This is a genomic window from Micromonospora sp. NPDC005979, from assembly GCF_040614415.1.
GTDB lineage: Bacteria > Actinomycetota > Actinomycetes > Mycobacteriales > Micromonosporaceae > Micromonospora.
In genome coordinates this window covers 1-113,451 of the sequence record NZ_JBEXUR010000013.1, presented here as the reverse complement: position 1 = coordinate 113,451, position 113,451 = coordinate 1, and the positions used below count along the sequence as shown (strand labels likewise).

General features: G+C 72.7%; 101 protein-coding genes and 5 tRNA genes (1 of these 106 only partly in view). 54 read left to right on the top strand and 52 right to left on the bottom strand.

Annotated features, from left to right (window positions below; translation table 11 throughout):
• The 5 genes from ABZ272_RS21950 to ABZ272_RS21930 form a co-directional block, all read right to left on the bottom strand.
• Positions 1 to 1,066, bottom strand: the 5' portion of a protein-coding gene (locus ABZ272_RS21950; protein ID WP_355051798.1) for a phosphatase PAP2 family protein. 425 nt of this gene lie to the left of the window's left edge; the window shows 1,066 of its 1,491 coding nt (coding positions 1-1,066); it begins with the start codon at positions 1,064 to 1,066; its stop codon lies beyond the left edge, outside the window.
• A gap of 69 nt (positions 1,067 to 1,135) precedes the next feature.
• Entirely contained in the window at positions 1,136 to 2,137 is a 1,002-nt protein-coding gene (locus tag ABZ272_RS21945) for a YihY/virulence factor BrkB family protein (protein ID WP_355051797.1), read from the bottom strand.
• The gene (locus ABZ272_RS21940; RefSeq protein ID WP_355051796.1) at positions 2,130 to 3,134 is read right to left on the bottom strand and encodes a diacylglycerol kinase family protein; all 1,005 of its coding nucleotides are present in this window, start codon (positions 3,132 to 3,134) and stop codon (positions 2,130 to 2,132) included. Before ABZ272_RS21940 ends, ABZ272_RS21945 begins: the two co-directional genes overlap by 8 nt.
• Before the next feature lie 93 nt (positions 3,135 to 3,227).
• Complete coding sequence (locus tag ABZ272_RS21935) at positions 3,228 to 3,806, bottom strand: Clp protease N-terminal domain-containing protein (protein ID WP_355051888.1); 579 nt, start codon at positions 3,804 to 3,806, stop codon at positions 3,228 to 3,230.
• Positions 3,806 to 4,042, bottom strand: a complete 237-nt coding sequence (locus ABZ272_RS21930; RefSeq protein ID WP_007457155.1) for an HTH domain-containing protein — start codon at positions 4,040 to 4,042, stop codon at positions 3,806 to 3,808. The genes ABZ272_RS21935 and ABZ272_RS21930 overlap by 1 nt, the downstream gene beginning before the upstream one ends.
• Positions 4,043 to 4,211: 169 nt before the next feature.
• On the opposite strand from ABZ272_RS21930, the gene ABZ272_RS21925 reads away from it, so the two are divergent.
• From ABZ272_RS21925 to ABZ272_RS21915, 3 genes are all read left to right on the top strand, one after another.
• A complete protein-coding gene (locus ABZ272_RS21925) occupies positions 4,212 to 5,072 on the top strand; it encodes a universal stress protein (RefSeq protein WP_355051795.1) in 861 nt (286 codons plus the stop codon).
• Positions 5,073 to 5,138: 66 nt separating this feature from the next.
• A complete protein-coding gene (locus tag ABZ272_RS21920; RefSeq protein ID WP_355051794.1) occupies positions 5,139 to 7,532 on the top strand; it encodes a phosphoketolase family protein in 2,394 nt (797 codons plus the stop codon).
• Positions 7,533 to 7,543: 11 nt separating this feature from the next.
• Positions 7,544 to 8,389 (top strand): universal stress protein, encoded by an 846-nt coding sequence (locus ABZ272_RS21915; protein WP_355051793.1) that lies wholly within the window; start codon positions 7,544 to 7,546, stop codon positions 8,387 to 8,389.
• A 13-nt stretch (positions 8,390 to 8,402) separates the two neighbouring features.
• Here ABZ272_RS21915 and ABZ272_RS21910 read toward each other — a convergent pair whose 3' ends face one another.
• A complete protein-coding gene (locus ABZ272_RS21910; protein ID WP_355051792.1) occupies positions 8,403 to 10,736 on the bottom strand; it encodes a heavy metal translocating P-type ATPase in 2,334 nt (777 codons plus the stop codon).
• Positions 10,737 to 10,997: 261 nt separating this feature from the next.
• Between ABZ272_RS21910 and ABZ272_RS21905 the strand changes: the two genes are divergently transcribed.
• Both ABZ272_RS21905 and ABZ272_RS21900 read left to right on the top strand, forming a co-directional pair.
• On the top strand, positions 10,998 to 11,993 hold the full coding sequence (locus ABZ272_RS21905) for a nitroreductase (protein WP_355051791.1): 996 nt from the start codon (positions 10,998 to 11,000) through the stop codon (positions 11,991 to 11,993).
• A 142-nt stretch (positions 11,994 to 12,135) separates the two neighbouring features.
• The gene (locus ABZ272_RS21900; protein ID WP_355051887.1) at positions 12,136 to 13,767 is read left to right on the top strand and encodes a GAF domain-containing sensor histidine kinase; all 1,632 of its coding nucleotides are present in this window, start codon (positions 12,136 to 12,138) and stop codon (positions 13,765 to 13,767) included.
• Between the two features lie 104 nt (positions 13,768 to 13,871).
• Here the strand turns inward: ABZ272_RS21900 and ABZ272_RS21895 are convergent, their stop codons facing one another.
• Positions 13,872 to 14,510 carry a response regulator transcription factor gene (locus tag ABZ272_RS21895; protein WP_355051790.1) on the bottom strand — a complete coding sequence of 213 codons (639 nt, stop codon included), beginning with the start codon at positions 14,508 to 14,510 and terminating at the stop codon, positions 13,872 to 13,874.
• Between the two features lie 193 nt (positions 14,511 to 14,703).
• Here ABZ272_RS21895 and ABZ272_RS21890 point away from each other — a divergent pair, with 193 nt between their 5' ends.
• Positions 14,704 to 15,678 (top strand): nitroreductase, encoded by a 975-nt coding sequence (locus ABZ272_RS21890; protein WP_355051789.1) that lies wholly within the window; start codon positions 14,704 to 14,706, stop codon positions 15,676 to 15,678.
• 3 nt (positions 15,679 to 15,681) lie between these two features.
• Here the strand turns inward: ABZ272_RS21890 and ABZ272_RS21885 are convergent, their stop codons facing one another.
• The gene (locus ABZ272_RS21885) at positions 15,682 to 16,332 is read right to left on the bottom strand and encodes a TOPRIM nucleotidyl transferase/hydrolase domain-containing protein (protein ID WP_355051788.1); all 651 of its coding nucleotides are present in this window, start codon (positions 16,330 to 16,332) and stop codon (positions 15,682 to 15,684) included.
• 251 nt (positions 16,333 to 16,583) lie between these two features.
• On the bottom strand, positions 16,584 to 17,075 hold the full coding sequence (locus ABZ272_RS21880) for a hypothetical protein (protein WP_355051787.1): 492 nt from the start codon (positions 17,073 to 17,075) through the stop codon (positions 16,584 to 16,586).
• A 1,509-nt stretch (positions 17,076 to 18,584) separates the two neighbouring features.
• Between ABZ272_RS21880 and ABZ272_RS21875 the strand changes: the two genes are divergently transcribed.
• Genes ABZ272_RS21875 through ABZ272_RS21865 form a run of 3 tightly spaced genes read left to right on the top strand, consistent with a single transcriptional unit; the run spans position 18,585 to position 20,140 of the window.
• The gene (locus ABZ272_RS21875) at positions 18,585 to 18,803 is read left to right on the top strand and encodes a hypothetical protein (protein ID WP_355051786.1); all 219 of its coding nucleotides are present in this window, start codon (positions 18,585 to 18,587) and stop codon (positions 18,801 to 18,803) included.
• Positions 18,787 to 19,305 carry a DUF6879 family protein gene (locus ABZ272_RS21870; RefSeq protein WP_355051785.1) on the top strand — a complete coding sequence of 173 codons (519 nt, stop codon included), beginning with the start codon at positions 18,787 to 18,789 and terminating at the stop codon, positions 19,303 to 19,305. Before ABZ272_RS21875 ends, ABZ272_RS21870 begins: the two co-directional genes overlap by 17 nt.
• Positions 19,286 to 20,140, top strand: coding sequence for a helix-turn-helix transcriptional regulator (locus ABZ272_RS21865; RefSeq protein ID WP_355051784.1), 855 nt, complete (start codon positions 19,286 to 19,288; stop codon positions 20,138 to 20,140). The genes ABZ272_RS21870 and ABZ272_RS21865 overlap by 20 nt, the downstream gene beginning before the upstream one ends.
• A gap of 814 nt (positions 20,141 to 20,954) precedes the next feature.
• Here ABZ272_RS21865 and ABZ272_RS21860 read toward each other — a convergent pair.
• Positions 20,955 to 21,029 (bottom strand) — tRNA-Val (locus ABZ272_RS21860).
• 47 nt (positions 21,030 to 21,076) lie between these two features.
• Positions 21,077 to 21,149, bottom strand: a tRNA-Gly gene (locus ABZ272_RS21855).
• A 149-nt stretch (positions 21,150 to 21,298) separates the two neighbouring features.
• Here ABZ272_RS21855 and ABZ272_RS21850 point away from each other — a divergent pair.
• The 6 genes from ABZ272_RS21850 to ABZ272_RS21825 all read left to right on the top strand — a co-directional run bounded on the left by ABZ272_RS21850 (position 21,299) and on the right by ABZ272_RS21825 (position 30,067).
• Positions 21,299 to 21,544 carry a DUF6458 family protein gene (locus tag ABZ272_RS21850; RefSeq protein ID WP_355051783.1) on the top strand — a complete coding sequence of 82 codons (246 nt, stop codon included), beginning with the start codon at positions 21,299 to 21,301 and terminating at the stop codon, positions 21,542 to 21,544.
• A gap of 102 nt (positions 21,545 to 21,646) precedes the next feature.
• Positions 21,647 to 22,381: a GNAT family N-acetyltransferase gene (locus ABZ272_RS21845; RefSeq protein WP_355051782.1), complete on the top strand. Its 735-nt coding sequence runs from the start codon at positions 21,647 to 21,649 to the stop codon at positions 22,379 to 22,381.
• 88 nt (positions 22,382 to 22,469) lie between these two features.
• Positions 22,470 to 23,402 (top strand): ABC transporter ATP-binding protein, encoded by a 933-nt coding sequence (locus ABZ272_RS21840; protein WP_355051781.1) that lies wholly within the window; start codon positions 22,470 to 22,472, stop codon positions 23,400 to 23,402.
• Positions 23,399 to 24,118 (top strand): ABC transporter ATP-binding protein, encoded by a 720-nt coding sequence (locus ABZ272_RS21835; RefSeq protein ID WP_355051780.1) that lies wholly within the window; start codon positions 23,399 to 23,401, stop codon positions 24,116 to 24,118. Before ABZ272_RS21840 ends, ABZ272_RS21835 begins: the two co-directional genes overlap by 4 nt.
• A gap of 7 nt (positions 24,119 to 24,125) precedes the next feature.
• A complete protein-coding gene (locus tag ABZ272_RS21830) occupies positions 24,126 to 27,296 on the top strand; it encodes a permease (RefSeq protein ID WP_355051779.1) in 3,171 nt (1,056 codons plus the stop codon).
• Entirely contained in the window at positions 27,293 to 30,067 is a 2,775-nt protein-coding gene (locus ABZ272_RS21825) for an FtsX-like permease family protein (RefSeq protein ID WP_355051778.1), read from the top strand. Before ABZ272_RS21830 ends, ABZ272_RS21825 begins: the two co-directional genes overlap by 4 nt.
• 98 nt (positions 30,068 to 30,165) lie before the next feature.
• Here the strand turns inward: ABZ272_RS21825 and ABZ272_RS21820 are convergent.
• The 3 genes from ABZ272_RS21820 to ABZ272_RS21810 form a co-directional block, all read right to left on the bottom strand.
• Positions 30,166 to 30,240, bottom strand: a tRNA-Val gene (locus ABZ272_RS21820).
• Positions 30,241 to 30,253: 13 nt separating this feature from the next.
• Positions 30,254 to 30,324 (bottom strand) — tRNA-Cys (locus ABZ272_RS21815).
• Between the two features lie 34 nt (positions 30,325 to 30,358).
• Positions 30,359 to 30,431 (bottom strand) — tRNA-Gly (locus ABZ272_RS21810).
• Positions 30,432 to 30,819: 388 nt separating this feature from the next.
• On the opposite strand from ABZ272_RS21810, the gene ABZ272_RS21805 reads away from it, so the two are divergent.
• The 3 genes from ABZ272_RS21805 (at position 30,820) to ABZ272_RS21795 (ending at position 35,423) form a co-directional block, all read left to right on the top strand.
• Entirely contained in the window at positions 30,820 to 31,422 is a 603-nt protein-coding gene (locus ABZ272_RS21805) for a TetR/AcrR family transcriptional regulator (RefSeq protein ID WP_355051777.1), read from the top strand.
• A 73-nt stretch (positions 31,423 to 31,495) separates the two neighbouring features.
• Positions 31,496 to 32,077 (top strand): TIGR03086 family metal-binding protein, encoded by a 582-nt coding sequence (locus tag ABZ272_RS21800; RefSeq protein ID WP_355051776.1) that lies wholly within the window; start codon positions 31,496 to 31,498, stop codon positions 32,075 to 32,077.
• A gap of 421 nt (positions 32,078 to 32,498) precedes the next feature.
• Positions 32,499 to 35,423, top strand: a complete 2,925-nt coding sequence (locus ABZ272_RS21795) for a M36 family metallopeptidase (protein ID WP_355051775.1) — start codon at positions 32,499 to 32,501, stop codon at positions 35,421 to 35,423.
• Between the two features lie 45 nt (positions 35,424 to 35,468).
• Here the strand turns inward: ABZ272_RS21795 and ABZ272_RS21790 are convergent, their stop codons facing one another.
• On the bottom strand, positions 35,469 to 36,350 hold the full coding sequence (locus tag ABZ272_RS21790) for a hypothetical protein (protein WP_355051774.1): 882 nt from the start codon (positions 36,348 to 36,350) through the stop codon (positions 35,469 to 35,471).
• Positions 36,351 to 36,501: 151 nt separating this feature from the next.
• Between ABZ272_RS21790 and ABZ272_RS21785 the strand changes: the two genes are divergently transcribed.
• The 5 genes from ABZ272_RS21785 (at position 36,502) to ABZ272_RS21765 (ending at position 41,040) form a co-directional block, all read left to right on the top strand.
• Complete coding sequence (locus ABZ272_RS21785; RefSeq protein WP_355051773.1) at positions 36,502 to 37,170, top strand: 50S ribosomal protein L11 methyltransferase; 669 nt, start codon at positions 36,502 to 36,504, stop codon at positions 37,168 to 37,170.
• 66 nt (positions 37,171 to 37,236) lie between these two features.
• Positions 37,237 to 38,358: a cytochrome P450 gene (locus ABZ272_RS21780; protein ID WP_355051886.1), complete on the top strand. Its 1,122-nt coding sequence runs from the start codon at positions 37,237 to 37,239 to the stop codon at positions 38,356 to 38,358.
• Positions 38,359 to 38,393: 35 nt separating this feature from the next.
• Positions 38,394 to 39,248 carry a polysaccharide deacetylase family protein gene (locus tag ABZ272_RS21775; RefSeq protein ID WP_355051772.1) on the top strand — a complete coding sequence of 285 codons (855 nt, stop codon included), beginning with the start codon at positions 38,394 to 38,396 and terminating at the stop codon, positions 39,246 to 39,248.
• 83 nt (positions 39,249 to 39,331) lie between these two features.
• Positions 39,332 to 40,249 (top strand): ATP-binding cassette domain-containing protein, encoded by a 918-nt coding sequence (locus tag ABZ272_RS21770; RefSeq protein WP_355051771.1) that lies wholly within the window; start codon positions 39,332 to 39,334, stop codon positions 40,247 to 40,249.
• Positions 40,246 to 41,040, top strand: a complete 795-nt coding sequence (locus ABZ272_RS21765; RefSeq protein ID WP_355051770.1) for an ABC transporter permease subunit — start codon at positions 40,246 to 40,248, stop codon at positions 41,038 to 41,040. The genes ABZ272_RS21770 and ABZ272_RS21765 overlap by 4 nt, the downstream gene beginning before the upstream one ends.
• Before the next feature lie 31 nt (positions 41,041 to 41,071).
• Here the strand turns inward: ABZ272_RS21765 and ABZ272_RS21760 are convergent, their stop codons facing one another.
• The 4 genes from ABZ272_RS21760 to ABZ272_RS21745 are packed head-to-tail and all read right to left on the bottom strand — an operon-like array spanning position 41,072 to position 45,304.
• Positions 41,072 to 41,749 (bottom strand): response regulator transcription factor, encoded by a 678-nt coding sequence (locus tag ABZ272_RS21760; RefSeq protein ID WP_355051769.1) that lies wholly within the window; start codon positions 41,747 to 41,749, stop codon positions 41,072 to 41,074.
• Complete coding sequence (locus ABZ272_RS21755; protein ID WP_355051768.1) at positions 41,749 to 43,317, bottom strand: histidine kinase; 1,569 nt, start codon at positions 43,315 to 43,317, stop codon at positions 41,749 to 41,751. Before ABZ272_RS21755 ends, ABZ272_RS21760 begins: the two co-directional genes overlap by 1 nt.
• A 54-nt stretch (positions 43,318 to 43,371) precedes the next feature.
• Positions 43,372 to 44,112, bottom strand: coding sequence for a dethiobiotin synthase (gene bioD / locus ABZ272_RS21750; RefSeq protein WP_355051767.1), 741 nt, complete (start codon positions 44,110 to 44,112; stop codon positions 43,372 to 43,374).
• Between the two features lie 55 nt (positions 44,113 to 44,167).
• The gene (locus tag ABZ272_RS21745; protein ID WP_355051885.1) at positions 44,168 to 45,304 is read right to left on the bottom strand and encodes an 8-amino-7-oxononanoate synthase; all 1,137 of its coding nucleotides are present in this window, start codon (positions 45,302 to 45,304) and stop codon (positions 44,168 to 44,170) included.
• 294 nt (positions 45,305 to 45,598) lie between these two features.
• Here ABZ272_RS21745 and bioB point away from each other — a divergent pair, with 294 nt between their 5' ends.
• Genes bioB through ABZ272_RS21730 form a run of 3 tightly spaced genes read left to right on the top strand, consistent with a single transcriptional unit; the run spans position 45,599 to position 47,348 of the window.
• A complete protein-coding gene (bioB, locus tag ABZ272_RS21740) occupies positions 45,599 to 46,594 on the top strand; it encodes a biotin synthase BioB (RefSeq protein ID WP_355051766.1) in 996 nt (331 codons plus the stop codon).
• Positions 46,595 to 46,599: 5 nt separating this feature from the next.
• The gene (locus ABZ272_RS21735) at positions 46,600 to 46,836 is read left to right on the top strand and encodes a hypothetical protein (RefSeq protein ID WP_355051765.1); all 237 of its coding nucleotides are present in this window, start codon (positions 46,600 to 46,602) and stop codon (positions 46,834 to 46,836) included.
• Positions 46,837 to 46,841: 5 nt separating this feature from the next.
• A complete protein-coding gene (locus ABZ272_RS21730; protein ID WP_355051764.1) occupies positions 46,842 to 47,348 on the top strand; it encodes a GNAT family protein in 507 nt (168 codons plus the stop codon).
• Between the two features lie 62 nt (positions 47,349 to 47,410).
• Here ABZ272_RS21730 and ABZ272_RS21725 read toward each other — a convergent pair whose 3' ends face one another.
• The 5 genes from ABZ272_RS21725 to ABZ272_RS21705 form a co-directional block, all read right to left on the bottom strand.
• On the bottom strand, positions 47,411 to 49,906 hold the full coding sequence (locus ABZ272_RS21725; protein ID WP_355051763.1) for a non-reducing end alpha-L-arabinofuranosidase family hydrolase: 2,496 nt from the start codon (positions 49,904 to 49,906) through the stop codon (positions 47,411 to 47,413).
• Between the two features lie 255 nt (positions 49,907 to 50,161).
• On the bottom strand, positions 50,162 to 53,056 hold the full coding sequence (locus tag ABZ272_RS21720) for a glycoside hydrolase family 9 protein (protein ID WP_355051762.1): 2,895 nt from the start codon (positions 53,054 to 53,056) through the stop codon (positions 50,162 to 50,164).
• Positions 53,057 to 53,337: 281 nt separating this feature from the next.
• On the bottom strand, positions 53,338 to 54,426 hold the full coding sequence (locus ABZ272_RS21715) for a GNAT family N-acetyltransferase (RefSeq protein ID WP_355051761.1): 1,089 nt from the start codon (positions 54,424 to 54,426) through the stop codon (positions 53,338 to 53,340).
• An 89-nt stretch (positions 54,427 to 54,515) separates the two neighbouring features.
• A complete protein-coding gene (locus ABZ272_RS21710) occupies positions 54,516 to 55,217 on the bottom strand; it encodes an amino acid-binding protein (RefSeq protein ID WP_355051760.1) in 702 nt (233 codons plus the stop codon).
• A gap of 44 nt (positions 55,218 to 55,261) precedes the next feature.
• The gene (locus ABZ272_RS21705; protein ID WP_355051759.1) at positions 55,262 to 55,951 is read right to left on the bottom strand and encodes a thiamine pyrophosphate-dependent enzyme; all 690 of its coding nucleotides are present in this window, start codon (positions 55,949 to 55,951) and stop codon (positions 55,262 to 55,264) included.
• Between the two features lie 124 nt (positions 55,952 to 56,075).
• On the opposite strand from ABZ272_RS21705, the gene ABZ272_RS21700 reads away from it, so the two are divergent.
• From ABZ272_RS21700 to ABZ272_RS21690, 3 genes are read left to right on the top strand one after another with little or no spacing between them, the layout of a single operon-like run.
• The gene (locus ABZ272_RS21700; protein ID WP_355051758.1) at positions 56,076 to 56,330 is read left to right on the top strand and encodes a hypothetical protein; all 255 of its coding nucleotides are present in this window, start codon (positions 56,076 to 56,078) and stop codon (positions 56,328 to 56,330) included.
• Between the two features lie 23 nt (positions 56,331 to 56,353).
• Entirely contained in the window at positions 56,354 to 57,433 is a 1,080-nt protein-coding gene (locus tag ABZ272_RS21695; protein WP_355051757.1) for a phosphotransferase family protein, read from the top strand.
• Entirely contained in the window at positions 57,433 to 58,644 is a 1,212-nt protein-coding gene (locus tag ABZ272_RS21690) for an acyl-CoA dehydrogenase family protein (protein ID WP_355051756.1), read from the top strand. Before ABZ272_RS21695 ends, ABZ272_RS21690 begins: the two co-directional genes overlap by 1 nt.
• Before the next feature lie 155 nt (positions 58,645 to 58,799).
• On the opposite strand, the gene ABZ272_RS21685 is transcribed toward ABZ272_RS21690, so the two are convergent.
• The 6 genes from ABZ272_RS21685 to ABZ272_RS21660 form a co-directional block, all read right to left on the bottom strand.
• Positions 58,800 to 59,846, bottom strand: coding sequence for a LacI family DNA-binding transcriptional regulator (locus tag ABZ272_RS21685; protein WP_355051755.1), 1,047 nt, complete (start codon positions 59,844 to 59,846; stop codon positions 58,800 to 58,802).
• Between the two features lie 79 nt (positions 59,847 to 59,925).
• Positions 59,926 to 61,356, bottom strand: coding sequence for a GH1 family beta-glucosidase (locus ABZ272_RS21680; RefSeq protein ID WP_355051754.1), 1,431 nt, complete (start codon positions 61,354 to 61,356; stop codon positions 59,926 to 59,928).
• Positions 61,353 to 62,198: a carbohydrate ABC transporter permease gene (locus ABZ272_RS21675; RefSeq protein ID WP_355051884.1), complete on the bottom strand. Its 846-nt coding sequence runs from the start codon at positions 62,196 to 62,198 to the stop codon at positions 61,353 to 61,355. The genes ABZ272_RS21680 and ABZ272_RS21675 overlap by 4 nt, the downstream gene beginning before the upstream one ends.
• Positions 62,199 to 62,268: 70 nt before the next feature.
• The gene (locus ABZ272_RS21670; protein WP_355051753.1) at positions 62,269 to 63,255 is read right to left on the bottom strand and encodes a sugar ABC transporter permease; all 987 of its coding nucleotides are present in this window, start codon (positions 63,253 to 63,255) and stop codon (positions 62,269 to 62,271) included.
• A gap of 110 nt (positions 63,256 to 63,365) precedes the next feature.
• Positions 63,366 to 64,676: an extracellular solute-binding protein gene (locus tag ABZ272_RS21665; RefSeq protein WP_355051752.1), complete on the bottom strand. Its 1,311-nt coding sequence runs from the start codon at positions 64,674 to 64,676 to the stop codon at positions 63,366 to 63,368.
• Between the two features lie 259 nt (positions 64,677 to 64,935).
• Positions 64,936 to 65,481, bottom strand: a complete 546-nt coding sequence (locus tag ABZ272_RS21660; protein ID WP_355051751.1) for a plasmid pRiA4b ORF-3 family protein — start codon at positions 65,479 to 65,481, stop codon at positions 64,936 to 64,938.
• 150 nt (positions 65,482 to 65,631) lie between these two features.
• Here ABZ272_RS21660 and ABZ272_RS21655 point away from each other — a divergent pair, with 150 nt between their 5' ends.
• The 11 genes from ABZ272_RS21655 (at position 65,632) to ABZ272_RS21605 (ending at position 77,877) form a co-directional block, all read left to right on the top strand.
• Positions 65,632 to 66,378 (top strand): pyrimidine reductase family protein, encoded by a 747-nt coding sequence (locus ABZ272_RS21655; RefSeq protein WP_355051750.1) that lies wholly within the window; start codon positions 65,632 to 65,634, stop codon positions 66,376 to 66,378.
• 201 nt (positions 66,379 to 66,579) lie between these two features.
• Positions 66,580 to 68,331, top strand: coding sequence for an ATP-binding protein (locus ABZ272_RS21650; protein ID WP_355051749.1), 1,752 nt, complete (start codon positions 66,580 to 66,582; stop codon positions 68,329 to 68,331).
• 17 nt (positions 68,332 to 68,348) lie between these two features.
• The gene (locus ABZ272_RS21645; protein ID WP_355051748.1) at positions 68,349 to 69,497 is read left to right on the top strand and encodes an exonuclease SbcCD subunit D; all 1,149 of its coding nucleotides are present in this window, start codon (positions 68,349 to 68,351) and stop codon (positions 69,495 to 69,497) included.
• The gene (locus ABZ272_RS21640) at positions 69,497 to 71,971 is read left to right on the top strand and encodes an SMC family ATPase (protein ID WP_355051747.1); all 2,475 of its coding nucleotides are present in this window, start codon (positions 69,497 to 69,499) and stop codon (positions 71,969 to 71,971) included. The genes ABZ272_RS21645 and ABZ272_RS21640 overlap by 1 nt, the downstream gene beginning before the upstream one ends.
• Positions 71,968 to 72,933, top strand: a complete 966-nt coding sequence (locus ABZ272_RS21635) for a hypothetical protein (protein ID WP_355051746.1) — start codon at positions 71,968 to 71,970, stop codon at positions 72,931 to 72,933. The genes ABZ272_RS21640 and ABZ272_RS21635 overlap by 4 nt, the downstream gene beginning before the upstream one ends.
• Positions 72,934 to 72,947: 14 nt before the next feature.
• Entirely contained in the window at positions 72,948 to 73,805 is an 858-nt protein-coding gene (locus ABZ272_RS21630) for a fused MFS/spermidine synthase (RefSeq protein ID WP_355051745.1), read from the top strand.
• 126 nt (positions 73,806 to 73,931) lie between these two features.
• Positions 73,932 to 74,624 carry a sigma-70 family RNA polymerase sigma factor gene (locus tag ABZ272_RS21625; protein ID WP_355051883.1) on the top strand — a complete coding sequence of 231 codons (693 nt, stop codon included), beginning with the start codon at positions 73,932 to 73,934 and terminating at the stop codon, positions 74,622 to 74,624.
• Positions 74,621 to 75,403: a zf-HC2 domain-containing protein gene (locus tag ABZ272_RS21620; RefSeq protein WP_355051744.1), complete on the top strand. Its 783-nt coding sequence runs from the start codon at positions 74,621 to 74,623 to the stop codon at positions 75,401 to 75,403. The genes ABZ272_RS21625 and ABZ272_RS21620 overlap by 4 nt, the downstream gene beginning before the upstream one ends.
• 205 nt (positions 75,404 to 75,608) lie before the next feature.
• A complete protein-coding gene (locus tag ABZ272_RS21615; protein WP_355051743.1) occupies positions 75,609 to 76,259 on the top strand; it encodes a hypothetical protein in 651 nt (216 codons plus the stop codon).
• Between the two features lie 131 nt (positions 76,260 to 76,390).
• Positions 76,391 to 77,311, top strand: a complete 921-nt coding sequence (locus ABZ272_RS21610; RefSeq protein WP_355051742.1) for a DNA-3-methyladenine glycosylase 2 family protein — start codon at positions 76,391 to 76,393, stop codon at positions 77,309 to 77,311.
• A 71-nt stretch (positions 77,312 to 77,382) separates the two neighbouring features.
• Positions 77,383 to 77,877 carry a GNAT family N-acetyltransferase gene (locus ABZ272_RS21605; RefSeq protein ID WP_355051741.1) on the top strand — a complete coding sequence of 165 codons (495 nt, stop codon included), beginning with the start codon at positions 77,383 to 77,385 and terminating at the stop codon, positions 77,875 to 77,877.
• Here the strand turns inward: ABZ272_RS21605 and ABZ272_RS21600 are convergent.
• On the bottom strand, positions 77,852 to 78,274 hold the full coding sequence (locus tag ABZ272_RS21600) for an SRPBCC family protein (protein WP_355051740.1): 423 nt from the start codon (positions 78,272 to 78,274) through the stop codon (positions 77,852 to 77,854). The two genes, ABZ272_RS21605 and ABZ272_RS21600, sit on opposite strands and share 26 nt — an antisense overlap.
• Before the next feature lie 134 nt (positions 78,275 to 78,408).
• Positions 78,409 to 78,621 (bottom strand): hypothetical protein, encoded by a 213-nt coding sequence (locus ABZ272_RS21595; RefSeq protein ID WP_355051739.1) that lies wholly within the window; start codon positions 78,619 to 78,621, stop codon positions 78,409 to 78,411.
• 135 nt (positions 78,622 to 78,756) lie between these two features.
• Here ABZ272_RS21595 and ABZ272_RS21590 point away from each other — a divergent pair, with 135 nt between their 5' ends.
• From ABZ272_RS21590 to ABZ272_RS21580, 3 genes are read left to right on the top strand one after another with little or no spacing between them, the layout of a single operon-like run.
• Entirely contained in the window at positions 78,757 to 79,872 is a 1,116-nt protein-coding gene (locus tag ABZ272_RS21590; RefSeq protein ID WP_355051738.1) for an ATP-dependent DNA ligase, read from the top strand.
• Between the two features lie 58 nt (positions 79,873 to 79,930).
• The gene (locus tag ABZ272_RS21585; protein WP_355051882.1) at positions 79,931 to 81,502 is read left to right on the top strand and encodes an alpha/beta hydrolase; all 1,572 of its coding nucleotides are present in this window, start codon (positions 79,931 to 79,933) and stop codon (positions 81,500 to 81,502) included.
• A gap of 21 nt (positions 81,503 to 81,523) precedes the next feature.
• A complete protein-coding gene (locus tag ABZ272_RS21580; protein ID WP_355051737.1) occupies positions 81,524 to 81,976 on the top strand; it encodes a GNAT family N-acetyltransferase in 453 nt (150 codons plus the stop codon).
• A gap of 92 nt (positions 81,977 to 82,068) precedes the next feature.
• Here ABZ272_RS21580 and ABZ272_RS21575 read toward each other — a convergent pair whose 3' ends face one another.
• The 11 genes from ABZ272_RS21575 to ABZ272_RS21525 all read right to left on the bottom strand — a co-directional run bounded on the left by ABZ272_RS21575 (position 82,069) and on the right by ABZ272_RS21525 (position 94,323).
• Positions 82,069 to 82,794, bottom strand: a complete 726-nt coding sequence (locus ABZ272_RS21575; protein WP_355051881.1) for an ABC transporter ATP-binding protein — start codon at positions 82,792 to 82,794, stop codon at positions 82,069 to 82,071.
• Positions 82,795 to 82,805: 11 nt separating this feature from the next.
• Positions 82,806 to 83,801 carry an ABC transporter ATP-binding protein gene (locus ABZ272_RS21570; RefSeq protein ID WP_355051736.1) on the bottom strand — a complete coding sequence of 332 codons (996 nt, stop codon included), beginning with the start codon at positions 83,799 to 83,801 and terminating at the stop codon, positions 82,806 to 82,808.
• A 1-nt stretch (position 83,802) separates the two neighbouring features.
• Complete coding sequence (locus ABZ272_RS21565) at positions 83,803 to 86,499, bottom strand: FtsX-like permease family protein (protein ID WP_355051735.1); 2,697 nt, start codon at positions 86,497 to 86,499, stop codon at positions 83,803 to 83,805.
• Positions 86,496 to 89,681 carry an ABC transporter permease gene (locus ABZ272_RS21560; protein ID WP_355051734.1) on the bottom strand — a complete coding sequence of 1,062 codons (3,186 nt, stop codon included), beginning with the start codon at positions 89,679 to 89,681 and terminating at the stop codon, positions 86,496 to 86,498. The genes ABZ272_RS21565 and ABZ272_RS21560 overlap by 4 nt, the downstream gene beginning before the upstream one ends.
• A 108-nt stretch (positions 89,682 to 89,789) precedes the next feature.
• The gene (locus tag ABZ272_RS21555; RefSeq protein WP_355051733.1) at positions 89,790 to 89,945 is read right to left on the bottom strand and encodes a hypothetical protein; all 156 of its coding nucleotides are present in this window, start codon (positions 89,943 to 89,945) and stop codon (positions 89,790 to 89,792) included.
• Entirely contained in the window at positions 89,942 to 90,157 is a 216-nt protein-coding gene (locus ABZ272_RS21550) for a helix-turn-helix transcriptional regulator (RefSeq protein WP_355051732.1), read from the bottom strand. Before ABZ272_RS21550 ends, ABZ272_RS21555 begins: the two co-directional genes overlap by 4 nt.
• On the bottom strand, positions 90,157 to 90,615 hold the full coding sequence (locus ABZ272_RS21545) for a DUF2975 domain-containing protein (RefSeq protein ID WP_355051731.1): 459 nt from the start codon (positions 90,613 to 90,615) through the stop codon (positions 90,157 to 90,159). Before ABZ272_RS21545 ends, ABZ272_RS21550 begins: the two co-directional genes overlap by 1 nt.
• Positions 90,616 to 90,708: 93 nt before the next feature.
• Positions 90,709 to 91,446: a VOC family protein gene (locus tag ABZ272_RS21540; RefSeq protein WP_355051730.1), complete on the bottom strand. Its 738-nt coding sequence runs from the start codon at positions 91,444 to 91,446 to the stop codon at positions 90,709 to 90,711.
• 60 nt (positions 91,447 to 91,506) lie between these two features.
• On the bottom strand, positions 91,507 to 92,733 hold the full coding sequence (locus ABZ272_RS21535; RefSeq protein ID WP_355051729.1) for a hypothetical protein: 1,227 nt from the start codon (positions 92,731 to 92,733) through the stop codon (positions 91,507 to 91,509).
• Between the two features lie 87 nt (positions 92,734 to 92,820).
• Positions 92,821 to 94,071 carry a DUF222 domain-containing protein gene (locus ABZ272_RS21530; protein ID WP_355051728.1) on the bottom strand — a complete coding sequence of 417 codons (1,251 nt, stop codon included), beginning with the start codon at positions 94,069 to 94,071 and terminating at the stop codon, positions 92,821 to 92,823.
• 63 nt (positions 94,072 to 94,134) lie between these two features.
• Positions 94,135 to 94,323 (bottom strand): hypothetical protein, encoded by a 189-nt coding sequence (locus ABZ272_RS21525; protein WP_355051727.1) that lies wholly within the window; start codon positions 94,321 to 94,323, stop codon positions 94,135 to 94,137.
• 67 nt (positions 94,324 to 94,390) lie between these two features.
• On the opposite strand from ABZ272_RS21525, the gene ABZ272_RS21520 reads away from it, so the two are divergent.
• A complete protein-coding gene (locus tag ABZ272_RS21520; RefSeq protein WP_355051726.1) occupies positions 94,391 to 94,699 on the top strand; it encodes a hypothetical protein in 309 nt (102 codons plus the stop codon).
• On the opposite strand, the gene ligD is transcribed toward ABZ272_RS21520, so the two are convergent.
• Positions 94,696 to 95,718, bottom strand: a complete 1,023-nt coding sequence (gene ligD, locus ABZ272_RS21515) for a non-homologous end-joining DNA ligase (RefSeq protein ID WP_355051725.1) — start codon at positions 95,716 to 95,718, stop codon at positions 94,696 to 94,698. The genes ABZ272_RS21520 and ligD overlap by 4 nt on opposite strands.
• 47 nt (positions 95,719 to 95,765) lie before the next feature.
• Between ligD and msrB the strand changes: the two genes are divergently transcribed.
• Entirely contained in the window at positions 95,766 to 96,170 is a 405-nt protein-coding gene (msrB, locus tag ABZ272_RS21510; protein ID WP_355051724.1) for a peptide-methionine (R)-S-oxide reductase MsrB, read from the top strand.
• Here msrB and ABZ272_RS21505 read toward each other — a convergent pair.
• From ABZ272_RS21505 to ABZ272_RS21495, 3 genes are all read right to left on the bottom strand, one after another.
• Entirely contained in the window at positions 96,136 to 96,741 is a 606-nt protein-coding gene (locus ABZ272_RS21505) for a DUF305 domain-containing protein (RefSeq protein ID WP_355051723.1), read from the bottom strand. The two genes, msrB and ABZ272_RS21505, sit on opposite strands and share 35 nt — an antisense overlap.
• Positions 96,742 to 96,802: 61 nt before the next feature.
• The gene (locus tag ABZ272_RS21500; protein WP_355051722.1) at positions 96,803 to 97,552 is read right to left on the bottom strand and encodes a lytic polysaccharide monooxygenase; all 750 of its coding nucleotides are present in this window, start codon (positions 97,550 to 97,552) and stop codon (positions 96,803 to 96,805) included.
• A gap of 109 nt (positions 97,553 to 97,661) precedes the next feature.
• Entirely contained in the window at positions 97,662 to 97,937 is a 276-nt protein-coding gene (locus ABZ272_RS21495; RefSeq protein WP_355051721.1) for a glycoside hydrolase, read from the bottom strand.
• Positions 97,938 to 98,092: 155 nt separating this feature from the next.
• On the opposite strand from ABZ272_RS21495, the gene ABZ272_RS21490 reads away from it, so the two are divergent.
• The 5 genes from ABZ272_RS21490 to ABZ272_RS21470 all read left to right on the top strand — a co-directional run bounded on the left by ABZ272_RS21490 (position 98,093) and on the right by ABZ272_RS21470 (position 101,876).
• Positions 98,093 to 98,353, top strand: coding sequence for a Prokaryotic metallothionein (locus ABZ272_RS21490; RefSeq protein WP_355051720.1), 261 nt, complete (start codon positions 98,093 to 98,095; stop codon positions 98,351 to 98,353).
• Positions 98,354 to 98,577: 224 nt separating this feature from the next.
• Positions 98,578 to 99,507, top strand: coding sequence for a DMT family transporter (locus ABZ272_RS21485; protein WP_355051719.1), 930 nt, complete (start codon positions 98,578 to 98,580; stop codon positions 99,505 to 99,507).
• Between the two features lie 24 nt (positions 99,508 to 99,531).
• Positions 99,532 to 99,999, top strand: a complete 468-nt coding sequence (locus ABZ272_RS21480) for a GNAT family N-acetyltransferase (protein WP_355051718.1) — start codon at positions 99,532 to 99,534, stop codon at positions 99,997 to 99,999.
• A 118-nt stretch (positions 100,000 to 100,117) separates the two neighbouring features.
• Complete coding sequence (locus tag ABZ272_RS21475) at positions 100,118 to 101,248, top strand: lytic polysaccharide monooxygenase (protein ID WP_355051717.1); 1,131 nt, start codon at positions 100,118 to 100,120, stop codon at positions 101,246 to 101,248.
• 91 nt (positions 101,249 to 101,339) lie between these two features.
• Positions 101,340 to 101,876, top strand: coding sequence for a GNAT family N-acetyltransferase (locus ABZ272_RS21470; protein WP_355051716.1), 537 nt, complete (start codon positions 101,340 to 101,342; stop codon positions 101,874 to 101,876).
• Between the two features lie 248 nt (positions 101,877 to 102,124).
• Here the strand turns inward: ABZ272_RS21470 and hemQ are convergent, their stop codons facing one another.
• Genes hemQ through hemE form a run of 3 tightly spaced genes read right to left on the bottom strand, consistent with a single transcriptional unit; the run spans position 102,125 to position 105,337 of the window.
• Positions 102,125 to 102,826 (bottom strand): hydrogen peroxide-dependent heme synthase, encoded by a 702-nt coding sequence (gene hemQ, locus ABZ272_RS21465; RefSeq protein ID WP_355051715.1) that lies wholly within the window; start codon positions 102,824 to 102,826, stop codon positions 102,125 to 102,127.
• The gene (hemG, locus tag ABZ272_RS21460) at positions 102,823 to 104,232 is read right to left on the bottom strand and encodes a protoporphyrinogen oxidase (protein ID WP_355051714.1); all 1,410 of its coding nucleotides are present in this window, start codon (positions 104,230 to 104,232) and stop codon (positions 102,823 to 102,825) included. The genes hemQ and hemG overlap by 4 nt, the downstream gene beginning before the upstream one ends.
• 7 nt (positions 104,233 to 104,239) lie before the next feature.
• Positions 104,240 to 105,337 carry a uroporphyrinogen decarboxylase gene (hemE, locus tag ABZ272_RS21455; RefSeq protein WP_355051713.1) on the bottom strand — a complete coding sequence of 366 codons (1,098 nt, stop codon included), beginning with the start codon at positions 105,335 to 105,337 and terminating at the stop codon, positions 104,240 to 104,242.
• 136 nt (positions 105,338 to 105,473) lie between these two features.
• On the opposite strand from hemE, the gene ABZ272_RS21450 reads away from it, so the two are divergent.
• Positions 105,474 to 106,046, top strand: a complete 573-nt coding sequence (locus ABZ272_RS21450; protein WP_355051712.1) for a DUF3000 domain-containing protein — start codon at positions 105,474 to 105,476, stop codon at positions 106,044 to 106,046.
• A 31-nt stretch (positions 106,047 to 106,077) separates the two neighbouring features.
• On the opposite strand, the gene ABZ272_RS21445 is transcribed toward ABZ272_RS21450, so the two are convergent.
• On the bottom strand, positions 106,078 to 106,890 hold the full coding sequence (locus ABZ272_RS21445; protein WP_355051711.1) for a hypothetical protein: 813 nt from the start codon (positions 106,888 to 106,890) through the stop codon (positions 106,078 to 106,080).
• Positions 106,891 to 107,036: 146 nt separating this feature from the next.
• Entirely contained in the window at positions 107,037 to 108,239 is a 1,203-nt protein-coding gene (locus ABZ272_RS21440; RefSeq protein WP_355051710.1) for a S1C family serine protease, read from the bottom strand.
• Positions 108,240 to 108,449: 210 nt separating this feature from the next.
• Between ABZ272_RS21440 and ABZ272_RS21435 the strand changes: the two genes are divergently transcribed.
• From ABZ272_RS21435 to ABZ272_RS21425, 3 genes are all read left to right on the top strand, one after another.
• Positions 108,450 to 109,775, top strand: coding sequence for a ribonuclease D (locus ABZ272_RS21435; RefSeq protein ID WP_355051709.1), 1,326 nt, complete (start codon positions 108,450 to 108,452; stop codon positions 109,773 to 109,775).
• 303 nt (positions 109,776 to 110,078) lie between these two features.
• Complete coding sequence (locus ABZ272_RS21430; RefSeq protein ID WP_355051708.1) at positions 110,079 to 111,275, top strand: thiolase family protein; 1,197 nt, start codon at positions 110,079 to 110,081, stop codon at positions 111,273 to 111,275.
• Positions 111,272 to 113,347: a 3-hydroxyacyl-CoA dehydrogenase NAD-binding domain-containing protein gene (locus tag ABZ272_RS21425; protein ID WP_355051707.1), complete on the top strand. Its 2,076-nt coding sequence runs from the start codon at positions 111,272 to 111,274 to the stop codon at positions 113,345 to 113,347. The genes ABZ272_RS21430 and ABZ272_RS21425 overlap by 4 nt, the downstream gene beginning before the upstream one ends.
• Positions 113,348 to 113,451: the final 104 nt, after the last annotated feature.

The following is a 113,451-nucleotide window of genomic DNA, read 5'->3' as shown; positions in this document are numbered from 1 at the left end:
CCATCGCCAGCACCACGAACAGCACGGGCCGCCACCGCCGCCACACCGCGAGCACCAGCGGGCAGAACACCAGCGAGATGAGCAGGATGGCGTGGGTGTCACCGAACTTGCTCCACCACCAGCTCACGTCGGTCAGCACGTCCGTGTGCCGGTCGGCGAACCAGCGCGGGACCTCGGTGTCCAGGGTCGCGAAGAAGGTGCCCTTGGCGTGGTAGCTGACGAACATGCCGAAGCCGTACAGCGCGCCGAACACCAGCACCCAGCCGACCAGCAGCTCGGCCACCGCAGAGCGGGGGTGCGCCAGCACACGCTCCTCGGCCGGGGCGATGGCGATGTCGTGCCCCGCCTCCGGCTCCAGCCCCTCGGTCAGCGGCGGCACCGGCTTGCCGCGCTCGCGCCGCCACAGCCGGAAGGCGTACGCGGTGACGCCCAGCCAGGCGGCCCCGAGCAGCCAGGCGCCCAGCACGTCGGAGACGAAGTGCACGCCCAGCGCGATCCGGGTCAGCCCGATCAGCGCCACCAGCACGCCGACGCCGACGATCGCGGGCTTGCGCCAGCGGGGCGCCATCGCCGGCAGGAACACCAGCAGCAGCGCCCCGTACGCGACGATCGAGCCGAGCGCGTGGCCGCTCGGGAAGCTGTTGCCGGGAGCGCTGGCGACCGGGACGTCCACCACCGGGCGGAGTCGACCGACGAGCGCCTTGAGCGACGGGTCGAGGATCAGCCCGCCGACCCCCGTGACGATCAGGTAGACGGCCAACCGGGGCTGCCGCCGGATCAGCAGGCCGATCGCCGGAATCGCGACCAGCCAGATGAGGATCGGTCGACCACCCAGATCGGTCACCGCCTGGAGCACGGTGACCAGCGGATGGTGTGGGGCGACGAGCGAGTTGAACCACTCGGCGGCCGCGTGGTCGGCGTCCTGCAACGGGCTCCACCGGAAACGGACGAGCAACAGCAACAGCCCGAACGCCGCGCCCGCGCCGATGACGGCGACCAGACCGGCGATGCTCCGTTCGGCGAAGTGACCGATCGGACGCCGAGCCACCTCTTTGACCGCGGTCACCCCGCACCTCCCTTGTCGTACCTGGCGAGGCGAGGTACCCGATCCGCGTCCGGCGTACACCCGGACGCGCTAGAGCGCGGTCATGTCACCGGTGTCGAACAACTCGGCGCGGTCGGCCTCGGGTTCCCACAGGTCGGGCTGCGCCGGCTCCTGCACGCCGATCCGCAGCGCCTCCAACTGGGCGGCGAAGGCCAGCCCGCCGAAGAGCGCCATACCGGTCAGGTTGGCCCAGAGCAGCAGCGCCATCATGCCGGTCAACGCGCCGTAGGTCTGCCCGAAGCCCTCACTGAACTTGACGTACGCGGCGAGCAGCAGGCTGGCCAGCCACCACAGGGCCGTGGCGATGCCGGCGCCGAAGAACAGCCACGACAGGCCGGGCTGGTTGCGGCGCGGCGCGTGCCGGAACAGCACCGCCACGGCGAGCACGGTCAGGCCGAGGCTCAACGGAAACCGGATCACGTTCCAGATGATGTTTGCGGTCTCGCCCCACTCGTAGTGCTCGCGCACCGAGTCGCCCATCGCGCCGCCGCCGACGAGGATCAGGAAGCCGGCCAGTGCGGGCAGGCCGGCGGTGACCGCCAGGACGGCCGCCCGTAGGTACTTCCAGAGGGCCGGGCGGTCCCGCTCGACGCCGTAGATGCGGTTGGCGCCCCGCTCGATCTGGGCCATCGTGGTGGTCAGCGCGACCAGACCGGTGAGCAGACCCAGGGTGAGCGCCAGCTCCCCCGCGTCCTCGACGCGTTCGCCCTCGCCGAGCAGTTCGCCGACCACCTCGGCGCTCTGGCCGGGGGTGAGCGCCAGCACGGTGTCGGCGACGACCCGGCCGCCCTCCTCGACGCCCAGCTCGCTGATCAGACCGGTGAGCGCGATGAGGAACGGCACCACGGCCAGGCAGAGCTGCAACGCGAACGCGCGGGAGTGGCTGAACCCGTCGCCGTAGCGGAACCGGATGAACGCGTCCCGCAGCAGGTGCCAGCCGCCCTTGCGGCGCAGTGTGCGCCAGGCGTCGTCGGCCGACAGCTCCTCGTCGGCCATCAGCCGGGTCTCCGGCACGATCCGGGTGCTACTCACGGCGCGCTTCCTCGATCAGCTGCTCGCCCCGCTCCCCGGCGCCCTGTGCGTCGACGGACAGGTCGGGAGCGTCCTCGGGCTGCGGAACGCAGAGCCACAGCGCCTGCGGTCGGATCTCGGCGTGCAGTCGCCGCCCTGGGGCGATGAGGTCGCCGTCCAGCTCCCTCGGCTGCGCGCGGTTGCTGCTGACCACGACCTTCCGGCCGCGGAAGACCTCCATCTGCGGCACCTGGCCGCTGTGGCGGACCACGGCCCAGCCGAGCGCGAGCCAGTGCCGCAGGTTACGCGGGGTGAGCACGGCGACGTCGAGCCAACCGTCGTCCGGCTCGGCCTCGGTCAGCAGGGTCACGCCGCCCTGGAGCCGGCCGACGTTGGCGATCAGCACCGAGCGGGCCCGGCGGCGCACCGGCGGCCGGTCGTCGATGCGGATCTGCACCCGCATCGGCCGGTCCCGCAGGTGCTTCACGGCACCCATCACGTACGCCGGCCAGCCGATGCGGGCCTTGGTGGTCTCGTTGGTGGCGTCGAGCATCTGGGCGTCGAAACCCATGCCGGCCATCACGGTGAAGTACTGGTCCTCCACCGCGCCGACGTCGAGCAGCCGCCGACCGCGTTCGACGGCGACCTGGAGCCCCGCCGGGAGGTCGGTGGAGAGGCCGAGGTTGGCGGCGAGGAGGTTTCCGGTGCCCTGCGGCAGGACGGCGAGGGCCACGTCGGTGCCGACGAGCGCGCTGACGCAGGACATCACGGTGCCGTCGCCGCCGCAGGCGAAGACGAGGTCGACGCCGTCCTTGACGGCCTGTTCGGTCTGGCCCCGGCCGGGATCGTCGACGGTCGTCTCGAACCACCGCGGCTCGGGCCACCCGGCGGCGGCGAGCGCGTCGTTCACGGTGCGGCGCAGCTCGTCGAGGTCGGCGACCTTCGACGGGTTGACCACCACGGCGGAGCGCAGCCCGCCGTCGCCACCTGAGGGGCGCCTGTCCTGTCCAGCATCCACGGCGTCAGTGTGCAGCACCGGGGCGCTGTCAGCGACCCGGCGAACCGCGGGCGTCGGAAGTGCCACAGACAGGTTTCAACGCGCGGGTGCCCGTCACGCCGCCGCGCGCAGCGCCGCCTCCACCCGGCGGCGCAGATCGTCGAGGTCGACCCCGGCCTCGGTGAGCACCAGCGCGCCCAGTCCCTGGCCCTCACGCAGCACCCCGAGCAGGATGTGCTCGGTGCCGATGTGCTTGTGCCGCAGCCGCAGCGCCTCCCGCAACGACAGCTCCAGCGCCTTCTTCGAGCGGGGCGAGAACGGGCCGCCCAGGTAGCGGCGACGCCCCCAGCGGCGACGCGGGGCCGGCACCGCCTCGCGCAGCGCGTCGGGGCCGAAGGACTGTTCGATGCGGGCCACGATCGCGGCGAGGTCGATGCCGATCTCGCGCAGCGCCGCCGCGTCCGCGTCGCCGAGGCCGGCGCCCCCGCCCGTGGTGTGCCGGCGGACCCGCTCCCGCAGGTCGTCGGCGCGGACCCCGGCGTCGGCCAGCACACGGCCGGCCAGGCCGTCCTCGTCGGCGAGCAGGGCGAGCAGCAGGTGTTCGGTGCCGACCGGACGCCGCCCCTCGGCCCGGGCCTCCTCGAGCGCCCGCCGCACCACGCCTCGCGCCCGGTCGGTGAACCGTTCGAACATCACGCCTCCCAGGATGAGTTGACCGCCGGTCGCCCGGCGTGCTTCTTGTGCACCGCCTGCCGGCTGACCTCGAGCGCGTCGGCGATCTCCTGCCAGGACCAGCCCTGTCGCCGGGCGTTGTCCACCTGGACCACCTCGAGTCGCTCGAGCAGCCGGCGTAGCGCGCGGACGGCGCGGAGCCCGACCCGGGGGTCGGTGCTGCCGGCTGCCGCCGCGAGTTCCGTTGCCTGGCTCATGCTGTCAACATACGTTGACAGCGCCCGTTTGTCAACGGTTGTTGACACCGCGAGCCCTGGTTCGCGTACCCCATGGGTCGATCCCACCCACACGCCGCAGTCATCCGACTACCCTCGGTGCAGGGACAGCGTGGTCGTGCCGGGCGCGACGCCCGGGAGGTGGTATCGGATGGCGGCATCGGCCGACGCGGAGGTGCTGGTCGGCCTCGGCTCGGACGGTGACCTACCGGTCGTGGAGCAGGCCGCCCAGGAGGCCGCCGGCCACGGGCGACCCCTGCACCTGGTGCACACCTTCGACTGGCACGCCGCCTTCGCGGCGGACACCGTGGCCGCGCCCCGCGACGCTGCCGAGAGTCTGATCACCCGGGCGGCCCAGCTCGCCCACCAGGTCGAACCGGGACTGACCGTGCGCGCCGAGATCGTCGAGAGCGCCCTGCTGCCCACCCTCATCCGCCGGTCCGAGACGGCCTTCCTGCTGGCCGTCGGGGACAGCGGAATGGGCGGCAGCGGTCAGTGCGTACCGGCCGACACGCCCGCCGTGCAGTTGGCGGCGCGGGCCAACTGCCCGCTGCTGGTGGTCCGCCGCGAACCGCCGCCGCAGGGACCGGTCCTGGCCGGAGTGGACGGCTCGCCCAGCTCCCACCTCGCCCTGCGGTGGGCCGTGGAGTGCGCCGCCCGACGCGGCGCGCGCCTCGTGGCCCTGCGGGTGGTGGAGAGCGACGAGGACACCGACGCGGTCGCCGAGCAGCTCGGCGAGGCGCTGGCCCGCCACGTCGACCGGCACACCGCAGTGCCCACCGAGTGCCGGGTCGTCCGCGGCGACCCCGCGCAGGTGCTCATCGACACGTCCCGGTCGGCCCAGATGGCACTGGTCGCCGCCCGCGGCGACGAACCGGGACGCGCCATGCTCGGCGCGGTCGCCCAGTCCTTGCTCTACCACTCCCCCGCCCCGGTGGTCGTCGTACGCGGCCTCGCCGAGGTGCCGCTCCCCGGGCCCGACGACCACCCGAGGAGGGACCAACGACCCTGACCGAACACGTCCGCAGCGGCGAGGCTGAACGCGGACACCCACCCCCTACCCGCGAGAGGCAGCATCATGGATACCGCTGAAGACGTACAGCGCGCACTCACCGACGACGAGCTGCGCCGGCTGGACGCCTACTGGCGTGCCGCGAACTACCTCACCGTCGGGCAGATCTACCTGCTGGGCAACCCCCTGCTGCGCGAGCCGCTGACCCCCGACGACATCAAGCCCCGGCTGCTCGGGCACTGGGGTACCAGCCCCGGGCTCAACCTGATCTACGCCCACCTCAACCGGGTGATCGTCGCCCGCGACCTGAACGCCATGCTGGTCACCGGCCCCGGGCACGGCGGCCCGGCCATCGTGGCCAACACGTGGCTGGAGGGCACCTGGTCCGAGCGCTACCACGACGTCGCACGCGACGAGACCGGCATGGCCCGGCTGTTCCGCCAGTTCTCCTTCCCCGGCGGCATCCCCAGCCACGTCGCGGCGGACGTGCCAGGTTCGATCCACGAGGGCGGCGAGCTGGGGTACGCCCTGAGCCACGCCTACGGCGCCGCGTTCGACCACCCGGATCTCGTGGTCGCCTGCGTGGTGGGCGACGGTGAGGCGGAGACCGGCCCACTGGCCGGCAGTTGGCTCTCGAACGTCTTTCTCAACCCGGCCCGGGACGGCGCGGTGCTGCCCATCCTGCACCTCAACGGCTACAAGATCGCCAATCCCACCGTGCTGTCCCGGATCCCCGAGACGGACCTGCTGGACCTCATGCGCGGCTCGGGTTACGAGCCGTACGTGGTGGCCGGCGACGACCCGAGCGTGGTGCACCGCGCTCTCGCGGCCACCATGGACCGGGCGCTGGACGAGATCGCCACGATCCAGCGCCGGGCCCGCTCCGGCGGCGTCGTCGAGCGTCCCCGCTGGCCGATGATCATCCTGCGGACGCCGAAGGGCTGGACGGGACCGCGCGAGGTCGACGGTACGCAGGTGGAGGGCACCTACCGCGCGCACCAGGTGCCGCTGTCCGGCGTACGCGACAACCCGGCGCACCTGGCCGAGCTGGAGCGCTGGCTACGCAGCTACCGACCGGAGGAGCTGTTCGACGCCACCGGAGCGCCGGTCGACGAGCTGCGGACCCTGCCGCCGCACGGTGACCGGCGGATGAGCGCCAACCCGGTCACCAACGGCGGAGTGGTCCTGCGCGACCTGGCCCTGCCCGACTTCGGCGAGTACGGCGTGGACGTACCCGAACCGGGTCAGCCGATGGCCGGCGCGACCGGCGTGCTCGGTCCGTGGATCCGCGACGTGATCGCCGCCAACCCGCAGACGTTCCGGCTGTTCGGCCCGGACGAGGTCACGTCCAACCGGTTGGGCGCCGCCTTCGAGGTGACCGACCGCGCCTGGATGGCCGCGACGGTCCCCGGCGACGACCACCTCTCCCCGGACGGCCGGGTCATGGAGGTGCTGTCCGAGCACCTGTGCCAGGGCTGGCTGGAGGGTTACCTGCTGACCGGCCGGCACGGCGTGTTCACCAGCTACGAGGCCTTCATCCACATCGTCGACTCGATGCTGAACCAGCACGCCAAATGGTTGAAGGTGACCCGGGCCATCCCCTGGCGACAGCCGCTCGCCTCGCTGAACTACCTGCTGTCCAGCCACGTCTGGCGGCAGGACCACAACGGCTTCTCCCACCAGGACCCGGGCTTCATCGACCACGTGGTCAACAAGAAGGCCGAGGTGGTGCGCGTCTACCTGCCGCCGGACGCCAACACCCTGCTCGCCACCATGGACCACTGCCTGCGCAGCCGGCACTACATCAACGTGGTCGTGGCCGGGAAGCAGCCGGCGCCCAACTGGCTCACCGTCGACGAGGCGATCCAGCACACCCGCCGCGGCCTGGGCATCTGGGAGTGGGCCAGCAACGACGACAACTGTGAGCCGGACGTCGTCCTCGCCTGCTGCGGCGACGTGCCCACCCTGGAGACGCTGGCCGCCGCCGACCTGCTGCGCCGGCACCTGCCGGAGCTGAAGGTCCGGCTGGTCAACGTCGTCGACCTGATGCGCCTGCAACCGGACACCGAACACCCGCACGGCCTGCCCGACAAGGAGTTCGACACCATCTTCACGCCGGACCGACCGGTCATCTTCGCCTACCACGGCTACCCGTGGCTCATCCACCGCCTGACCTACCGCCGGTCGAACCACGAGAACCTGCACGTACGCGGCTACAAGGAGGAGGGCACCACCACCACCCCGTTCGACATGGTGATGCTCAACGACCTGGACCGGTTCCACCTGGTCATCGACGTCATCGACCGAGTGCCGGGGCTGGGCGCGCGCGCCGCGCACCTACGCCAGCAGATGGTCGACGCCCGGCAGGCGGCCCGCGACTACACGCGCCGGTACGGCGAGGACGACCCGCAGGTCGCCGAGTGGCGGTGGGTCCGCGAGACCGACCCGACCAACCCCTGAAGGAGGACGACGTGCGGGACGCGGAGATTCTGGTCGGCTACGACGGCTCGACCGACGCGTCGGTGGCCCTTGACTGGGCGTTGGCCGAGGCCGAGCGCAGTGGTCAGCCGGTGCGGCTGGCGTACGTCTTCGAATGGCTGACCGTGGCCAGTTGGGTCGGTCCGGGCGTGGCGCCCGGCATCTGGCCGGACGACACCGCCCGGCGGCAGGTGGACGACCTGGTCCGCAAGGCCGCCGCGGACGCCGCCGCCGCGCATCCCGGCCTGACGATCACCAGCGAGGTGTACGACGGACCGCCCGCCCTCGTGTTGCAGGAACGCTCCACCGACGCGGGGATGCTGGTGCTCGGCAGCCGGGGCCACGGCGGGTTCGGCGGACTGCTGGCCGGCTCGACGGCGGTAGCGGTCGCCGCGCACGCCCACTGTCCCGTCGTCATCGTCCGCGACGGCGCGGCCCACGGCCCGGCCGACCCGGTGACGGTCGGGGTGGACGCCTCCGAGCCGTCGCTGGTGGCGCTCGGCTTCGCGGCCGAGCGGGCAACCCAACGACGGGTACCGCTGCGCGTGCTGCACGCCTGGACCCCCGGCCCCAACGCGGAGGCCGGGACGCCCGACGAGCGGGCGGCCGTCGAGGAGGCGGTCGAGCCCTGGCGGCGGACGTTCCCCGAGCTGGAGGTCACGGTCGACCTCGTCGGGGGCGCTCCGGCGGCGACGCTGATCGAGGCCAGCAGGTCGGCCCAGTTGGTGGTGGTCGGCAGCCGGGGACGGGGCGGCCTGGCCGGGATGCTGCTCGGCTCGGTCAGCCAGCAGGTCATCCAGCACGCCGGCTGCCCGGTCGCCGTCGTCCGGGAACGCTGACGCCGATCCGCCCTCACCGCCGCTCGGGCGTCGGATCGAGGGTGAAGAACTCCTCCTCTTCCTGCGCCAAATGCAGGCGCAGGACGGCGTCCAGCCCGTAGAGGGTGGCCAGCAGATCGGGCACCTGATCGGGGCGCAACCGGCCGTCGGCCTGGGCGATTTGCGCGCCGAGCAGGTCGACCTGACGACGGATCTCCACGTGTGCGCGGCTCATCGTCGACGTCGCCTCGTCGCTGCCGAGCGGGTCGGTCAGGGCGGGGTAGAGCTGCCGCTCCTCGGTGGCCTCGTGCGGCAGCACCCGCTCGGTCAGTCGGCGGTGCGTCTCGCGCACCGCCGGCAGGCACCTCGGCGATGCCGCGTCGGTGGCCACCAGGTCGGCGGTGTCGCGCAACCCAGCCAGCACGTCGCGAACCGTCCCGTGCTCCTTCGCGGCGCGGGCGAGCAGCTCCCGGGTGTTCGGCGGGACGTCGCGGCGGCGCAGTCCACCCCGCAGTGCCCGCAGCGCGTTGAGGATCACCAGCACGTCGATGCCCTCCTGGAGGAACGCGCCGGCCACCGGCGGCAGCCGCCCCGCCGCCGCCGCGAGCATCGCCAGCACGGCGAGTCCCATCCCGACGGTGGCGCTCTGCACGGCGATACGACGCGCGTACCGGGCGATCTCCACGGCGTCGGCGAGGCGGTCCAGCCGGTCCACCGTGAGCACCGCGTCCGCCACGTCCGCCGAGGCGTTCGCGCCGGTCGCGCCCATCGCCACACCCACCTGCGCCTGTGCCAGCGCTGGAGCGTCGTTGACGCCGTCGCCGACCATCACGGTGACGGCCCGCTCGGCCTCCTGCCGGACCCGGGCCACCTTCTCCTGCGGCGTGCACTGGGCCACCACGTCGTCCACGCCGACCGCCTCGGCGACCTGGGCGGCGGTGGCCGGCCGGTCACCGGTGACCATGACGATGCGCCGCAGTCCCGCATGGCGCAGCCGGCGTACGGTCCGGCGGGCGTCGGGGCGTACCGGGTCCTCCAACAGGATGGCGCCGAACGGGCCAGCATCGTCGCTCACCCACACCGCGGACCAGCCCGTCAGCTCGGTACGGGCCAGCGCCCGTCCCGCCCACTCGGGCAGCTCGCCGCCGAGCTGCCCGACCCGGACGAGCCGCCCCTTGACCCGACCACTGACCCCCCGACCGGGCTCCTCGGTCACGTCGGTCGGCTCGGTCAGCGCGAGCCCCCGCTCCCGGGCCTGACGGACCAACGCGGCGGCAAGGACATGCGGGGAGAGCTGCTCCACCGAGGCGGCCAGCCGTAGCACCTCGTCCCGGTCGCCGCCGGGGGCGACGACCGTCTCGGCCGCCCGCGGCCGGCCGGCGGTGAGCGTGCCGGTCTTGTCCACCAGCAGGGTCTGTGCCCTGCCGAGCAGTTCCAGCGCGCCGCCGTCCCGGACCAGCACCCCGCGTCGGGCCACCCGCGACAGTCCGGACACGATCGCGATAGGGGTGGCCAGCAGCAGTGGACAGGGGGTCGCCACCACCAGCACCGCCACCGCCCGGACCAGGTCGCCGGAGAGCAGCCACGCCAGCCCGGCCAACACCAGCGTGAACGGTACGAAGGCGGCCGCGTACCGGTCGGCCAACCGGACCATCGGGGCCTTGTGCGCGCTGGCCTCCTCGGCGAGCCGGACGATCCCGGCGTACGTGCTCTGCGCCGCGCTCTTGGTCGCCCGCATGCCGAACGCCGCGCCCGCGTTGACCACGCCGCTGACCACCCCCTCCCCGGCCGCCCGCTGCACCAGCCGCGACTCACCGGTCACCACCGACTCGTCAAGCGTGGCCGCCTCGTCGACGGTCCCGTCGACACCCACCACATCGCCCGGGCCGACCAGCAACCGGTCCCCCGTTGCCACGTCGTCCAGCGGCACGACCTCGATCGCGCCGCCCGCCGCACGCCGACGGGCGGTACGCGGGGCACGCTCCAGGAGGGCCCGCAGGTCCCGGGTCGCCCGACGCTGGGCGTACGCCTCCAGCGACCGTCCAGTCGCCACCATCACCGCGATCACCGCCCCGGCCAGGTATTCCGCCACTGTGAGCGCGCCGGCCAGGGCCAGCACGGCGATCACGTCTACGCCGAAGTGCCGGTGCCACAACGCACGCAGCATCGACCAGGCGGCCGGCAGCAGCGCGGCCACCGTGACGGCCGCCCAGACCACGTCGGCCGCACCGGAGCGGCCGGTGATCCGCAGCGCGACGCCGGCGAGCACCGCGACGCTGAGCCCGACCAGCGGTACCCACGCCCACCACCGACGAACGCGGCTCCGCGTGGGCTGCTGGTCGACGCACTCGGGCGACTCGGCTGCCATTTGCGCATCGTCGCAGCCCAGCGCCTCGCTCCGCCCCCACACGCGTGATCCGCCAGCCGGGCGGGCGAGCGGGTCGGCGGCGCGGACCCCGTCCCGGACAGCGGACGGGACGGTCCGGGTGGGCGGCAGGCGGGACGACCCGGTGCGGCCGGGACCTACGGCCCCTGCGTCACCCACCCCCGATGCCTCAGCATGGAGCGGCAACACACCGCGCGACAGCGCCGGGTGAGGCACGATGGTCGAGACGGAAAGGTCGTGACGATGAGTCAGGAAAGTTCGCTGACCACCGCGCTGGCGGAGGCCGCCGCCACCGCCGGCCACGCCCCCTCGGTGCACAACACGCAGCCCTGGCGCTGGCGGGTACTCCCCGACTCGCTGGAACTGCACACGGTCGCCGACCGGCAGCTCGCGGCCGGCGACCCGGAAGGGCGGCTGCTGGCGGTCAGCTGCGGCGCCGCCCTGCACCACGCCCGGGTGGCGCTGGCCGCCGAGGGCTGGCGCGCGGTGGTGCGCCGCCTACCCGACCCGGGCGAGGAGAGCCTGGTGGCCCGTCTGACCGACCTGACCCGGACCGAGGCCGATCCGGACGCCATGCGCCTCGTGCAGTGCATGTCGGTGCGGCACACCGACCGACGGCCGGTCAGTGACGAGCCGGTGCCCACCGACGCGATGGGGGAGATCACCCGGGCGGTCACCGCCGAGGGCAGCCGCCTGCAGATCCTCGACCGTGACCAGGTGCTGGAGCTGGCCGCCACGGCCGGGCGCGCCGGCGCGGTCGAGGCCGAGGACCCGGAGTTGCGCGCCGAGATGGCGTACTGGACGAGCCGCGCCGACACCGGCACCGGTCTGCCCGCCGACGTGCTCCCCGCCGAGCCGCCACAGACCACCGTGCCCGGCCGCGACTTCGGCCGCCCCGGCAGCCTGCCGATCGGTCCCGGCCACGACCGGATGGCGGTGTACGCGCTGCTGCACGGCGACGAGGACGACCGGGACAGCTGGCTGCGTGCCGGTGAAGCCCTCTCCGCCGCCTGGCTGACCGCGACCCGGCTCGGCGTGTCGGTGGTACCCCTCAGCGCGGTCGTCGAGGTCCCCGGCACCCGGCAGACACTGCGCCAGGTGCTCGCCGGCATCGGCTTCCCGTACCTCGTGCTGCGCCTGGGGATCGCGGACCCGGCGCACGCGGGGCCGCCGCACACCCCGCGACTGGCCGGCGAGCAGGTGGTCGACACCTCCGCGGTGCGCGGCGACCAGGCCTGACGGGTCGATCGACGCCGCCGGTCGACGCTACGATCGCGCGGTGACCAGCAGCGTCCCGCAGCCTCGCCCGGAAACCCCGGTGACGCCGTCGCTCGGCCTGAGCCCGCTGTCCCGGGTACGCCTCGACGAACTGCTCCAGGAGATGTTGGACCGGGTCGGCGAGGTGATGACCAGCCGGGAGCGGCTGCGGGCACTGCTCGACGCGGTCGTCGGCATCGGCACCAACCTGGATCTGCGCACCACCCTGCGGCGCATCGTGCAGGCGGCCTGCGAGCTGGTCGGCGCGCAGTACGGCGCGCTGGGCGTGGTGGGCCCGGACCGGCTGCTGCACGACTTCATCGTGCACGGCGTGACACCCGAGCAGCACGCGCGGATCGGCGACCTGCCCCACGGGCGGGGCGTGCTCGGCCTGCTCATCGACGATCCCCGCCCGCTGCGCATGCCGGACATCACCCAGCACCCCCGCTCCTACGGCTTCCCCGCCAACCACCCGCCGATGCACAGCTTCCTGGGCGTGCCGGTACTCATCCGGGAACAGGTGTTCGGCAACCTCTACCTGGCCGAGAAGCAGGGCGGCGCGCAGTTCACCGAGGACGACGAGGAGATCGTCGTCGCGCTCGCCGCCGCCGCCGGTGTGGCCATCGAGAACGCCCGCCTGTACGCCCTCGCCCACCGGCGGGAGCGCTGGCTCGCGGCGACCGCCGAGATCACCTCGGTGCTGCTCGGCGAGGTGCGTCGCACCGACGCGCTGGCACTCGTCGCCCGCCGCGCCCGGGAGGTCGCCGAGGCGGAGTTGGCGCTGGTGCTGCTGCACGACGCCGACACCGCGCAGTTCACCGTGGAGGTGGTCGACGGCGTCGACGATCGGGCCCGGCCGCTGGTCGGCGCGGTCCTGCCGGCCGCCGAGACCAGCTTCGGGGCGGCCGTGGCGCAGGGACGGCACGACCAGGTGGACGACCTCGCGCACGCCGCGCCCTGGCCGGCGCTGCTGCACACCGGGCCCGCGATCGTCTCACCGCTGGCCACCGCCGAGACACTGCACGGCGTGCTCATCGTGGCGCACCGGCCGGAGCGTGGCGGCGGCGCCAGCGACGAGGACGTGGCGCTGCTGGGCAGCTTCGCCGGCCAGGCGGCGTTGGCCATGGAGCGGGCGCGTGGTCAGGAGGAGCGCGAGCTGTTGGTGGTCCTGGAGGACCGCGAGCGGATCGCCCGGGACCTGCACGACGTGGTGATCCAGCGGCTCTTCGCCACCGGTTTGCAGTTGCAGAGCGCCGCGCCGATGATGGCCCGTGCCGAGGTCGCCAAACGGATCAACGCCGCCGTCGACGACCTCGACGACACCATCCGCGACATCCGGCGGACCATCTTCGAGCTGCGGACACCGATGACCGCCGCGCTGCGCACCGAGATCCGCGAGGCGATCGAGCTGGCCGCCGAGTCCCTGGGTTTCAAGCCGCACCTGGAGCTGACCGGCCCGGTGGACAGCGCCGTACCCGACACCATCCGCCCGGAGCTGGCCGCCGTGCTGCGCGAGGCGCTGTCCAACACGGTCCGCCACGCGCGGGCCACCCGCGTCGACGTGGCCGTACGCGTCGAGGGCGATCAGGTGAGCGTGACGGTCACCGACGACGGGGTGGGCTGCGACCCGGGTGCGGCCCGAGGCGGGCTGGTCAACCTCCGCGAACGCGCCGACCGTCTGGACGGCGTCTTCACCATCAACCCCGTCGACCCACACGGCACCGAGCTGCACTGGGCGGTGCCCCTGCGCGACTGACCCCCCTCCGCTCGCGCCGATCTTGCAGTTTCTGTTGACGATATGAGGGACAAGGTCGGTTTTGTCGGCGCAGAAAGTGCAAGATCGCGGGAGCCGTGGGTGGCTCAGGGGGTCTTGCCGAGCAGGCGGGTGGCCAGGACCGCCGCCTGGGTGCGGCGTTCCAGGCCCAGCTTGGCCAGCACGCTGGACACGTAGTTCTTCACCGTCTTCTCCGCGAGGAACATCCTTCCCGCGATCTCCCGGTTGGTCAGCCCTTCGGCCACGTACTCCAGGATCCGCCGCTCCTGCTCGGTGAGCGACTTCAACTCGCGCGGCTGCTCGACGCCGTTGCGGATACGTTCCAGCACCCGGGTCGTGATCGCCGGGTCGAGCAGGGACTGCCCGGCCGCCACCCGGCGCACCGCGTCCACCAGGTCGGTCCCGCGAATCTGCTTGAGCACGTACCCGGCGGCACCCGCCATGATCGCGGCGAACAGCGCCTCGTCGTCCTCGTACGAGGTCAGGATCAGGCCCTTGATGGACGAGTCGACGGCCCGGACGTCGCGGCACACGTCGATGCCGTTGCCGTCGGGCAGCCGGGCGTCGAGGATCGCCACGTCGGGTCGCAGCGCGGGGATCCGACGCGACGCCTCCGGCGCGGAGCCGGACTCGCCGACCACCTCGATGTCGCCGCCGCTCTGCAGCAGGTCGGCCAGGCCACGGCGGACGACCTCGTGGTCGTCGAGGAGGAAGACGCGGATCATCCCTCGTTTCTACAGGTGCCGCACGACGGGTGCACGGGCCGAAGGTCCCGACCCGAGGGGCCGACGGTCGCTGGGGCGGTCGGGCCCGGTGGATCGGGACGTCCGGCCCTGCTCGGCGCCGCCCGATCGGCGGACCGTGGGGATGTGCCAGCCGTCGCGGCTCGACGACCGGCCCAGGGGAAGGAGCACCGCCATGGACATCGGCTACACCGCGAACCACCTGCGGACCGCCGCCGCCAGCGCGGTCCGGGCGCCGTCGCTGCACAACACGCAGCCGTGGCGGTTCCGGCTGCACGACGGCGGGATCGAGGTGCTGGCCGACCCGTCGCGGCGGCTGCCGGCGACCGACCCCAGCGGCTGGGGCGTACGGGTCGCCTGCGGCGCGGCCCTGTTCAACCTGCGGATCGCGTTGGCCGTGGCCGGCGTACCCGCCCGGGTGCGACTGCGCCCGGACCCGGCCGAGCCCGATCTGCTGGCCCGGCTGGTGCCGGACCTCCCGCGTCGGCCCAGCCCCACCGAGCAGAGCCTGCACACGGCCATCCCCCGACGGTTCAGCAACCGGCTCCCGTTCTGGCCCGACCCGGTGCCGTCCGACGCCCGCTGGCAGCTCGGCGAGGCGGCCCGCGCCGAGGGGTGCTGGCTGGAGCTGGTGGTCGGGGTGAGCGCCGTGAACGCGTTCGGCGAGATCGCCCGCGGCGCGCACCGCGTGCTGGAACGCGACCCGGCGTACCGCGCCGAGCGGGAACAGTGGCTGCGTCACGAGTCCGCGCCGGACGGCGTACCCACCTCGGCCGGCGGCCCGCAGCACGAGCCACAGGACGTGCTGCCGACGCGCGGCTTCGGCGGTCGCGACCGCGCGCCGGGGCGGGACTTCGAACCCGAGCCGCTGGTCGGGGTGCTCGGCTCGGTCGGTAACACCGCCATCGACCAGGTGGTCGCCGGCCAGGCCCTGCAACGGGTGCTGCTCACCGCCACCGACGCCGGGTTGGGCGCGTCGCTGCTGTCCCAGCCGATCGAGGTGCCGACGGCGCGGGAGCAGCTACGCGTGTCGCTGGGGCGGTTCGGCACCCCGCAGATGGTGCTGCGCATCGGGTACGGCCAGCCGGGCCGACCCACCCCACGCCGCGCCGTTGACGACGTGCTGGACCTGCCGGTCGTGCCGGCCTGAGACTCAGCCGGCGAGCAGTCGGTCCAGTGGGCGGGGCACGCGATCCGGGTCGAGCGCCCGCACGAGCGCCTCGGCATAGCGGGCCTTGCGCCCACTCATGGTGCCCAGAAAACGACGCAGTTGCCGCTCGATCGACCGGCCACGTTGGGCGGGCTGGTTCTGGAAGACGCGGAACCGGGCCAGGTCCCGTTGGTCCGCGATGACCCGCTGCACGCCGTCGCTGCCCAGCGCGCGGATCAGCTCGTCCTCCAGGTCGGTTACGCACACCCCGAAACCGAGCGCCTCCATCGCCGACCGGTCCAGGGCGGCACCGAAGCCCGCCTGCTCCAGGCCACGGCGGAAGAAACCCTCCTCGGCCTCGTCGCACAACCCCCGTACCGCGACGGCGAGGCCCTGCGAACCGAACAGCCGCAGGTACCGGCCGACGCTCATCGCGCCGCCGAGCGGCACCACGCAGACGCCCTCACCGGCGAGGTCACGGTGCCGGCGCTCCGCGAGGGCCTCCACCGCGCGCTGGTCGCTGACCCCCTCGACGAGGACGACCGTACCCAGGCCGGCCGCCGACTCCCGGGCCGCCGCGGCGGCCGTCGCGGCGTCGGGACCGCCGGCTGCCCACAGGTGTACGGCGACGCGGAAGCGGTCCGGTTCGGGCACGGGACCGAGTGTCGCAACGGCTGGTCCACCCCGCCACCGGATTCGCGACGGTCGGCACGGCGTCGAGAGCCTTCCGGACGCCCCGACGCGAAACGGCTCATCACCGCAGAACCGGTGACGAGCCGTCAACGAACTGGTGGAACTCGTGGAGGCTCTTGCACACCCCTGCTGGGAGGCCAAACGCCTGCTCGGCATGGCCAAGAAGTGGGCGCCACGGGACGAAAGCCCCCGATAGAACCGACAGAATCGCCTCAGGCGGCGGGGATCAACTGCTCCAGGTTCCGCCAGTCCTTGGCTGCCCAGTCCATCAACTGGCGCACGCGCTCCTTGCCCTCCTCGACCACGACATCAATGAAGCACTCACACTTCGCCAGATCCCGGCCGTTGATCATGCACACCGCGATGCCCGCGACCTGCATACCTCTCGAAACCGCTACGAGCTGCTGATCCCAGGGCAGCGGTATCCGCTTGGCGATCTCCTTGCCGAAGACCCTGACCACGCGGGGCGTGCTGAACCACTCCAGCAGGAAGCCCACCAGGTCACCGATCCGGTTATGGAGCCAGTCCTTGCCGTCCAGGGCGGCACGGGCAAGACGAGCGAGTCCCTTGCAGTTCCGCCCCGACCAGTCGACCGTCAGCCGGTTCCAGACACTGTCCCCCGCGTATCTGGCCGCCTGAGCTGCGGCGGCATTGACCGCTCCGACCGCCAACGTCGCCTCGAAGTAGTCGACAGCTTCGGCCACCAGGGCATCCCGCGCTGCGGGTGAGAGCCTGCGGCGCGGGCGAGTTGGCACCCTGGCTGGACGCGGTGGGCTTGCCGCACGTCGAGTCCGCGCCGGTGACTTCGGCTTGGCCTTTTTGGGAGACTGCTTGGCGTACTCGGCCAAGCGCCCGCGCAGCGGCACTTCCGGCCGACCGACGTGCTGCGGACACCTCTGGCCGATGCGGCTAACCGGACGTTGGCAGGCGCGCCCGTCCTCATCTCGCGGTCCCCGGCATTTGATCCTCTGTTTGCGCGGCCTCTGAGCCATAACCGAACGTAAACAGGCCAACACGAAGCACGACAGCCGCTGATCATGTCGGATCTAGGACACGGCGCCAGCAGCAATCCCGGATGGTTCGGCTTGCACACGACCTGTGAGGTGCACCTGATCCAGGGTCTTGCGAACCCGGACTGGGAGGCGCGGCGTCTACTCAGCACAGCAGCTGTCAGCCAAGATCGGACGCCGGCGGAACGTCCTTAGCGCTCTGCGGCACTGACCAACTCAGCCATACCAAAGGCGTTGAACGCCAATAACTGATCAATTAGGTCAAGGGACTCTCGTCGCTGGGCTTGCGAAGTAGCTTGAGCATATGCCCTAAATACAAGCTGCCCGACTTCCCTCGCATTTCCAGCAGCACTCGTCGAGATGTCGCCAATATCCGACCCGCGAACCTCAATAAAGCGACGAGCGCACGAAATTACAAGCGAATCGACGCGGTCTGGCGCATGTTCGAGCGTTATGAGCAGCTGCGGCACCGCTTGTGGATAGGCCTCAGAGGAGATTAGCGCCGACAAGGCACGGGAAAACGGACGCAGTCGCTCGTTGCGGAGAGCGCCAGCGACCTCTGCCACTGCCCCGCGAACACCTTCGTCACTATCGTTCATCAGTTGCACTAGAGCCTCTTCTGCCACAGTCGCATTGCTTGAAGATGGCATTAAATGTGCGCATACTTCTGCCCTATTGCCACACAATGACATTCCACTCCGCCCCTACAGTGCTGCAGTCTTATGGTGGACCGAACTCCGAACTCCGAACTCCGAACTCCGAACTCCGAACTCCGGACGCCATGGCGCCGGGCCTCGGTCAGTGATCGAACAGGACTAGGTCGGGTGCGACGTTGACTAGCCCTAAATTCGCGGTAGTCGACTCTCCGGTATTTGATATTGGGCTGCCCCAGTCAATCAAGATCGGCAAGGCCGCTTTCGATGGTTGTATAGGTGAGGGGCGACGGTAATCAGCAAGGAACGCTAAAGCAAGTTACTCGCAGGTTCGGTGTGGCGAGAGCCTTATTTGCCAGGCATGCCGGAATTCGCAGCTGGCGGGGCCGGTGCGATGCCGCACGGACGGCGCTCTCAGGGAGCCCGAGGACCCTCCCGTCCTTTGCCGTCACCATCCGCAATCCTTCACCTACTCCTTGACGCCGAACATGTCTGCCCTCAGGATGGCCACGTCGCAACATCCCGCAACCGACAGGACAGGGAGTGGACCATGCGCCTAACGTTGATCGGTAAGGATCCGGAGTCGAACCCGACCGGCTCGCCCACGGTGTACCGCACCGACCGGGAGAGCTGGGTGGTGCAGGGTTGGGAGGTGTCGGACCCGGCGGTGTTGGCACAGATGAGCATCCCGGAGGGTGAGTCCTGCGTGGAGATCCCGGACCGGATGCTCCAGTTCTTCCGGCAGGGGGATCGTGACCTCGATCAGTGAGGCTGAGTTCGAGCGGCTGTTGGTGAGCTTCGAGCGCGATGCCATCCACCTGGAGACACGCGACGCCTACGGCACCGCGGTCGAGCTGCCGTACATGGCCAAGTGGGCCGCCGGGGAGCCAGACGACCTGGCGTGGCTGGACGGCTGGTGCGAGAGCCTGCGCGAGCACGTCAAGGCAGGTCGGTCGGTGCGTCGGGCGCGTATCGTCTCTGAGCCGTTGAGCGACTATCAGCGCTGGTCGTACAGCATCGCCGAGCCCATGGTGGACGCTGGCGAGGACATCCGCTGGGTGCCGCGTCGGCTGGTGTCGTCGCTGGGATTGCCGGGCAACGACTACTACCTGTTCGACGACCGCCTGGCGGTCTTCCTGATCTACGCAGGCAACGGCCTGGCCGTGGACCGGGTGGCATCCACCGACCCGGCCGACCTGCAGTTATGCCGGTCGGCGTTCGAGGCCGTATGGCAGTTGGCCATCCCGCACCGTGACTACCAACCCGTCTAGCGCTGCCCGCCAGGGCCAAGAGGCGCTCGGCGTCCGCCTCCGTGAGCTGCGCAAGGAAGCAGGGCTCACGGGGCGGGCGCTGGCGGCCTTGACCGGCCAGCACTTCACCCGGGTCAGCAAGATCGAGCATGGCGTCCAGCCGCCGACCGACAAGGACATCCGGGCCTGGTGCCACGCCTGTAACGCCGAAGACCAGATTCCCGATCTGACCGCCACGCTGCGGGCGGTGGAGTCGGCATACCTGGAGTTCCGGCGCCAGAGCCGGGCGGGCATGAAGCGAGTGCTCGGCGCGCACACCCTGGCCCTGTACGAGCAGACGTCGGTGTTCCGGATCTACGAGCACAACGCCATCCCCGGGCTGTTCCAGACCGCCGACTACACGGCGGCGATGCTGTCGTTCTGGATTGACTTCCTGGAGACGCCCAACGACCTGGACGAGGCCGTGGCGGTGCGGATGGAGCGTCAGCGGGTGCTCTACCAGCGCGGTAAGCGGTTCGTGGTGGTGCTGGAGGAGCAAGCCCTGCGGACCTGGTTCGGGGACGCCGTCATCCAGGCCGGGCAGTTGGACCGGCTGCTCGCGGTGATGTCACTACCTAACGTCTCGGTGGGCATCATTCCCCTAATGATCGAACGTCCGGCGGTCGCGTCCACCGGCTTTTGGATCTTTGACGACCTCCTGATCGCGCTGGAGACGCCCACCGCGAGCATCGAGGTCACCCGACCTCAAGAGATCGAGCTGTACGCGCGGATGTTCGACCGCCTTCAGGTGTCGGCTGTATACGGGCCGGAGGCGCGAGCGCTGATCGGCCGCACGATCGATCAACTTGGTCAATAGCGTCGCAACAGTTCGCAACATCATGGACGGCGTAGACCGCCCGCTCATACCGTCATGTCGGAACTTCGGTAAGACGGACGCTGGGTACGAAAGGCGGCCGTTGCAGTGGAAACGGCGACGGTACCAGAGCCGGAAGCCCACTGGCTAACGGACGAACGGCCGACCACTCGCCTGGCCATGACGAATCAACGTCTGTCCGTTCGGTGACGAGGTTCCCTTGAGGCTGCCGGGCGGCCCGCGGCAACGGTGTCCGTCCGGCAGCAACCCTTAGGCAGGCGAAGGGTGACCGTGATGATGCTTGGTGCTCTGATCAGCGCCGTACTACTGGGGTTCCTGGCAGGACTGTTCAGCTTCAAAGTCAAAGAGCAATGGTGCCCGGAATGCGGCGCATCTACCACGGCAAGGGCTTCGGCCGAGGTCCATAGGGCACGGGATTGCGCCATCAGCACGCGAGATGCGCTGACTACTGGCGACGATGAATGTGAGCAGTAGGCCAAGCGGAGACCGGAGCAGCGGCGCATGCCTCCGAACCTACCGACGCCCAGGCCGGGCGATGTGTTGGACGTAGGTCGGGGTGCCAGCGTTCAGTTTGCGGGCGACCGTGGGTTCAAGTTCAGAGTCATCAAAGTCTGCCCGAAGCCGACCTACCACGGTTGGTTATGGCTTGCGGGATACGTACTCGATGGCAGGGGCCGCGCCAAGGAGCGACGGGAGATATTCGTCCAAGGCGACGGGCTACGGTGAGCAGGCCCTGATCCACTAAACGCGTCAGACCGAACGTTGACCGTCCGGTCTGACGTACAACTGAACGAACTGGTGGGCGATACTGGGTTTGAACCAGTGACCTCTTCCGTGTCAAGGAAGCGCGCTCCCACTGCGCCAATCGCCCATGGTGCCCGCTCGACCCGGCAGTCAGGCCCGTCGAGACGGATCGCGAGCGGACGACGGGATTCGAACCCGCGACCCTCACCTTGGCAAGGTGATGCGCTACCAGCTGCGCTACGTCCGCACGTCCCCGGCTACCGCCGGCGACGGAGCAAACTCTACCCGATGCCAAGATCGGCCGCCGCGCCGCCCTCGGGCGACCACGATTGCGCTGCTCGACGGCGGGGTACTGATGAACCTCGACAGCACACCACACCCCCTAAGGAGGCTGTCGTGGGTATCGGCACCAGCATCTTCCTGATCGCGCTCGGCGCGATTCTCACCTTCGCCCTCGACGCGAGCGTCGGCGGCATCAACCTCGACGTGGTCGGCTGGATCCTGATGGGCGCCGGCGTCCTCGGTCTGATCATGACGGCGTTGATCTTCCAGCGCCGCCGCGCCGCGGTCGTGACCACCACCGAGCAGCCGGTCGAGTACCGCCGGGTCGAGGAGCGGCGGGACATCGCCCCGCCGCTGTGAAGGGCTCGGGTGAAACGGGCCGGCGACCTCCTCGCGAGGATGCCGGCCCGTCCCCGTCTCCGCTGGTCAGGCCCGGCACGCGCCCGCGTTACGATCGCGCTCATGGAGTCCCTCGACACGGTGCTGGCCGCCCACCGGTCGTACCTGCTCGGTTGGAACATCGGCACGGACGGTGACCCGGACCTGCCGACATACCGCAGTGACGTGCCGCACGCCACCCTCAACGGGGTGCTGCGGGTGGCCGGGCCGACGCCCGGCGAGGCGCTCGTCGAGGCCCGGCGACGGCTGCGGGGCGTACCCCGAATCTGGTGGGTCGGGCCGGACAGTGACGTCGGCACCGCCGACGGCCTGGTCGCCCTCGGCGCGACCGAGGTCGCCCGCATGCCGATCATGACGAGGGCGCTCACCGCGGCGGCCGGGGCACCGACACCCACCGGCCTGCACATCACCGAGACCGACGACCTCGACGCCTTCGTCCCGGCCTACGCCCGGGTGTCCGGCATCCCGGCCGAGGGTGTCCCGGCGACGATCGAACGGGAGAAGGCGTTCAGTGGAGACGGCACGGTGATCCGGCTGGCGGGTCGCCTCGCCGACGGCCGAATCGTCGGCACGGCTGTCGCCTGGCTCAGCCACGGTCTGGTCACGCTCTACTTCGTGGGCACGCAGCCCGAGCAGCGCCGGCAGGGCATCGGCGCGGCCATGACCCGGGCCGCGCTCGACCTGGCCCGGGAGCGGGGCGCCCACACGGCGGCCCTCACCTCGTCCCCCGTCGGCGAGGGAATCTACCGCCGCCTCGGCTTCCGGCCGGTGGGCGAGTTCCGGCTGTTGACCTTCTGACCGGTCGACAGCGGATCCTCGTGCCAAACCCGAAATAACCGCACGAGGGGCATGGTCAACGACGCCGCCGGTTGCGAGACTGCTGGGAATGTCCACCACACCGCTGTCCCTGCCGCAGCCGTCCGCGCGGGCGACCGAGTTCGGTCGGGACGCGCTCATCGTCTGCGAGAACCTGGTACGGATCTACCAGACCGGTTCGATCGAGGTGCAGGCACTTCAGGGACTGGACCTGGCGGTGGAGAGCGGTGAGCTGGTCGCCGTGGTCGGCGCCTCCGGATCGGGCAAGTCGACGCTGCTGTCCATCCTGGCCGGCATCGACGCCCCCACCGCCGGACGGGTCCGGGTCGACACGTGGAACCTGCTGGCGATGTCCCGCGCGGACCGGGTGGAGTACCGGCGGCACACCGTCGGATTCGTCCGGCAGCAGACGGCGAGCAACCTCATCCCGTACCTGACCGCGCGGGAGATGGTGGACCTGCCGATGACGGCGGCCCGCACCGCGAAGAAGGAGCGGCAGGAGCGCGCCGCCGAACTGCTGGACAGCCTCGGCGTCGCCGACTGCGCCGACCGCCGCCCCGGCCAACTCTCCGGTGGGCAGCAGATGCGGGTGGCGATCGCGGTGGCCCTGGCCAACCAGCCGAGGGTCCTGCTCGCCGACGAGCCGACCGGCGAGCTGGACGCCGCCACGTCCGCCGAGGTCTTCGGCGTGCTGCGCGACGTCAACCGGCGCTACGGCGTCACCGTCGTCGTGGTCACCCACGACCCGGAGGTCAGCGGCCAGGTCGAACGGACCGTCGCGATCCGCGACGGTCGCACCAGCAGCGAGGTGCTGCGCCGCACCACCACCAACGCGGAGGGCGACACCCACATGACCGCCGAGGAGTACGCCGTGATGGACCGGGCCGGGCGGGTCCAGGTGCCCCGCGAATTCCGCCAGGCGCTGGCGCTGACCCGACGGGTCCGGCTGGCCCTGGAACCCGACCACATCACGATCCGCTCCGACTCGCGCAGCGGCGAATGAGCGAGCCGCTGCTGCGGGTTCGGGACGTGCACCGACGCTTCCGCGCCGGGCCGACCGTCGTGCACGCCCTGCGCGGCGTGTCGTTCGAGGTCGCCGCCGGTTCCATGGTGGCGCTCGTCGGCCGGTCCGGCTCGGGCAAGACCACCCTGCTCAACGTCATCGGCGGCCTGGACCGCCCGGACGCCGGCACCGTGCACGTCGACGGCACCGAGGTCACCACGCTCGACGAGGACGGCCTGTCCCGGCTGCGGCGCGAGAAGGTGTCGTACGTCTTCCAGAACTTCGGGTTGATCCCCGTGCTGTCGGCCGCGGAGAACGTCGCCGCGCCGCTACGGCTGGCCCGCGTCGCCCCGGCCGAGCGCGAGCGGCGGGTCGAGTTGCTGCTGGAACTGGTCGGCCTCGCCGACCACGCCCAGCAACGGCCGGCCGAGATGTCCGGCGGCCAGCAGCAACGGGTGGCTATCGCCCGCGCGCTGGCCGCCTCGCCCCGGCTCCTGCTCGCCGACGAGCCCACCGGCCAACTGGACGCCGAGACGGGCCTGTCGGTGATGGCCCTGCTGCGCGGGGTCGCGGAGTCCGAGGGCGTCACCGTGCTCGTGTCGACGCACGACGCGGTGATGATGGCCCTGGCCGACCGGGTGATCCGCATTCACGACGGGCACCTCGACGAACAGGCGGCCGAGCAGGCGCATGAGCCCGTGCCGGACGCCGGGTGACACGACGATGCTGAGGCTCATCCGCCGCCGCGCCCGCGCGCAGTGGCCGTTGCTCGCGGCCCTCCTCGGGGTCGTCACGATCGGCGCGACCCTGCTGGGCACCTGCACGCTGCTGGTCACCCGCACCGCCGAGCGGGCCCTGGAGGTCGCCCTGGCCCGCGCCGCTCCCGCCGCCGTCGACGCGACCGTCTACACCGGCGCCGTCGATGGCCCCGATGTGTCGTCCGTCCTCGCCGACACCCGCGCCGGGGTGACCTCCGCGCTGGCGCCGTTCCCGCTGACCACCACCGCGCGGGCGTCGACGGTGCTGCGGGCACTACCGCCCGCGCTCGCCCCGGGCACCACCGTCGGCCCACAGGCGTACCTGTCCGGCCTCGACGACCTGCCGGCCCGGGCCGAGCTGATCACCGGACGCTGGCCACAGCGCTCCGGCGACGCGGTGCTCCTGGAGTCCACCGCCCACCTGCTCGGCCTGGCTCCCGGTAGCCGGGTGCACCTCGGCGCCGAGCTGGCCCACCCGCCCGTCCCGGCCATCGACGTGACCGTCGTCGGTGTCGTACGCCCGCTGGCCGGGCGCGGCTGGGACCGCGACCCGCTGGCCGCGGCCGGGTCCGCCACCGGCTACCGGGACGGTCGCTTCCTGCAACCGGTCAACGCCTACGGCCCGTTCCTCGTCGACCTCGCCGACCTGGTCACCACCGGCGCCACCGTCGACCGCCTGGAGGTCACCGCCCATCCGGACCTGAGCCACGCCAACCGCCGGGACCTGGAGACCTTGGCCGGAGCCGTCGACAGTGCCGACCGACGGCTGGCCGGCGCCCTCGGCGACCGCGTCCAGATGGCCCGCGTCGCCACCGACCTGTCGCTGACCCTGCGGTCGGCCGACGACCAACGGCACGTGACCGCCGCCGTCGTGCTCGCGATCGCCGTCCTGGGCGGTGTCCTGGCCGCGACGGCGCTCGTGCTCGCCGGCCGCCTGACCGCCGGCATCCGCGCCGACGAGACCGCCCTGCGTTCCGCCCTGGGCACCAGCCGTCGTCAACTCGCCGCCACCGCGACCCTCGAGGCCGGGCTCGTCGCGGCCGTCGCCATCGCGCTCGCGATACCGGCCTCGTCGGCCCTGCACGCCGGCCTGACCCACCTGTCGCCGCTGGACGACGCCGGCCTGACCGTCCGGCCGGCCATCACCGGCCTCCAGGTGCTCGCGGTCGCCGGGGGCACGCTGGTGCTCGCCGCCGTCCTCACCGTCCTGGCGATCCGTCCCGTCCCGGCGGCCGGCGAGCGGCGCACCCGCCGCGAGCTGCTGGCCCGCTCCGGAGCCGACCTGCTGCTCGCGGTGTTCGCCGCCGTCGGATGGTGGCAGCTGTACGCGCAGCCCACCGCCGCCAACTCGCGCGCCGACGCGGTCCGGGTGCTCGCTCCGGCCGTGCTGCTCACCGCCGGCGCCGCCCTGGCGCTCCGGGTGGTGCTGCCCGCCCTGCGTGGCGCCGACCGTCTGGCCTACCGCGCCCGTGGGCTGGCGCTTCCGCTGGCGGTCGCCGAGAGCGCCCGCCGGCCCCAGGCGGTCGCCGCCGGCCTGCTCGTCGGGCTGGCCTGCGCGGCCGGAACCTTCGGCCTGGCCTTCGACGCCACCTGGCACCAGTCGCAGCGCGACCAGGCCGCGCTCTCGGTCGGCACCGACCTGGCGCTCACCCTCAGCACGTCGCCCTCGGCCGGCGAGGGCGCGCTCGTCAGCGCGGCCACCGCGGGGGCGGTGAGTCCGGTCCTGGACCGTGGTACCGCCGTCGGTCAGTGGCTCGGGACCTCCGGCGAAGCGCCACGCCTGGTCGCCGTGGACACCACCCGCGCCGACGCGCTGCTGCGCGGCCGGCTGGACAACGACCGCGAATGGGGGGACGTGGGTGCCGCGCTGGCACCACCAACCCGGATCACCGGTCTCGCCGTCCCGGCCGGCGCACCGCTCGCACTCAGCGGAACGGCGGCCGGCGACACCCCGCTCGCCGTGACGCCCCGGCTGCTGCTGCAGGACGTCACCGGCCTCCGTACGTCCTGCACCGGTCCCGCCGTACCGCTCGACGGCCGCGAGGTGCGGCTTCCCGCCTGCGCGACGGCCGACGGGCTGCGCCTCGTCGCGGTCGCCCTGCCGGTCGCCGCCGACTTCGGCGACGAACCCGTAGCCGCCGGAGGAGTGGCCGTAGCCGTCACGCTGACCGTGCCGGCGGCGGCGTCCACCGACGGATCGGACTGGACCGCCACGTCCGCCCCACCGGTACCGAGCAAGCTGAGCGACCTGAACGTCCGGCTGTCCTCCACACCGACCGGAACCGCGCTGCGGATGGCCGCGACCGTCGAGCTCGACGGCGCCGACGACGCCGCCCGGACCCTCGTCGCCACCGCCTTCCCGGACCCCGGTGAGGTGCCGGTCGCCGTCTCCGCCCGCTTCGCCAGCGAGGTCGGCGTCCACCCCGGCAGCAAGCTCAGCGTCACGGTCGGCACCACGCCCGTCCCGGTCGTCGTCTCCGAGGTCGTGCCGGCCGTACCGTCCGCCCCCGGGGCCGTCGCCCTCCTGGCCGACCTGGACGCGCTGTCCCGCGCGCGCGTGCTCGCCGGTGACCTCACGTTCCCCGTCGACGCCTGGTGGGTCGGTCACCCGGCCGGCCCCGGCGCCGCCGAGCGGGCCACCGCCCTGCACCTGGGCACCGTCACGACCCGCGAGGTGGAGACCGCCCGCCTCCTCGGCGGCCCGCTGCGCGCCGGGTTGCCGGGCGCGCTCCGGCTCGTCGTACCGGCCGCGGCCCTGCTGCTGCTCGCCGGCGTCGTCCTGCACGTCACCTGCGATCTACAGCTCCGTGCCGTCGAGGTGGCGCGGTTGCGCGGTCTGGGGATGTCCCGGCGCGGCATCCGGACTGTGCTGCTCGGCCAGCACGCCGGCGTTCTGCTGCCGCTGCTCGCGGCGGGCGCGGCCGTCGGCGCGCTCGCCACCCGCCTCGTCGCTCCCCTGCTCGTACGCTCCGACACCGGCGCCGCGCCCGTCCCGGCCGCCCAGCCACACTGGCCTTGGCCGGCCGAGGCCGCGCTGCTCGCCGTACTGCTGGCCGGGTGTCTACTGGCCGTCGCCATCGTGGTCGGCATCCAGGTTCGTCGGGCCGACGCCGCGCACCTGCGGGTGGCGCCGTGAAGCGGTTGACCCGCCGGTTCCCGGCGCCGCACTGGCCCAGCGTCCGCGGCCGTGGCCGGGCCGACGCCGGCGCGCTGCTGCTCTCCGCAGCCGTCATCGCGGCTGTCGCGCTGCTCGCCGGGGCCGTGCCGGTGCTGCTCGGCGCGGCCGCCGACGACACCGTCCAGGACAGCGTCCGCCGCGCCTCCAACGACGCGAACGTCCTCGCACACGCCGACTGGCAACGCGACGACGGTCCGACGGGTGGGCGGGTGCGGATGGAAGGCCTGGCCAAGGAGGTCGACGACTTCCGCGTCCGGGCGACGTACGCGCTCGGGCCCGACCTGGATGCCGCGCTGCTCCCGCCCATCGCCGTCGTCGACGGCCCGGTCCTGAGCATCACCGGCGGCACCACCCCGCGTACCTTCCAGTTCACCTACCTGGCCGGTGACGCCGGCGGCCCGGAGGTGACCTGGGTCGCCGGAAACGCGCCCGCCGGGGCCGTCCCCGACGGGTTCGTCGAAGCCCCCTACCAGGGACCGCCCTGGCCGGTTCAGGTCGGCATCTCCGAGACGGACGCCGCCGCACTCGGTGTCGGCCCCGGCGATCGGATCCCGGCCAAGGACAGCCGGGGGCGCGACAAGGACCTGCGGATCAGCGGGATCTACCGACCCACGGACACCGCCGACCCCGCGTGGCGACTCGTCCCGGCGCTCCTGCGCCCCGTGCCCGGCGCCGACGGCGTGGGGATAACGCGGTTCGCCGGTCTGCTGTCGCGGGACTCGCTGCCGGACGCCCGTCTCGCCGTCGACGAGGACCAACTGCGGCGCGCTGTCCACTTCGCCCCCGACCCCGACGCGCTCACCTGGGCCACCAGCGCGGTCCTGGTCAACCAGGTGGTCACGCTCAAGGCGGCTTCCGGCTCGTCCGGCGCCCGCGACGACTCCCTGAAGTGGGAATCGCAGCTCGACGCCACCCTGCGCGCGACCCGCGCCCGGGTCAGCGCCGTACAGGCGCAGGCGGCCGTGTTGCTCACCGGCGTGCTGACCGCCACGGTCCTGCTCCTGTTGCTCGCCGCCGACCTGCTGGTCCGCCGCCGAACCCTGGCGCTGAGCACCGCCCGGCAGCGCGGGGCGGCGCTACCCGACCTCGGCGCGGAACTGGCCATCGAGTCCACAGTGGTGTCCCTGTCGGCCGCTGCCCTCGGGCTCGCACTCGCCCGCGTGGTGGCACCGGGCGTCTCGTGGAGCTGGGCCATTCCCGTGGTCCTGGCCGGTGCCGTCGCCGGGCCGGCGTTCGGCACCCTCGCCGCCGGCCGCGCCAGCCGGGATCGGCGTCAGCCCGCCAACCCGTCCGCTCGGCGCTGGGTGCGGGCCACCGGGCAGCTGCGCCGCGCCGTCGTGGAGGCCGCGGTCCTGATCGCCGCGGTAGCCGCCCTGGTCACACTGCACCAGCGCGGGCTCCTGCCCCTCACCGCCGACGGCGGCACCGGTGCGCTGACCGGCGACGTGAGCCTGCCGGTCAGCGCCGTCGCCCTGGGCGCGCTCGTGGGCGCGCTCGTGGTCATCCGACTGCTCCCCCTGGGCGCGCGGTTCGCGCTCCGCCAGGCCCTGCGCTCGCGCCGCCCGCTGGCCGTCTTCGGTGCCGCCCGGGCGGTCACGACGGCGGGGCGCGCGCTGCCGCTGCTGGTGCTGGTGAGCGCCACGGCGCTCGCGTCGTTCGCGCTCATCCTCGGCTCGACCGTCAGCCGGGGGCTCGCCGACGGCGCGTGGAGCGCCGTCGGCGCCGACGCCCGCCTCGACGTCGCCGCGGACGCCAAGGCCGCCACGCCCGCCATCGCCGAGCGGATCGCCGCCGCTCCGGGGGTCGGACAGGTCGTCGTCGCGCAGGTCACCGACTCGGCGCGCGTCTTCACGGACTCGACACCATTCGCCCCGCGCCTGGTCATCGTGGACGCCGAAGCGTTCCAGCGCCTGTTGGCCACCACCCCGCTGCCCGACGCGCCCGCGCTGGCCCGGCTCACGACACCCGGCCCCGGCCCCGGCCCCGGCCCCGGCCCCGGAGAGGTTCCCGCGCTGGTCCGATCGAGCGACGGCGAGCTGCCGGTCGGCACGCGGTTGCAGCTACCCCGGGCCGACGCTCCGGCCATCCACCTCGCCGTGGTCGGTACCGCGCCCTCGGTCGGCGGCGCCGACGACGTCGTGCTCGTGGACGCCGCGGCTCTCGCCGACGCCGGCCTGCCCGCCGTTCCGAACACGGTCTGGGTGACCGGTCCCGGCGCGGCGCGGGCGGTGTCGAACAGCGGCGTCGCCGCCGATGTCGTGTCGCGCGCCGACGTCCTGCGGACGCAGCGAGCGGCTCCGCTGACCGCAGGGCTCCTACGGCTGGCGTGGGCCGCCGCCGCGGTGCTTCTGGCGCTGGGGCTCCTCGGCCTGGCGCTCGCCGCCGCCGCGGGGGCGTCCGAACGGTGGCAGACCCTGACCCGGCTGCGGACCCTCGGGCTGCGGCCGCGCGACGCCCGCTGGGTCGCCGCCGGAGAGCTGCTGCCACCGGTCGCGGTCGTCGCGGTGTGCGGCCCGCTCCTCGGGGCCCTGCTCGCACGCGTGACGCTCGGCCCTCTCGACCTACGGCTGCTCACCGGCCAGGCCGACGACCCGGCGGCGATCCTGCCGTGGTGGCTGCTCGCCCTGCTGGGCACGGCGCTGCTGGCGGCGGCCGCCACCGTCGTACCCGTCGAGTCGGCGCTGCGACGACGCGACCGGTTGAGCGAGGTGCTCCGCGCCGGGGAGTAGGTCTGTCGCGTGTGGGCGGGCGGGTGGCCTTCTGATGAAACAGCGTTGAGGCCCGTCACCGGATTCGGTGACGGGCCTCAACGCTCACGTCGTACAGCTGGTGGGCGATACTGGGTTTGAACCAGTGACCTCTTCCGTGTCAAGGAAGCGCGCTCCCACTGCGCCAATCGCCCGTGCTCTTTGCCGAGGTGGGGACGGGATTTGAACCCGCGTACACGGCTTTGCAGGCCGTTGCCTCGCCTCTCGGCCACCCCACCGAGGTTGCCCCCGTCATGCGTGGCGGCAGCTCCGAGCGGACGACGGGATTCGAACCCGCGACCCTCACCTTGGCAAGGTGATGCGCTACCAGCTGCGCTACGTCCGCACGCCCCCGGCTTTCCCGGGTGACGGATGAGAACTTTAGCCGAGCCGGCGAACGACTGCCAAATCGGGGTCCGTGTCGGCGCGTCCCATCCCGCCCGGTCCGACGCCGGACGGGGAGATGGCCGCCACCGACGGCGGGCTTCCTAGTCAGCTGACCTGATGTCTCAATTGACCCTCGGCCGTCACACTCCGGCATCATCCGACGGTTAGCGCCGGCGCAGCGGACGGCCAGCGGAGCACTCCGACGGCGCGCCGCCCACCTCGCTGAACTCCACCAAGAGAACGAGCCACGGCACCCCCGGAAAGTGTCCAACTTCCGACTCTTACCCCACGAATCGGACGGTAGCGGTAACTGTTCGTGTTCGGGTGGATGGGCTACGGTAACGGTCGTGACGAGACGTGCGGCCGAGATCCGCCTGGATGCCCTGCTGCGCACGGCCTGCGACGTGATCGTGGAGCGCGGCCTGGCCAACACCCGAACGGCCGATGTGGCGCAGGCCGCCGGGGTGAGCCAGGCACTGGTCTTCTACCACTTTGCCACGAAGGAACGGCTGCTCGCGCAGGCCTTCGCGTACGCCGTCGAGCAGGATCTGGCCCGGCTGGACGTGGTCACCCGCTCCTCCGCGCCACCGCTGACGAAGCTCCGCCGGATCCTCAAGCTCTACACCCCGGCCGGCCGGGCGACCTCCTGGTCGATGTGGATCGACGGCTGGTCCGAGTCGCTGCGTACCCCCGAGTTGGAGAAGGTGTCCCGCCGCCTCGACCTACGGTGGCGACAGGATCTCGCCGCCGTGATCTCCACCGGGGTCGCCGACGGCACCTTCCAGTGCGCCGACCCGGACGGGGCCGCCTGGCGGATCAGCGCGGTGATGGACGGCCTCGCCGTGCAGCTCGCGGTGCACGACCGGGTCATCTCTCGCCGACAGTTCGGCGAGTGGGTACGCCTGGTCACCGCCCGCGAACTGGGTCTGGACCCGACCGACCTGGACTGAGCGGCCGACCGCGCCGTACGCCAGGCCGGGCAAAACGGCTCGGGCCGGCGTGCCGAACGGAACAATCGACGGCATGGATCTGCTGGACGCGTACCGCCGGAGCCTGGCCGAGTTTGTCGACCGGGTGGACCAGATCGGGCCCGATCAGTGGTCGGAGGAGACACCCTGCCCCGACTGGGACGTCCGGACCCTGGTCAACCACGTGGTCGGCGAGGACCGGTGGAGCGTGCCACTGCTCGCCGGTCGCACCCTCGACGAGGTCGGCGACCGCTTCGACGGGGACCAGCTCGGCGCCGACCCGCTCACGACGGCCCGGGAGGCGGCCGCGCAGGCCGAGATCGCCGTCACCCACCCCGGCACGATCGATCGCACCGTGCACCTGTCGGCCGGCCCGACCCCGGCCGCCGAGTACGTCCAGCAGCTCCTCGCCGAACACCTGATCCACGGTTGGGACCTGGCGGTGGCGATCGGCGCCGACCCACGGTTCGACCCGGACGCGGTGCACGTGTGCGCCAAGTGGTTCGCCGGCCGGGTCGACGACTACCGACGCGACAAGCTGGTCCGGGACACGGCGCGGGTGCCCGCCGACGCCGACGAGCAGGATCACCTGCTGGCCGCCTTCGGCCGCGACCCCGACTGGGCACCCGGCGACTGACGCGACCCGAACTGGTCGACCGGCGACCGAGCCGGTCCACACCGCGCAGCAGACCACCAGGGCGGCGTACTGCGCCGGGAGGTAGAGGTAGGTCAGCCAGCGGTAGCAGCCGTCGGCGGCCAGCCGGGGCACCGCCTCCTCGGGAGGGTTGCGCCGGCCGATGAGCAGGTCGATCACCGGGATCAGACCGAACACGACGACCGTGGTGAGCCACCACGCCCAGGCGCCGCCGGTGCTCCGCCGCAGCGCGAGGCCGGCGCAGGGTAGCGCCGGCACCGTCGACAGATCTCGATCATTTCGCGAGCCGACCAGCCCGGGGCCTTGCCGCTTCCTCGGGCGGCTGATATCCACAGATGCGCATGCGTCACCGCGCATCGCCGGTCGGCAGCCGCCGGCCATCCCGCTCCCACGAGGAGGTCCCGTGCCACAACCGGAGTGGTCACCCCCGATGAGCCGGCGTCGACGCCGGCTCATCGCCGTCCTGGCGACGACGGCGACCCTCGCCGCGCTGCTACCCACCGGCACGAGCAACGCCGCACCCGCCGCCGCTCCCGCCGAGCGCACGTCCGGGCCGTTCGCCGAGGGGCACCAGCCCGCCGACCTCGACAACCGCACCGGTACGGCGGCACCCGACGCCCGCCAGCGCGGGCTGGCCCGCGCCGCGGACCCCGACGCGCGGTGGAACCGGCTCGGCACGCCCCAGGCGCTCGGGCCCGGTCGTACCCCGCTCGCCGCCGGACTGCCCGCGGACCCGGAGGCCGCCGCGCGCGCCTACCTGACCGCCAACCGCGACCTGTACGGCATGGACGCCGCGACGGTCGCCGACCTGGACCGGGTGCTGGTCCGGCCGATCGGCAGCGGTGCGGTGGTGACCCTGCGGCAACGCTTCGGCGACCTGCCGGCCGGTTACGACGGCCTGGTCACGCTCGCGGTCAGCGGCGGCTCGGTGCTCGCCGTCAACTCCTCCCTGGCCCGGGACACCCGCGCGCCCGCCCCCGCGACCCGCACCGCCGAGCAGGCGTACGCCGACGCGCTCGCCGACGCCAGGTTGAGTCCGACGGCCGTGGCCAGCCACACCGTGCGGGCCGTGGCCGTGCCCACCCCGCTGGACGGACCTCGGGCCGCCTACGAGGTGACCATGATCGGCGCGGACACCGACCACCCCGTGGCGTTCACCAGCTACGTGGACGGCAGCACGGGCAAGGTGCTGGTCCGCGAGGACCTCGTCGACTTCGACTCGGACAACCCGAGCTGGGCGGTCTTCCCGGCCACCCCGCCCCGCGACCTCGCCGCCGGCCAGGACCCCCGGGTCCGCTGGTGCGGCGACCCGGCCCCCGACTGCCAGGCGGCGTTCCGTGACCCGGCCACCGGGCAGCCGTGGGACGTCGACGCGGCCACCGGCACACCCACCTTCACCTCGCGCGGTAACTCGGCCAACACCGTGCTCTCCTGGGGCAACAACACCCCGGTCGTGCCGGCCACACCCAGCCCGGAGCGCCGCTACGAGTACCCGTTCACCGACCAGTGGCACCAGGCGAGGTGCAACCCGGAGGTGTTCACATCCACGCAGCGCAACGACGCGGACGCGACGATCGCGAACCTGTTCGTCATGCACAACCGCATGCACGACTGGGCGTACCAGCTCGGCTTCACCGAGTCGGCGTGGAACCTCCAGGCGGTCAACCTCACCCCGTCCGGGCTCGGCGGCGACGCCGAGCAGGGCCGCGCCCAGCAGGGCGCGCTGACCGGCAACCGCAACAACGCCAACCAGGGCACCCCGCGCGACGGTCTGCCGCCGACCACCAACATGTACCTGTGGCAGCCGCAGGCCGGTGGCCCGTACCCGCCGTGCGTGGACGGCGACTACGACATGACGGTGATCGGTCACGAGTACACCCACGCCATCACCAACCGGATGATCGCCGGCCCGGACAGCGGGATCAGCGGCCACCAGGGCGGCGCGATGGGCGAGTCGTGGGGCGACCTGATGGCCGCCGAGTACCTCTACCAGAACGGTCTGCGCGCTCCCGGCGAGACGCCCTTCGTCACCGGCGGCTACGTCACCGGCAACCTGGTCAGCGGCATCCGCAACTACGACCTGAGCCGCAGCCCGCTGAACTACTCCGACATCGGCTACAACACCGCCGGCCCGGCCGTGCACGCCGACGGGGAGATCTGGGGCGCGACCAACTACCGGGTACGTGCCGCGCTGGTCAAGCGGTACGGCCTGGGCACCCCGCAGCGGCAGCGGGAGTGCGCGCAGGGCACGGTGTCCGCCGACAAGTGCCCGGGCAACCGGCGCTGGTCGCAACTGGTCTTCGACTCGTTCCTGCTCCAGGCGGCCAGCCAGGTCAGCATGCTGGACATGCGGGACAACATGCTCACCGCCGACCTGCTGCGCTTCGGCGGCGCGAACCAGGACCTGATCTGGGCCGAGTTCGCCCGCTCCGGGATGGGCCGGGACGCCGCCACCAACGGCGCCGCCGACACCGACCCGACGCCGAGCTTCGCCTCGCCACGGGGCGGCAACGCGACGCTCACGCTGCGTCCCCGTGGGGACAGCGCCGACGCGCCGATCCGGGTGTACGTCGGGGCGTACGAGGCGCGGGCCGTACCGATCGCCGACACCGACCCGGCGACGCCGATCCCGGACACGCTGGAGATGGTCGCCGGCACGTACGACCTGCTGGCCGTCGCGCCCGGCTTCGGGCACCAGCGGCTCAGCGTGGTCGCCGACGCCGGCAAGGCTGGCTACGTGGACCTGCGGATGAGCCGCAACCTCGCGTCCACGGCGTCCGGCGCGACGATCAGCGGTGACGGGGTCAACCTGGACCGGGTCGCCGACGACACCGAGGCGACGAACTGGGCCTCGCTGGACGGGGTGGCCGGCAGGCAGCTCACCGTGGCGCTGGCCGGTGACGCCCCGCAGGTGGTCAAGCGCGTGAACGTCAGCGCGATGCTGCGACCCGCGATCGTCGGGGACGCGGACACGGGCAGTCAGAACGCGCTCAGCGCGCTGCGCTCGTTCGCCGTGTCCGCCTGCGACGCGACCACCACCGACTGCGCCGACCCGGCGCGTTGGCGGCGCATCTACACCAGCGCCGCCGACGCGTTCCCCGGCGGGGCGTACCGGGCGTACAGCCGCGACATCAACCTGCGCACGTTCGCGGTGCCGACCACCGTCGCCACCCACCTGCGGTTGGAGGTGCTGGCCAGCCAGTGCACCGGCGGCCCGCAGTACGCCGGTGAGCAGGACGACGACCCGGCCACGACGACGGACTGCGCCACGGCCAGCCCGTCCCGTGCCCAGGTCAGGATCGCCGAGTTCCAGGCGTTCGCGAAGTGACACCGTCGGGGCCGGCGGGGAACCGCCGGCCCCGACAACCCCCGATCAGCGGCGTGCCGGGTACCAGCGCCCGGTCGGCGCGGGCCGCTCCCAGAGCCGGTCCACCGGCGGGTCCTCGGCCTCGTCCTTCGCGGCACGGGTCAGGTGGCGCAGTCGCAGCAGCAGGCCCACCCCGAGCGAGAGCAGCAACCCGCCGAGCAGGAACGCCGCCTGCACCACACCGAACCCGCCGGTCTGCGCGACCGGACGCCCGGCCGGCGGTGGCGCCGCGTCCACCGGCTGCTCCGCGACCGGTTCCTCGGCCTGGGTGCTCTCCTCCTGCGCCGGTTCGCTCGGTGGGTCGCTCGGCTGCGCAGGGGTCGGGCTCGGCGTCGGCGTACGGGAGGCGGCGCCGCCCGCTCCCACCACCGATCGGGTGGCGCTCTGGCGGGCCAACAGGCGCAGGTTGGCGTCGTACGCCTCGGCGGCGAGGGTGACCCGCCCCTGCGTGACGTCCTCGGCGAAGGCCACCCGGTAGCGGGCGGTCACCGTACGGCCCGGGCAGAGGGTGCCCGGGTCGAGTTGCCGGTCGGTCAACCGGGCCACGTCACCCTCGGTCCGAATCTCCACCGGGAAGTCGCCGTTCTCCTCCACCCGGTCCATCTTCACCTGGTCGAGCCGGATGCCCTGCACCCGGAGCACCATCGACCAGCGCACCTTCGCGCACCCGCCACGCCGGTCCGTCTGCGAGACCACCGCGGAGATCGTGCGCACCTGGTCGCCGGCGGTGAACCGGGCCGGTAGGCCGCCCATCTCGGTGGCGAACGCCGCCTGCGCCGGCGCCGCCAGGGTGAGCACCACCCCGGCGCTGCCGGCCACCAACGCCCCGAGCCGCAGCGCGTACCGCCACACGATCACCACCACCTCGCTCCGTTCGGTCGTCTCCACCTCGCAACGCTAGGAGCGGGACAGCGCCGCCGACAGACGGGTGTGTTCGCACCGGACGACAAGCAGAGGTCGTGTTTTCACCGACAGTGGTGAACCGGTCACCCCTCCCCCGCGACACGCCGGGCGTCGGGTCGCTGGAACAATCGGGCGGGTGTCCGAGCTCTCCAGCACGTTCGTCCGGCTGCACGCCCGGCTGACCCCGGTCCCCTTCGTCCCCGAGGTGCGCCTGCACCAGGCGGACGAGCCGATCGGGCTCTGGGAGTTGACCGAGGGCCAGTTCTCCAGCGACCGGCCGCCGCCGTTCTGGGCCTTCGCGTGGGCCGGCGGGCAGGCGCTGGCCCGCTACGTCACCGACCATCCGGAGTTGGTCGCCGGCCGGCGGGTGCTCGACCTCGCCTCCGGCTCCGGCCTGGTGGCCATCGCCGCCGCCCGGGCCGGCGCGGCGTCCGTGCGCGCCGTCGAGGTCGACGAACTGGCGGTCGCGGCCGTCGCGCTCAATGCCGAAGCCAACGGGGTACGCGTCGACGCCGAGTACCGCGACATCCTCGACGGTGACGCGGGCGACGCCGAGGTGGTGCTCGCCGGGGACGTCTTCTACAGCGACGCGATGGCCCGACGGGTACTGCGGTTCCTGCTGCGCGCCACCCGGGCCGGGGCGCCGGCGCTGGTCGGAGACCCCGGCCGGGCGTTCCTGCCCCGGGACCGCTTCGACGAGCTGGCCAGCTACGACGTGCCGGTGCCGGAGGCCCTGGAGAGCGTACGGGTGAAGCGCACCACCGTCTGGCGGTTGCGCCCGGGCCTTCCCGGAGCCGCCGGCTAGCGTGTCGGCGTGCTCTTCTCCGGCTGGGCGTCCGCGGTCGAGGCACCCTGGCCGGACGTCGCCGAGGTGACCGACCACGTCGGCGTACGCCACCTCGTCGTCACCCGTCACGCGCTGGTCCGCCAGGTCCTCGCCGACCCGGAGCGCTACCGACCGGACAACGCCCTGGACGCGGTGACCCCGATGCCGGTGACCGCGCTGCGGGTGCTCGCCGGGCACCGGTTCCGGCTGCCACCGACCCTGGCGAACAACTCCGGCGTCAGCCACCCGCAGATCCGAGGCATCGTGGCGGACGCGCTGCACCCCGCGAAGGTCGCCGCGCAGCGCCCCTGGCTCACGGCCCTGGTCCGGGAGCGGGTGGCCCGACTACGGGCCACCCTCGACGCCGGCGCGCCGGTCGATCTCTACGCGGACCTCGCCGCCGACCTGCCCCTGCTGGTGCTGGCCCGACTGGTGGACCTGCCGGACGCGCCGGTCGGCGCGGTCAAGGAGTTCGCCCGGGCGGCGCTGGAGCTGTTCTGGGCGCCGCTGGACGACGACCGGCAGGTGGCGCTCGCCGCCGAGGTGGGCCGCTTCCACCACGTACTGCGGGAGTTCGCGGCCACCGGCGGCGGCCTGGCCGCCGAGCTGCGCGCCGCCGGGCATCCGCCCGACGTGGTCGTCGGTGCGCTCTTCTTCCTGCTGGTCGCCGGCCAGGAGACCACCTCGCAGTTCCTCACCCTGCTGCTGCACCGGCTGGCCGGCGAACCGGCGGTACGCGCCGCGCTGCGCGCCGGCGACGTCGCGGTGGCCGACGTCGTGGAGGAGGGCCTGCGCCTCGAACCGCCCATCGTCACCTGGCGGCGCGTGGCGGCGGCGGACGGCATTCTCGGCGACACGGCCGTGCCGGCGGGCACCAGCATCGTGCTGTGGCTGGCCCGCGCCGGTCGCGACCCGGCGGTCGTCGACGCGCCGGACGATTTCGTTCCCGGGCAGCGCGGGTCGCGGCGGCACCTGGCGTTCGGGGCGGGGGCGCACCGGTGCGTCGGCGACGTCCTGGCCCGGATGGAGGCGGCCGTCGTGGTGGCCGAGGCCGCGCCGCTGCTGGACGGGGTGACGGTGATCCGTCCGCCGTGGTGCCCGGACAATCTCACCTTCCGGATGCCGGACGCCTTCGTGGTCCGACGGCGATCGCGCGTACTGGGCTGACCGGATCCTGACAATGGCCCGGTATGTTTCCGGGCGTGTCCGCCACCCTCACCCGTCGGATCATCGCCGCCACAACGCTTGTGGCCCTGCTGGCGCTGAGTGCCTGCGCAGCCGGACCCGCGTTCCACGCCCGGCAGATCGCGGCCCAGCCGAGCCCGTCGGCCGTACCGACCCTGTCCGTCGCACCGTCCCCGTCGGCCTCGCCGTCGCCGACCGCCCCGCCGGCACGCGGGACCCTGGACTGGTACGTGTCGCAGGCACCGGCCTTCCCCGCAGCGCCACCTCCGGAACCGGTGCCGCTGCCGGCGACCGGTGCGATCCCGTTCTGGCACCGCGTGCCGACGGACCAGAAGGTCGCCTTCATCACCATCGACGACGGCGGGTTGGCCCGTCCGCCGGCGGTGCCCGACTTCATCGCCCGCGCGCACATCCCGGTCACCCTGTTCCTGAACTCACCGGCGGCCCAGGAGCACGACGCCTACTTCCGCCAGATCCAGGTCGCCGGTGGGGTCGTCGAGAACCACACCATCCGGCACAACTCCCTCGCTGGCCGGTCGTACGACTACCAGAAGCGGGAGATCTGCGGAGCGGCGGACAAACTCCAGACCCTGTTCGGCCAGCGGGCGACCCTGTTCCGCCCACCGTTCGGCGAGTACGACCACACCACGCTGAAGGCCGCCCAGGACTGCGGCGCGAAGGCCGTCCTGCACTGGTCCGAGACGGTCCACGAGGGCAAGGTGCGCTACCAGACCCCGGAGAAGGTGGTCCGGCCCGGCGACGTGCTGCTGATGCACTTCCGGCCGGCGCTGATGGACGACCTCCTGGCGGCGTTGAAGGCCATCCACCGGGCCGGACTCACCCCCGCGCTGCTGGAGGACTACATCCGCTGACCCGGGCGACCTGACGAAAGTCAGTGCCGGTGGGTGCCGTTCGGGCGCGGCGAGCCGAGGCGGCCGAAGCCTAGCGTCAACTCATGATCACATTACGTGGGTTGACGAAACGGTTCGGGGCGGCCGTCGCGGTCGACGCCCTGACCGTCGACATCGCGCCCGGCCGCGTCACCGGCTTTCTCGGCCCCAACGGCGCCGGTAAGTCCACCACCATGCGGATGATCCTGGGCCTGGACCGGCCCACCGCCGGGCAGGCGCTCGTCGCCGGACGGTCGTACCGGGAGCTGCGACGACCGTTGCACGAGGTGGGCGCCCTGCTCGACGCCCGGGCCATCCACCCGACCCGGTCCGGGCGGGCGCACCTGCTGGCCATGGCGCGCAGCAACGGCATCCCCAACCGCCGCGTCGACGAGGTGCTCGACACCGTGGGGCTAACCGCGCGTGCCGCCGGCAAGCCGGGACGCGCCCTCTCCCTCGGCATGGGACAGCGGCTCGGCATCGCCGGAGCGCTGCTCGGCGATCCGCCCGTGCTGATGTTCGACGAGCCGGTGAACGGCCTCGACCCGGACGGGGTGCGCTGGGTACGTCAGCTCATGCGCTCGCTCGCCGACGAGGGCCGGACGGTCTTCGTCTCCAGTCACCTGATGAGCGAGATGCAGCTCACCGCCGACCAACTCGTCGTGATCGGCCGGGGACGGCTGCTCGCCGACGCCCCGGTCGGCGACGTGATCGCGAGCAGCGCGGTCGTCGTACGGGTCCGCAGCCCGCACCGCGAAGGGCTCGCCACCCTCGCCGCACGTCTCGCCGCGACGGGCGGCACCGTCGAGGAGGCCGGACCGGACGAGCTGACCGTCAGCGGCAGCACCGTGGAGCGGATCGGCGATCTGGCGTACGAGCTGGGGGTGCGGTTGCACGAGCTGAGCCCGCACGGCGCGTCGCTGGAGCAGGCGTTCATGGAGTTGACCGCCGACAGCGTCGAGTACGCCGGGGGTGCCGCATGAGCACGCAGACCACCCCGGTTACCCGCTCCAGCGCCTTCCGCGGCGCGCTGGCCGCCGAGTGGACCAAGCTGTTCTCGGTACGCAGCACCTGGTGGACGCTGCTGGCCGGGCTGCTCGTGATGGCCGCGGGCGCCGGACAGCTGGCCATCTACGCGGCCAACGCCAACACCAACGACGACCCTGCCGACGATCCCGGCATCGTCACGGTCGGCGCCGTGCTGATCGACGCGATCGAGCTGACCCAGTACGCCGTACTGGCGGTGGGTCTGCTCGCCATCACCACGGAGTTCACCAGCGGCACCATCCGGACGACCCTCCAGTGCACCCCGGCACGTGGTCGGGTGCTGCTGGCCAAGGCCGTCGTGGCGGCCGCCGTCACCTTCGCCGTCGGGCTGCTGCTCGGCGGTGTCGGCGCCCTCGTCGCCCGCCCGGTGCTCGGCGACTGGGGCAGCGCCCCCACCGCCGACACGATCGGCGACATCGTGGCGGTCGCCACCTACCTGGCCCTGGTCGGGGTCCTCGCGCTCGGCCTCGGCGCGGCACTGCGCAGCGCCGTCCTCACGGTCATCGTGCTCTTCGCCACCCTGACGATCGTGCCGCTGTCGCTCCAGGAACCGGACATCCCCGTCCTGAACCGGATCGCCGACGTGTTCCCCGGCGTGGCCGGCACGCACTTCCTCGCCGGCGACACCGACCCGTACCCCGGTGTGGTCGGGTTGCTGCTGCTCGCCGGATGGGCGGGCGCCGCGCTGCTGCTCGGCCGCGCCATGCTCCGCCGTCGCGACGCCTGAAGCGGTGAGCGGGGGCTCTCCCGGCCCCCGCTCACCGCTCGACCAGCCCCGCTTCGTACGCGAGGATCGCCGCCTGCACCCGGTTGCGCACCTCCAGCCGGGTGAAGATGCTCGTCAGATAGCTCTTCACGGTGCCCTCCACCAGGTGCAGCCGGCGAGCGATCTCCGCGTTGGACAGACCCGCGCCGACCAACGCCAGCACCTCGCGTTCCCGTTCGGTCAGCCCGGCCGTCCGATCCCGTGCGGCGGGCCGGCGCGCCAACCGCCCCGCGCCCAGCTCGATCACCCGACGTGCCACCCGCGGCGACAGGTACGCCCCGCCGTCGGCGACCGCGTGCACCCCGGCGATCAACTCCCGTGGATCGCCGGCCTTGAGCAGGAACCCGCTCGCGCCGTGCCCGAGCGCCCGGGCCACGTGGTCGTCCTCACCGAAGGTGGTCAGCATGACCGTCGCCGTGGCCGGCGCCAACCGGTGGATCTCGGCCGCCGCGGCCAGGCCGTCCAGGCGGGGCATCCGGATGTCCAGCAACGCCACCCGTGGCCGGTGCGCGCGTACCAGCTCCACCGCGGCCCGCCCGTCGGCGGCCTCGGCGACCACCTCGATACCCGGATCGGCCGCGAGGATGGCCCGGACCCCGGCCCGGATCATCGCCTCGTCGTCGGCCAGGATCACCCGGACGGGCGCGGCCGGGACCGTGTCGGTGTCCACTACGCGATGCGCTCCTTGCTGACCAGTCGGTCGTCGGTGAAGCAGAGCCGCCACGTCGCCTCGGCGAGGGGGAAGTTGCCGTCGGTGTAGTACTCGCAGCCCGGCTCCGCGACACCGAGCGGCGGAGCGAGCTGCCGGCGGGGCAGCCCGGGCAGGTCGGCCCGCGCCGTTCCGGGCCGCATCCGGTCGTACGTCGATGAGTCGAGCACCGTGCCGGCCGTGGCGAACGGGTAGTAGACCAGCGACAGGGCCAGCCCGAAGCCGGCCGGAGCCGCCAGCGCCGTCAGCAGGCTCCGTCGAGCCCGGCGACGGGCCTCGCGCAGCCGGCGTTCGGCGTCGGCCGGTCCTTCCGGGTCGTCGCCGGTCGCGGGGGCGTCGTCGACCGCCCCGCTGGCGGCGGCGACCGGTGACAGCCCCGGTTCGGCGGGCAGCGGCAGCCGGGCCCGCACCGCGAACCCGCCGTCCGGGCCCGGGCCGACGTCCAGGACGCCGCCGGCCAGGCGTACCCGCTCGGCGAGGGCGACCAGGCCACTACCCGAGGAGGCCGGTCGGGGCAGCGGACCGGCCGGCGGCGGGGCGTTGCGCACCCGCACCTCGACCCCGTCCACGTCGGACGCCAGGGTCACCGTCACCGGGGCGCCCGGGGCGTACCGGGCCGCGTTGGTGAGCGCCTCCCGCACCACCTGGTGGGCGGCGGCCCCGGTCATGCCGGGCAGTCGCACGGTGTCCGGCGGCGCGTCCAGCCGTACCGCCATCCCGGCCTCACGGGCCCCGGTCACGAGGTCCACGACGGTCTCCCCCACCGGCCGAACGGCGGCCGGGCCGCCCTCCTCCCGCAGCACCCCGATGATGTCGTGCAGCCGTTCGGTCGCCGCCGCCACGCTGGCCCGCAGCTCCCCCACGGCCGCCCGGTGGGCCGGAGCGAGGTCGTCGGCCAGCTCCAACGCGGCGGCCCGGACCGCGATCAGACTGAGATCGTGACCGAGCGAGTCGTGCATCTCCTCGGCGATGCGGGCCCGCTCGCGAAGCCGGATCCGCTCCGCGACGCCACGCCGCTCACGCGCCACCGCCTCGACGTGCCGGCGGCCGGCGTCGGTCAGCGCCTGCTGCTGCCGGCGGTACCGACCCACCAGCCACGGGAACACCCCGCCGAACAGCAGCACCGACGCCAACAGGAACCAGGTCGCCGCCCCGGTGCCGAGCAACCCGAGGTTCAGCACCGTGCCGCCGAGAGCGATCACCCCGAACAGCACGGCCGCCGGCGTCGCCGTCGCGCTGCGCCGGCCGCTCAGATAGCTGAACACCGGGATGGCGAAGACGAAGTTGCCGTCCACCAGCGAGCCGAGCACCACCAGGAGCAGCCCCACCAGCGGCCACCGTCGCGCCGACGCGACGGCGACCGCGAGCAGCGCCAGCGAGCCGAACAGCAGCGCCACACCGAAACGCGGGTACGGCGGAGTCACCCGCGCGGCCGCGATCGGCGCGGCCACCAGCGCCCAGAGCGACACATCCCGCAGTGGACGCCACCACCGGGGCGCCCCGGGCGCCGACGGCTCCAGGATCCTCACGGCGGCCACGCTACCCACGCACGACCTGCCCGGACACCGACGAAAGTCAGGTGTTCAGCTGCTCTCCTCGGCCCAGACGCGCCAGTCGTCGAGCACCCCGTGCAGCGCCGGAGTCAGCCACCCCGGCGCCGACCGCCGGAACACCCCCGGATCGATCGCGCCCGCGCCGGCCGGCACCGCGCCCAGCAGGTTCGGCACCAGGTCGGTCAGGTTCGTCCAGTGCACCAGCTCCGGCGACGCCGGCCAGGCCCCGATCACCACTCCGGCCGGTACCGCCCGACGGTCCAGCGCCTCCAGGGTCAACGCCGTGTGATTGAGCGTGCCCAGCCCGGCCCGGGCGACCACCACCGCGGGCGCACCGAGGGACACCGCCAGGTCGGCCATCGTCCACGGCTCACCGGACGGGCGCAGCCCCATCGGCACCAGCAGACCGCCGGCCCCCTCGACGAGGACCAGGTCGTGCTTGTCCGCCTCCGCGCGGACGGCGTCCACCGCCGTGTACAGCTCCAACGGGGGCAGGTCCGCGACCCGGGCAGCGGCCAGCGGCGCGAGCGGGTCCGGATAACTCGCCAGGGTACGCCCGGTCAGCGGGGCCGCCAGCCGGTTGACCGCGTCCACGTCACCCGGCTCACCACCGGCCGTGCCGGTCTGGCCCGGTTTGACCACCGCCACCCGCAGGCCGGCGGCCTGCGCGGCTGCCGCGATCGCCGCCGTGACCACCGTCTTGCCCACCTCGGTGTCGGTGCCGGTGACCAGCACCGGCCCCTCCCACGCCGTATCACTCCGCGCGCTCACGGCATCACCTCGGTTCGCGACTGCGGGGCTCGCAAAACCGGCTCACTCCTCGCGCTCACGGCGCACAGTCCACGATGACGTCCAGCGCCCGTTCGAAGTCCGCCCGCGGCACCCCCGCGCTGATCGTGAGGCGCAGCCGGGAGCGGGTGTCCGGGGTCGACGGGGGCCGGAAGCACCCCACCGCCACGCCCCGGTCCCGGCAGTCGGCCGCCCACGCCGTCGCGGCCTCCGGACCGGGCGCCGCCACCGAGATCACCGCCGCGTCCGGTGCGGAGACGGTCAGCCCGGCCGCGCGCAGTCGACCGACCGCCAGCGCCACCCGGTCGGCGACCTGGGCGCGCAGGTCGTCACCGGCTCGGGCCAGCCCCAGCGCGGCGTGTACCCCGGCCGCCACGGCCGGCGGCAGCGCGGTGTCGAAGATGAACGTACGGCCGGTCTCGACCAGGTGCCGGACGAACTCGGCCGGACCGGCGACGACCCCACCCGCCCCGCCGAGCGCCTTGGACAGGGTGGCGGTGACCACCACGTCCGGCTCGCCGGCCAGCCCGGCGGCGGCCACCGCTCCCGCTCCGGACGGACCGGTGACGCCGAGCGCGTGGGCGTCGTCGACCAGCAGCAGCGCGCCGTAGCGGCGGGCCACCGCGTGCAACTCGGCCAGCGGTGCGAGGTCGCCGTCGACCGAGAAGACCGACTCGGTGACCACCACCGCCGGGCGTCCCGGCGCCACGGCCAGGGCCGCGGCCACCGCCGTCACGTCGGCGTGCGCGCTGACCACCGTCTCGGCGCCCGAGATCCGGCAGCCGTCGATCAGCGACGCGTGGTTGTGCGCGTCGGAGACGAGCAGGGTCCGGGGCTGCACGAGCGCCCGCAACGCGCCCAGGTTCGCCAGGTAGCCGGAGGAGAAGACGAGCGCCCGGTCGGTGCCCAGCCACTGCGCCAGCTCGTCCTCCAGGGCGTGGTGCGCGTCGGTCGAGCCGCGCACCAGCCGTGAGCCGGTCGCGCCCAGCCCGTACGCGGACAGTGCCGCCGTGGCGGCGGCCGTGACCTGCGGGTGGGTGGCCAGGCCGAGGTAGTCGTTGCCGGCGAGGTCGGTCAGCCGGTCGTCGGCGGGACGCGGGTGCAGCCGCCGGGTCAACCCGGCCTTCGCCCTCAACTGCGCGCGACGATCGAGCGCCGCCAGCCAGTCCGCCACCGTCACCCCTTCACCGCCGTCCGCGCCGGTCACGCCGACGTCCGCCGGGCGAAATTACCACCCGCGACCACCGACGAGACGAATCCATTCGGTACGCGAGGCACGGCGGCGGCGAACGCAGCCGCAGCGAGACCGACCACCACGGAAAGTAATAGCACCGACACGGATGGTTGTTACGCAGGCGGCGCGTCGCCCGGCCCGCGCGGCCCGCGATCGGGCCCGGCCCCGCCGGCTCGCGTCGACCCCGGCGGCAGGTCGTACCCGGCCGGTCCGGGGCCTTGTAGGGTACGAGCCATGCCAGAGATCCTCGACCAGGCCCGCACCCAGGTCCTGGGTGACGGCGTCGGCCTCGACCAGGCCGGCGTCCTCGCCGTGCTCAACCTGCCCGACGAGCACCTGCCCGCCGCCCTGCAACTCGCGCACGAGGTGCGGATGCGGTGGTGCGGCCCCGAGGTCGAGGTCGAGGGCATCGTCTCGCTGAAGACCGGCGGCTGCCCGGAGGACTGCCACTTCTGCTCCCAGTCGGGCCTGTTCACCTCCCCGGTGCGCTCGGTCTGGCTGGACATCCCGTCGCTGGTCGAGGCCGCCAAGCAGACCGCGAAGACCGGGGCCACGGAGTTCTGCATCGTGGCCGCCGTGCGCGGCCCGGACGCGCGGCTCATGAAGCAGATGCGCGAGGGTGTCGCCGCCATCAAGGCCGAGGTCGACATCCAGGTCGCCGCGTCGCTGGGCATGCTCAGCCAGGAGCAGGTCGACGACCTGGTCGACATGGGCGTGCACCGCTACAACCACAACCTGGAGACCTGCCGGTCGTACTTCCCCAACGTGGTCACCACCCACTCGTGGGAAGAGCGCTGGGAGACGCTGCGGATGGTCCGCGACTCCGGCATGGAGGTCTGCTGCGGCGGCATCCTCGGCCTGGGCGAGACCGTCGAGCAGCGGGCGGAGTTCGCCGCGCAGCTCGCCGAACTCGACCCGCACGAGGTGCCGCTGAACTTCCTCAACCCGCGTCCCGGCACCCCGCTCGGCGACCGCCCGGTGGTCGAGGGCAAGGACGCGCTGCGGGCGATCGCGGCGTTCCGACTGGCCATGCCGCGCACCATCCTGCGGTACGCGGGCGGCCGCGAGATCACCCTCGGTGACCTGGGCACCCGCGACGGTCTGCTCGGCGGCATCAACGCGGTGATCGTCGGCAACTACCTCACCACGCTGGGCCGGCCGGCGACCGCCGACCTCGACCTGCTGGACGAGCTGAAGATGCCGGTCAAGGCCCTCTCCGCCACGCTGTGACGACCATGACGACGACCTCCGACGCCGAACCGACCCGCAGCGGCGGCCCGGCGTCGGCGGCCGTGCCCTGGTGCGACAGGTGCGGCGAGGCGGCGGCCGACGGCCCCCACCCGGGCTGCGCGGCGGCCCGGCAGTTGGAGCCGCCGCGCTACTGCTCGCGCTGTCGACGCCGGATGAAGGTGCAGGTCCTGCCGGTCGGCTGGTCGGCGGTCTGCGTCGAGCACGGCGAGATCCGGGGCTGAGCCGGATGCTGCGCGGGCGGGCGGTGACCCTGCGACCGGCGACGGTCGCGGACGTGCCGGCCCTCGCGGCCATTCGGGCGCACCCCGAGGTACGCCGGTGGTGGCGCGGCGGTGACGACCTGGCCGGCGCGGTCCACGCCGACCTCGGTGACGACGACCTGACGCTGTACGCCATCGAGCACGACGGCCGGGTGATCGGCGCGATCCAGTGGTACGCCGAGTCCGACCCGGACTACCGACACGCCAGCCTGGACGTGTTCCTCGATCCGGAGTCCCGTGGCGAGGGCCTCGGCGGGGACGCCATCCGCACCCTGGCCCGGCACCTGATCGACGAGTACGGCCACCACCGGTTCACCATCGACCCGGCGGCGGCGAACAGCGCCGCCATCCGGGCGTACGCGAAGGTGGGCTTCCGCCCGGTGGGCATCATGCGCCGCTACGAACGCGGCGAGGACGGCCGCTGGCACGACGCCCTGCTGATGGACCTGCTCGCGGACGACCTGACGGACTGAACCCAAGGGCGTGCCCGGCACCGCACGGGTGCCGGGCACGCGTTCCTCGGACTGGCTGACGCCTAGCGCTGGAGGGTCAGTACCCCCGGCCGCCACGGCAGCCGGTTGTAGTCGCCGCTCGCACCGGGGTCCTTGCCCTGGTACAGCAACTGGAGGTTGCAGGCGTCGACGGTCTTGGTCTGGTCGGGGTTGGTGCGGACCAGGTCACCGTGGCTGATGTCGTTGGTCCACGTCGCGCCGCTGTTGGCCTTGCCGGCGAAGGGGTTGCTCTCGCTGGCGGCCTGCGGGGTCCACGAGCCGCCCAGGCTGGTGGCCGTGAACGACCGGAAGTAGCGTCCCTGGCTGCCGATCGCCTCGACGATCATCAGGTACTGGTTCTGGCCCGCCACCTTGTAGACCTCGACGCCCTCGAACAGATTGTTCGTCGAGTCGGTCATGATCGTCGTGTAGCTCGAGCCGAAGCTGCCCGGGAAGTTCCCGAGCGGCATGCTCGACCGGTAGATCTTGCCGTTGTCCCCGGCGAAGAAGAGGTACATGTTCTGGTCGTCGCCGATGAGGGTCTGGTCGATCACCCCGTACGGCGCGTCCGAGAGGGTGGCGGTGGACAGCGTCTGCGCCGAGGACCAGCCGTTGGCGTTCGTCGGGTCGCTCGACGTCTTGTAGCTGAACGAGGTCGGTCCCCACTGGTACGCCAGCACCCAGATGTTCTTGGGGGCGAAGTACAGCAGCGTGGGCGCCACGGTGCCCTGGCTCATTCCGTTCTGGCTGGCCGAGGCCATGTCGGACCAGTTGGTGAACGTGCCGAAGTTCATCGAGCTGTACTGGCCGCTGCTGTTGACGTACGACCCGTAGACCAGGTGCTGGCCGTTGTAGACCACGTTGGTGAAGTCCTTGAGCGAGAGCCAGCCGTTCTTCGGGCTCGTCAGCGCGCCGGTCGACGACCACCGGTAGGTCGACGGGAGCGCGCAGCCGCTGTTCGGGGGCGGCGTGGTGGTTGGCGGCGGCGTGGTGGGAGCCGGCGTGGTGGGGGTCGGCGTGGTGCCGCCACCGAAGTCGGTCCGCCACTGCTGGTTGGTCTGCCCGTGGCAGTCGTACAGCTGGACCTGCTGGCCGTTGCCGGTGCCCCAGACGTCCAGGCAGCGACCGGACTGCACGCCGGTGATGGTGCCGTTGGAGTTGATGTTCCACTGCTGGTTGGCCCCGCTGCCGCAGTCCCAGATGATGATTGCGGTGCCGTTGGCGGTGGCCGCGCCGTTCGCGTCCAGGCACTTGCTGCCGTAGACCCGCAACTGCTTGCCACTGGTGTACGTCCACTGCTGGTTCGACTGACTGTGGCAGTCGTAGAGCTGGACCCGGGTGCCGTTGGTCTGCGTGGCGTTGGGCACGTCGATGCACCGGCCCGACTGCACTCCGACGATCCGGCCGGCGCCACCGCTCGGCGGCGGGGTCGTGGTCGGACTCACCGTCGGGCTCACGGTCGGGCTCACCGTCGGGCTCGCGGTCGGGCTGGAGGTCGGCGGGGCCGCGTTGAGCGCGTTGAGGACGGAGTTGTAGGCGGCCTTCTTGTTGCCGTTGCCGTCGAAGAGCAGCGGGCTCTCGTTGGAGCGCCAGGAGTCGCTGTCGCGTACGCCCCAGACGGTGATGCCGATGCAGCGCGGCACGTTCAGGCACGCCTGGGTCAACCCGGCGTACTGGGTGGTGGAGGCGTTGGTGACGTCGACCTCGGTCAGCGCCACGTCCACGCCGAGCGCGGCGAAGCTGGACAGCGTCGTCTGGAAGTTGCTCGGCAGCGAGCTGCCACCGGTGAAGTGGGTCTGCAACCCGACGCAGTCGATCGGCACGCCGCGGGACTTGAAGTCCTGGATCATGCGGTAGACGCCCTGCGTCTTGCCGTACGACCAGTTCTCGATGTTGTAGTCGTTGTAGCAGAGCTTGACCGACGGGTCGGCCGCCCGCGCGGTGCGGAACGCGACCTCGATCCAGTCGTTGCCGGTGCCCTGGAGGTTGGAGCTGCGGCGGCTGCCGTCCTCGTTGAACGCCTCGTTGACCACGTCCCACGCGGCGAGCTTGCCCCGGTAGTGGCCCATCACGCCGTTGATGTGGTCGATCATCGCCTGACGCAGGCTGCTGCCGCTCAGGCTCTGCATCCACCCCGGCTGTTGCGCGTGCCAGGCCAGGGTGTGCCCACGCACCTTCAGGCCACGCTGGGTCGCCCAGTTGTAGATCTGGTCACCGGAGTTGAAGTTGAACTGGCCCCGCTGGGGCTGCGTCGACTCCGGCTTCATCTCGTTCTCGGCCGTGATCATGTTGAACTCTTGGGCCGCGATGGTGCTGTACTGCGAGTTGCTGAGCCGGCCCGCCGCGATGGCGGTGCCGAAGTACCGGCCCGACTGCGCGGCGGCCGCGCCGAGCGTGCTCGCGGCGGCGTTCGCCGAGGGCATCATCACCGCGACGGCGGCCACCGTCACGACGCTGAACGCGCCGGCGAGCAGCGCCCGGAAGACGGGCGACCGCCGTCGCCGGGTCCGGCCGCGATGATCGGATGGGGTCATTGTCATCTCTGCCTCCTTACTGGCCTGCACCCGGGCCGCCGAGGCGGGGACGACCAGCGGTTTCGGTTGAATATTTATCTCAGTCGATGTTCATATCACGCGTCCGGCCCGGACGACCGAGGTTTCGGAAAAGTTTCGGAAATGTGTGGGGCCGACGCGCGGCACCGGGGTCGGTGACGTCATTCCCGGTACGACATGCCGCGTACGGGCCCTGGACAGCTACCGCACGCGTGGCGCGGCAACTGCCCAGGACCTCGAGGCTCAGGCGACGGCGCAGGTGGTGTTGTTGACGGTGAAGGCGGTCGGCTTCGGGTTGCTGCCGCTGTGCGTGCCGTTGAAGCCGAAGCTCACCGACGCGCCCGGCGCGATCGTGCCGTTGTAGGACAGGTTCGTCGCGGTGACCGCCGCGCCGGCCTGGCTGACGGTCGCCGACCAGCCCTGGCTGACGGTCTGCCCGCCCGGGAAGCTGAACCGCAGGGTCCAGCCGTTGATCGCGGCGGTGCCGGTGTTGGTGATCGTCACCGTCGCGGTGAAGCCGGTGTTCCAGTCCGTCGTGGCGTACCCGACCGAGCAGGTGCCGCCGACCGGCGGCGCCGCGGTGGTCACCGCGACCGGCGCGGACGCCGCGGAGGTGTTACCGGCCGCGTCGACGGCCACCACGTAGAACTGGTACGCCGTGGAGGCGGTCAGCCCGGTCACCGCGAGAGTGCTGCCGGTGGGCGACCCGATGAGCGCGTCGGTCGCGCCGGCCTCGCGGTAGACCCGGTAGCCGGTGACGCCCACGTTGTCGGTCGACGGTGTCCAGGCCAGGGTGAGGCCGGTGGCGGTGACCGCCGAGGCGACCGGCGTGCCGGGCGTGCTCGGCACGGTCGTGTCGGTGGAGCCGGTCGGCGGCGTGGTCACGGTGAGCACCGGCGAGGCCGCCGAGGTGTTGCCCGCGCCGTCGCGGGCCACGACGGTGAACTCGTACGACGTCGCCGGCAGCAGCGTCGAGATGGTCAGCGTCGTGCCCGTGACCGGCCGGACGACGACCGTGTCGCTGTTGACCTGGACCTCGCGGACGTCGTAGCCGGCCAGCCCGCTACCGCCGCTGTCGGTGGACGCCGACCAGCTCAGGGTCACCGAGCGTGACCCGAGATTCGACGCCACCGGCTTGCCCGGGACGCTCGGCGCGGTGGTGTCCGGCACGACCGGCCCCGGCTCGTCACCCCAGACGCGGGTGCTGCCGGCGTAGAGCGGAACCTTGCGGTTCGGCCCGGCGGTCGCCTGGTACGACGGATCGTTGGTCGGATCCCAGGTGCCGCCCTCCGGCACACCGATCTTGAACTGGACCTCCATCCGGTGTGCCGACTGTCCGGCCGGGGCGATGGTGTAGCCGGTGCAGTCCACCTCGACGTACCAGATGTCGCCGCTGTACTGCTTGGCGGCGGTCGGCGACGGGCAGCCCTGGGTGTAGCCGGAGGTGACCTGCACCGGGCCACTGCCGTCGGGCCGGAAGTAGTACCGGAACTTGCCGTTGGTCAGCGCGCGGGCCGGGAACGCCGACTTGTTGTAGACGATCGCCTTGAGCCCGGTGGCCCGCGGCTCGGCCTGCATGACGGTGGTCTCCACGGTCATCTCGTCCATGTCCGGCGTCTCGGCGACCGGGAAGTTCGCCAGCGGGGTGCCGCCGTACTCGGAGGTCAGCCGGACCAACGCGGACGTGAAGCCGGCGTTGTAGTCGGTGGCCACCTCGTTCATCACGTAGTCCGACCGGCTGTCGCTGTACGCGTCGTTGGCCGAGGACGGGCCGCCGACCAGCGCGCCGTAGAGGGTGTGCCGGGTCTCGACGGGCACGGTCTGGCTGTCCCACCAGGACCCGTGCGCGGTGCGGTGGTGCGGGTTCTTCGGCGCGTTGGCGCCGAACCCGATGACGTAGCTGGAGTTGCGTGGATTGTCGCCGAGCGCGTAGTTGATCTGCCGGACGGCGAAGTCGTGGTACCGCGCCTTGCGGGTGGTGTCGGTGGTCTTGTCGCTGTAGACCAGCGCGGCGAAGGAGGTGTTGGCCGCGTAACGCAGCGCGCCCCAGGAGTCGAGCACCGCCATCCCACCGGGCGAGTACGGCACCCGCTGCCCGTTCACCCCGACGGTCCAGTAGTCCAGCCAGCGGTTGGCGTCGTCGACGTACTTCTGCTTGCCGGTCAGGTTCGCCAGCAGCACGTACGCGCCGAACTGCTTGTTGTCCCAGGCGATCGTCCACTTGTAGGAGCGGGTCGTGGACTGCGGCTCGGTGCCGAGCTTGTCGTACTCGCTCTCAGCCTTGCTCAGGTAGCTGGCGTCGCCGGTGGCCCGGTAGAGCCAGATGGCCGCCCACACCAGCTCGTCCTGGTAGCCGCTCCACGACTTGTAGAACGAGGCCGCGTCGGTGATGCACTCGCTGTAGGCCTTCCGCACGGTGTCGGCGAACGTGTAGAGCTGCCGGGCGTGGGTGAGCAGCTTGTCCGCGTAGGTCGCGTCGGTGGGCCGGAACACCATCGAGGAGGCGGCCATCGCGGCGGCCGTCTCCCCCGCCAGGTCCGCGCCACCACAGCTCGCATCGATCTTGTACGCGGGCCGCGCCATCGGCATCACCTCGGCCGGGCCCCACCACTTGTGGTCGTCGTCGCCCTTGCCGACCTGTCCGTAGAGGACGTTCGCCGACGGGTGCGCCTTGATGAAGTAGTCGTTGACGAAGCGCAGGTTGTTCAGCAGGTGCGGCAACTGCCCGGAGGAGGCGTAGCCGCTGCGGTACTCCACCGCGCCCCAGGCGAGCATGGTGGCGCTGAACGCCATCGGGAAGCCGAACTTGACGTGGTCGCCGGCGTCGTACCAGCCGCCGGTGAGATCGACTCCCGTACCGGCGCCGTCGGTGAGGGCGCTGTCGCCGCGCCAGGAGACGCGGTTCCAGTCGGGCAGCTGGCCGGACTGCTGCGCCTCGTAGAACAGCAGCGACTTCTGCAACGCCTCGGCGTAGTTGAAGGAGGCCGCGGCCGAAGCGGGCGCGGGCGTCGGCGCGGCGACCGCGAGGGCCGCGCCGGTGAGCAGGGCGACGCCGGAGGCCAGCAGCCGCCGGGGCCACGGTTGGTCGACGGGCGACCGGCCGGGGTGGCCGGTGGACGGCCGGGTCAGGTGGCGCATGAAGGGCTCCTGTTAGCCAGGCGCCGCCGGCGGTCGCACCAACGCGGGACGGCGTGGGGCGGCACGGCCACCGGCGACAGCGGGGGTGGCGGTGTGGCCACGGGCGTGGAAGCGCTCCCATGGATATTCGACAATGTAATCTGCGCCACGTCGAATGGGAAGCCCATGCCGCGCCACAGCGCCATCGCGCTCGCCGACGTTACGGCGACACGCGTGTCACCGCGCGGAAAGTCGACCCGGCCGCCAGGTCCGTCCGAGACGTCGTCCCAGCTCAGCCCGATCTACCGATGCCGTCGGCCGGTCCCGGACATCCCGGGGTGACCGGTCGTGGACGTTTCGGACGGCACCGGAACCCCGAGCGGTACGGTCAGCGTGAGCAGACCGCCGTCCCGCTGCACCGAGCTGGGCCGGTCCAGCCGATGCAGCGTCCGCAGCATGGGCGCGTTGTCCGCCCGAACGTGCAGCACCAGCGCCGCGTAAGCGGCCCGGTCGGCGTGCGACACCAGCCGACGCAGCAGGGCCGAGCCCAGCCCGCGCCGCTGCCAGTCGTCGCGTACCAGAAGCGCCACCTCGGCCTCGTCGCCCTCGCCGAGCAGGTTCGCCATGGCGACCACCGCGCCGTCGGCGTCGGTGGTCGTCGCGACCAGGGTGAGCCCCCGAGTCGGCTCCAACAGTCGACGCAGCCGGGCCGGCCGCGGCAGCGCCGCCCCACTCAGGTAGCGCCGTTCCCGACTGCGCGGCGAGCACGCCTCGTGCAGCTCCACCACAGCCGCCAGGTCGTCCGCGCACGCCGGCCGCACCGCCACCTCGACGCTGCCCGGCAGCACCAGGGTCACCTGCTCGGCGGCCCGACGGGTCACGGTGGCGGCCAGCTCGACCAGAGCCTGTGCCCGGGCGTACTCCGCCGGAGTGAAGGCGGGCGCCGTCCGGCTCAGCGCGAACGTACCGCCCGCCGGGTCAGCCAGCACCATGCTCGTGCCGGTGCTGCCCCGGTCCGCACCGGTCGTCGCCGGACGCCAGCTCACCGCGTCGGCGCCGAGCAGCGTTCGCAACGCCTCACCCGTCGCGTCGGGGTCGCGCACCAGCCGGTTGGCCAGGCCGAGCACCCGGGTCGGTTGGTCGACCAGGCCGCGCGCCTCACTGCGCGCCACCCAGCAGTCCCGCCCGCGCCCCCGTTCGACGGCGGCGATCAGCTCGGCCTCGTCGAGCGTGTCCGGCGCGTCCACCAGAAAGTCGTCCACCGCGCCATGCTCGGTGGGCTGCACCTGCACCGTGAGGATGTTGACCCCCCGTAGCGCGAGGCTCGCCGTGAGGACCGACAGATAGCCGGGCCGGTCGTCCACAGTCGCTCGGATCCGCCACAACGTCATGGTTGGCTCCCTTCCCCACCCAGAGCCTCGTCCGCGGCTGTTGCCGCCCGGTTGCTCGCCGGTGTCGACCCGGGAACTCCTCGCGTTGGTCAGGGACCGGCGACCACCGGGGGCGCACCGACCAGGTCCAGACGGTCGCCCAGGATGACCGCGCTGGCCCGGACGAGTTGGGTGAGCCGGTCGACCTCCGTGCTGTGGAAACCCGCGGCGCAGAGGGTCTCGTTGTGCTCACGGGCCACGACCAGCACCAGACCGGCCCGCCCGAACGGGGCGATCGCGTAGTGGGTGCCGTCGGGCGCGGTCATCGACCGCCCGCGCAGCGGAGTCACCTCCGGCAACCGCGGCGGTACGGGAGCGCGCCAGCTCGCGTGACCGACGGTGGCTCCGCCACCCCCCGTACGGGACGCCCAGTCCGCCGGGACCACGGCCGCCACGGCCCAGTCGGCCGCCAGCAGGCCCGGTACGGCGTCCACCAGGGTCGCCAGTCCGTCAGCCGGGTTCGCCGCGACCTGGGCCAGCAGCTCCGCGTCCTGGCCGGTGGTGGTGGGCGCGCCGATCGCCCGCCACACACCGTCCACCCGTACGCCCGGGATCGCCGCGAGACCGGCCAGCAGACGCTCGACCCGTGCCGCGCCGGGCCACACCACCGTGAAGTCGTCCACCGCGCGCCCGCCGAGACGCTCGAGGACCACCACCTGCACGATGTCCGCGCCGGAGACACCCAGCGTGCGGGCGACCTGACCGAGGGTGCCCGGACGGTCCGGCAGGGTGACCCGAACTCGCAGCAACATGTCTGTCCCTCCGCTCGGCGGGCCGGCGACGGCCGGCGGGCTGCTCACAGCCTGCCGGGTGACCATTTCGTCCCTGTTGCAGAGGCATATCCCGAGCGGAAATTCCGGCGGCTGGTTACGGGGCGAAACCGGACGCTGACGCTCAGGGTAGCCCGCCCAGGGGCAGGACCGGCGTGAAGGCGAGCTGTGCGTGGTAGTCGGCGGCGGACGTCTCCCGACCCCACTGGGGGCATACCGGTGGGCAGGTCCAGTGGGTCGGTCTCCACCTCGATGAGGGTCAACTGGGCCGGTGGGCCGTCGATGCCGGCCAGGATGGCGGCCAGCTCGCCTTCGGTACGGGCGACGTGCGCGGTGAAGCCCCGGTCCCGTCCGAACACCGCCGGCAGATCCGTGTACCGCCAGTTGTCGATGTCGTTGTACGGCTGGTGCCGCCCGTCGACCGCCCGCTCGACGGTGTAGCCGCCGTTGTTGACCACGATGATCGGGCGTTGGTTCGTGGCGAGCATCCGGCTGATCTCCTGCACGGTCAGCTGCAGTGATCCGTCGCCGGTGACCAGCACCGTCCGTCGGTCCGGTGCCGCCACCGCGGCTCCGAAGGCGGCCGGGGTGGCGTAGCCGATCGAGCCCCAGATGGGCGGCCACACGACGGTGACGTCGGCGGGCAGGCACATCGTCGCCGCGCCGAAGGACGGGGTGCCGGTCTCCGGGACGAAGATGTCCCCCTCGCGCAGCATCCGCTGGATCGCCGGCCAGAGCCTCCCTGCCGGATCGGCTCGTTGCCCGACGGGTCGAGTGCGGGCGGGTCGGCCGCCAGCAGCGGCGCGCGCGACCACTCCGCGTACGGTTCGGGGCGATCTCGTGCAGGCAGCGCAGCGCCGCCGGCAGGGCGACCGGGGCGAATCGGGCGCCGCCGACGACGGCGGCGTCGCGGTGCAGGCTGATGACCCGGTCGACCTTGATGTCGGCGGTGAACAGGCCATCCCAGTCGAAGAACGTGGCGCCCACACAGACAAGCGCGTCCGCGTCCTCCGATCGAGTGGCTCGACCGGCGGCGACGCCACCTCACCTGGCCGAAGCGCCGAGGACGACCCCTACCTGACCTTGACAACGTGAACGGGCTGCCATCAACTAGTCGGATGAGTGATCCGGCCGCCAGCGCGCTCCGGCCGGGCGCTGTTCCGGCCGCCCCCGCCGGGATCGACCTCGATCGGCTCGCGAGCTATCTGGCGACGCGCCGGCCCGAGCTGGCCGGGGGGCCGATGCGGGCCCAGTTGATCGCGGGTGGCAAGTCCAACCTGACCTACCTGCTGCGCCTCGGCGAGCGGGAGGTCGTGCTGCGCCGCCCACCGCTGGGGCACGTGCTGGCCACCGCGCACGACATGTCCCGCGAGTTCCGGGTCATCTCCGCGCTCGCGCCCACCGAGGTGCCGGTCCCCGGCGCGCTGCTGCTCTGCACCGACACCGAGGTTCTCGGCGCACCGTTCTACCTGATGGAACGCATGCCCGGCGAGGTGTTCCGCACCCGCGCCCAGACGGACCCGCTGGGCGACGAACGACGCCGGGCCCTCGCCCTGGCGATGATGGACACCCTCGCCGCGCTGCACACCGTCGAGCCGGCCGCCGTCGGGCTCGCCGACTTCGGCCGCCCCGAGGGCTACCTAGCCCGGCAGGTCCGCCGCTGGGCCGGCCAGCTCGACCGCTCGCGCAGCCGCGATCTGCCCGGCATCGACGAACTTCGCGACCGGCTCGCCGCGACCGCCCCCGAGGGCGCGAACGCCGGCCGCATCGTGCACGGCGACTACCGGCTGGACAACCTCCTCGCCTCGGCCGACCCGGTCTCCGTACACGCCGTCCTCGACTGGGAGATGGCCACCCTCGGCGATCCCCTCGCCGACCTGGGGCTGCTGCTGACGTACTGGGACGTGCTGGGCGACAGCGACACCGCCGCCGGCAACCCCGTCGCCGACGGCCTCGGCCCGCGCGCCGGCTTCCCCACCGGCGCCGAACTGATCGACAGGTACGCCGGGCGCAGCGACGTCGACGTCGGGCCGCTGCACTGGCACGTGGCGCTGGGCTGCTTCAAGCTCGCCGTCATCTGCGAGGGCATCCACTACCGCCACACGCTCGGGCAGACGCTCGGCGAGGGCTTCGACCGGATCGGCGACATGGTGGCACCGCTGGTCGCGCACGGGCTGACCGCCGCCAGGGAGCGGTGATGGACTTCGCGTACGACGCCCGGACCGAGGAGCTGCGCGACGAGCTGACCCGGTTCCTGACCGAGCACGTCTACCCGGCCGAGCCGGTGCACGCCGAGCAGGCGGCCACCGGCGACCAGTGGTCGCGTACCCCGGTGCTGGCCGAGCTGAAGGCCGAGGCCCGCAAGCGCGGCCTGTGGAACCTGTTCCTGCCGGACCCGCGCTACGGCGCCGGCCTGACCAACCTCCAGTACGCGCCGCTCGCCGAGCTGACCGGGCGCAGCCCGCACCTGGCGCCCGAGGCCGTCAACTGCGCGGCGCCGGACACGGGCAACATGGAGCTGCTGGCCGAGTTCGGCTCGGACGCCCAGCGCGAGCGCTGGCTCGTCCCGCTGCTGGAGGGCGAGATCCGCTCGGCCTTCTGCATGACCGAGCCGGAGGTCGCCTCGTCCGACGCGACCAACATCGCCACCCGGATCACCCGCGACGGCGACGAGTACGTCGTCAACGGCCGCAAGTGGTGGTCGTCCGGCGCCATGGACCCGCGCTGCGAGATCCTCATCGTGATGGGCAAGACCGACCCGGACGCCGACCGGCACCGCCAGCAGAGCATGGTGCTCGTCCCCCGGGACACGCCGGGCGTGACCGTCCGCCGGGGCATGCACGTCTTCGGCTACTCCGACGGCACACACGGCGGGCACGCCGAGATCGACTTCACCGACGTACGGGTGCCGGCGGCCAATCTGATCGGCGCGGAGGGCACCGGCTTCGCCATCGCCCAGGCACGACTCGGCCCGGGCCGTATCCACCACTGCATGCGATTGATCGGCATGGCCGAACGGGCACTGGAGTTGCTGTGTCGCCGGGCCAACGAGCGGATCGCGTTCGGCCGCCCCCTCGCCGAGCAGGGCGTCGTGCGGGAGTGGATCGCCGAATCGCGGGTCCGCATCGAACAGGCCCGCCTCCTGGTGCTCAAGACGGCCTGGCTGATGGACACCGTCGGCAACAAGGGCGCGCACACCGAGATCCAGGCCATCAAGATCGCCACGCCGGCCATGGCGGAGTGGGTGATCGACAAGGCCATCCAGGGGTACGGCGGCGCGGGCGTCAGCCAGGACACCCCCCTGGCCGCCCTCTGGGCACAGACCCGCACCCTGCGCCTCGCCGACGGCCCCGACGAGGTCCACCGCAACTCCCTGGCCAAACGCGAGCTCCGCCGCTGGCTCCCCTAACCCCCGCCCCCGGCGCCCCCGCGCCCCGCGCCCGCCCCCGCAGCACGCGATCTTGCATTTTCTGTCGACGGTTCGCGCGGAACATCCCGTATGTCGCCACAGCAAGTGCAAGATCGGCGGGAGATGGGGCGGGGGTTCCGCGGGACCCTGGGGGGTCAGGCGCTGGCTCGGTGGACCAACTGGGTGTCCAGGAGGATGTGCGGGGCGGGTAGGTCGTCGCCGCGGATGCGGGCGACCAGCAGCCGGGCCATCTGCCGACCCATCTCCTCGACCGGCTGGAAGACGCTCGTCAACGGTGGGTCCGCCTGGCGGGCGACCGGCGCGTCGTCGAAGCCGATCACGGCGACATCCTCCGGGACACGCCGGCCGGCGTCGCGCAGGGTCCGCAACGCGCCGAACGCCATCAGGTCGGACGCGACGAAGACGGCGTCCAGGTCCGGGCAGGCGTCCAGCAGCCGGCGCATGGCGGTCGCCCCACTGCTCTCGCTGAAGTCGCCGTACGCGATCAGGTCGGGGTTGACGCCGACGCCGGTGGCCTTGACGGCCTCGGTGTAGCCGGCCAGTCGGGCCAGGCCGGCGCCCATGTCCTGCGGGCCGGCGATGGTGGCGACGCGCCGCCGCCCCTGGCTGGTCAGGTACTCAACCGCCTGCCGTGCGCCGCCAACGTTGTCCACGTCGACGAACCACGCCGGCTGGGCCCCGGGTTGCAGCATCCGGGCCGGTCGGCCACCGAGCACCGCGGGCAGGCCGCGCTCCTCCAGCAGGGTGGGCAGCGGATCGGAGTCGTGCAACGACAGCAGCAGTACGCCGTCGACGTGCTGGTTGGTGAGGTGGTGCTCGACGCGCTCCCGCTCGACCGGCGACTGGGCCATCGCCAGCCAGAGCTGCATGGGCGTCTCCAGCAGGCCGGAGCTGATCCCCCGCACGATCGCGGCGAAGAACGGCTCGGTGAAGACCCGCTCCCCGGATTCGGACACCACCAGGGCGACGGAGTCGGTCCGCTGGGTGACCAGCGCGCGGGCGGCGCGGTTCGGCACGTACCCCAGCTCGGCGATGGCCTGTTGGACCGCGGCCCGGGCCTCCGGGCTGACCTGGGGCGAGCCGTTGACCACGCGCGAGACCGTGCCCCGACCCACGCCGGCGCGCGCCGCGACCGCGTCGAGGGTCGGGCGCCCGAGCGAGCGGGTGCGCTGCGTTGTCATCGTCTGCTCCTCCGACGGCGGGCGGACCCGGCGCCACGCGAGAGTGGACGCCGGGACCGCCCTGATGGCTGGCCCGAGCCTATTGTGCGGCCAGACCGTTGCGTCGGATCACCGAGGCGTACCACCTGGCGCTGGACTTGGGGATGCGAAGCTGGCTGTCGTAGTCGACGTGGATCATGCCGAAGCGCTTGGTGTAACCCCAGGCCCACTCGAAATTATCCATCAATGACCAGGCGAAGTATCCCCGCAGGGGCACGCCGGCGTTGATCGCTTCGTGGCAGGCCCGCAGGTGGGCGTCGAAGTAGGCCAGCCGGTCGACGTCGTCGACCTGCCCGTCGACGACGGTGTCGACGAACGCGGAGCCGTTCTCGGTGACGTACAGCGGCAGGTCGGTGTACTCCTCGTGCACCCGGCGCAGCGTCTCCACCAGCCCCGGGGCGTCGATCTCCCAGTCCATGTCGGTCACCGGGACACCGCGGGTGACGAACCGGACGTCCTCGCTGCCCGGCCAGCAGGAGGGTGCCCGCCAGTACGGCTCGGGCTCGGCGCCCTCGATCGGCGCGGCGACCACGTGTCGGCTGTAGTAGTTGATCCCGACCAGGTCCAGCGGCGTGGAGATGGTCGCCAGGTCACCGTCGTGGACATGGTCGAAGTCGGTGACCTCGCGCAGGTCGGCCACCAGATCCTCCGGGTACGACCCGCGCAGCAGCGGGTCGAGGAAGAAGCGGTTGGCCAGCCCGTCGATCCGGCGGGCGGCGTCCACGTCGGCGGGAGCGTCGGTGGCCGCGTCGACCGGGTACAGGTTGACGGTCACGCCCACCTCGGCCGTGGGCCGGGCGGCCCGCAGGGCCTGCACCGCCAGGCCGTGCCCGAGCATCAGGTGGTGGCCGGCGCGCACCGAGTCCGCGCCGTTGGACCGGCCGGGGGCGTGTACGCCGGAGCCGTACCCGAGGAACGCCGAGCACCACGGCTCGTTCAGGGTGGTCCAGTAGCGCACCCGGTCGCCGAGCGCGTCGGCGACGAGCGTCGTGTAGTCGGCGAAGCGGGCGGCGGTGTCCCGCGACGGCCAGCCACCGGCGTCCTCCAGCTCCTGGGGAAGGTCCCAGTGGTAGAGGGTGAGCCACGGCTCGATGTCGTGGGCCAGCAGCTCGTCCACGAGCCGCCGGTAGAAGTCCAGGCCCTTCGGGTTGGCCGCGCCCGTGCCACCGGGCTGCACCCGGGGCCAGGAGACCGAGAAACGGTACGACTTGAGGCCCAGCTCGGCCATCAGGGCGACGTCGTCGCCGAGCCGGTGGTAGTGGTCGCAGGCCACGTCGCCGGTGTGCCCGTTGACCACCCGGCCCTCGGTGTGGCTGAAGGTGTCCCAGATCGACGGGGTGCGGCCGTCCTCGGCCGCCGCCCCCTCGATCTGGTATGCCGCGGTCGCGGCTCCCCACAGGAAGCCGGGTGGAAAGGTCAGCCCGGAACGCTCGTCGAGGTCGACGGCGGATGGGCTGGCGGGGTTGCTCACGACTTGACGGCACCTTCCATGATCCCGCCAATGATCTGGCGGCCGAACAGAACGAAGACGATGAACAGCGGAAGGGTAGCGATGAGCGTACCCGCGAAAATCTGAGAATTGTCCGCGAAGTACGCGGTGTTCAGACTGCGCAGGGAGATCTGCACGGTCGGGTTGGCCGGGTCGGCGAGCACCACGAAGGGCCAGAAGAACTGGTTCCACTGCTCCATGAAGGTGAGCAGGCCGAGCACGGCCGCCGCCGGTCGCAGCGCCGGCACCACCACGTGCCAGTAGACGCGCCAGGTGGAGCAGCCGTCGACGCGGGCCGCCTCGATCAGCTCGTTGGGCACGGCCTGCTCGGCGTACTGGCGCATCATGAAGATGCCGAAGCCGCCGATCAGGAACGGCACCGTCACCGACGGCATCGTGTTCAGCCATTCCAGCTTGGCCATGAGGATGTACAGCGGGAGCACACCGAGCTGGATGGGAATCATCATCGAGGCCAGGATGATGAGCAGCAGCGCGTTCTTGCCCCGGAAACGCAGTTTCGCGAACGCGAATCCGGCGAGCGAGCCGAAGAACACGGTCGCCACCGTGATCGTGCCCGACACCAGGAACGAGTTCATCAGGCCCTTGACGATGTTCGCGTCGCCGTTGTCGAGCACCCGCTGGATGTTCTCGCCCAGCTTGCCGCCCGGCAGGAACGGCGGGGGCCAGGAGTTCGCGGCGTCACTGGTCCGCGAGGCGATGACGATCATCCAGTAGAACGGGAAGAGCGACAGGATGACGCCGAGGACGAGCCCGAACCAGGTGAGCGGGCTGGCCGTCCAGAGCTTCTCCGCGCTGTGGCGGATGCCGTTGCGTTCGGCCGGTGGCCGGACCGACGGCGGTCGCAGAGTGGTACTGGTCATGGGTGGGCCACCCTCACTTGTCGGAGCTGATGCGGCGGGCCAGCAGGTAGTTGATGAACGAGACGGACGCGATCAGCAGGAACAGCACCAGGGCGACGGCGCCCGCGTACCCCCACCGGAACCGCTGGTTCATGACGTCCAGCAGGTACATCGTGATCGTCTGGAACTGCCCCTCCGTGCCGCCGGAGAGCGCGCCCGAGCCGCTGGTGAACATCAGCGGCTCGGTGAAGAGCTGCAGACCGCCGATGGTCGAGATGATCAGCGTGAAGATGATGGTGGGGCGCAGCTGCGGGATGGTGATCGACCAGAACTGGCGGCGTTGCGAGGCGCCGTCGAGGGCGGCCGCCTCGTACACGTCCTTGCTGATCGACTGCATCGCGGCGAGGTAGATGAGGGCGTTGTAGCCCACCCACCGCCAGTCGACCATCGTGGCGATGGCGACCCAGGAGGCGAAGCGGTTGGCCCGCCAGTCGATGGGGCCGAGACCGACCAGGTCGAGCAGCCAGTTCATCAGGCCGAAGTCCCGGGCGTAGATCATCGAGAAGATGAGCGCCACCACGGCGGTCGAGGTGATGATCGGCATCGCGATGGCCAGCCGGAAGAACATCTGGCCGCGGATGCGGCGGTTCAACGCGTTGGCCAGCATCAGCGCGATGAGCAGCTGCGGGATGGTGGAGAGCGCGAACATCCCGAAGGTGTTCACCACCGCGTTCCAGAACTGCGGGTCGTTCGTGAACAGCTCGACGAAGTTGTCCAGGCCGACGAAGCTGATCGTCGCGTTCATCGGTGACCGGTCGGTCATCGCGATCCAGAACGTGTAGACGATCGGGTAGACGCCGAAGATCGCGAAGAGCACGAAGAACGGCAGGACGAAGACGTACGGGGTGAAGCGCAGGTCCAGCCGGTTCAGCTGCCGGCGGCGCGCCGTTGAGTGCCGTGGCGCCGGGCGCGGCCCGCGGGCCGACGCGCCCGGTGGCGCGGGGGTCTTCAGGGAGCTCATGAGCGGTCCTTCACACTCGGCGACGCCTCGTGGGGCGCCGCGGCAGGGCGTGTTGACGCGGGTTCACGGGTGGTGCCGGAGCGGCACCACCCGTGAGCGCGTCGCAGCCGTTACTTGCCTGCTGCCTGGCCGTTCTTCACCGCGTCCTGCCAAGCGGCGTCGGCGGCCTTACCCTGCTCGATGCTGCGCAGCGCGTTCTCGACCGCGTCCCGGACCGCCTGGTTCTTCGGGCCGAGGTAGACCGGCTTCAGCTCCTTGGCGCCAGCGGCGAAGATCTTGCCGATCGGCGCGCCGCTGAAGTACTCGTTGGTGGCGGCGAGCACGGCCGGGTCCTCGAGGGCCTGCGGCGACGAGGGCAGGTTGCCGACCTTCTTGAACGCCTCGGTCTGGCTCTTGGCGCTGGTCAGGAACTTGGCCAGCTCAGCGGCTTCCTTCTGGTGCTTGCTGGACTTCGGCACGGCCAGCCAGGAACCACCCCAGTTGCCGCCGTTGCCCGGCGCCTTGGCGACGTCCCACTTGCCGGCCGCCGCGTCACCGGCCTGACCCTTGATGACACCCGTCATCCAGGCCGGGCAGCCGATGGTGGCGAAGCTGCCGTTCTTGAAGCCGGCGTTCCACTCGTTGGAGAAGCTCCGCAGGTTGTTCGACAGACCCGCGCTGATCATCTTGGTGGTCTGCTGGAACGCGGTCTGCACGTCCGGGTTCTCGCCGACGACGAGCTTGTTGCTCTTGTCGAAGTAGGTGTAGCCGTTGCCCGCGCCCGCCGTCTGCATCAGCACGATGTTGTAGAAGTTGGTCGCCGAGTCGACGAACTTGTGCTTCTTGTCGGCGGCGCTGAACTTCTGACCCTGCTCGATGAACGCGTCCCACGTCGGCCAGAGGGCGCCGACCTGCTCGCGGTCGGTCGGCAGGCCGGCGGCCTTGAAGAGGTCGCTGCGGTAGCAGACGGCCATGCCGCCGACGTCGGTGCCGAGACCGAGCACCTTGCCGTCCGGCGTGAGGCCACCCTCCCACTTCCACGGCAGGAAGTTGCCCTTGAGGTCGTTGGCGCCGTGGTCGGCCAGGTTCACGAACTTGTCGGCCTGCGCGAAGAACTGCACGATCGTGCCCTCTTCGAGGGCGACGACGTCACCGGCACCGGCACCGGCGGTGATCTGCTGCGTCAGCCGGGTGTTGTAGTCACCGAGGCCGAGGCCCTTGCCGCGCTCCTGGATCGTGACGTTCGGGTGCTCCGTCTGGTACTGCTTGTAGAGATCCTCGTAGCCGAAGCCCTGGTCGCCGAAGACGTCGACGACCAGAGTGACCTTGCCGCCGTCCGAATCGGACGACGAGTCGCCGTCGCCGCAGGCGGTTGCCGCGGCGAGCACGGCGACGGACGCGAGCGCGATCGCCGCAAAGCGGCGACGTGAGGTGACGCTCATCCTGACCCCTCTCAAGTGGTGAGGCTTTGGTGTGTCGTACGTGGTGGGGGGTGCTGTAGCGCCCCGCGCCGCTCAGCCGGTGGCCGTGGACGTCTGGGGAGAGCTGTGAAGGAGACTTCCGCCACTCCCCCGGGAGCGCTCCCATGAGATTGCCGGGGCGCTACCAGGGTGTCAATAGACCATTGGGAGCGTTCCCAGATCGTTACCGCCCTGTTTCAGAGCGACGCACGAGGGACTTTCACGAGCCTGACCAGCCAGATCAGCAGAAGCGACGCAGCAGCGTGCTGGCGACGGCGGGATCGAAGAACGTCGGGTCGAAGCCGCCGGTGACCCAGCCCGTCAGCAGAGCCCGCTCCGGATGGGCCGGATCGGCCAGGGCCGCCAGCAGCGTCTGGTAGACCAGTGGACCGCCGATGCCCTCCGGCGGGCAGGCATGCTCCCCGTCGAGGCAGAGCGGGTACCGCTCGTCCTGGTCGGCGGTGAACGCGTCCTCGACGACCAGGTCGTGCTCCCACCAGTCGCCGAAGTCGTACGTGTAGGAGAACCTGCTGCCCTTGCCGAGCACCGCGTCCAGCCGGACGTCCAGCTCGTCGTGCAGCGCCAGGCCCTCGTCCGGGTCGGGCTCGCCGTAGGTCACCGCGTCGACCTCGAACGAGTGCAGGTGGCAGTCCCGCCAGCCCATCGCGTGCTGCGTGACCCGGTGCAGTCGGTCCAGCGTGTAGCCGGCCGGGACGAGCACCCGACGCCAGATGACCGGGCGCACGCCGGCGAGGGACATCTTCAGCTGGAAGATCTGACGCGGCATGCTGTCCTGTCCTTGAGCGGCTTAGGCTGCGAGCATGATCTGCCGAGCGTGCCGGGCCCGGCGGCACGACGACTGCCCGGGCCGGAACTGGTGCGACTGCCAGCACCGTACCGCTGAACCGACCCCTCCGGTCACCGGTCCGGCCGGCGAATGACGGTCGGAATTCCGATCCGGCGGCTCTGGCCCGAGCCGTCCGTCGAGCCGCTCGACGACGCGGCGTTGACCGCCCTCTACGGCCGCGCCGACCAGCCCCGACTGCGGGTCAACTTCGTCTCCAGCCTGGACGGCGCGGTCACCGTCGACGGCTACTCCGCCGGGCTGTCGGGCGAGCCGGACAAGCGGGTGTTCGGCCTGCTGCGGATGGTCTGCGACGCTCTCGTGGTGGCCGCCGGCACCCTGCGGCACGAGGGGTACCGGGCCGTCCGCCTGGACGAGGGCCGCCGCGCCTGGCGCGGGGCGAACGGGCTGGCCGCGTACCCGACGTTGGTGGTCGTCTCCGGCGCCCTCGACCTGGACCCGGCGCAGGCCGCGTTCGCCGACGCGCCGGTCCGGCCGATCGTGCTCACCCACTCCGACGCCGAGCCACCACCCGGCCTCACCGACGTCGCCGACGTGCTGCGCTGCGGCACCGGCCGGGTCGACCTCGCCGCCGCCCTGGCCGAGCTGCACGGACGCGGGCTGACACAGCTGCTCTGCGAGGGCGGCCCGCACCTGCTCGGCGCGCTCACCGCGGCCGGCCTGGTGGACGAGCTGTGCCTCACGGTCGCGCCGCTGCTCGCCGGGCCGGGACCGGGGCGGATCACCGCCGGAGACGCCACCGGGCCGACGCACCTGCCGCTGCGCCACGTGCTCGCCGCCGACGACGGCGTGCTGCTCCTCCGCCACGCCCGCGACTGACGGCCGCCGCACGCCCGCGCCCGGACAGCGGCTCGTCACTGAATGGCGTGTGACGGGCCGTCGCCCGGTCGCACACCCAGCGTGGCGGGTGTGACCGAGCATGGTGTCGTCCGCCGCGTCGCGTGGCGACCTGTCGTACTCCTCGGGCAGGATGCACCTCATGCTTCCCGACCGTGCTGCCCGCCCGACCCGAGTCGCCCGATGACCGACGCCGACCTCGACAGCCCGGGCGAGCTGGTCGGCCGGGTGCTGGGCACCGCCGACGCCACGCCGTTGCAGTTCTGGACGGCGGTGGCCCCCGGCAGCTACCTACAGCTCGACGACGTGGTGGTCACCCGTCGTGAGCTGCCCGATCGGGAGCCGGTGACGATCGCCGGGGTGGTCACGCAGGTCCGGGCGCGGCACGAGGGCGCCCAGTTCGACTCGGACGTCTTCGCCATCGCCGACGGCACCCTGCCCGCGCAGGTGCAGGAGGCGGCCGAGGTCACCACCACGCGGGTCGACCCGGAGCTGTACGTGCCGCCGACCCCGGGGGCCGTGGTGCACCGCGCCGAGGGCGACGCGCGGGCCCGCGCGCTGCACTTCGACCGGATGGAGCGACGCATCCCGATGGGGATGGGCCGCGACGGGGTGCCGGTCTACCTGAACGCCGACTTCCTCGACGGCAGCCGGGGCGCGCACGTCTCGATCTCCGGCATCTCCGGGGTCGCCACCAAGACGAGCTTCGCCACCTTCCTGCTCTACTCGGTGTTCCGCTCCGGCGTCCTGGGCGGCGACGCGGTCAACGGCAAGGCGCTCATCTTCAACGTCAAGGGCGAGGACCTGCTGTTCCTCGACCACCCCAACACGCGCCTCGACGAGCCGACCCGGGCCTCGTACGCGAAGCTCGGCCTGAGCGCCGGCGCCTTCCCCGACGTGCGGGTGTACGCCCCGCCCCGGGTCGGTGACGCGGCCGGCACGCCGGACGTGAGCAGCCGGCTGACCGGCGTGGACGCCTTCTACTGGACGTTGAGCGAGTTCTGCTCCGACCGCCTGCTGCCGTACGTCTTCGCCGACGCCGACGACGAGCGCCAGCAGTACACGATGGTGGTCCACTCGGTGGCCGCGCACCTGGCCCGGTACGCCCAGCCCGCCGACGGGGGCGTGAGCATCGACGGGGTGCGGCTCGGGTCCTACGGCGACCTGGTGGACCACATCGTCGATGCGCTCAACGACGACGAGACCCGCTCCGACTGGGCGGGCAGCGCGGTCGGACTGGGCACCGTCAACGCGTTCGCCCGCCGGCTGATCGGCAGCAAGAAGGACCTGGCCCGGCTGATCCGTGGCGACCTCGCCGTCCGTCGCCCGCACTCGATCAACACCAGCGAGTCGGCGCAGGTGACCGTCGTCGACCTGCACAACCTCCCCGACCGGGCGCAGCGGTTCGTGGTGGGTGTGACGCTCAAGAGCGAGTTCGAGCGCAAGGAGAAGTCGGGCACGGCCAAGCCGCTGCTGTTCGTCGTCCTCGACGAGCTCAACAAGTACGCCCCCCGGGAGGGCTCCTCCCCCATCAAGGAGGTGCTGCTCGACATCGCCGAGCGCGGCCGCTCGCTCGGGGTCATCCTGATCGGCGCGCAGCAGACGGCGAGCGAGGTGGAGCGCCGCATCGTCACCAACTCGGCGATCCGGGTGGTCGGCCGGCTCGACCCGGCCGAGGCGTCCCGCCCCGAGTACGGCTTCCTGCCGCCGGCCCAGCGACAGCGGGCGCTGCTCGCCAAGCCGGGCACCATGTTCGTCAACCAGCCGGACATCCCGGTGCCGCTCTGCCTGGAGTTCCCGTTCCCGGCGTGGGCCACCCGGGTCTCCGAGGCGGGCCGGGCCCCCTCGGAGACGCTGCGCTCGATCACCCAGTCCGCCGACCCGTTCGCCGTGGTGGGCTCCGGCGGCGGCAGCGACGACGACATCCCGTTCTAGGCAGGGCCGGTGCAACTGTGAAGATCCTGCACACCTCCGACTGGCACGTGGGCAAGGTGCTCAAGGGGCAGTCCCGGGCCGAGGAGCACAAAGCCGTACTGGCCGGGGTGATCGACATCGCCCGCGCCGAACAGCCGGATCTGGTGATCGTCGCCGGTGACCTCTACGACACGGCCGCGCCGACCTCGGAGGCGACCCGGCTGGTCACCCGGGCGCTGACCGCGCTGCGTCGCACCGGCGCGGACGTGGTCGCCATCGGCGGCAACCACGACAACGGGCCCGCGCTGGACGCGCTGCGCCCGTGGGCCGAGGCCGCGGGCATCACGCTGCGCGGCGGGGTACGCGAGAATCCGGCCGAGCACGTCATCGACGGCACCACGGCCGGCGGGGAACGGTGGCAGCTCGCCGCGCTGCCGTTCCTGTCCCAGCGGTACGCCATCCGCGCGCTGGAGATGTACGAGCTGACCGCCGCCGAGGCCAACCAGACGTACGCCGACCACCTGGGTCGGGTGCTGGGCCGGCTCACCGAGGGTTTCGCGGAGCCCGACCGGGTGCACCTGGTCACCGCGCACCTGACGGTGACCGGCGCGGCGGCCGGCGGCGGCGAGCGGGACGCGCACACGGTGCTCGGCTACGCGGTGCCGGCGACGGTCTTTCCGGCGACGGCGCACTACGTGGCGCTGGGCCACCTGCACCGGGCGCAGCGTGTCGAGGGCCCGTGCCCGGTGCGGTACAGCGGCAGTCCGCTCGCCGTCGACTTCGGCGAACAGGAGAACGTGCCGTCGGTGACGGTCGTCGAGGTGACCGCCAGCACGGCCGCCCGGGTGCGGGAGGTGCCGGTGACCGCGGCGAGCGCGCTGCGGACGGTACGCGGCACGCTGGCCCAGCTCGCCGAGACCGAGGTGCCGGACGCCTGGCTGCGGGTGTTCGTGCGCGAGCAGCCCCGCGCGGGCCTGCGCGAGGAGGTGCAGGAGCTGCTCCCCCGGGCGCTGGAGATCCGGATCGACCCGGAGATGCTGGCGGCGCCGGGCAGCGGCACGCGGGTCGCGCAGCGGTCGGGGCGTTCCCCCCGCGAGCTGTTCGGCGACTACCTGGACAGCCGGGGGCACGACGACGAGGGTGTCCGGGAACTCTTCGACGAGCTCTTCGAGGAGGTCGATCACTGATGCGGCCGATGCGGCTGGACATGGCCGGGTTCACGGTCTTTCGGGACGAGACGACGATCGACTTCACCGACGCCGACTTCTTCGCGCTGATCGGGCCGACCGGCTCGGGCAAGTCCACCGTGCTGGACGCCATCTGCTTCGCCCTCTACGGCACGGTTCCCCGGTGGGGCGGCACGCGGGGATTGACCAACGCCCTCGCGCCGTCGGCGACCGAGGCCCGGGTGCGGCTGGTCTTCGAGTCCGGTGGCTCCCGGTACGTGGCGACCCGGGTGGTGCGCCGGGACGGTCGGGGCAACGTGAAGACCGCGAACGCCGGGTTGCAGGTGATGCCGGCCGGCTTCGACGTGACCAAGCTCGACACCGGGTTGAGCCCGGACGACCTGGGTGAGGTGGTCGCCGGTACGCCCGCCGAGATGGAGCAGGCGGTGCTGGAGGCGGTCGGGCTGCCGTACGAGCAGTTCACCAGCTGTGTGGTGCTGCCGCAGGGGCAGTTCGCCGACTTCCTGCACGCCAAGCCGGCCACCCGCCAGCAGATCCTGGTCAACCTGCTGGGCCTCGGCGTCTACGAGGACGTGCAGAAGAGGGCCACGGCCCGCGCGGCGCAGGCGGAGGCCAAGCTGGACGCGGTCGACCAGGTGCTCGCCGGCCTGACCGGGGTGGACGACGAGGCGGTGGCCGAGGCCGACGCCCTCGTCGAGGAGATGGTCGAGCTGGCCGGCGCGGTCACCGGGGCCATGCCGGAGCTGGCGGCGGCCCGGGGACGCGCGCGGGAGGCGGCGGCCGCCCTGACCGCGCTCGACGACGAGCTGAGTGTGCTGTCCGCCGTCCGCGCCCCGCGCGGCGTGGCCGAGGTGGCGCGCGCGGTGGCCGCGGCGCGCGCCGAGTCCGACGCGGCTGCCGCGGCGGTGTCGCTGGCCGAGGAGCGGGAGGAGAAGCTGCGCGGTGAGTTGGCCGGCGCCGGCGACGAGAGCGCGCTGCGGCTGCAACTGCGGGCGTACGACGATCGGGATCGGCTGACCGGCGAGGCCGACACGGTCCGCGCGGCGGTGCGTACGGCGGACGAGGAGCACACGACGGCGGTGGCGGCGCTGGCCGCCGCCCGCGCGCAGGCCGAGCGGGCCGACGCCGAGCTGGAGGCGGCCTTCCGGGCGCACGAGGAGGCGAAGGCCACCGACCTGGCGGTCGGCCTGCGGGCGCACCTGCACCCGGGCGGGTCCTGCCCGGTGTGCGAGCAGCCGGTGGCGCGGGTGCCGGCCGTCCCGGCGGATTCGGCGGTGGCCGCCGCGACGGCGGCCGGCAAGGCGGCGCGGGCCGCCACCAAGGCGGCGCAGGCGGCCGTGCAGCAGCGGGACGCCGCCGCGCGTGACCTGGAACGGCTGCTGGTGCAGGCCCGCGCCCGGCAGGAGCAGGTGGACGCCCGGCTGGCCGAACTGGACGGGCAGCTCGCGGGCGCGGCCGAGCCGGCGGTGCTGCGCCGGGAGCTGGCCGAGCACGCCCGGCTGCGACGGGCCCTGGACGAGGCGGCGACCGCCGTACGGGCGGGCCGGGACAGCGCCCGCCAGGCCCGCGCCGGGGTGGACGCGGCGCAGGAGCGGCTGCGGGCGACCTGGCGGGGCTTCGACACCGCCCGGGACGGGCTGGCCCGGTTCGGGCCGCCGGCCGCCGACCGGGACGACGTGGCGGCCTCCTGGGCGGCGTTGACCGACTGGGCGACGGCCGAGGCGGAGCGTCGTCGTGCCGATCGGGCCGGCCGGGTCACCGTCGTCGCCGAGGCCGAGGCGGCGGCCGACGAGGTGCAGCGGCGGATCGCCGACATCTTCGCCGCCGCCGACGTGCCGGTCGGCGACGATCCGGTGCACGCCGCGACGGTGGCCGTCGAGCGGGCCGAGGCCGACCGACGCCGGCTGGCCGAGCGCCGCGAACAGGCCGGCACGTTGCGCGAGCAGCGGGCCGGGCACGAGCGCGAGGCGCAGGTGGCGCGGGCCCTCGCGGGGCACCTGCGGGCCAACAACTTCGAACGGTGGCTGCTCGCGGAGGCGTTGGACCTGCTGGTCGACGGCGCGTCGGGGATCCTGCGGGAGCTGTCCTCGGGTCAGTACGAGCTGGTGCACGACAAGGGCGAGTTCTTCGTGGTCGACCACCACGACGCCGGACTGCGCCGGGGCGTACGGACGCTCTCCGGCGGTGAGACGTTCCAGGCCTCGTTGGCGTTGGCGTTGGCGCTCTCCGAGCAGTTGGCCGGCATGTCGACGACGGCGGCGAGTCTGGAGTCGATCGTCCTGGACGAGGGTTTCGGCACGCTGGACGCGGCCACCCTGGACACGGTGGCCGCCACGCTGGAGAACCTGGCCGCCCGGGGCGACCGGATGGTCGGCGTAGTGACCCACGTCGCGGCGCTGGCCGAGCGGATCCCGGTCCGCTTCGAGGTGCGCAAGGACGCCCGCTCGGCGCGCGTCGAACGGACCGGCCGGTGAGCGTGGGCGACGCGGCGTTCTTCGTCGACTCCTGGGACCCGTCGTACGGGGCGTCGTTCGAGGCGTCCGCCTCCGGGCCGGCCACCCCGAGCAGCACCCAGGTCGAGGTCGACGTGGAGTTGCCGGCCGTCGACTGGCGGGCGATCGGCGTACGCGCCGACGTGCGGGCGCCGGACGTGGTGCTCCTGGTCGACGGGGTCCGCCGGGTCGACGCGAGCATCTGGACGGCGGAGGAGGACGGCGGGTCGTTTCCGGGGTTGGCGGCGTCGTACGCGGCCGGCGTGGTCCGCTGCGACCTGGGTCGGGGCGCGGCGCAGTTGGCCGGCACGCGGGTGGGCCGGGGTCTGTTCACGGCGAGCCCGTCGGCGCGGGACGTGGTGGCGGGCGCGATCCGCTATCCGGTGCACCGGGTGGGCGGCACCGGCGAGCTGGCGAAGTTGCCGGCGGCCGTGCAGGGCCCGTTGACCGCGTTGGAGGTGGCCGTGTCCGACGCCGTCCGGGTCGACGGCGATCTGTTGGTGGTGGACGGTCCGCTGCGCAGTCGGCACCATCTGCCGCGCACGCTCGGCTACATCAAGACCCAGCACAGCCAGTACCTGGACGCCCGGCTGACGGCGGTGGTGACGGGCCTGGCGCCGGGTGAGCGGTCGCCGGTGTTCCGGCTCGGCACGCCCTGGGGCGGCTGGTCGTGGTATCTGCGGCTGCCGGTGGCCGTGGGCGCGCCGTGGGCCGGCATCGTCCGGGTGGAGTGCTCCACCGAGTTGCCCGTCGAGGCGGCGATCGACCTGGCCGACCTGTCGCTGGTCACGCTGCCCCGGTTCGCCTCGACGCCGTACAAGGACCCACGGGCGCCGCAGAACCTGATCCCGATCGCCGGCCTGGAGCGCCGCCTGCGCGCGCTGCTCGGCGACTCCCGGCTGCTGCACCGCGCGTTGACCGCCGCGGCACGTGTCGGTCGCTGAGCGGGCGGGTCGCGGTGGGGCGTAAACGAGCGGGTGACCGGGTGGTCGAGCGGGTGGACACCGGGCAGGCCGAGCTGGTGCCGTCGCCGGACCGGCCCGGTTCGTGGACGCTGCTGTTGGACGGCGCGCCGCAGTCGCACGTCGACCTGAGCGACCCCACCCACCTGGAGTTCGAGTACGTCCGACGGCTGGCCGCCGCACTGGACCTGATCGCGCCCCCGGGCGAGCCGCTGCGGGTGCTGCACCTGGGCGGCGGCGCGCTGACCCTGCCCCGGTACGTGTCGGCGACCCGCCCCGGCTCGACGCAGCGGGTGTCCGAGGTGGACGGTGCCCTGGTGGAGCTGGTGCGGCGCGTGCTGCCCTGGCCTGCGGACGCGCGGCTGCGGGTCCGCGTGCAGGACGCGCGGGCCGTGCTGACCTCGACGCGGGACGCCAGCTACGACGTGGTGGTCGCCGACGTGTTCGCCGGTGCCCGCACACCGGCGCACCTCACGTCGGTGGAGTACGCCGCCGAGGTCGCGCGGGTGCTCCGCCCGGCGGGCTGGTTGTTGGCGAACCTGGCCGACGGCCCGCCGCTGCGGTACGCCCGTAGTCAGGTCGCCACGGTGCGCTCGGTGCTGCCGCAGGCGTGCCTGGTCGGCGACGCGGGGGTGCTGCGCGGTCGCCGGTACGGCAATCTGGTGCTGGTCGCCGGGCGGACCACTCCCCCGGTGCCCGGCTTGACCCGGCGGGCGGCCGGCGACTGGTTTCCCGGCCGGGTGGTGGCCGATGACGAGTTGGACCGCTTCGCCAGCGGGGCGGCGGTGGTGCGCGACGCCGACGCCACCGGCTCGGATCCACCACCGCCGGGGCTGTTCTCCGTCCGCCGCTGACCGGTCACCGGTGACGCCGCCGAAGTTTTTTTCGTTGTTCGTTGATCCGCTCGGGGCGTGGCTGCGTACCACCGGGCGGCCCGCCTTGTGGGGGCGGCGTTGGTCACGGACATCCCGGAGGTCTGCATGCATGCGGTGGCGGCCGGTTGGCATGGCGACGCGGTTGGCGCGGACTGGTTGTCCGCGCGGTCGTCGTCACGGTCGACCTCGTCTGCCCGGGGGGTCGACGCCCGAGCCACGTCTCGCCAAAATGGTCCGGTGACGCCCCGACCGGCGCCCGGGCGCCACCAGGCGACGACAACCGAGGCCAGCCACTCCGACCAGTTGATCCGGCTGCTCTACGCCGAGCACGCCGGCCCGTTGCTGATGTTCGTCATGCGGCTCACCGGGGGGGACCGGCAGCGCGCGGAGGACATCGTCCAGGAGACGCTGCTGCGGGCCTGGCGCAACGCGCACCGTCTCGGCGCACAGGGGCAGGGTTCCCTGCGGCCGTGGCTGGTCACCGTGGCGCGTCGGATCGCCATCGACGAGCACCGCAGCCAGGAGGCCCGGCCGCCGGAAACGTACGACCGGGACCTGACGGCGTTCGCCGAGGCGGACAGCACCGACCGGGTGCTGCGCACGATGACGGTGGCGGACGCGCTGCGTACGCTGAGTCAGTCGCATCGGGAGATCCTGATCGCGACGTACTTCCGGGGGCGGACGGTGCCGGAGGCGGCCGAGGAGTTGGGGCTGCCGTTGGGCACCGCCAAGTCGCGGGTCTACTACGCGCTGCGCGCCTTGCGCACGGCTCTTCAGGAGCGGGGGGTGACAGAATGAGCCGGCCAGACCACATGGACGTCGCCGCGTACGCGCTCGGCGTGCTTGACGAGCAGGACACCGAGCGGTTCGAGGAGCATCTCGCCGCGTGCTGGGCGTGCGCGGCCGAGCTGGAGACGATGGTGCCGGTGGTGGGCCTGCTCTCCGGCATCGACGGCGAGACGATGATGGCCCTGGAGCAGACCGCCACGGATCCGGCGCTGCTGGACCGGACATTGGTCGCGGTCCGGGCCGACCGGCGGCGCACCAGGTTTCGTCAGATGCTCGCGACCGCCGCGGCGGTGGTGGTCTTCGGCGGGTTGACGGGTTACGGCTTCGTGAGCGTGGCCGGGGACGAGACGCCGGGCAATCTCGCGGAGCCGACGGCGAGCGCCGGCGTCAACGACCCGCCGACGAGCGCGCCGACCGCGCCGCCGAGCGGTCCGGGCGTCGGCGGCACCGAGGAGGAGGGCGACCAGGTCGACGCCACCGACCCGACGACCGGCGTCCAGACGACGATGTTCCTCCTGGAGCGGGAGTACGGCACCCGCATCAACTTCAGCCTGCGGAAACTGCCCGGCCCGCGCACCTGCCGGTTGGTGGTGGTGCGCAAGAACGCCACCACTGAGGTTATTTCCACGTGGTCGGTGCCCGAGGGCGGCTACGGGACGAACAATCGCCCGCAGGGTCTTGAGCTGAGCGCGTCGACGTCGGCGTTGACGAGTGACATCAAACAGCTCCAGGTGCAGTCGGTCGACCGTAACGGTGTGGCGAGCCCGCTGGTCACGGTGCCCATGTAGGGTCGCGTACCATCGTCGACGCCGGCCATTGTCACAATGGCCGGCGTCGATGCATTTCCCTGCCAGCAGGCTCCGTGTGGGGCCGTACGGATCATCGTTCACTACGGTTCAATCAGAACCAGTGAAATTGACCACTGTTACTTCTTCAACCTTGACAGCCCGTTCGCCGTACCTATGGGTGAACTGCCAAGAATGAGGAGGGCACGTGGCACAGATGAAGCGGACCGTCATCGTCGCGAGCGCGATGGTCGCACTAACGGCCTGCGCTCCCGCGGGTTACGACGGGGCGAACTCGAGCGCGGCCGAGCCGGTCGCCGTCGCCGCGGCCGAGCCCAGCGCGTCGGCGGAGCCCGAGGCGTCGGCATCCGCGGAGGCGCCCGTCGCCGACGCGCCGCCGGCCGCGGACGTCGACCTGACCGAGCAGTTGATCGGCAAGAAGATCGCCCGGATGGGCAACGTGGTGACGGACCAGGACGGCTGGGTCCTGTACCGCTTCGACAAGGACACCGCCGACCCGCCCGCGTCGAACTGCGTCGACAAGTGCGCGCAGGTGTGGCCGCCCGCGCTGACCGACGGGAACCCCCAGCTCACCGGCCTCTCCGACGACAAGGTCGGCAGTGTCACCCGCCAGGACGGCACCCGCCAGCTCACCATCGGCGGCTGGCCGGTCTACCGCTACATCGGCGACAAGAAGCCCGGCCAGTGGAAGGGTCAGGCCGTCGGCGGCACCTGGTTCGTGGTCGACCAGAACGGCAAGAAGAACCTGACCTGCCTGCCCACCTCGACGCCGAAGGCCGTCGCGCCGCCGGCCGACAGCGGGTCGAGCGACGCCGGAGGCTCGGGCTACTCGTACTGATCCCGGTACCGCCAGGGTACGACGGTGGCCGGTCGCAGCCGCGGAGGGCGCGACCGGCCACCGTCGTACCCCGCAGCGCGTCGGCGGACGGCGGCGACCGGCACCGCCGCCTGACCTGGCAGAGTGGCAGGGTGACCGAGACCGAACCCGCCGCGACCAGGGTGCTGCGCCCGCCGGTCGGATACCGGCTGGCCGCGTCGGTCCGCGCGCTGACCTTCAGTCCGTACGACCCGTGCGCGCGCATCGCCGCCGGCACCTTCTGGTGGGCGACCCGCACCCCGCAGGGACCGGCCACGCTCGCTCTGCGACCGGCGGGCGGTGATCTGCTCGCCGAGGGTTACGGACCGGGCGCCGAGCATGTCGTGGCACGCGCCGACGGGATCGCCGGGCTGCGCGACGACCTGACCGGCTTCGCCGAGCTGGCGGCGGCGCACCCGCTCGTCGCCCGGCTGGCCCGGGAGCACCGGGGACTGCGCATGCCCACCACCGGGCAGGTCTTCCCCCGACTGCTGCGGGCGGTCTTCGAGCAGAAGGTCACCGGCAAGGAGGCGTACCGGGCGTACGCGGCGACCGTGCGGCACTTCCGCGAGCCGGCGCCCGGCCCGCTTCAGCCGCTGCTGCTACCGCCCGAGGCCGCCGCGGTGGCCGCCACCCCGTACTGGGTGTTCCACCCGTTCGGCGTGGAGCAGCGCCGGGCCGACACGCTGCGCCGGGCCGCCGCGCTCGCCGACCGTCTGGAGCGCTGCGTCGACGCGGCGGAGGCGACCCGGCGGCTGACCGCCATCGCGGGCATCGGGCCGTGGACCGCCGCCGAGGTGGTCCGGATCGCGTACGGCGACCCGGACGCGGTGAGCGTGGGCGACTACCACATCCCGAACACCGTGTCCTGGGCCCTGGCCGGCGAGCCGAGGGGCGACGACGCGCGGATGCTGACCCTGCTGGAGCCGTTCCGGGGGCATCGGGGTCGGGTGTGTGTGCTGCTGGAGGCCGCCGGTATCCAGGCGCCGAAGTACGGCCCGCGCGCGCCGATCCGCTCGTTCGCCCGCTTCTGACCTCTTCCCGGCTGCCGGGCAGCGGCCGGGCCGCCCGGGTTCGGCGACGTCGGCTGTGGTGTGCTGGTCCGATGAGCGTCGAGGTGAGCATCGTTCCGGCGGTTGTCACGGACGCCGGCGAGATCCTGACCGTCCAGCGCGCCGCGTACCTGAGCGAGGCGCAACACTACGGCGAGCCCTTCCTGCCGCCGTTGACCGAGACCCTGGACGAGGTCGAGGCCGTGCTGGCCGGCCCGGACATCGTGCTCGTCGCCCGCTCGGGGCACCGGCTGGTCGGCTCGGTGCGCGCCCACCTGGCCGGCGACACCGCCCATGTCGGACGCCTCTCGGTCGCCCCCGACCAGCAGGGGCGGGGTCTCGGAGCGCGACTGCTCACCGCGATCGAGGAGGCCTGCGCCGGCCGCGCGGCCCGGTTCGCCCTCTTCACCGGCGCGGACAGCGCCCGCACCCTCGCGCTGTACCAGCGGTACGGCTACCGGATCGTGGCGCACCGCCCGGACCCGAACGGCACCCCGTTGGCCGTGCTGGAGAAACCGGCCGTCAGCTCCGCTCACAGCGACGCCTGAGCCCGTCGGCCTCCAGCCTGACGTAGCGGCGCAGCAGGCCGCCGTACAGCCGGCCGATCAGACCGGCCAGCGGTCCGCTCTGGTCGATGGCCACGTCGACCCGGGTACGTCCGTCGGGCAACGGCACCAACCGGTGCTCGCCACGGGTGTGCACGCCCGGGACGGCGGAGACCCAGGTGAATTCCCGCCCCTCGGTCAGCTCGACGACCCGCCACACCGCCGGGCGCAGTTTCGGCTGGGTCAGGCGGGCGGTCGCGCCGACCGCGAGGGGCCCCGGCTCACCCCGCTCGGCCCGGGTCACCGAGGCGGTCCACTCCGGCCACCGCTCCACGTCCACCAGCACCGCCCAGACCCGCTCGGCGTCCGCGCCGATCTCGGTGTCCGCTTCGAACCGCATCGCGTCCCCTCCCCCGGTGGCGCCGTCCGGCACCGCCACCTACTGCCGACGACGCTGCCCGGCGGACCGTCACCGCGGCATCCACCGGCCGGTCCGATCATCGATCGGGCCGTGGATCCGCCGGCCGCGCGGGATCAGGCGGCTTCGCGCAGGTCGCCCAGGCTCAACGGGGTACGACGCCGCAGCAGCTCTTCCAGCTCGGACACCGTGGCGACCTCGCCGAGCACGTCCCGGCCGCCACCGAACCGCTGCGGATATCGACGGGTCAGCCGGTAGCGGTAGCGGCCCCGGACCAGCTCGACGCTGACCCGCCACCGCCCGCAGCAGTCACAGACCCACTCGGCCATCCCGCGAAACTAGCTCTGACCTGCGGTTATCTGATTCGCCCGTGGGGGACGAGGGGCACGCGGGCGGACACGCCACCGCCGCACCAGCGGTGATCTGCCTCACGGCTGTCGGTGCCGTCTGATTGACTGGTCGCCGTGGACCTGCCGATCAACCCTCCGGTCGAGCCGATGCTGGCCAAGAGCGTCGCCAAGCTGCCCACCACGCCCGGTGTGACGTACGAGCCCAAGTGGGACGGGTTCCGGTGCATCGTGTTCCGCGACGGCGACGAGGTCGAGCTGGCCAGCCGGGGCGGCAAGTCGATGACCCGGTACTTCCCCGAGGTGGTCGAGCAGGCCCGTCGGCAACTGCCCGAGCAGTGCGCGGTCGACGGTGAGCTGATCGTGATCCGGCGGGACGGGCCGTCCGGTCAGCCGAGGCTGGACTTCGAGCTGCTGGCCCAGCGCATCCACCCGGCGGCGTCGCGGGTCAAGCTGCTGGCCGAGACCACGCCCGCCGACTTCGTCGCCTTCGACCTGCTGGCCGTCGGTGACGAGGCGTTGCTCGACCAGCCGTACCCGCGCCGCCGGGAGCGGCTGGTCCAGGCCCTGGCCGAGGTACGCCCGCCGGTGCACGTCACCCAGGTCACCACCGACCCGGAGACCGCCCGCCGCTGGTTCGACGTCTTCGAGGGCGCGGGGCTGGACGGGCTGATCGTCAAGCCGGCCGACCTGACGTACGAGCCGGGCAAGCGGTTGATGTTCAAGGTCAAGCACGCCCGCACCGCCGACGCGGTGGTGGCCGGCTTCCGCTGGCACAAGTCCGGCCCCGTGGTCGGCTCGCTGCTGCTCGGCCTCTACGACGACGAGGGCGTCCTGCACCACGTCGGGGTGAGCGCGTCGTTCAGCATGGCCCGCCGGGCCGAGTTGCTCGACGAGCTGGCCCCCTACCGGGACACCGGCGGCGAGCACCCGTGGGTGCACGGCGACCACGAACGCGGTCAGCGCATCCCGGGCGGGGTGAGCCGGTGGACCGGCACCAAGAACCTGGAGTGGGAGCCGCTGCGCCCGGAGCTGGTCGTCGAGGTGGGCTACGACGCGATGGAGGGCGAACGCTTTCGGCACACCGCCCAGTTCGTCCGGTGGCGACCCGACCGCGATCCCCGCTCCTGCCGCTACGACCAGCTCGACCGTCCGATCCGCTTCGACGTGGACCAGGTGCTGCGCGGCGATCCGGCGGTCACCCTGGATCGGGCCGCCACCGGTCCGGCGTAGCCTGGCCGTCGACCCGACACCGGAGGATCACGTGAGCCGCACCGCCGACCACCCTCGGATGGCACCCGGTCGCCGGGTCCGTCACCGCTTCGTCGCCTTCGCCGTGGCGGCCCTGCTCACCGCGGGCTGCACGCTACCGGCGTTCGCGCCGCGCACCGAGGTGCAGGGGGAGGCGGCGCCGGCCGGCTCGTCGGCCACCTGGCGGCCGTGCCCGGAGGTGGCCGAGGATCTGGTGGGGCGGGGCGCACCGGACATGCGCTACGAGTGCGCGCGGATCGCCGTTCCCCGGGACTGGGGCACCGGCAGCGGGGCCACCGCCGGGCCCGGCGCCGGGCAGACCTTCGAGATCGCTCTGCTGCGGGCCCGGTCCACCCGGCAGCGCGACCGCATCGGCTCACTGGTGGTCAACCCCGGCGGACCGGGCGGCTCCGGTGTGGACACCGCCGTCTACCTCTCGTTCGGCACCCAGTTCGGTGGGCTGCCCACCTCGATCACCGAGCGCTTCGACATCGTCGGCTTCGACCCGCGCGGCGTTTCCCGTTCCAGTCCGGTCAAGTGCATCTCCGACGCCGACCTGGACGCGAGCTTCGGCTACGACCCCGACCCACAGAGCCAGGCCTCGTTCGACGGCTTCGCCGGGTTGAGCCAGCGGATCGGGCGTGGTTGCGGGGACCGGTACGGCGACCAGTTGCCCCTGTACGGCAGTGAGCAGGCCGCCCGGGACATGGATGCGGTCCGCGCCGCCGTCGGCGACGACAAGTTGACCTACCTGGGTTACTCCTACGGCACGCTGCTCGGCGCCATCTACGCCCAGCTCTACCCGCAGCGGGTACGCGCGTTGGTGCTCGACGGCGCTGTCGACCCGCAGCAGCGGTTGGTGGCCGGCTCGGAGAGCCAGGCCCGCGGGTTCGAGCGCGCGTTCGACAACTTTGCCCGTTGGTGCGCCGCCAACGCCCCGCGCTGCCCGATCGCTCCCGACGCCCGCGCCGCCGTGACCTCGGCCATCGACAAGGCCAAGGTCTCCCCCGTCCGGGGCGACGACGGGCGGGAGGCCACCGCGGGCTGGGTCTTCTACGCGGTCATCTCGTCCCTCTACACGGAGTCCGGCTGGCAGGAGCTGGCACGGGCCATCGACCGGCTGGCCGAGGGCGACCCGAAGGACGTGTTCCGGCTCGCCGACTCGTACGCCGGGCGGGAGAGCGACGGGCACTACTCGAACCTGTTCGACGCCAACCTCGCCATCAACTGCGCCGACGAGACCGAGAAGCCGAGCCGGGAGCAGATCCGCCAGTTGCAGTCGCAGTGGCGCGCGAAGTACCCGCTGTTCGGCCCGGCGCTCGCGGTCGGCATGCTGAGCTGCGTCGAGTGGCCGGGCGGCCGGGACCCGTACCCGACCGGGCGGGCCAACGGCGCGCCACCGATCGTGGTGGTCGGCACGACCGGCGACCCCGCGACGCCGTACGAGCAGACCGGCCGACTCGCCTCGATGCTGGGCGTGGGCCGGGTGCTCACCTGGGAGGGCGAGGGGCACACCGCGTACCCGCAGACCTCCTGCATCACCCAGGCCGTCGACGCGTACCTGCTCGACCTGACCGTTCCCCGCGAGGGCCTGCGCTGCCCGGCCAAGTGACGTTGTGCCAGGCTGACCAGCATGAGCGACATGATCTTCCGGGAGGCTGTCCGCGCGGACCTGCCCACCGTCATCGCCCTGCTCGCCGACGACGTCCTGGGGAAGGCTCGTGACTTCACTCAGGTCGACGAGGCGTACGAACGGGCGTTCGCCGACATCAGCGCCGACCCGCGCAACTTCCTGATCGTCGCCGAGCAGGACGGTGAACTGGTCGGGTGCCTACAGATCACCTACATCCCGGGGCTGGGCCGGCACGGCGCCGAGCGCTCCCTCATCGAGTCGGTCCGGGTGCGCTCCGACCGGCGCGGGCAAGGGCTCGGCCGGCAGATGATGGCCTGGGTCATCGACCAGGCCCGGCAGCGGGGCTGCGCCCTGGTCCAGCTCACCACCGACAAGTCCCGTGCCGACGCGCACCGCTTCTATCTGGGCCTCGGCTTCAGGGCCAGCCACGAAGGCATGAAGCTCCCGCTCTGACCGCCCGAGACGTCAGGCCGCCCGCCTACGCCGGCCCGCCGGTAGCGCCGCACGGCGGTAGCGCCGGCAGGGGCGGCGTAGGCGGGCGCCGGTCAGCCGTCGACCAGCCGGCCGTCGCGCAGGACGAGGACCCGGTCCGCGAGGTCGATCAGGGCCGGGTCGTGCGTGGCGACCAGGGCCGTCATGCCTCGCGCGTGTACCACCGCGCGGAGCAGGTCCATGATGGACCGTCCGGTCTCCGAGTCGAGCTGACCGGTGGGTTCGTCGGCGATGAGCAGGTCCGGTTCGTTGGCGAGCGCACGGGCGAGGGCGACCCGCTGCTGCTGGCCGCCGGAGAGCTCGTACGGGCGCTGGGCCGCGTGCCCACCCAGGCCCACCAGCTCGAGCAGCACCGCGACGCGCTCCTCGCGCTCGGTCGCCGGCACCTGCGCCAGCCGCAACGGCACGCCCACGTTCTCGGCGGCGGAGAGGATCGGCACCAGCCCGAAGGTCTGGAAGACGAACCCGACCGTGCCCCGGCGCAGCCGCAGCAACTCGGCCTCCCCGGCCGAGGTCACCTCGTGCCCGGCCACCACCACCTGGCCGCTGTCCGGCCGGTCGAGACCGCCGATGAGGTTCAGCAACGTGGTCTTGCCGGCACCGGAGCGACCCCGGATGGCGATCAGCTCACCGCGGTTGGCGGTGAACGAGACGTCCCGCACCGCGTGCACGGCGTGCTCGCCACGGCCGAAGGTGCGGCTCACCCCGCTGACGCGGACCACCTCGGCGGGCGGCACACCCGGCCCGCCAGAAGTCGAGGCCGCTCCCGCGACCGCCATGTCCTGATAGTTCACGCCCGTGCCTCCCGCTCCTGAAAGACCCGGTCACCGGGCCGTACCTGCACATGGTCGGGCTCCAGATCGAGCCGGACCCGCTCCTTCAGCGACAGCGCGTCGACGAACGCGGCCGGCAGTTGCATCCGGCCGTTGCGGTCCAGCACCGCGTACTCCTCGCTGACCAGTTCGGTGTTGCCGTCCGCGCCGACGCGCGCGGTCCGGCGTACCTCGGAAGCGGTTCGACCGTCGCGGATCGCGACGGTCCGGCGGACCTGCGTGGCGACGGCGTGGTCGTGGGTGACGACGACGATGGTCACGCCCAGCTCGGCGTTGATCGTGCGCAGCGCCCCGAAGACCTCCGCGCCGGTGGCCTCGTCCAGCTCACCGGTCGGCTCGTCGGCGAAGAGCACCTCGGGATCGTTGGCCACGGCCACCGCGACCGCCACCCGCTGCTGCTCGCCGCCGCTGAGCTGACCGGGCCGCCGCTGCGCGCCGTAGCCCACGCCGACCAGGTCGAGCAGTTCCCGGGCTCGTTCCCGGCGGCCCCGCGCCGAACGCTTGCCCGCCAACTGCATCGGCAGTTCGACGTTCTCCTGCGCGGTGAGGTACGGCAGCAGGTTACGGCCGGTCTGCTGCCAGACGAACCCGACCAACTGCCGTCGGTAGCTCAACCGACGCTTCGCGGAGAGCGAGAGCAGGTCGTAGTCGGCCACCCGGGCGATGCCGGCGGTCGGCGTGTCGAGGCCGGAGAGGATGTTGAGCAGGGTCGACTTGCCGGAGCCGGACGCGCCGACGATCGCCACCAGCTCACCCCGGTCGATGACCAGGTCGAGCCCCTGGAGGGCGACCACCTCCACCCCCTCGGTCTTGAAGATGCGCACCAGGCCGTCGCAGACGATGTGGCCACGCAGGCGGTCCTGCCCGCCGGCCCGCTCGGCGGCGCGTTGCGCGGCCCGCTGCTGCAGGGAAGCCAGATCGGGCACCAGGGAATTCTGGGCGGTAACGGTCATCTCAGCTCTCCTCTCCGAGCCGGAGCACCTCGCCGAGGCGCAACCGGCGGTTGTTCAGGGCCTCGACGGCGACCGCGAAGCCAAGGGCGATCGCGCCGAGCGCGACCACCGCGACGACCAGACCGGGTTCGAACGCCACCCGGACCGGCACTCCGCCGGTGAACGCGGACAGGCCGAGCACCGGATTGAGCACCAGGGGGAGCACCGCGCCGACCAGCGCTCCGGTCAGCACCGACACCCCGACCAGCGGGGTCAGCTCGACCAGCAGCAGCCCCCGCCACTGCCGGCGGGACAGCCCGAGAGTGCGCAGCCGGGACAGCACCTGCCCCCGGGCCCGTGCCCCGGCCAGTACGGTGAACGCGATGGCCAGCAGGCCGAGGACCGTCCCGCCGGCGGCGCCACCAACGAACCCGAAGGCCAGGACGCCGTTCGCGCCACCGTCGGCGAGCTGGTGTCGTACGCCCGCCCGGGTGTCGACGGTGACTCCCAGTGGCCGTGCCCGACCGGTGACCGCCCCCTGCTGCTGGAAGCGCAACTGACCCTCGTCACCGGCCTGCCGCAGCGCCTCCGCGTCGAGCCGGTCGCCGGCGACGAGCAGGCTGGTCGGCGCCGGTTGGGTGGCCCGCTGCGGCAGCGCCTGCCAGGGCAGGATCACGAACCGGCTGGTGCTCGCCGGCAGCAGGGGGAAACGGTCCTGCGCGCCGGCCACCCGGAACTCGTACCGCTGGCCCTGCACCGAGACGAACGCCGAGTCCCGCAGACCCGTCCGCGCCAGGTCGGCGGCGACGGCCGGTGACACGATCGCGGGCAGCGCGCCCGCCTCGGCGTGGGCGGTGCGCAACGGCTCCGGCACCCGCACGTCCACCCCGGACTCGCCGGTCACCGTGGCCAGACCGGGACCGTCGACGAGCAGCACGGTGGTCTGGCCGATCCGCGCGTCGGTGCCGACCTCGTCGGCCGCCAGCCGCTGGTCCGGCTCGATGAGCACCGGTGTGGCGGCCTGGACGCCGGGCAGACCGTTCAGCGCGTCGACCGTGTCCGGGGCGAAGCGTTCCCCCCGGATCAGCGCGTCGGCGGGAACGACCTGTTCGGCGGCCCGGCCCCGGCTCGCGTCGACGCCGCCGGCGACGACCGCGCAGAAGGCCGCCGTGCCGATCGCCAGGACCACGACGACCAGCGGCGCGGCGACCGCCGACCGGCCGGCCCGTGCGGTGCCGAGGAAGGTCACGCTGCCGCGGGTCCGCGCGGCGAGCCGACTGACAAGCAACAACGGCCACGGGTACGCGCGCAGCGCGAGCACCGCCGCGGCGACCGCGAGCAGCACCGGCACCGACACGAGCAGCGGGTCGACCTCGCCGAGGGTGAGCCCGCGCCGGCGCAGCAGCACGGCGGCGAGCCCGGCCAGCACCAGCAGGAAGACCTCGACGGTCAGCCGGCGAGTCGACGGACGCATCCGGACCAGGTCTCGGCGGGCCGCGCCGACGCCCTGCACCGTCAGCGTCGCCAACGGCAGGGCCAGGGTGACCAGCAGGGTCACCACGGCGGCGTACGGCGCGGTCGGGTCGGGCGTACCGGGGAAGAGGGTGCCCAACCACCAGCCGACCGCCGCCGCGACCGGCACCACCAGCAGTGACTCGGCGAGGCTGCGGCGCGCGCCGGCGGTGGCCGCGCCGCCACGGGCCCGGATGAGCGCGAACTCCGAGCGGCGTCGGCGGGTGGACAGGGTCGCCGCGAGCAGGATCAGCCCGGCCAGGGTGGCCAGGACGCCCGCACCGACCACCGCGAGCAGGGTCCGGGCGGAGTTCACCTGGTCGGCGAACGCGCGCAGCGGGATGTCGACCGCCTGGGTCAACGTGAGACCGGGCGGAACGTGTCGCTGCAACTGTTGCAGGCCCTCGATCATCTGGTCGAGCTGGCGCGCGTCGATCCGGTCCACGCCGAGCCGGTAACGCCACTGCGTACGCACCGGCCAGCCCGCCGCGGCCCCCTTGTCGAGGACCACCGGGGCGACCACGCCGACGCCGATGAAGGGCTGGCCGTCGCCCTCCGGTTCGACGACCTGGAGGACCTGCGGCAAACCGCCCCAGGCGCCGCTCGCGCGATCGACCGGCCGGAACAGCCCGGCCACCACCATGGGTGTCGGTTTGCCGTCGTCGCCGGGCTGATCCAGGTCGAGCCGGCTACCGACGCGCAGGTTGAGCTTGCGCGCCACGTCCGCGTCGAGAGCCAGCTCGATGGGGCGGCCGGCGACGAAGGTCTCGTTCGGCCAGGCGCCCTCGACGAGGGCGCTCTCCTGCTGGATGCCGGGCATGGCGCGCAGACCGAGGTGGACCAGCAGGTTGCGGGCCTTGAGGTCGGGACCGACCACCCGGTGCGGCGTGGTGTCCACGCTGAACCAGCGCTCGGTGACGGTGGACCGTACCTGCGCTGGCATCTCGTCGACCAGGCTGTCGAACTGCTTGCGGGCTCCGGGCATGACCGGCGCCGCGGCGGTGTCGACCTCCCCGGTGGCGAAGTTGAGATCCCGGCGGTCAGCCGACTCGCTGTTGAGCTGCGCCCGCAGGCCCTCTCCGGCGAGCCGGTTGACCAGTCGGGGCACCCCGCTGACCAGCAGCGTGACCACCAGGGTCAGCACCGCCAGAAGCAGGAACTGCCCGCCGTACGCCCGGACCCGGCGGGCGGCCGCGCCGACGCTCATCGTTCTCCCCCGATTCGCAGCTGCACCGCCGCCACCCGCTGACGGATGCCGGTGGCGATGAACGCGCTGAAGGCGAGCGCCGCCAGCAGCAGGCCGACCGCGGTCAGGCCGATGGGCACCCACGGCAGCGCGAACGCCGCCGGGGGCACCGGCCGGCCGGCGGCCGGAGTGAGGATGACCAGCGGAGCCATGGTGGCCCCGACCACGGCGCCGAGCAGCAGCCCGACGCCGACGCCGATGCCGGCCAGGAAGGTCTGTTCGGCCAGCAGCGCCCGGGCCAGCAGCCGGGGCGTCGCGCCGAGGGTGGTCAGCACCGCGAACTCGCTCAGCCGACGCCGTGCGGTGGCCCACACGTCGACCATGAGGCCGACCAGGGCGAGCAGTACCGCGCCGAGCGCGGCGGCGAGCATCCCGGTGCGTGAGCCCCGCCAGTACGGGTCGTCGGCGGCGGCCGCGATCTCGGCACGCCGGTCGAGGACGGTGACGCCGGTCAGTTCACCGGCGGCGCGGGTAGCGGCCGCCGGGTCGTCGGCGCCGATCCACCACTCGGGTGTGTTCCGGACGGTTCCACCACCGCGGACGAGCGCCTCGACCGCTGCGGGCAGGTCGAGCAGTACGCCCTCACCCGAGGTGGTCGGCACGGAGCTCAGCTCACCGATCAGCCGGGCCGGCACGGACGCGCCGGCAAGGGGCAGGGTGAAAGTGTCGCCGCTGTGCAGGCTCATCGCGTCGCGCACAGCGGGCGTCATGAGGACCGGAACGGGCGCGATCTGCCCGGCGGGCACGATGGCGAACCGGGTGGGCGGATGGAATGCGTACTGTCCATCGGGAATCGAGTCCACCGGATAGTCGGCGACGACGCCCCGCGCGCTGGACCGGGCCGGGATGGGCGGGTTACCGCCGGCGGTGGTGTTCCAGGCCCCGGTCAGCTCGGCGGGCCGCTTGGCGCCGTCCGCGCCGACCAACGTCAACCCGTCCACCTGGAGCCGGTACGAGTTCCCGGCGTCCGCTCCGCCGTCGGCCTCGAAGCCGGCCAGTCGCAGTCGCGCGCCTCCCACGTCGGGTAGCCGCACGGTGAACGGCGCCGCCCGTCCGTCGCTGGCGGCGTCGACGGCCGGCAGCCGGAAGGCCGCCCCGTCGCTGCTGGTGACCAGCAGCGACACGCCGATCTTCAGCGGTCCGATGGCCTGGCTCACGGGGGTGCGAGCCGTACCGGTGATCGCTCGGATCCCGGCGGGCAGTTCGAGGCCGCCGGGAGCGCCCCGGGCCGCGATCATCCGCTGGTACTGCGTCGACGCCGGATCCGCGCTCAGCCGGTCGGCGAGCCGGACGACGCCCCCCGCGCCGGCCGCGTCGAAGCCGATCACGGTGACGGGCAGGTCCCCGCGACCGACCCGCGTCTCGTCGCGCCACACCGGCAACGCCCGGCGCACGCCCGGCAGCGCGGCGAGCTCCCCGGCCCGGGTCACCGGAGCGGCGCCGCCGCGCTCGGTCACCCGCAGGTCCGCGCCGACCGTGTGGCCGGCCTGCTCGACCTGGGACCGTTCCCCGGTGCTGACCAGGGACCAGGCGAGCGTACTGCCGCCGACGGCGAGGGCGAGCAGCAGCACCGGCCCGGCGTGGGGACGCCGGCCGGCCTGCCACATGCCGAGCATGGTGGCGGTCCACGGTCGCCGGTCGACGAACCGTTCGGCGAACCGGGTGAGCGGCGGGAGCACCCGCAGTGCCAGCACCGCCCCGGCCAGCACACCCAGGGTCGGGGCGGCGACCAGCAGCGGGTCCAGTCCGAGTCGGCCGTTCGAGCCGGCGAGCGGCGAGGCGTACCGGCGGAGCTGCACCCAGGCGAGCACGGCGAGTGCCACGAGCACCAGGTCGACGCTCGCGCGCTGGATGCTCGCCGACCGGTTCGGGCGGGATCGGGCGGCCATGTCGGCCACGTACGTGCCGGAGCCCCGCAGCGTCGGCGCGACCATGGCGACCAGGCAGCCGGCCGCCGTCGCGGCGGCCGCGGCCCAGATCAGGGTCGTGTTACCGCCGGCGGTGGACAGTTCCGCCGCGCCGCCGGGCCGGACGAACCGCAGCGCCTCTCCGGCGATCACCGGCCCGAGCAGGGCGGCCGGCGCCACCACCAGGGTCGCCTCCCGGGCGGCCAGGCCGGCCAGTTGGCGACGGGCGGCACCACGGGCGCGCAGCAGCGCGGTCTGCGGACGACGGTCCTCGTGCAGGAGCGCGGCGACCAGCACCAGCGCGTAGCCGCCGAGCACCAGGATGAGCAGCAGCGGGGTGGCCAACGCCGAGCGGCCCACCAGGTCGGCCCGGGCGATCCGGTCCAGCAGTTGGTCGATCTTCGTCGTGACCTGCCCCGAGCTGCCCAGTTCGGCGGCCTCGGGCACCGCGACCGCGGCCGCGCTCACGGCGGCCCGTACGGCGGGCAGGTCGGCGGCGTCGACACCGCCGAGGTCGGGTTCGGCCAGCCAGGACGCCGTCACCGAGCCCGGAAAGAGGGTGGTGAAGTCGGCCGGGTCCAGCGCGAACGGCCCGTACGAGGTACCGGAGCCGACGCTGCCCGTACCCACACCGGGGGCCAGCAGCCAGTACGCCTCGGTCGGGTCGCGGGGCCGCCAGGTGCCGGCGAGCACCACCTCGCTGGCTTTCTCGGTGGCGCGGTCCCGCAGCGGAACCCGCGCGCCGACGGTCAGGCCGAGTGTCGTGGCGACCCGCTCCGGCAGGCTCACCTGGGCCGGCTTCGCTCCGGCGCGGGGCCAGGCTCCGCTGGTCAGTTCGGCGTGCGCGGTCAGGCCCTCGAGGGTGGCCAGGTTGGCGAAGATGGGATCGGCGCCCTTGCGCGGCACCAAGCCGAGATCGCCGGTCAGTTCCCGGCCGGTGCCGTACCGCGCGGCGGAGACGGCGACCGGCACCCCGGCGAGCCCGTCGGCGAACTGTGCCCGCGCCGCCCCGTCCCGCTTGGCGAACTCGGCGGCGTCGCGGCCACCGGACCCACTGACCAACAGGCCGCGTTCCTCGACCGGCGACGCCGCGACCAACGCGCGTTGTCCGGCGTCCACCGCGCGTCGGTTGTAGTCCGACAGGCCGGTGACCAACGCTACGGCGACCAAGGCGGCGAGCACCGCGGCAAACAGCAGTCCCCGCGCCTCGCGGGCCCGCCTCCACACCAGCTTCATCCGACGCCTCCCCTGGCCCTGGTGGGCCGACGACCTTCAAGACAGGTCACCTACGGGGAAAGGTTCGCGCCCGTTACATGATCGTTATTACGAGGACGGTCGGCGCGGTCACGCGCCGCGTCGGGCCGCCCGTACGGCGAAGGCGATCGCGCCCACGACGAGCAGCGCGCCGATGAGCTGGAGGCCCGGCGAATCGTCGGCCCCTCCGTACACGACGACGGCGACGCCGAGGGCGACGGCCGCGATGGCGACGACGTACCTCATGCGGTCTCCTCCTCGACCCACTCGAGGAGGTCGCCGGGCTGGCATTCGAGCACCCGGCACATCGCTTCGAGGGTGCTGAAGCGGACGGCCTTGGCGCGGCCGTTCTTGAGCACCGCCACGTTCGCCGGGGTGAGCCCGACGCGCTCGGCGAACTCGCCGACGCTCATCTTGCGCTTGGCCAACTCGACGTCGATCCGGACGACGATGGGCATCAGATCACCGCTTCCATGTCGGTCCGTAGCGTGGTGGCCTGCCGCAGCAGGGCGCGCATGACCACCATGAGGAGGCCCAGCACGGTGACGCCCACCGTCAGCAGGAACAGCAGGAGCGGCAGTCCGGGGTCGTCGGCGTTGAACCCGACGTAGAGGAAGACGCCCACCAGCACCAGCCACGCGGCGGCGATGGCCCAGACGATGGCGTCCACCCACTTCAGCGACGCCTCGGTGAAGATGCGGTCGTTCTTGACGAGGCTGAGCAACTGCCACGTCGCGACGATCACCACCTGGACGCAGAGCACCCAGAAGACCGTCACGATCGTCGCCGGCCACCGGAGGTACGCGTCCTGTGGCGACTCCTGCGCCATGTGCGCGAACTGCCCCGGCAGCGAGAGGGTCTGGAAGAGGACCAGGACCCCGAACAGCACCAGGAGGAACACTCGGAGAGCGGACACCGCTCGACGTTCAACAAGCATGTATCGAGTTTCGCTCGCTACCTATCGAAAGTCAATCGGTACGGCGATTGACACGTGGCGGTGCCGCGCGGATCACATCGGGGTGAGGAGACAGAACTCGTTGCCCTCCGGATCGGCGAAGACCTTCCACGGGATCGTGCTGTCGCCCAGGTCGATCGGGGTCGCGCCGAGAGCCCGCAGTCGCGCCGCCTCGGCCTCCATGTCGTCCCCCGGGTACGGGCGCACGTCGAGGTGGACACGGTTCCACCCCGTCTTCACGTCGGGCGTCCGCAGGAACTGCAGGTACGGACCCACGCCCCGGGACGAGCGCAGGACCGCGCTGTCGTCGGTCACCTTGTGCACGGTCCAGTCCGTCGCCTCGCCCCAGAAACGCGCCATGGCTCTCGGGTCCGCGCAGTCGACCACCACGGAGGCGATCGGGCCGGTGTCCTGGTTCGAGTCGTGCCAGTCCAGCACGCAGAACTCGTTGCCCTCCGGGTCGGCCAGGACGATCCACGACACGTCCCCCTGACCCACGTCGACGGGCGTCGCGCCGAGCTCCGTCAGGCGCGCGACGACCTCGGCCTGGTGCGCCGCCGAGGTCGTCGCCAGGTCCACGTGTACGCGGTTCTTTCCCGTCTTGGGCTCGTCGGAGACGACGATGTCGATAAAGACGGCGACGGGATCGGGGTAGACGACGCCCTTCGGTTCGAGGTTGGTCACACCGGGCCCCTCGCTGGACATCTCCCAGCCGAGCACCTCGGCCCAGAACTCGCCGAGCGCCACCTCGTCCCGGGCCTTCATGTTGATCTGCACAAGCCGCGTCGCCATGGCGGCGATGCTATCGATGACCGCGCGCCCTGTGCGGCCCTGTTCAGGTCGACCGCCGGGTCACGCGCCGGAGGCCCGACCCGGGTCGTTCATCTGGCGACGGAACGCGAGGTACGCGGTCAGGTTCGCCAGCAGCATCACCACTCCGATCGCCGAGGCCAGGAGCCCGACGTCGAGGCTCGGCAGCGCCACGAAGGTCAGTGCGGCGAGCACGATGGCGAAGATGTTCAGGAAGGTGAAGGCCAGCACCAGTTCGTTGAGCAGGCGGGACCGTCGGTCCTGGAGGCGGCCGACCAGTTGCTGGTGCAGCGTCCGGACGAAGTCGAGCCGCTCGTCCAGCGTGGTGAGGACGAGCCGGAACTTCCACTGCTGCTCCAGCGCGTTCCACACGGTGCCGCCGGCCGCGTCGAGATGCGCCTCGACCGACGAATAGCCGAGCCGGAACAGGCGGATGCGGTGGTAACCACTGAGAATGCGCTTGGCCTGGTCTTCCAGAGCGCTCATGGACAGGCCGCCACGCCCGGGGTCGATCTGGGACAGCTCCGCCGAGAGCACCGCGTCGTAGCGCAGGGCCGCAGCCCAGCAGACGTGATGCACCCCGGTCAACCGCGCCAACAGCAGGGCCGGACGCGACCCGAAGTCACTGACCACGGCCGTGGTGTGCGAGCCGACCCGCAGAACGCCGTCGGAGATGCCGTCGGGCGTGCAGTCCACACCGTCCGGGGTGAACCGCTCGGCGATGGCCCGTCGGCGCGCCGGAGCGCAGTCCGGATCGACCCGGACGGCGAAGGTGGTGTTGGCCCAGAGGACGAACACCTCGTCCGTACCGGCCGGCGTCGGCAGGACGGCACGCAGGAGCCGCGTCACCGCGGGCACCATCCGCTGCACCGGCGGGGCGACCTCGGCAACCACGTCGCCGGCGCCGCCGACGATGCCGTCCGGCAGTTGGTACGTGACGCACAGCAGGCCACAGTCGACGTTCCAGCGGCTGATCCGGGCCGACACCACCTGCCACGCGCCGGATTCGGTGGTGGGCGACAGCGCGGGATCGATGTCCTGCCCGGCGGCCCGCAGGATCTCCGCGCCACCGCTGATCTCCGTCGTGGGCCGGGGCATGCTGCCGAGCAGTTCGTCGAGGAGCCGTTGACCGTAGGGCTGCAACGCCAGGTCGTCGAGGCCGTCGGTGACGCTCCACCCCGCGGGCACCTCATCGTCGGCCCCGGCCGGCGCGGAGAGCTGACACGGAAAGTAGGCGAGCACCCGTACCGACCTGACGTCCTTGAGCATCAGCCACCTCTCCCCCACCAGACCTCGCAGGGTATCGACAATGTCAACTGGCTCAGCCGGCCCGGATTCATCCGGTAGCCGACCGTCCTACGTCCGGCGGTGGAATTCGTTGCGGCGTGGGATTTGGTCGGGGTCGAGCCAGGCCGGCGGCACGAACTCCGGGTGACCGTCGCGGCCGAGCCGCACTACCCAGTCGGTCTGGTGGACGTGCCGGTGGTGGTGGCCGCAGAGCAGGACGGCGTTGTCGAGGCTGGTCGCGCCGCCGTCGGCCCAGTGGCGGATGTGGTGGGCGGCGCACCAGCGCGGCGGCCGGTCGCAGCCCGGGAAGGCGCAGCCCCGGTCGCGCAGCACCAGTGCCCGCCGCAGCGGCCCGGTGACAAGGCGGCGTTGCCGGCCGACGTCGAGGACCTGACCGGTGCCGCCGAGCACGGCCGGCAGGACGGCGGCGTCGCAGGCGACCCGGCGCACGGTGTCGGGGGTGAGGCGCAGGCCGACATCGAGGGCACCCGCGCTCAACTGCCGGGTCAGCCCGTCGAAGCTGGTGGTGACGACGAGCTGCGCGGGGTCACCGCCGGCCTCGGGCAGCTCGCCGGTGCGCAGCGCGAGCCGGCACACGTCCGCGAGGGCATCGTGGCGGCGCTGGCCGGCGCAGCGGGTGTCGTCGGGGCCGGAGGGCGCGCCCAGCGGGTCGATGGCGGCGCGGAGCAACGCGGCGGCCTCGGCGTCGAGGATGCCGCTGAGCCGGAGCCGCCCGTCGGTCTGCGCGGAGACGGTGACGTGCCGGTCGCGGGCCGCGCGGGCGGCCTCGGCTTCCAGGGCCGCCGCGTCGGCGGCGTCGGCGAGGTCGGGGGCGACGTGGTCGAGAATCCGGGTGCCCAATCGCCGCAGCAGCGTCGGGTCGAACCGCCCCGCCCACTCGACGAGCACGCCGACCGCCTTGTCGGCCACCTCACCGCCAGCCACGGCTGAGACCGTGGCAACCGTGTCGGCGATGACCCGGGCCTGCTCCACGCTGACCGTGCCGTCCGCCAACGCCTCGCGCACAGCGGGTGGCGCGACGTCGACCGCGGCCGCGAGGCCGACCAGCCGGCGCGCGGCACCGATGTCGAGTCGCAGCCGCCCACGCAGCCACACCGCCGTCGAGGACGCGCCCTGCGCGACAGCCGTGCCCCGACCGTCCAGCTCGCGCACCAGCGCCAACTGGGTCGCCGCCAGGCGCTGCGCCAGCCGGTGGCTGGCATCGAGCGCCGCGATCAGGTCGTGGTCGGCGAGGGCCCAGACGGCGGTGTCGGCGCACGCCGCCACCGCCTGGTCCGCCCGCGCCAACTCATCGATCACAGACAAATTCTAGAACAGGTGTACGACAAGAATCGGCCGCGTCGGGGCGCTGAACCGAGGCGATCAATCCTCGGCCAACTCCGGGCGATGCTCTCGAATCCAGGCCATCACGTCCGACTTGCGCCAGACCTTGCCCTGCACCAGATCAGCCACTGGCTCAGGGAAGTTTCGGTGGCTGGTGATCACGTAGACGCGCTGCTTGCTGATGCCGCCAAGCATCGCGCGAATCTCCGCAGCGCCCACCAAATCCATATGGCGGACGGTAGACAGTTGACCTGACTCCTTGACCCGGGTCAACTTACCGGTCACCGTAAGGGGCATGTCTACGTCGAACGGTTCGCCAACCCACCCCCACCAGCGGAGGGTGATCCGCCCGCACACTCCGATGCGCCCGCTATGGCTCTGTCGCGTCTGTGCGGCCGCCTGGCCGTGCCCGCCGGCCCGGTTGCTGCTGACCATGCAGTACCGGCGGGATCGGGTGGGGTTGTCGGTCTACCTGGCGAGCCAGTTGTTCGAGGCGACGGCAGACCTGCTCAAGCTGAACCCGGACGCGCTACCCGACCCTCGGGAGCTGTTCGACAGATTCGTGGCGTGGACGGCCCGGCCGCCCTCCGGAGAACGGAGCTAGGGAGTGCGCTTGGCGCGGCTGGGCTGGACGCGCTTGGGTTCGCCGGGCATCTTCGGGTGGTCCGGCGGGTACGGCAGGTCGCCCTGGCCGGCGGCGGCGTCGCGGTCGGCCCACTCCAGCAGGGGCGTGATGTCCCACGGGGCGTCGTCGATGCCGGCGTGCGGGTCGCCGCGCTCGGCGAGCCGGGCCGGCACGGTCCGCAGGTCGAAGTCGTCCGGGTCGACGTCGGGCAGCTCGTCCCAGGTGACCGGGGTGGAGACGGTGGCCCGGGCGTTGGCGCGCAGCGAGTACGCGCAGGCGATCGTCCGGTCGCGGGCCATCTGGTTGTAGTCGACGAAGACCCGGCTGCCGCGCTCCTCCTTCCACCAGGCGGTGGTCACCAGGTCGGGGTTGCGGCGTTCGACCTCACGGGCCAGGGCGATGGTGGCACGACGGACCTCGGTGAACGTCCAGCGGGGTTGGATGCGCAGGTAGACGTGCACACCGCGCCCGCCGGAGGTCTTCGGCCAGCCGATCGCGCCCAGCTCGTCGAGGACGGCGCGCACCTCGGCGGCGGCCCGGCCCGCGTCGGCGAAGTCGGTGCCGGGCTGCGGGTCGAGGTCGATGCGCAGTTCGTCGGGGCGGTCGGTGTCGGCGGCGCGCACCGGCCAGGGGTGGAACACGATCGTGCCCATCTGCGCCGCCCAGGCCACGTGCGCCAGGTCGGCCGGGCACAGCTCGGCCGCGCCGCGACCGCTCGGAAAGGTGATGTCGGCGGTGGTGATCCAGGGCGGCACGCCCCGGGTGGGCACCCGCTTCTGGAAGAAGGCCTCACCCTCGACGCCCTCGGGGAAGCGTTGCAGCGTGGTGGGCCGGTCCCGCAGGGCGCGCATGATCCCGTCGCCGACGGCGAGGTAGTAGTGGAAGACGTCCGCCTTGGTGAAGCCCCGCCGGGGGAAGATCACCCGGTCGGGGCTGCTGAGTCGTACGGTGTGCCCGGCCACCTCGACCTCGGCGACCGCTGCCTTGGTGCCACCCATCCCGCGACCTTATGCCACGCCCCCGACGTTCGACGTACCGTTGACGGGTGAGTCTTGACGACAACAACCTGCCCAAGACCGAGGACGAGTGGCGCGTCCGCCTGACCCCGGAGGAGTTCCACGTCCTGCGGGAGCACGGAACGGAACGTCCGTGGACCGGCGAGTACGTGGACACCAAGACGTCGGGCGTCTACCACTGCCGGGCCTGCGGTCTGGAACTCTTCTCCAGTGACACGAAGTTCGACTCGCACTGCGGGTGGCCGAGCTTCGACGACGCCATCCCGGGCCGGGTCAAGGAGATCGAGGATCGCAGCCTCGGCATGGCCCGTACGGAGATCCGCTGCGCCCGCTGCGACAGTCACCTCGGGCACGTCTTCCACGGCGAGGGTTTCACGCCGAAGGACACCCGCCACTGCGTCAACTCGATCTCGGTGCGCCTGGAACCCCGCTGACCTGATCGTCGTACCCACTGAGCAGCTCGACCTCGGCGGACCGGGACTGTTCGATCCGCCGGGCCAGGTCGCGGACCCGCTCGTCGCGGCCGACGCCGACCTGGGCCCGGGCCAGGTCGGCGGCGGCCCGCTGGTGGTCGGCGAGGACCTCGCGCAGCACCCGGTCGACGTCGGCGTCCGACGCGGCCCGCAGCCGGTCGAGCGCCGCGTCGTCGCCGTGTCCAGCGTGGTCGTGCCCGGCGGCGGCGCTGACGCCCGGTCCGCTCGTCGGCAGCCATCCGCGCATGGTCGACAGCTCGTCGGCCTCGGTGACCTCGATGGCGGCGGCAAGTGTCTTCAGCGCGTCGTCGCGGAGCCGGTCCCGGGCGAGCCGGACGATCTGGAGGGTGCGCTCGCTGTGCCCGGCCATCGTGCTCAGGAACACCACGTCGATGCCGCTCAGCTCGGCGGCGGCCGGCGCGGAGTCGGCCACCACCGGGGACGCGGGGGCCGGCGGGCGCGGGGACGGCCCGGCGCAGCCGGCGAGCAGCGACGCGGCGACCAACCACGCCAGGTGGGTTGCGCGGGGCATGCCGGGGCTCCGATCGGGTGGGGGTGGCGACGCGGGTGCGGCCGGAGCCGCACCCGCGCGGTCAGACCTGTTGCCAGAGCGCCGGTACGTTCGGCGGCTCCCAGCCGGCGATCGCGGTGTGCGCCTGCCGGCAGCGATACGTCCGGCCGCCGTAGGTGACCTGGTCGCCGACCTGGTACGCCCGGCCGGCCGTCCAACTGCCGCCCGTCGGGGGCGGGGTCGTCGGCGCGGCGGTGGGGCTGGTCGTGGGCCGCGGCGTGGGTGAGGTGGTCGGCGTCGGGGTGGGTGTCGACCCGCCGCCGCCGCCGATCTGCACGTCGATGCAGGAGTAGAAGGCGTTCGCGGTGTCGGAGATGTTCCACACGGCGAGGATCTTCTGCCGGCCGGAGAAACCGCCCAGGTTGACGGTGTGCGAGACCGTCGCGCCGGGCTGTTGCCCGTTGCCGTTGACCACGCCGACGCGGGTGTTGCCGATCCAGTACTCCCAGTTGCTGGTGGCGTGTCGCGCCGTGTTGACCCAGGTGAAGGTCAGCGAGCTACCGACCGACGTGGCCGGCCAGCCCCGGCTGTCGTCGTTGAGGACGGCGAACTGGGTGATGCCGGCGTTGCAGCTCTTGAGGCCCTTGGGCCCTTCGACGCTCTGCGGCTCGTACTTGATCTGCCCGCAGTCGGGCACCTTGCCCTGTGCGCAGAGCGCCTGCCGGCTGGGCGGGGCGGAGACGTAGCCGTGCGCCTGGGCGGGCGCGGCGACGGTGAGGGTGGCGGCGACAGCGCCCGCCGCCACCAGCGGGACGGTGATTCTTCGGCGCATGGGGGCAGCTCCTTCTGCAGGTGCGGTGAGGTGCCCCCAAGGTAATTTAAACTTTATTAACAGTAAAGAGTGTCATCGATAAATACATCGATGGTGACGAGTTGGCCTCTCACAGTCGCAGCAGGCTGCCGTTGTCGTCGACGTCATCGGCGGTCTCGTCGTCGAGCCAGACGCCACCGGAGGCGAGGTAGCGGAAGCGGTACTCCCCCGGGCCGAGCTTCACGGTCACCGTGCGGGTGCCGTCGCGCCGGGCCACCAACTCGTGCCGGCCGGGTTCCCAGTCGTTGAACGAGCCCACGACGCTCACCGGACCGGGTGGCGCGTCCCGCGGGAGGCAGAAGGTCACCCGGGTCTGGCTGCCGAAGAGCTTGTTGCGTTTGATCATGGCGATCCTCCGGGGGTCACGGCGGTTCACCTGGCCTAACGCGCGACACGCCGACGCCGACACGCCGCTCAGCCCGGCCGACTGACGGTAATTCATCCGCCACTACCCCGCCTTGAGGCACCCTGGGGTTACATGTCCTGATATGGGGGGTTTCTGTGGCAACCTGCGAGGTCTGCGGCAACGACTACTGGATGGCGTTCGAGGTGCACACCGTCAGCGGTGACGTGCACACCTTCGACTCCTTCGAGTGCGCGATCCACCGCATGGCGCCCATCTGCGAACACTGCCAGGTCAAGATCGTGGGACACGGCGTCGAGGTCAACGGCCGGTTCTTCTGCTGCGGCCACTGTGCCCGCGCAGTCGAGGGCGCCGAGGGCGCCGAGATCCGCGACGCCGTCGGCGCACGCCCGGCCTGACCGGGTCGGCCTGACCGGGTCGGCCCGGCCGTGGGCCAACCGGACCGCCAAGCTGGGGTACGGTCGTCGCCATGCGGCCATTCCTGGGCGTCCTGCCCCCGCCGCGCTCCTGAGCGGAGCGCCGCGCCTCTCGCCGACCGGGTGACCTGACCCCGCTCGGCCACTCTGTCGTACGCGCTCCGTCGACGTCCACCCGTCAACGGCTCACCCTTCGGAGCGCTCCCGTGTCCACCACCCGTACCCTGTTGCCGGCCGCCTCGGCCGCCCGCAGCGGCCTGATCCAGATCACCGTCACCGGCGTGCTGTGGGGCACCACCGGCGTGGCGGTGCAACTCCTGCGCGAGGGCACCGGGCTCAGCCCGGTGAGCATCGGCTTCCACCGCCTCGCCATCGCCGCGCTCGTGCTGCTGGCGTGCGCCGCCGGCCGGCTCCGCGCGATCGCGGCCACCCTGCGCGCCGCACCCGTACCGCTGCTGCTCACCGGCATCGGCCTCGGCCTCTACCAGGCGCTCTACTTCGCCGCCGTGGCCTGGGCCGGGGTCAGCGTGGCCACCATCGTCAGCCTGGGCCTGGCCCCGGTGCTCGCCGCGGCCTGGGAGTCGGTGCACGCCCGTCGGCTCCCCGGGCCGCTGCGACTCGGCACGCTCGTCGCGGCGGTGGCCGGCCTCGTCCTGATCACCGCCGCCACCGAGCAGCCCGGCGCGGCGGCGCCCGCCCCGCTGCTCGGCCTGCTCGCGGCGGTCGGCTCCGGCCTCGGATACGCGGTGACCACCCTGATCAGCCGCCAGGTGTCGCAGCACACCGCGCCGATGACACTCACCACCATCTCCACCGTGGTCGGTGCGCTCACCCTGGCACCGTCGGCCCTCGTCGCCGGGATCAGCGTGCCGGTACGCCTCGACACCGTGGCACTGCTGCTGCACCTCGGCGTGGTCACCACGGCGGTCGCGTACGCGCTGTTCTACGCCGGGCTGCGCACCACGCCGGGCAGCGTCGCGGCCGTGCTGACCCTGCTCGAACCGCTCACCGCCGCGGCCCTGGCGGTGGCGCTGCTGCACGAACCGCTCCCCCGGCCCGTGATCGTCGGCGGTGTTCTGCTGCTCACCGCCGTGGCCGCCACCTACGTCGCGCCTGAGCGGGCGAACACCGGGTGAACCAGCCCGACCTAGGATCGGTGGATGCCCCAGCAGACCACCGAGATCCGAACCGCCCTCTTCGCCGACCTGGACGCCCGCACCCTTCACGACCTGCTCAAGCTGCGCATCGACGTGTTCGTGGTGGAGCAGAACTGCCCGTACCCGGAACTCGACGGGCGGGACGTCGAGCCGGGCACCCGACACGTCTGGCTGACCGACGGCGACGCTCTGACGGCGTACCTGCGGATCCTGGCCGACCCGGACGGCGTCGCCCGGATCGGCCGGGTGGTGGTGGCCCCGGCGGCCCGTGGTGGCGGGCACGCCGGCCGGCTGATGGCGGCGGCGCTCGACCTGGTCGGCGACCGGCCATGCGTGCTGGAGGCCCAGTCGCACCTGGTCGCGTTCTACGCCCGGCACGGCTTCACGGTCAGCGGCCCGGAGTACGTCGAGGACGGTATCCCGCACACCCCGATGCGCCGAGGCGCGCAACCGGCGGCCATTGACGTCTGACGATCAACCTGGCATCGTGCCGGATAGAGCCATCGCGGGAGCCAGCGAGTGGGCACGGGAGCGGGCAACTCCCGGCAGTCCGGGTGTCGTCGTCCGACCTCATCCCCCCGGGGGCTCCATGTCCACAATCGCCCGAACACCACGCGTGCTCCGGCCGCTCGCCATCGCGGCAGCCGCCACGCTCCTGCTGACCACGGCGCTCAGCGTCTCGCTGGTCCCATCCGCCTCCGCGCACGGCTCGGTCGTCGACCCACCCTCGCGCAGCTACAGCTGCTGGCAGCGCTGGGGTGGTGACTTCCAGAACCCACGCATGGCCACCGAGGACCCGATGTGCTGGCAGGCCTGGCAGGCCGACCCGCAGGCCATGTGGAACTGGAACGGCCTGTTCCGGGAGGGCGTGGCCGGCAACCACCAGGGCGCGATCCCGAACGGCCAACTGTGCAGCGGCGGACGCACCCAGAACGGCCGCTACAACGCCATGGACACGGTCGGCGCCTGGAAGACCACGTCGGTGGCGAACAACTTCCGGCTGCGCTTCTTCGACCAGGCCAGCCACGGCGCCGACTACATCCGGGTGTACGTGACGAAGCAGGGCTTCAACTCGGCCACCCAGCCGCTGGGCTGGAACGACCTGGAGTTGGCCGGTCAGATCGGCAACACCCCGGCGTCACAGTGGACCAGAGAGGCCGATGGCGTCTCCATCCAGATCCCGGTCAGCGCGACGGGACGGACCGGGCGGCACATCGTCTACACCATCTGGCAGGCGAGCCACCTGGACCAGTCGTACTACCTGTGCAGTGACGTGGACTTCGGTGGCGGCACCAGCACCCCGCCGCCCACCACGCCACCGCCGACGACGCCGCCGCCCACCACGCCGCCGCCCACCACTCCCCCGCCGACGACGCCGCCGCCGACGACTCCCCCGCCGAGCACCCCGCCGCCGGCCGGCGCCTGCACGGCGACGTACCAGATCACCGGGCAGTGGTCCGGCGGCTTCCAGGCCGAGGTGAAGGTCACCGCCGGTGGTTCACCCACCAGGGGCTGGTCGGTGAGCTGGAACTACAACAACGGGCAGCAGGTCGCCTCGGTGTGGAGCGCCACCGTCACCACCAACGGCACGCTGGTCACCGCGCGCAACGTCAACTACAACGGCACGCTGGCTGCCGGGGCGAGTACGACATTCGGTCTGCTCGGCTCCTGGAACGGCAGCAACCCGGTTCCGCTGGTCTCCTGCACGGCGACCAGTTGATCCCCGTCCGGTGCCGCACCCGGGCGGGGGCGCGGCGCCGGACGGCGGGAATGCGGTGGTGCCCGGCGATCCGTCCGGGCACCATCTCCGCATGATCGACATCTTGGTGCTCACCCCCGACGACTGGCCCACCTGGCGGGAGCTACGGCTGGCCGCCCTCGCCGAGGCGCCGGACGCGTTCGGCTCACGGCTCGCCGACTGGCAGGGTGACGGCGATCGCGAGCAGCGCTGGCGCGACCGGTTGAGCATTCCCGGCTCACTCAACCTGGTGGCCGCCCTGGCCGGGCGTCCGGTCGGGATGTCGAGCGGCGTACCCACGTCGGACCCGCTGACGCTGGACCTGATCTCGATGTGGGTGCACCCCGACGCTCGCGGCAGCGGCGTCGGCGACCGCCTGGTGAACGAGGTGGCGCACTGGGCCCAGAAGCGCGGCGCGGAGCGGCTACGGCTCTGCGTCAGGGTGGACAACGCGCGCGCCAAGTCCCTCTACCACCGCGCCGGCTTCCGCTTGACCGACGAGCCGGGTGACCTCATGCCCGACGGCGTACGCCGAGAACAGGTCATGCTCCGCCCCCTCCACCCCACCCCGTGCCGCCGCGTCACCCCCGTCTCGCCGTGTCGATCATGAAGTTGTGGTGGTTGACAAAGCACCCACTGACGGGCAAATCAGGCACCACAACTCCATGATCGACGAGATCGGGCAGCCGGTGCGGCGATCTTGCACTTTCGGTTGCCAGATCGCGGCCTATGCCCCTTTCGTCGCAACAGAAAGTGCAAGATCGCGGGGGTGGGGCAGGAGGGGCGGGGCTGGGGGTCAGGGCGGGGGCTGGGCTGGGCGCACGCCCGGGCGGGGGTGCGGGCGGCGGGCGGTGAGGGTCAGACCAGGCAGTTGACGATCTCGGCGACCGAGCGGCGGCGGCCCGTGTAGAACGGGACCTCCTCGCGGACGTGCCGGCGGGCCCCGGAGGCGCGCAGGTCCCGCATCAGGTCGACGATCCGGTGCAGCTCGTCGGCCTCGAACGCGAGCATCCACTCGTAGTCGCCAAGCGCGAACGAGGCGACCGTGTTTGCCCGTACGTCGGGGTAGCCGCGCGCCATCTTCCCGTGCTCGGCCAGCAGCTCACGCCGCTCGGCGTCGGGCAGCAGGTACCACTCGTACGAGCGCACGAACGGGTAGACGCACAGGTAGGGGCGGGCCTCCTCGCCGGCCAGGAACGCCGGGATGTGGCTCTTGTTGAACTCGGCCGGCCGGTGCAGCGCCATCTGCGACCACACCGGGGTCAGCGCCCGGCCCAGCGTCGTGCGCCGGAACCGCAGGTACGCGTCCTGGAGGGCGTCGCTCGACGCCGAGTGCCACCAGATCATCACGTCCGCGTCGGCGCGCAGGCCGGCCACGTCGTACACGCCCCGGATCACCACGTCCTTGCCGGCCAGCTCGTCGAAGAGGGACTCGACCTCACCGGTGACGTTGTCCCGCAGCGACGGCAGCGTTCCGCTGGCCCGGAACACCGACCACATCGTGTAGCGGATGCTGTCGTTCAGCTCCCGCAGCCGGGCCGCGTTGGTCTGCTCGGTCATCTCGCCGATCCTCCCAGTGCTGTGATGATCTCGTCGGCCGCCGTCTCGCCGGAGCGGACGCAGACCGGTATGCCGACACCGTCGTAGCCGGCGCCGGCCAGGACCAGGGTGGGGTACGCGGCCCGCAGCGCCGTGCGCGCGGCGGCGACCCGGTCGGCGTGCCCCGGGGTGTACTGCGGCAGCGCGCCGCCCCACCGCTGCACGTGCCCGTCCACCGGGGCGGGCAGCGCACTGCCGAGCACCGCCGACAGCTCCCGGTGCACGGTCGCGGCCAGGTCGGCGTCCGGGCGCTGGAGCTGCGCCTCCTCGCCGTAGCGGCCCACCGAGGCACGCACGAGCGCCAGCCCGTCCGGCCGCCGTAGGTGCCCCCACTTCGTGGTGAAGAACGTCGCCGCCTTGATCAGCAGCCCCTCGGTGCTCGGCACCAGGAAGCCGGACAGCTCGGGCAGCGGCGGCTGCGGCAGCGCCAGGGTGACCAGCGCGACGCTCGCGTAGTCCAACTCGCCGACGACCGACGCGGCCTGTGGGGCCGGACCGGCGAGCAGACGGGCCGCCGGCCGGGCCGGCACCGCCAGCACCACGGCGTCCACGTCGACGCTCTGCGGGTCGCGGGTCGGGCCGACGGTGAGCCGCCAGCCGCTGTCGGTCCGGGTCACCTCGCGCACGGCGGCGTCCCGCCGGATCGTCGCGCCGCTGGCCGTCACCGCCGCCTCGATGAGGGTGCCCAGCCCGCCGGCCAGGGTGCCGAAGACCGGGGCGCCGGGCGCGCGCGGGGCGGCGGCCTGCGCGGCCCGGACCGCGCCGACCAGGGTGTGCTCCACCCGCGCCGTACGGGCCAGCGCCGGCATCGTGGTGACCAGGGACAGGTCGTCGGCCCGGCCCGCGTACACGCCGCCGAGCATCGGGTCGACCAGCCGGTCGACCACCTCGTCGCCGAAGCGGGAGCGGACCAGCGCGCCCACCGAGACGTCCGCGTCGGGCCCGACCAGCGGCCGACCGCCGTCGACGTCGGCGTCCGCCGCCGGGCGGGCGACCGCCGCCACCCGATCCAGATCCCCGGGTACGCCCACCAGCGTCCCGCCCGGGATGGGGCGCAGCCCCCCGTCGACGACAAGCGCGGCCTGCCCGACGCTGGGGTGCACGATCTTCTCGGCCAACCCGAGCCGGCGAGCCAGCGCCACCGCCGCGCTCTCGGCCCCGGTGGGGTCGCGCATCAGGAACGACTCGGCGCCGAACTCCACCGGTCCACCGGCCAGCGAACCGGTGCGCAGCTTGCCACCGAGCGCGCCGGACTGCTCGTACACGGTGATCTCGGCGCCCTCCGGCGCGCGGTCGCGCAAGCGGACCGCGGCGGCCAACCCGGCGATCCCGCCGCCGACCACCGCCACCCGCCAGGGCTGCCGCATCGCCTTCTCAGCCCTGGTCGGCCCGGCGGCTGGACACCTCGTGCACCAGCGCGACGACCCGGGTCAACACGTCCGGGTCGACCTCCGGCAGCACACCGTGGCCGAGGTTGAACACGTGCCCGGGGGCGGCCCGGCCCTGCTCGACGATGCGGCGTACCTCGGCCTCGACCACCGGCCACGGCGCGAGCAGCACGGCCGGGTCCAGGTTGCCCTGCACCGCCTTGTCCGGTCCGATCCGGCCGGTGGCCACGTCCAGTGGCGTACGCCAGTCGACGCCGACCACGTCCGCGCCGGCCTCACCCATCGCTCCCAGCAGCTCGGCGGTGCCCACCCCGAAGTGGATGCGCGGCACACCGGCGTCAGCCAACCCGCCGAGCACCTTCGTCGAGTGCGGCAGCACGTAGCGGCGGTAGTCGGCCTCGGAGAGCGCGCCGGCCCACGAGTCGAAGAGCTGCACGGCGGACACCCCGGCCTCGATCTGCACCCGCAGGAAGGCCAGGGTCACCTCGGCCAGCCGGGCGCAGAGCGCGTGCCACAACTCGGGGTCGCCGTACATCAGGGCCTTGGTCTTGGCGTGGGTCCGCGACGGGCCACCCTCGACGAGGTAGCTGGCCAGCGTGAACGGCGCACCGGCGAAGCCGATCAACGGGGTGTCGCCCAGCTCGACCACGAGCTGCCGGACGGCCTCGTCCACGTACGGGACGTCGTCGCGGCTGATCGGGCGGATCCGCTCGACGTCGGCGGCGGTACGGATCGGCTCGGCGACCACCGGGCCGGTGCCCGGCACGATGTCCAGGTCGATCCCGGCCGCGGCGACGGGCACCACGATGTCGCTGAACAGGATGGCCGCGTCCACCCCGTGCCGGCGTACCGGCTGGAGGGTGATCTCGGTGACCAGCTCCGGGCGGCGGCACGACTCCAGCATCGGCACGTTGGCCCGGATCTCCCGGTACTCCGGAAGGGAGCGTCCCGCCTGGCGCATGAACCAGACCGGGGTGTGCGGGCCGGGCTGGCGCCGGCACGCCCGGACGAAGGGCGAGTCGGCCGGGCCGCCGGGGCGCGGGTGTCCGTCTCGGGCGGCAGTGCCCGTGGTATCCGTGGTCATCGCCGCAATCGTGCCACGCCGCCCGCCTCGGACCGGGTGGGGGTGAGAGGAAGGGCACGTTCCACACCCGGACGCCCCTCGCGAGTGTCGGCGCGCCGTCGAAGCGGGCGGCCACGCGGCGGCATAGGCTGCCGACATGGCCCCCCCGATCGCGCTCCCGGAGACCTTCGCCCGCGCGGTCGCCGGGCTGCGGTCGCCGGCGCCCCGGCCGGAGATCACCCTGGAGGAGGTCGGCGCGCCCCAACGACTCGCGCCGTACACGTTCGCGCTCTCCGCGACGGTGCTGCGCGACGACGACGAGGTGGCCACCGGGCGGCTGATCCTGCTGCACGATCCCGCCGGCCACGAGGCGTGGCAGGGCACCCTGCGGTTGGTCACCTACGTGACGGCCGAGTTGGAGGTCGACCTCGCCGCCGACCCGCTGCTACCCGGGGTCGGCTGGACGTGGCTGACCGACGCCCTCGACACCCAGGACGCCCGTCACCGCGCGATCGGCGGAACGGTCACCCAGACCATGTCGACCCGGTTCGGTGATTTGGCCGGCCCACCGACGGCCGGCGACATCGAGATCCGTGCCTCCTGGACACCCGTCGACGACAACCTGGCCTCCCACCTGCTCGGGTGGTGCACCCTGCTCGCCTCGACGGCCGGCCTGCCCCCGCCCGGGGTCACCGCGCTCGCCGACCGCCGCCCGGCCGCCACCGCCTGAGGGCGCGGGTGACGGCGGGCGGCGCGGTGGATCAGAGGTAGTTCTCCGCCTCGTCGCAGACCTTGTCGAGACCCTTCATCGCGGCGTCGTACTTGCTCTTGTTGCCGGCCGCCGCCGCGCCCAGCGCCGTGGTCAGCTTGTCCAGGCAACTGGCGATGACCTTCTTCTGCCGGGCCTGCTCGTCACGGTCGTTCCGGGTACCGGTCAGATCCTGCTCGGTGTTGTCGAGCTTGTCCTGCATGACCTGCAGTTCGGTCTTGAGCCGACCGATCTCGGTGGTGTTGGCCGCGATGGTGCCGTCCCGCTGGCTGACCTGGGTGGTGAGGCGCTTCTCGGTCCGGTTCAGCTCGTTGTTCTTGGTCACGAACAGCCCGGTCATCACCCCGCTGACAAGGAGGAGCAGCGTGGCCACCAGGGCCAGCACCAGCACCGCGCGGCTCCGTCGAGGGGCCGGCGCAGCGCCGTACGGCGCCATACCGGGCGGGCCCGACATGGGCTGCCCGTACGCGGGACCGGAGACCGGCGGCGCCGACATCGGCTGCCCGGCGTACGGCGGGGCGCTGGCCGGGTAGGCGGCCGTCTGGCCGGCGCCGTACTGCGGGGCGGCCTGGCCCGGGGCGTACTGCTGCGGCGGCATCGCCTGGCCCGGGGCGTACTGCTGCGGGGTGGGCCGAGCGGGCTGACCGGTCGGGTACTGCGCGGTCGGTTCGGTGCCGGTCGGCTGGGGCGTCGTCGCGTGCGGCACCGTCGCGTCGGCGTCTGGCGCACCGGCCGGCGGGGTGGCGGCCGGCGGCGTCGGCGCGGCGGGCGGGGTGCCCTCCGGGCCGGTCGGTGGCTGGGACATGTTTCTTCCTCCAGGTGAGCGGGTCCTCCGCCGGTGGGCGCGACGGACCGGATGCAGCGTCGGAATCGTCCGGGACCGAGGACCCGGACGGGGTTGGGAGACGGCCGGGAGGGCCGTGTGGTGGCGCGGGCGGCCGAGGCCGCGGGTCAGCAGATCTTGAAACCGTCGCAGGCGACCTTGATCGGTACGGCCAGCCCGATGCCCTCGGCGTCGCGAGCCTTGGCGGTGGCGATGCCGACCACCTGCTTGCTGCCGTTGATCACCGGACCGCCGGAGTTGCCGGGGTTGATCGGCGCGTCGAACTGGATGGCCGGGCCGGAGCCACCCTGGGCGGCGCGCAACGCGCTCACCACACCGGTGGTGACGCTGTCCTCCAGGCCGAGCGGAGCGCCGACGACGACGATCTGCTGGCCGGACTTCACGGCGGTGGGCGCGGTGACCAGCCCGGTGAACTTGCCGGTGGTACGCAGGTGCGCCACGTCGTTGGTCTTGTCGACCTTGACGATGGTCGCCGGGAAGCGCTGGTCCGTGCGCTCCAGGAAGACCTCGCGTCCGCCGCCCTCCCACACCGACTCGACCACGTGGAAGTTGGTGAACAGGTTGGTGCCGCCGCCGGCCGCCGGCTTGCCGACCGCGAACGCGCTGCCGGTGAACTGGCCGGCCCGTACCCGGAACACGCTGGGCAGCACGGCGCTGGCCACCGCCTCCGGGTTGAACGCGGCGCCGGCCTGCTTCTCCAGGGCGTCCGCGCGCTTCTCCAGGCCGTCGAGGCGGGCGCCGTCGCCCTCCTGGGCCTGCGCCAGCCGGCCGTCAGTGGCGGCGAGCCGGTCACCGAGGCGGTCGAGCTGGTACGCCTGCACACCGACCACGGCGGCCAACGCGACGACGAGCACCGTGGCCAGCACGACCGGCCAGCGGCGTCGGGTGGGTCGCGTCGGCGGCGGGGTGACGCCCGGCCAACCGGGCTGGCCAGCGGGGTACGGCGGCGCGCTGGCCAGGTCACCGGCGGGCGGATAGCCGCCGCCGTACGACGCGGGAGCCACCGGGGCGTACGGCGCGGGCCCCGCCGGGTAGGGCGCCGGTCCCGGCGGCGCGGCGGGCGGGCCGGCCGGAACCGGACCCTGACCCCACTGCCCGCTGTTGGGCGGCGCCGACCAACCGGTGCGGGGCGTCGGGACGGCCATGGGTTGCTCGGTGCCGCCCGGCGTGCCGGACCAGGTGGCGCCGACCGGTGGATGCGGTTCGATGCGCGGGGGCAGCGGACCGGGCCGTTCGGCGGCTGAACCGCTCATGGCGTCCGGGTCGGCGCCCATCGGTCGCCCGTCGCCCGCACCGAAACCAGCCGTCATGATCGTCTTGCCCTTCCCCGTGATCTCCCCGTGCGGCCGTGATCCCGGATGTCACCCGATCGGGGCCGACGGCTCGATGGACCGTACCTGCGCGAACGGGCTTTGTCTCCCCCGATGTCCGGCATCCGAAAGGACGCCTTGCGGACACCTGGTCGACACACGCCGGACCGGCTGCGCACGCGGGATCGGCGCGCGCACTAGGGTTGGCAGGTGACCGACGAACCACCCCTGCGCCGTCGGCCCACCGCAGAACCTCCGGGACACGCACCCCAGCACCCGCCGTCGGCCCAGCCGCAGCCGGCGGGCGAGGGGCCCGACCCGACCGACGGTGGGCCCGTTCCGCTGACCGCACCGCGTGACGGCACCCCCGAACCGGTGGCCACCCCGGCCGAACTCGCCGAGGTCGTGGCCCGTTTCGCGGCGGGCACCGGCCCGGTTGCCCTCGATGCCGAACGCGCATCGGGCTACCGCTACAGCCAACGCGCGTACCTCGTGCAGCTACGCCGCGCGGGCGCCGGCACGGCGCTGATCGACCCGCTGCCGCTGCCCGACCTCAGCGCGCTGGACGCGGCGATCGGCGAGGCCGAGTGGGTGCTCCACGCGGCCAGCCAGGATCTGCCGTGTCTGGCCGAGGTGGGGCTGCGCCCACGCCGGCTGTTCGACACGGAACTGGCCGCTCGGCTGGCCGGGTTCGACCGGGTCGGCCTGGCCGCGCTGACCGAGCAGCTACTCGGCTACACCCTGGAGAAGCACCACTCGGCGGCCGACTGGTCGAGTCGTCCGCTGCCCGAGTCGTGGCTGACCTACGCGGCGCTCGACGTGGAGATGCTCACCGATCTGCGCGACGCGCTCGACGCCGAGCTGGCCCGGCAGGGCAAGTCGGCCTGGGCCGCCGAGGAGTTCGCCGCCCTGGTCCGTACCGGCGCGCGCCCGCCCCGGGTCCGCGCCGAGCCCTGGCGGCGCACGTCCGGCATCCACCGCGTGCGAGGGGCGCGGGCTCAGGCCCGGGTCCGTTCCCTGTGGTACGCCCGGGACCAGATCGCCGCCCGACGGGACGCCGCGCCCGGTCGGGTGCTGCCCGACTCGGCCATCGTCGCGGCGGCCGAGCTGGACCCGAAGGACGAGAAGACGCTGCTGACGCTGCCCGGCTTCGGCGGCCGATCGGTCCGCCGGCTGGCCCGTACCTGGCTGGCCGCGCTCGACGACGCCCGGGAGCTGCCGGACGACGCCCTACCGGTCACCCCGACGGTGGAGGGACCACCCCCACCGCACCGGTGGGCCGAGCGGGACCCGGTGGCGGCCGGTCGCCTGGCCCGCTGCCGGGAGGTGGTGGTCCGTCTCGCGGGCGAGCACAACCTGCCCCCGGAAAATCTGATCACCCCGGATTCGGTACGTCGGCTGGCCTGGACTCCTCCGGAGGAGATCACCGAGGCCACGGTGGCGGAGGTACTTCGCGGCTTCAACGCCCGCGAGTGGCAGATCGCCCTGCTAGGCGCAGAGCTCACCGAGGCCCTGGCCCCCAACCCCATCCCCTAACCCACCCCGCCCGTCCTCTCCCCCGAATCCCGCCCCGCGGGCCGCCGTTGATCATGAAGTTAGTGCCATCGCCATCGGCGTGTCGTGACAACAACTTCATGATCACGCGAGGCGAGGCGTGGCCAAGTGGGGTGGGGGCCGGTGGGGCCGGTTTGTGGGGTGGGCCACAGTGGGGCGTGGGGACGGGGTTGGTTACTGGCGAGTAGCATTCCGGGTGACGTGCCCCGCCCGGCCGACGCTCGTTCGGTCCGGAGCGCCGCCCAGCGGTGCGGAGGCCGAATTGTGGTCGATTAGGAGGCTCAAGTGCCCCGTGAAGTTCGGGATGTCGTCTTCGTCGACGGCGTCCGTACCCCATTCGGCAAGGCGGGTGGCATGTACGCCAACACCCGCGCCGACGACCTGGTGATCCGCTGCATCCGGGAACTGCTGCGGCGCAACCCGCAGCTTCCGCCGGAGCGGGTCGAGGAGGTCGCCATCGCTGCCACCACCCAGATCGGCGACCAGGGCCTCACCATCGGCCGTACGGCCGCGCTGCTGGCCGGCCTGCCCAAGACCGTGCCCGGCTTCGCCATCGACCGGATGTGCGCCGGCGCGATGACCGCCGTGACCACCGTGGCCAGCGGCATCGCCATGGGCGCGTACGACGTCGCCATCGCCGGCGGCGTCGAGCACATGGGCCGCCACCCGATGGGTGAGGGCGTCGATCCCAACCCGCGCATCGTCGCCGAGAAGCTGGTCGACCCGTCCGCGCTGGTCATGGGCGCGACCGCGGAGAACCTGCACGACCTGGTCCCGCACATCACCAAGGAACGCACCGACGCGTTCGCGCTCGCCTCGCAGCAGAAGACCGCCAAGGCGTACGCCAACGGCAAGCTCCAGGACGACCTGGTGTCGATGTCCATCCGGGACGCCGAGGGCGGCTGGGGTCTGGCAACCGTGGACGAGGCCCCGCGGGACACCTCGCTGGAGAAGCTCGCCACCCTGAAGACCCCGTTCCGCCCGCACGGCAAGGTCACCGCGGGCAACGCGGCCGGCCTGAACGACGGCGCCACCGCGAGCCTGCTCGCCGACGAGGCGACCGCCCGCGAGCTGGGCCTGCCGGTCGCCATGCGGCTGGTGTCGTTCGGCTTCGTCGGGGTGGAGCCGGAGGTGATGGGCGTCGGCCCGATCCCGTCGACGGAGAAGGCCCTGCGCCTGGCCGGGCTCAGCATCGACGACATCGGACTGTTCGAGCTGAACGAGGCGTTCGCCGTGCAGGTGCTCGCCTTCCTCGACCACTTCGGCATCGCCGACGACGACCCGCGGGTCAACCCGTGGGGCGGCGCGATCGCCATCGGCCACCCGCTCGCCTCGTCCGGCGTACGGCTGATGACGCAGCTGGCCCGCCAGTTCGCCGAGCACCCCGAGGTCCGCTACGGCGTGACCGCGATGTGCATCGGCATCGGCATGGGCGGCACGGTCATCTGGGAGAACCCGAACTGGGAAGGTGGCGACAAGTGAGCGCGAGCACTGTGAAGGCGCCGAACGAGGTCGTCACCAGGGCGCTGCTGCGTCAGGTGAACGTGCCGGGGCTGGACCGGCCCGCCGCCCTGATCACCCTGGACAACGGCTTCGACCACACCAAGCCGAACACCTTCGGCCCGGCCGGTCTGGCGAGCCTGGACGCGGCGATCAGCGCCGCGCTCGCCGCCGACCCGGCGTTCATCGCGGTCACCGGTAAGCCGTACATCTTCTGCGTGGGCGCGGACATCGTCGGCCTGCCGCAGCTCGCCGACCGGGCACAGGCGCTGGAGATCGGTCGGCTCGGTCACCGGGTCTTCGCCCGGCTCAAGGACAGCAGCGTGCCCACGTTCGCGTTCGTCAACGGCGCGGCCATGGGTGGCGGCCTGGAATTGGCGCTGCACTGCCACTACCGGACGCTCTCCGGAGGCGCGGCGGCACTCGCCCTGCCCGAGGTCTCCCTCGGTCTGGTGCCCGGCTGGGGCGGCACGCAACTGCTGCCGAACCTGATCGGCATCCCCGCCGCCACGCAGGTGATCATCCAGAACCCGCTGATGCAGAACAAGATGCTCAAGCCGAAGCAGGCCGCCGAGCTGGGCATCGCGGACGTGCTGCTGGAACCGGCCGACTTCCTGGAGCGCTCGCTCGAATGGGCCGCCGGTGTGGTGCGCGGCCAGGTCACGGTGACCCGGCCCGAGGTCGACAAGGACATGTGGGCGGGCGTGCTCTACTTCGCCCGGGAGACGCTGAACCAGCGGCTGCACGGCGCGGTACCGGCCGCGTACAAGGCGTTGGATCTGCTCGAGACCGCCAAGGACGGCGACTTCGCCGCCGGCACCGCCGCCGAGGACGAGGCCCTCGCGGACCTGGTCTTCTCGGAGGAGCTGCGCAGCGGCCTGTACGCCTTCGACCTGGTACAGCGGCGGGCCAAGCGCCCGGCCGGCGCACCGGACAAGGGCCTTGCTCGCACGATCACCAAGGTCGGCATCGTCGGCGCCGGCCTGATGGCCAGCCAGTTGGCGCTGCTGTTCGCCCGCCGCCTCCAGGTGCCGGTCGTCATGACCGACCTGGACCAGGCCCGGGTGGACAAGGGCGTCGGCTACGTACACACCCAGATCGAGAAGGCCGTCACCAAGGGCCGGATGGACAAGGGCACGGCCGCCAAGCTGTACGGCCTGGTCAGTGGCACGGTCGACAAGAGCGCCTTCAGCGATGCGGACTTCGTCATCGAGGCGGTCTTCGAGGACCTGGGCGTCAAGAAGCAGGTGTGGGCCGAGCTGGAGAAGATCGTCTCCCCGGAGGCGGTGCTCGCCACCAACACCAGCTCGCTGTCGATCACCCAGATGGCGGCGGAGCTGGAGCACCCCGAGCGGGTGGTCGGCTTCCACTTCTTCAACCCGGTGGCGGTGCTGCCGCTGCTGGAGATCGTCCGGGGCGAGCGCACCGACGACGCCACCCTGGCCACCGCGTTCGCCGTGGGCAAGCAGCTCAAGAAGTCGAGCGTGCTCGTCAAGGACGCCCCGGCGTTCGTGGTGAACCGGCTGCTCACCCGCTTCCTGGGCACCGTCTTCGCCGCCGTGGACGCCGGCACTCCGCTGGACGTCGCGGACAGCGCCCTGGACCCGCTGGGCCTGCCGATGCGGCCGCTCGCCCTGCTCCAGCTCGTCGGGCCGGCCGTGGCGTACCACGTGGGCGGCACCCTGCACGCCGCGTACCCGGACCGCTACGACGTCAGCGAGAACCTGAAGCGGATCGCCGACTCGGGTCAGCCGCTCGTCGTCGACGACCAGATCAACGCCGAGGTCGCAAAGCTGCTGGTGGTGGGCGATGAGCCGCTGACCGCCGAGCAGGTACGGCAGAACGCGCTCGACGCGCTCGCCCAGGAGATCCGGCTCATGCTGGACGAGGGTGTGGTCGCCGAGGCGCAGGACATCGACCTGTGCATGATCCTGGGCGCCGGCTGGCCGTTCCACCTGGGCGGCGTCACGCCGTACCTGGACCGCACCGGCACCTCCGAGCGGGTCACCGGCCGGCGGTTCCTGCCGCGCGGGGCGGCGAGCCTGCCCGCCTGACCGATCAGCTCCACCGTCGCGGTGGCCGGACCGTCCCTCGTGGACCGGGCCGGGCCCCCCCCCGGGTGGGGGGGGGTGGCGGGGGGCCGCGGGGCCGGGCCGGG

What these genes read in the sequence shown, in the direction of transcription:
- ABZ272_RS21935 (WP_355051888.1), bottom strand. Translation starts at nt 3,806, where the DNA reads ATGTTCGAACGGTTCACCGACCGGGCGCGAGGCGTGGTGCGGCGGGCG.
- ABZ272_RS21930 (WP_007457155.1), bottom strand. Translation starts at nt 4,042, where the DNA reads ATGAGCCAGGCAACGGAACTCGCGGCGGCAGCCGGCAGCACCGACCCC.
- ABZ272_RS21925 (WP_355051795.1), top strand. Translation starts at nt 4,212, where the DNA reads ATGGCGGCATCGGCCGACGCGGAGGTGCTGGTCGGCCTCGGCTCGGAC.
- ABZ272_RS21920 (WP_355051794.1), top strand. Translation starts at nt 5,139, where the DNA reads ATGGATACCGCTGAAGACGTACAGCGCGCACTCACCGACGACGAGCTG.
- ABZ272_RS21910 (WP_355051792.1), bottom strand. Translation starts at nt 10,736, where the DNA reads ATGGCAGCCGAGTCGCCCGAGTGCGTCGACCAGCAGCCCACGCGGAGC.
- ABZ272_RS21905 (WP_355051791.1), top strand. Translation starts at nt 10,998, where the DNA reads ATGAGTCAGGAAAGTTCGCTGACCACCGCGCTGGCGGAGGCCGCCGCC.
- ABZ272_RS21900 (WP_355051887.1), top strand. Translation starts at nt 12,136, where the DNA reads ATGTTGGACCGGGTCGGCGAGGTGATGACCAGCCGGGAGCGGCTGCGG.
- ABZ272_RS21895 (WP_355051790.1), bottom strand. Translation starts at nt 14,510, where the DNA reads ATGATCCGCGTCTTCCTCCTCGACGACCACGAGGTCGTCCGCCGTGGC.
- ABZ272_RS21890 (WP_355051789.1), top strand. Translation starts at nt 14,704, where the DNA reads ATGGACATCGGCTACACCGCGAACCACCTGCGGACCGCCGCCGCCAGC.
- ABZ272_RS21875 (WP_355051786.1), top strand. Translation starts at nt 18,585, where the DNA reads ATGCGCCTAACGTTGATCGGTAAGGATCCGGAGTCGAACCCGACCGGC.
- ABZ272_RS21845 (WP_355051782.1), top strand. Translation starts at nt 21,647, where the DNA reads ATGGAGTCCCTCGACACGGTGCTGGCCGCCCACCGGTCGTACCTGCTC.
- ABZ272_RS21840 (WP_355051781.1), top strand. Translation starts at nt 22,470, where the DNA reads ATGTCCACCACACCGCTGTCCCTGCCGCAGCCGTCCGCGCGGGCGACC.
- ABZ272_RS21835 (WP_355051780.1), top strand. Translation starts at nt 23,399, where the DNA reads ATGAGCGAGCCGCTGCTGCGGGTTCGGGACGTGCACCGACGCTTCCGC.
- ABZ272_RS21830 (WP_355051779.1), top strand. Translation starts at nt 24,126, where the DNA reads ATGCTGAGGCTCATCCGCCGCCGCGCCCGCGCGCAGTGGCCGTTGCTC.
- ABZ272_RS21800 (WP_355051776.1), top strand. Translation starts at nt 31,496, where the DNA reads ATGGATCTGCTGGACGCGTACCGCCGGAGCCTGGCCGAGTTTGTCGAC.
- ABZ272_RS21770 (WP_355051771.1), top strand. Translation starts at nt 39,332, where the DNA reads ATGATCACATTACGTGGGTTGACGAAACGGTTCGGGGCGGCCGTCGCG.
- ABZ272_RS21765 (WP_355051770.1), top strand. Translation starts at nt 40,246, where the DNA reads ATGAGCACGCAGACCACCCCGGTTACCCGCTCCAGCGCCTTCCGCGGC.
- bioB (WP_355051766.1), top strand. Translation starts at nt 45,599, where the DNA reads ATGCCAGAGATCCTCGACCAGGCCCGCACCCAGGTCCTGGGTGACGGC.
- ABZ272_RS21735 (WP_355051765.1), top strand. Translation starts at nt 46,600, where the DNA reads ATGACGACGACCTCCGACGCCGAACCGACCCGCAGCGGCGGCCCGGCG.
- ABZ272_RS21730 (WP_355051764.1), top strand. Translation starts at nt 46,842, where the DNA reads ATGCTGCGCGGGCGGGCGGTGACCCTGCGACCGGCGACGGTCGCGGAC.
- ABZ272_RS21725 (WP_355051763.1), bottom strand. Translation starts at nt 49,906, where the DNA reads ATGACAATGACCCCATCCGATCATCGCGGCCGGACCCGGCGACGGCGG.
- ABZ272_RS21720 (WP_355051762.1), bottom strand. Translation starts at nt 53,056, where the DNA reads ATGCGCCACCTGACCCGGCCGTCCACCGGCCACCCCGGCCGGTCGCCC.
- ABZ272_RS21715 (WP_355051761.1), bottom strand. Translation starts at nt 54,426, where the DNA reads ATGACGTTGTGGCGGATCCGAGCGACTGTGGACGACCGGCCCGGCTAT.
- ABZ272_RS21710 (WP_355051760.1), bottom strand. Translation starts at nt 55,217, where the DNA reads ATGTTGCTGCGAGTTCGGGTCACCCTGCCGGACCGTCCGGGCACCCTC.
- ABZ272_RS21705 (WP_355051759.1), bottom strand. Translation starts at nt 55,951, where the DNA reads ATGCTGCGCGAGGGGGACATCTTCGTCCCGGAGACCGGCACCCCGTCC.
- ABZ272_RS21695 (WP_355051757.1), top strand. Translation starts at nt 56,354, where the DNA reads ATGAGTGATCCGGCCGCCAGCGCGCTCCGGCCGGGCGCTGTTCCGGCC.
- ABZ272_RS21690 (WP_355051756.1), top strand. Translation starts at nt 57,433, where the DNA reads ATGGACTTCGCGTACGACGCCCGGACCGAGGAGCTGCGCGACGAGCTG.
- ABZ272_RS21685 (WP_355051755.1), bottom strand. Translation starts at nt 59,846, where the DNA reads ATGACAACGCAGCGCACCCGCTCGCTCGGGCGCCCGACCCTCGACGCG.
- ABZ272_RS21670 (WP_355051753.1), bottom strand. Translation starts at nt 63,255, where the DNA reads ATGAGCTCCCTGAAGACCCCCGCGCCACCGGGCGCGTCGGCCCGCGGG.
- ABZ272_RS21665 (WP_355051752.1), bottom strand. Translation starts at nt 64,676, where the DNA reads ATGAGCGTCACCTCACGTCGCCGCTTTGCGGCGATCGCGCTCGCGTCC.
- ABZ272_RS21660 (WP_355051751.1), bottom strand. Translation starts at nt 65,481, where the DNA reads ATGCCGCGTCAGATCTTCCAGCTGAAGATGTCCCTCGCCGGCGTGCGC.
- ABZ272_RS21655 (WP_355051750.1), top strand. Translation starts at nt 65,632, where the DNA reads ATGACGGTCGGAATTCCGATCCGGCGGCTCTGGCCCGAGCCGTCCGTC.
- ABZ272_RS21650 (WP_355051749.1), top strand. Translation starts at nt 66,580, where the DNA reads ATGACCGACGCCGACCTCGACAGCCCGGGCGAGCTGGTCGGCCGGGTG.
- ABZ272_RS21640 (WP_355051747.1), top strand. Translation starts at nt 69,497, where the DNA reads ATGCGGCCGATGCGGCTGGACATGGCCGGGTTCACGGTCTTTCGGGAC.
- ABZ272_RS21625 (WP_355051883.1), top strand. Translation starts at nt 73,932, where the DNA reads ATGCATGCGGTGGCGGCCGGTTGGCATGGCGACGCGGTTGGCGCGGAC.
- ABZ272_RS21620 (WP_355051744.1), top strand. Translation starts at nt 74,621, where the DNA reads ATGAGCCGGCCAGACCACATGGACGTCGCCGCGTACGCGCTCGGCGTG.
- ABZ272_RS21605 (WP_355051741.1), top strand. Translation starts at nt 77,383, where the DNA reads ATGAGCGTCGAGGTGAGCATCGTTCCGGCGGTTGTCACGGACGCCGGC.
- ABZ272_RS21600 (WP_355051740.1), bottom strand. Translation starts at nt 78,274, where the DNA reads ATGCGGTTCGAAGCGGACACCGAGATCGGCGCGGACGCCGAGCGGGTC.
- ABZ272_RS21595 (WP_355051739.1), bottom strand. Translation starts at nt 78,621, where the DNA reads ATGGCCGAGTGGGTCTGTGACTGCTGCGGGCGGTGGCGGGTCAGCGTC.
- ABZ272_RS21585 (WP_355051882.1), top strand. Translation starts at nt 79,931, where the DNA reads ATGGCACCCGGTCGCCGGGTCCGTCACCGCTTCGTCGCCTTCGCCGTG.
- ABZ272_RS21580 (WP_355051737.1), top strand. Translation starts at nt 81,524, where the DNA reads ATGAGCGACATGATCTTCCGGGAGGCTGTCCGCGCGGACCTGCCCACC.
- ABZ272_RS21575 (WP_355051881.1), bottom strand. Translation starts at nt 82,794, where the DNA reads ATGGCGGTCGCGGGAGCGGCCTCGACTTCTGGCGGGCCGGGTGTGCCG.
- ABZ272_RS21570 (WP_355051736.1), bottom strand. Translation starts at nt 83,801, where the DNA reads ATGACCGTTACCGCCCAGAATTCCCTGGTGCCCGATCTGGCTTCCCTG.
- ABZ272_RS21565 (WP_355051735.1), bottom strand. Translation starts at nt 86,499, where the DNA reads ATGAGCGTCGGCGCGGCCGCCCGCCGGGTCCGGGCGTACGGCGGGCAG.
- ABZ272_RS21560 (WP_355051734.1), bottom strand. Translation starts at nt 89,681, where the DNA reads ATGAAGCTGGTGTGGAGGCGGGCCCGCGAGGCGCGGGGACTGCTGTTT.
- ABZ272_RS21555 (WP_355051733.1), bottom strand. Translation starts at nt 89,945, where the DNA reads ATGAGGTACGTCGTCGCCATCGCGGCCGTCGCCCTCGGCGTCGCCGTC.
- ABZ272_RS21550 (WP_355051732.1), bottom strand. Translation starts at nt 90,157, where the DNA reads ATGCCCATCGTCGTCCGGATCGACGTCGAGTTGGCCAAGCGCAAGATG.
- ABZ272_RS21540 (WP_355051730.1), bottom strand. Translation starts at nt 91,446, where the DNA reads ATGGCGACGCGGCTTGTGCAGATCAACATGAAGGCCCGGGACGAGGTG.
- ABZ272_RS21535 (WP_355051729.1), bottom strand. Translation starts at nt 92,733, where the DNA reads ATGCTCAAGGACGTCAGGTCGGTACGGGTGCTCGCCTACTTTCCGTGT.
- ABZ272_RS21525 (WP_355051727.1), bottom strand. Translation starts at nt 94,323, where the DNA reads ATGGATTTGGTGGGCGCTGCGGAGATTCGCGCGATGCTTGGCGGCATC.
- ABZ272_RS21520 (WP_355051726.1), top strand. Translation starts at nt 94,391, where the DNA reads ATGTCTACGTCGAACGGTTCGCCAACCCACCCCCACCAGCGGAGGGTG.
- ligD (WP_355051725.1), bottom strand. Translation starts at nt 95,718, where the DNA reads ATGGGTGGCACCAAGGCAGCGGTCGCCGAGGTCGAGGTGGCCGGGCAC.
- ABZ272_RS21505 (WP_355051723.1), bottom strand. Translation starts at nt 96,741, where the DNA reads ATGCCCCGCGCAACCCACCTGGCGTGGTTGGTCGCCGCGTCGCTGCTC.
- ABZ272_RS21500 (WP_355051722.1), bottom strand. Translation starts at nt 97,552, where the DNA reads ATGCGCCGAAGAATCACCGTCCCGCTGGTGGCGGCGGGCGCTGTCGCC.
- ABZ272_RS21495 (WP_355051721.1), bottom strand. Translation starts at nt 97,937, where the DNA reads ATGATCAAACGCAACAAGCTCTTCGGCAGCCAGACCCGGGTGACCTTC.
- ABZ272_RS21480 (WP_355051718.1), top strand. Translation starts at nt 99,532, where the DNA reads ATGCCCCAGCAGACCACCGAGATCCGAACCGCCCTCTTCGCCGACCTG.
- ABZ272_RS21475 (WP_355051717.1), top strand. Translation starts at nt 100,118, where the DNA reads ATGTCCACAATCGCCCGAACACCACGCGTGCTCCGGCCGCTCGCCATC.
- ABZ272_RS21470 (WP_355051716.1), top strand. Translation starts at nt 101,340, where the DNA reads ATGATCGACATCTTGGTGCTCACCCCCGACGACTGGCCCACCTGGCGG.
- hemQ (WP_355051715.1), bottom strand. Translation starts at nt 102,826, where the DNA reads ATGACCGAGCAGACCAACGCGGCCCGGCTGCGGGAGCTGAACGACAGC.
- hemG (WP_355051714.1), bottom strand. Translation starts at nt 104,232, where the DNA reads ATGCGGCAGCCCTGGCGGGTGGCGGTGGTCGGCGGCGGGATCGCCGGG.
- hemE (WP_355051713.1), bottom strand. Translation starts at nt 105,337, where the DNA reads ATGACCACGGATACCACGGGCACTGCCGCCCGAGACGGACACCCGCGC.
- ABZ272_RS21450 (WP_355051712.1), top strand. Translation starts at nt 105,474, where the DNA reads ATGGCCCCCCCGATCGCGCTCCCGGAGACCTTCGCCCGCGCGGTCGCC.
- ABZ272_RS21445 (WP_355051711.1), bottom strand. Translation starts at nt 106,890, where the DNA reads ATGTCCCAGCCACCGACCGGCCCGGAGGGCACCCCGCCCGCCGCGCCG.
- ABZ272_RS21440 (WP_355051710.1), bottom strand. Translation starts at nt 108,239, where the DNA reads ATGACGGCTGGTTTCGGTGCGGGCGACGGGCGACCGATGGGCGCCGAC.